Raw genomic sequence first — 115,343 nt, forward strand, 5'->3', positions numbered from 1 at the left:
TCAGGGGCGGCGACCCAGTTGCGCGATCTCACCCTTCAGCGCGCGAATGACGCTGCTTGGCAGGCCAGTTTAGACGCGGCCACGATCACATTCACCCGATTGCAGAATGAGGATCAAACCTATGATCTGAATGCCGCAATCGAGGGGTTATCTCTCCCCCAAGGCCTGCGCGCGCGGCTTGATCCTGCGGGGGTCATGCCTACGATTTTCGAGCAATCCAGCCTTGATGCCACTTTGACCTTTGATCGCCCGTGGGATTTGGAAGCGCTTGAACAGGCCCGCCCGCAATTTACGGCCATCCAAATTGACGAAGCCTCTGCCATCTGGGGGGATATGGTTTTGCGCGCTTCGGGTGCGGTCACAGTGGATGCACAAGGCATAGCTGAGGGTGATCTGGCGCTGAGGGCAGAAAACTGGCGCGCGATGTTAGATATGGCCTTGCGCGCTCGGGTCATCTCGCAAGACCTGTATCAAATGCTAGATGGCGGGCTTGGGCTTTTTGCGCAGCTCTCGGGCCAGCCCGAAAACCTTGATATCATCTTACGCTTTAGCGGGGGTGCGGTCTTTGCAGGGCCGATCCCCATTGGCCCCGCACCACGCTTGATCCTGCGTTAATCTTTCTTGCGCGCAATCCGCCCAAAATCAGGCGCATCTGTATCCTGCCCCGCCTCAATAATGCCGCGCCGAATGGCGCGGGTGCGGGTGAAATAGGCGTGCAGATGATCCCCATCGCCCCGCCGAATAGCGCGCTGCAATGCGAATAATTCTTCGGTAAAGCGCCCCAAAATCTCTAGGGTGGCATCTTTGTTGGACAAAAAAACATCGCGCCACATGGTCGGATCAGAGGCTGCAATGCGGGTGAAATCACGGAAACCCGCCGCAGAATATTTGATCACTTCGCTATCCGTCACGCGGCGCAAATCATCGGCGACACCGACCATCGTGTAGGCGATCAAATGCGGTGTATGGCTGGTGACGGCAAGAACCAGATCGTGATGATCTGCGTCCATCTCCTCAACCTTAGCACCGCACCCTTCCCATAGGGCGCGCAATCGCGCCACCGCATCAGGGTTGCTGTCTGCCTCTGGGGTGAGGAGCACGTAGCGATTATCAAACAACTCGGCAAAGCCCGAGCGAGGGCCAGAATGTTCGGTGCCTGCAAGCGGGTGCGCAGGGATGAAATCCACCCCGTTCGGCAAATGCGGGGCGACCGCATCGATCACCGCGCGCTTCACCGATCCCACATCAGAGATTGTGGCACCTGTGGCCAAATGCGGGGCCATTTCACGCGCTACGGCCTCCATCGCGCCAACAGGAACGCAAAGAACCACCAAATCCGCACCCGCGACCGCGCTGGCCAGATCATCCGCGATATGATCACAAAGCCCGATTTCGCGCGCAACATCCCGCGTCTGGGGCGAGCGGGCATAGCCCACCACCTCGCCTGCAAGACCCGCGCGGCGCATCGCAAGCGACATTGAGCCTGCAATCAGCCCCAGACCGATGAGGGCAACACGAGTGTAAAGCTGGCTCATTCCGCCCCCCTGAAGGCGCGCATTGCCGCCAGAACATGAACATTATCCTCGGGCCGCCCGATGGTGATCCGCAGCCCATGCGGAATTTTATAAGACTTTGGCGCCCGCACGATAATGCCGCGCGATTTGAAAAACGCATCAGCCGCGTCAGCGGTCGCCTCATCCTCGAAACGGGCCAAGATGAAGTTCGCTTCACTGTCCGACACTTTGATCCCCAACTCACGCAAGCCTCGCGTCAGGGTATCGCGCTCGGCATTGTTGATGCGCACCGAATTTTGGGCGAAATCTTGGTCTGCAATCGCCGCCTCTGCCCCTGCAAGCGCAAGGGTTGAGAGGTTAAAGGGCTGACGCAAACGCGTTAAAATTTCAATTAACCCTTTCGCGCCATAGCCCCACCCCACCCGGAGGCCCCCAAGCCCATAAAGCTTGGAAAACGTGCGGGTCATCACAACATTGTCGCGCTCTGTTGCAAGGCTTGCACCGCCATCATACCCATCAACAAACTCTGCATAGGCCGCATCAATCACCAACAAACAATTTGGCGGGATAGCATCGGCCAAACGCGTCAATTCCTCATGGCTGAGAAAAGTGCCTGTTGGGTTTGCAGGGTTAGCAATAAACACCAATCGGGTGCGCGGCGTTATCCCCGCGATCACGGCATCAATATCGACACGAAAATCCGCCTCGGGAACCTCAACGGGTGTGGCGCCAACCATCAGCGCACAGATGCGATACATGGCAAATCCATGCTCGGTGAACAGAACCTCATCCCCCTGCCCCGCAAAAGCGTGGCACAGAAACTGGATCACCTCATCCGAACCAACGCCACAGATAATGCGATCAGGGTCAAGCCCGTGCAACGCGCCTATGGCTGCGCGCAAGGCCGTGTGACCCGTGTCAGGGTAGCGGTGCATATCCGCCGTTGCCGCCTCAATCGCCGCGCGAGCCTTGGGGCTTGGCCCGAACGGATTTTCGTTTGACGAAAGTTTAATCGGGTTTTGATGCCCCTGAAGCGCACTTAATCCGCCCTGATAAAGGGCAATCTGCATGATCCCTGCCTTGGGGTCAGGATATGTGCCGCGCGCGCTCATGGATGCGATCCTTCTTGTCAAATCACCCCCGCCTTCTAACGGGGCTTGCGCGCCAAGGGAAGTTCCCGCGCAAAAATTGCCAGATCAATAGAAACTTTGCGGATCAATATCGACCGAGAGACGCAGCTTGTTGGAATATTTCAATCCGTTCAGCCAATGCGCAAGCGCAGCTTGAATGGGCGCGCCTTTTGGGGCCTTGACCAAAAGGCGCACACGATGCCGCCCCCGCACCCGTGCGACAGGCGCAGGGGCAGGGCCAAAAACCTGCGCCTCAATCTGACGCAGCGGGCCATCATGGCGGGCCAGATGATTGCCCAGATCAAAACATTCGGCCAAATCGGGGCTTGAGATCACGATCCCCGCAAGCCTGCCATAGGGTGGCATCGCGGCCGCTTCGCGCATCGCGGCCTCGGCACGCCAGAACCCCTCATCATCATTTGCCAGAATGGCGGTGATCACGGGGTGCTCGGGCTGATAGGTCTGCATCATGGCGACCCCTGCTTTTTCAGCGCGCCCTGCGCGGCCTGCAACTTGGCGCATCAGCTGAAAACTGCGCTCAGCCGCGCGCAGGTCAGAGCCGTGCAACCCAAGATCAGCATCCACCACCCCCACCAAGGTGAGGTTCGGGAAATTATGCCCCTTGGCCACCAATTGCGTGCCGATAATAATATCGCATCCGCCTTCTGCAATCTCAGCAATCTGCGCTTTCAGCGCGCGGGCGGAGCCAAACAAATCAGATGATAAAATCGCCACGCGCGCCTGTGGAAATAGGGCTTGCGCCTCTTCGGCAATGCGTTCGACCCCAGGCCCTAAGGCCGTCAACTTACCATCAACGCCACAGGCGGGGCAGGTTTCGGGAATATCTTTCGTCTCGCCGCATTGATGGCACATCAACCGCTTTTGAAAGCGGTGTTCAACCATGCGAGCATCACAATGATCACAGGCGATTTGCACACCGCAAGCACGGCATAGGGTAATCGGCGCAAACCCACGGCGATTGAGGAATAGCAAGCTTTGCTCACCTGCTGAAATACGCGCCGCCACCTCATGCGCCAAGCTCGGTGAAATCCATTGCCCCGAGGGCACATCCTCAAGGCGCATATCAATCGCGCTCATCTGTGGCAATTCAGACGCGCCAAACCGCGCGGGCAGATCAAAGCGTTCATATTTGCCCGCCTCCGCATTCGCCCATGTCTCAAGCGAAGGGGTCGCCGATGCCAAGATCACCTGCGCGCCTGCAACGGAGCCGCGCAGAACAGCCATGTCGCGGGCATTGTAGAACACGCCGTCTTCCTGCTTGTAAGAGGCATCATGTTCTTCATCGACCACGATCAAACCCAAATCTCGGAACGGCAGGAACAGGCTAGAGCGCGCGCCCACCACCAATTGCGCCTCCCCTTCGCCCACCATTTTCCAGACGCGCCGCCGTTCTGCCATGGTGATCCCTGAATGCCATTCGGCAGGGCGCGCACCAAACCGCGCTTCAACCCGCGTCAGGAATTCCGCAGAAAGGGCAATCTCAGGCAAAAGGACAAGCGCCTGTTGGCCTTTTGCCAAAGCCTCGGCAACCGCCTCAAGATAGACTTCGGTTTTGCCTGACCCCGTGACCCCCTTGAGTAAACTAGCTCCAAAGCCGCCTGCCGCAATTTTGTGGCGCAAGCGGCGTGAGATATCGGCCTGATCGGGGCTGAGGTTCTTGCCCTCAAGGTGATGATCCAAAGCGGGGAAAGGCGCATCGCGGGGGGCCTCGACTTGCGCCAATGCGCCTTGTTCGACCAATCCTTTGATGACCGCGCTGCTGACCCCTGCCGCCTGCGCCAATTCGGATTGCGACAGCGCGGCCCCCCCATATTCGTCAATCACATCCATGACACGGGCCCGCGCATCCGTCATCCGCGCAGGCGTGCTTGCCCCCCGCGTGTATAGTCTGCGCGCTTGAGGCGAAGCCCCCAATGCAGGCGCGCGCGTGGCCAAACGCAGCATCGCCGACAAGGGCGTAAAGGTGTATTGCGCCACGCGCTCTAGAAATTGGCGCATTTCAGGGCGCATTGGCGCCACATCCACCACATTCGCGATTTTACGAATTTTTGCAGGGTCATAGCCCCCCTGCCCCCGGCCCCAAACCACGCCAATCACGCGGCGCGGCCCAAGCGGCACTTCGACAAAGGCACCAATCCCACAGCCACCCTCTGGCGCGCGATAATCCAGCACGCGATCCAGCGGTTCAGCGGTCAGCACACCAACAAGCGCCCCTTCAGTGAAATAATCAGCTTCCATCGCGTTGGCGTTCATTCTCTTTTGCATTCAAGGTCAAGCGGGATATATGCAAAGAACCACGCAAGCGCCGCGATGAAAAGCACCAAAACCAAGCCCCCACCGCCCCATAATTTGCAGAAGCGAAAAAACAGGGCAGAAATCGGAAAAGCTTTGGTGTAAGGTGACGGCGTAGCAAGTAAACAGCACGGCACCAGACCGTGGCACAAATGAGATGCCCCCCAAAAGGCGGGGCGCGCAGAATGAGGCAAGGACAGTGACACAGAAAGCAGAAATGCTCGGCGATTGGCGTGAGCGCGTTCTCAAAGACCCCGAACTCATCCTAGAGGATCGCGACCTAATGCGCGTTCTGATCTCGGCCAATGATCGGCTGATGGGCGGTAATGTGGTCGATATGCGCGGCATTGCAATGGAGCGATTGGAAAGCCGCCTTGAACGCCTAGAGGACACGCATCGCTCTGTGATCGCGGCAGCCTATGAAAATCTGACGGGCACTAATCAAATTCACCGCGCCGTTTTGCGTGTGTTAGAGGCCGAGAATTTCGAAGATTTTTTAAAAATTACAGCCGCAGACCTACCTGAAATCCTGCGTGTTGATCGCGCGAAACTGGTTCTCGAAAGTCATGAGGCCGAAGAACGTGACCCCGATGACCTGAGCGGTCTTGATGAGGTTCTCTCCATCGTGCCGGCAGGTTTTGTTGATGCCTATCTCACAGGCGGGCGCGATGTGCCCTCGCGTCAGGTTACATTGCGCGGCGCAAGCCCCCATGCCGAACAGGTTTTTGGCACGGCCGCAGAATGGATCAAATCCGAAGGTCTTGTGCGTCTGGATATGGGGCCAGATCGGCTGCCTGGGATGTTGGCTTTTGCCGCAGAAGACCCGCATCAATTCCGCCCCAGCCAAGGGACTGACCTCTTGGCGTTTTTTGCAGGCGTCTATGAGCGCGTGATGCATACCTATTTGGGCTAAACCCATGCTGATTGCCCCCGCCACCCGTGATCTTTTCGAGCGATGGATCACCCATTTGCGCGGGGTGGAGGGGCGTGCGGAGGCCACGATCGAGGCCTATGGGCGGGATCTGCGTGATTTTCTTGAATTTCACGCCCGCCATGACCCAGACAACCGCGGCCCAAACGCCCTAAAATCTATCAGCTTGCGCGACATGCGGGCCTATATGGCCGCGATGCGCGCGCGCGGTGTATCAGCCCGATCTTTGGCGCGCGCCTTGTCATCGGTGCGCAGTTTTTACAATTGGTGGTCAGACCACGATGGCTTTGATGCAAGCGTGGTGCTCTCTATGCGCGCGCCCCGCTATCAACGCAGCCTGCCGCGCCCTCTGAGCGAAGGGGATGCACGCCACCTGCTTGACCAAGTGGCGAGCGAAGATCACCGCCCGTGGGTGCAGGCCCGAGATTTGGCGATTGTCACGCTGCTGTATGGGTGCGGTTTGCGCCGTGGTGAGGCTTTGGCCCTTACAGGGGCGACCCTCCCCTTAGGCGATGTCTTACGGGTGCGCGGCAAGGGCAATAAGGAACGCGAATTGCCCGTTTTGCCCGCTGCACGCAACGCATTGGCGCGCTATGCCGACCTGTGCCCTTATGAATTGACCGCCGATGCGCCGCTTTTTCGCGGCATTCGCGGCGGCGCGCTAAACCCGCGCATCATTGCACTGATTGTCGAGAAAGCACGGATGCAGCTTGGCCTGCCCCCAAGCGCGACACCGCACGCGCTGCGACACAGTTTTGCTACCCATCTGCTAAATGCAGGGGGCGATTTGCGCGCCATTCAAGAATTGCTTGGCCATGCAAGCCTATCGACAACCCAAGCCTATACTGCGATTGACACGAAAAGATTGGTTGAGATTTACGAAACCGCCCATCCCAAAGCGCGCGCGGTTTAACTGTCCTCGCGGCTGCGGATGATTTTCGCGAAAGCCTCAAAAATCGGCTCAGCAGCGGCAATTAGGTGGCCATCCACCATCATATCCTGCCCTTCGCGGATCGGCTCAACAAAGCCGCCCGCTTCGCGCACGATCAACAGACCTGCGGCAAAATCCCATGGCTTCAGGTGGTAATCCCAAAAACCCTCATACCGCCCCGCCGCCACATAGGCGAGATCAAGCGAGCCTGCACCCAAGCGGCGAACCCCCGCGCAAACAGGCAAAAGCTGCCCCATATCGCGCAAGACAGCGGGCAGATATTTCTGCGTGCCGAAAGGAACGCCCATTGCAAAGATTGATTCAATCAAACGATTGCGGGCCGAGACGCGCAAGCGTTGACTGTCATTAAGCCAGGCACCCGCACCTTTTTCGGCAAAAAACAATTCATCGCGGCTTGGATCATATACCACCGCAGAGACGACCTCGCCCTTATGCTCAAGCGCGATGGACACGGCCCAATGGGGCAGACCATGCAAATAGTTTGTCGTGCCATCAAGCGGGTCAACAATCCAACGGCGGGTTGGGTCAGTGCCTGCAATCTCGCCACCTTCTTCGCCCAAGAAACCATAATTGGGGCGTGCGCCCATCAATTCTTCGCGCAGAATTTCCTCCGCGGCCCGATCCGCACGGCTTACGAAATCGCCCGGCCCCTTTGAAGAAACTTGAAGGTTCTCAACCTCACGGAAATCTTTCAACAAGCTGCGCCCCGCTTTACGGGCAGCTTTGATCATGACGTTGAGATTTGCAGAACCTTGCATCGCGGTATTCCTTTCGGGGGGCGTTTCGCCCAAGCAACAGGCGCGCCCTATAGCCCGCGCGGGGCCAAGTGCCAAGGGTGCAGGGGCGCGATTTCTTCAAAATCTGCGCGCGCCTTAACCACGGCGCTGTAATTTTGGTGGCTCAGTGCGCGCAAGGCGCAGCACATTGGCCATGAAGGGCTTGGCCGTATCTTCGGCACGCGTAGCCCCATAGAGACGTTTGGTCACCCCGTTTTGCGTCAGGCGTTTCGAGACAATAGAGGCGTTTTGCAACGCCTGCCCCCGCACAACCCAATCGGGCAAAACTGCCACCCCGCGCATAGAGGCCACCAAAAGCACGATCACGGCAGATAGCTCGACCCGCCGAATTGCTTTTGGCTCGATCCCTGCGGGCATCAAAACTTCGGTAAATACATCCAGCCGCGCGCGATCTACGGGGTATGTGATCAAGGTTTCCTGCGCGAAATCCTCGGCGCTGATGAAATCCTTTTGTGCAAGCGGATGATCCTTAGAGCAGATGAAAACGGGCTCGTAATCAAAGAGCGGGGTAAAATCGACCCCATCCAAATCTTCTGGATCAGAGGAGACAACCAAATCCACCTCCTCGCGCAGAAGGGCAGGCAGGGCCTCGAATTGCAAACCGGGGCGAATATCGACATCAACCTCTGGCCATGCGGTGCGGAAGGCCTCAAGCACGGGCAAAAGCCAGTCAAAACAGGCGTGGCATTCAATGGCGATATGCAACCGCCCCGCTTTGCCAGACCGAAGGCCTGAAAACTCATCTTCTAAGGCCTCGATGCGTGGCAAAACCTCTTCAGCCAAACGCAGCAGCTTCATCCCCGCCGCAGAAAGCCGCATGGGTTTGGAGCGGCGCACAAATAGTTCCAACCCCGCTTGATCCTCCAGCCCCTTGATCTGGTGGCTCAAAGCACTTTGCGTGATGTGCAACTGATCCGCCGCTTTGGCGAGGCCACCGCATTCATGGATCGCTTTGATCGTGCGCAGGTGACGAAACTCGATATGCATATCAACCTCATGTTGATGATGAATTTTATGAATTTGCTTCACTGAACATCTCTATGCGACAAGATCTAAAGCAATTCAAGGATTTCAGAATCACCATGTCCACACCGCGCATTTCATTCGAGTTCTTTCCACCTCAGTCGATTGAGGCCTCCTTCCGCCTGTGGGACACATTGGGCAAGTTGGCCCCGCTCTCGCCCGAGTTTGTCTCCGTGACCTATGGCGCAGGCGGCACAACGCGGGACTTGACCCATGATGCCGTGAAAACAATTCACGCTAATTATGCCGTTGCGGTTGCAGCGCATCTGACTTGCGTGAACGCGACCCGCGAAGAAACTTTGGCCATTGCGGACAGCTATGCTGAGGCGGGCGTGACCGAGATCGTGGCATTGCGCGGCGACCCACCGAAAGGTGCAGGCAAATTCACCCCCCATCCTGAGGGATTTGCAAGTTCGGTCGAATTGGTTGAGGCCTTGGCCAAAACGGGCAAATTTCACCTACGTGTGGGCGCCTATCCTGACCCGCATCCAGAGGCAGAAAACCTAGATGCCTGTGTCGAGTTCCTGAAGCGCAAGGTTGATGCAGGTGCGAATTCCGCAATCACACAGTTTTTCTTTGAAGCTGATACGTTTTTCCGCTTCCGCGATGCTTGTGCGGATGCGGGGATCAATGCACCCATTATTCCTGGAATTCTGCCCGTCAACAATTGGACACGCGTGCGCCGATTTGCATCGGCCTGCGGTGCGCATATTCCCGCTTGGGTGGATGAGGCCTATGAAAAGGCCATCCGCGATGACCGCGAAACGCTGCTGTCGACCGCCCTGTGCACCGAACTTTGCAGCGATTTGATCGAAGGCGGCGTTGAGGATTTGCATTTTTACACTCTCAACACGCCTGAATTGACGCGCGATATTTGCGCTGCCCTTGGCGTGACACCGAAACAAGCCTTGGCACAAGTTGCATAAAGCATAAAAACGGCGCCCTGAGATGGGCGCCGTTTTTTCTCTGGCCTGTTGGCAGAAAACACTTTATGCCGCAGCCTATGATAACAAAACCGCATCCTATCGCGCAAAAGCGCCGCCGACGCTAAGGCCTTGGCCCTCCCCGCCGCTTCTGGTGTGGGATTTGGTGCATTTTTTGTCCCGCTGCCCTTGCGCAGCAGCTTTTTCCTCTGTTCAATCTCGACTTTCACAAAACCGCTGATGACGCGGTCAACCACAAGGATTTCCGAGCGATGACTTCCTCGATTCTTCCAACCTATAACCGCACCCCGCTTTCCTTCGTGAAGGGTGAAGGCGCTTGGCTGGTCGAGGCAGATGGTCGCCGATTTTTGGACATGACGGCGGGCATTGCGGTCAACGCGCTCGGTCATGCCCATCCCAAACTGGTGCAGGCGCTCAACGATCAAGCACAAAAACTGTGGCACGTCTCCAATCTCTACACGATCCCTGAACAGGAGCGCCTTGGTGATCTATTGACCGAACATACATTCGCAGATCGGGTCTTTTTCACCAATTCAGGCACCGAGAGCGCCGAGTTGGCGATCAAGATGGCGCGCAAATATCATGCTGAAAAAGGCGCGGCGCATCGTGTCGAGATTGTCGCCTTTGAGGGCGCGTTTCACGGCCGTTCAACGGGTGCAATTGCGGCGGCAGGGTCTGAGAAGATGATCAAGGGCTTTGGCCCGTTAATGCCAAATTTCACGCATTTGAAATGGGGCGACCACGCCGCGCTTGAAGGGGCTATCACAGATCAAACCTGCGCCGTCATCATTGAGCCAATCCAAGGCGAAGGCGGAATTCGTCGGGTGCCTGAGCAATGCCTAAAAGGTCTGCGTGATCTGTGCGACAAGACAGGCACGCTGCTGATCTTTGATGAGGTGCAATGTGGCATGGGCCGCACGGGGCGGCTGTTCGCCCATGAATGGGCAGGCGTGACCCCTGATATCATGATGGTCGCCAAGGGCATTGGCGGCGGCTTTCCACTGGGTGCAGTTCTGGCCACCGAAGACGCGGGCAGCGGCATGGTTGCAGGCAGCCATGGGTCAACCTATGGCGGCAATCCTTTGGCCTGTGCGGTTGGCACCGCCGTTATGGAGGCCATGCTAGAGGATGGGTTTTTTGATCATGTCTCGCGGGTCAGCGGTGTGTTGCGTCAGGGCTTGGAGGGTTTGATCGCACAATTCCCCAACCATCTCGAGGAGGTGCGCGGCAAAGGTCTGATGCTCGGTCTGAAGTGCAAAATCAGCAACCTTGACCTTGTGCGCGCCGCGCAAACGCAATTGATGCTCAGCGTGCCTGCCGCAGATAATGTGGTGCGCCTGCTGCCCCCCCTCACCTTGACCGAAAACGAAGCGCAAGAGGCTGTGTCTCGCCTGTCACATGCGCTTGAAACCCTTGACGCAGGCGCGTGATCGCTGCCGCGAATGGAAAAAAAACAATGAACCATTTTCTCGATATCCATAAAACAACGCCAAGCGATTTACGGGCCATGATTGATCAGGCGGCCGCGATGAAACAAGCACGGGCAGGCAGGCCTAAAGGGGCAGCCGATGACACGCAGCCGCTTGCGGGGCATATGGTGGCGCTGATCTTTGAAAAGCCCTCGACCCGCACCCGCGTCTCGTTCGATGTGGGCGTGCGCCAGATGGGCGGTCAATCCATGGTGCTTTCTGGCAGCGAAATGCAGCTTGGCCATGGCGAAACCATTGCAGATACGGCGCGGGTGTTGTCTCGCTATGTTGATCTGATCATGATCCGCACCTTCGAGGAAGATGTGCTGTTGGAATTGGCAGAGAATGCCACCGTGCCTGTCATCAACGGGCTGACCAATCGCACCCACCCCTGCCAGATCATGGCCGACATCCTGACCTATGAGGAACATCGCGGGCCGATTGCAGGCAAAAAAGTGGTCTGGTCGGGAGACGGGAACAATGTCTGCGCCTCAATGATCCATGCCGCGGGGCAGTTTGGGTTTGACCTGACCTTCACGGGCCCCGAAACCCTTGATCCTGAGCGCGTCTTCATCGAAGAAGCCCGCGCCAAAGGCTCGAAAATCGAAATTGTGCGCGATCCTGCTCGTGCTGTGGAAGGGGCGGATTTGGTGGTGACAGATACATGGGTGTCGATGCATGACAGCCAAACCACCAAGGAACGCCGCCACAACCAATTGCGCCCCTATCAGATCAATGCCGCGCTGATGGCACAGGCCAAGGAAGATGCGTTATTCATGCATTGCCTGCCCGCGCATCGCGGCGAAGAAGTCACCAATGAGGTGATGGATGGCCCACAATCCGTGATCTTTGACGAGGCCGAAAACCGCCTGCACGCTCAAAAAGCCGTGATGCGGTGGTGTCTTGGTCTTTAACTTTTGAGGCGATAGCCTGAACGAAACATCGCCCAAGCCACAAAGGCAATGGCAACCGTGGCGCCACCTGCGACAGCGAGTCCCAAAACGGGGCTGCTGTCCGACACCCCCAAGACTGAATAGCGCAAACCATCAATCAGGTAGAAAACTGGGTTAACGTGGCTCACCACATAAAGCCAATTAGGCAGGCCTTCGATCGAATAGAATGTGCCTGAAAGAAAGCTCAGCGGGGTCACAATGAAATTTGTGATCGCGGCAATCTGGTCGAATTTCTGCGCGATGATCCCCGCGACAACGCCCACAAGCCCCAAAAACCCCGCGCCAAGGATCACAAAGACAAGCGCCCAAAGGGGATGCGCAACCCCAAGCCCGATGAAGGGGAAAATCACCGCCATCGTGCAAAGCGCCACCAAAATCCCACGCGCGATGCCGCCCGCCATATAGCCCACAACCAATTCTAGCGGGCTAAGAGGTGGCATCAATGTATCAACGATATTGCCCTGCACCTTTGAAATGACGAGGGAGGAGGACGTGTTGGCAAAGGCGTTCTGGATGACTGTCATCATCAATATCCCCGGCGCAATGAAATGCACAAACGGCACCCCCATCACATCCCCGCGCTTTGCACCAATGGCGAGTGAGAAAATCGCAATGAATAAGGCGGCCGTGACCAATGGCGCGAGAATTGTTTGGCTCCAGACCGTGGCAAAGCGCATCACCTCGCGCCAGATCAAGGTATAAAGACCCAACCAATTCATCCGACCAAATCGGCGCGCGCCCATCTCTGCTGACATTGCCTGCTCTCCGCCCTTTATCAATGCCCAACAGGTAGAGCAGCCCCTGTCGCATCTCAACCCCCCATGCTTTGACAAGGTCAGCCCCCACCTTGACCTTTCGCCACCGCTTCGCCTCTTGTCTTGGCGAGTGGGACAGTTAGAATAGGGCTTCACTTTCGGGTGTAAAACGCCCATATCCCTATCTTTATGACTGGCGCGATTGCGCTGTGTAAGGATGGGCCGCAAGGGCCACAAAGCCATATCTGATGCAGGAGGGACGTGATGTCCTGGACCGATGAGCGCGTAGAGCTACTCAAGAAAATGTGGGCCGAAGGGCAATCCGCAAGCCAAATCGCTAAAGAGTTGGGCGGGGTGACGCGCAATGCCGTCATCGGCAAAGTGCATCGCTTGGGTTTGTCGAACCGCTCGACCACCACCCCTGCAAGCACGGCCAAAGCCCCCAAAGAGACAAAGGCCCCCGCCGAGCCAAATGCCGCAACAGCGCGCGCCAATGCAAAGCGCGACACAGCCGCAGAGACGAAACCAAGCCCCAAGCCGCGCCCCGCAGCAGAAGCCAAGCCCGCGACAGAAGCCCCTGCCGCAGCCCCTGTGCCACGCGCGAATAATGTCACGCCTTTGCGCAAGCCGATTGTCCCCGCAGGTCAACCATTGCCGCCGCAGCCTTCGGCAAATGAAATCAGCCCCGAGGCTTTGGCGAAGGTGAAAGAAGTGGAAAACCACGCCAAGCGGATCAGCCTGATGGAATTGACCGAGCGCACCTGCAAATGGCCCATTGGCGACCCCGCCACAGAGAATTTTTATTTCTGCGGCCTGCCTGTGCAACAGGGGAAACCCTATTGCGAGGCCCATGTTGGCGTTGCCTTCCAACCCATGAGCACCAGACGCGACCGCCGCCGTTAAAGCGCGGCTTCGATCTCATCCACGATTTGGGCTATCTCTGCAGGGCCTAAGCTGTCTTTTGTGATGCGCATCATCTGCGACGCCTCTGCCTCTGTGCTGCGCAAGCGCGCATAGGCAGGGTCATAATGATGCTTGATCAACTCAAGCGCCAAATCGGGCCACGCCCCTTGGCGGATCATATCTTGCCACTGATCAAGGCGTTCGTTGCTTTGCAGCCCGCGCAAATGCTCAAGTCGCGCGGCAAATTCCGCCTGATCTGCGGTTAAATCTGCATAGGCTTTGGCCAGATAGGTGGCGCGGGCAGCAGGGCTGATATCGAGCATGATACGCGGGCTGTCGCGCATCGCGACCCACAGCATGGGCGGTATGCGCAACGTGCCAATACGCGCGGATTCTGCCTCAACCAAAACAGGTCGTGACGGGTCAAAGCGACTCAGTTTTGCGGCAATCGCAGATTCATAGGCTTTTTGGCTCGGCTGCGCCCCTGCCATTTGACCCAAGCTCGAACCGCGATGGCGCGCCATGCCTTCAAGATCCAGAACCTGCACCCCGCGCGCCTCAAGGCGGTTCAAAATTTCCGTCTTGGCGCTGCCCGTATTGCCATCAAGGCGAATGATCCGCAGCCCCAAAGGCTGTTCGTAAAGCCGTGCCACGACCAATCTGCGATAGGCGCGATAGCCCCCCTCAACCACTTCTGCCCGCCATCCGATTTGGCGCAATATGGTTGCGAAAGAATTGGATCTCTGCCCGCCGCGCCAACAGTAAACCAAGGGCCGCCATGCGCCGTCATGATGGGACAGTTGGGTTTCAATGTGATGCGCCGCGTTCCGCGCAACCAAGGCCGCCCCGATCTTGCGCGCGGCAAAGGGGCTGTCTTGTTTGTAAACTGTGCCAACCCGCGCGCGCTCCTCATCAGACAGCACGGGGCAACTGATGGCATTGGGCATATGATCTTCTGCAAATTCAGATGGGCTGCGCACATCCAAAATCGCGTCAAATTCGGAAAGGGCCGTAAAATTCAGACCATCAAGGGCAATCATAGCGCGGCATCCGCAGGGATCAGGATGGCCCGAAAATCATTCACGTTGGTATGGGTTGGGCCAGTGGTGACAACACCATCTGCCATCTCAAAAAACTGCAATGCATCATGGGCAGCAAGAAAGGCGCGTTTGTCGAGATCTGCGCCTAGGCGGGCCACGCGCGGCGACCAGATCGCGCCTGCATTGGTGCCTGCCCCATCTATCCCATCCGTATCACATGCCAAAGCATAAACCCCTTTAGGCGCATGGGTGGCAAAAGACAAAAGAAACTCGGAATTGCGGCCACCTCGCCCGGGCTTGGTCTGCCCAATGGTGACAGTGGTTTCCCCACCCGACAAGAGCAACACAGGCGCCGAAAATGGTGCGCCGTGACGCAAGATGGATTGCGTGATCCCTGCCATGGCTTGCCCCAAATCGCGCGCTTCCCCCTCCAAAGCGTCACCCAAGATCACCACGCTCAGATCAGGCCAAAGCGCCTTCGCACGGGCCTGCGCGGCGCGTAACGCTGCCATGGGCGTTGCGATCATATTGGTCTGTGCGGCCCCGAATACAGGGTGATCCGCGGACGGCGTGCCCTGTCCTGACGCAAGGCGCGCCGATACGCTTGGCGGCAGATCAAGGGCGTAGCGCCCCACGATGGCGCGCGCCTCATCTATGGTTGATGGGTCAGGGACAGTCGGCCCTGATGCAATAATCGCGGGGTCATCGCCTGGCACATCCGAGATCAAGAGGGTCACCACCTGCGCGGGATGGGCCGCCACAGCCAGATGCCCGCCTTTGATCGCAGAGAGTTGCTTTCGCAAAATATTCATTTGCGAAATGGACGCGCCCGAGCGCAAAAGCGCGCGATGCACCGCCTGCTTATCAGCGAGACTAACCCCTTGGGCGGGGGCGGCCAACAGCGCCGATCCCCCACCAGAGATGAGAAACAGCGCAAGATCATCGGCGCCTAGGCCTTGCGCCAGTTCAAGCAGACGCACGGCCGTGGCTTCACTGGCCGCGTCAGGCACGGGGTGGGCGGTTTCCACCACCTCAATACCCTGCAAAGGCAGGCTTGCGCCATGGGGCACGGCAATAAGCCCCTCGCATGGCCCCCATGCGGCCTCAACCGCCTGCGCCATACGCGCTGTGGCCTTACCCGCCCCCATAACCACCACGCGTCCCTTTGGGCGTTGAGGCAAATAAGGGGCAAGGATTGCGCGCGGATCAACGGCGGCAATCGCCGCGTCAAAGATATCCCGCAAAAACCCCTCAAGATCTGTGGGGGCCGCCGACTGTTCCATGCGTTAGATATCCATATCATGCAATTTGCGGAAGCGTTGGATCAGGCTAGACGTATCCCAACGTCCGCCCCCCAAAGCCTGCACATCGCCGTAATATTGATCCACTATGGCAGTCACAGGCAGTGAAATGCCCAATTCCTTGGCCTGCCCCAAGGCAATGGCGAGGTCTTTGCGCATCCAATCCACCGCAAATCCGTGATTGAACTTATTGTCCACCATTGTCTCGGCGCGGTTGGCCAATTGCCATGACCCACCCGCCCCTTGCGACACAAGGGCTGCCACCTTTTTCGCATCAAGACCTGCCTGCATAGCGAAAAACAGCCCTTCAGAAACGGCTTGAATAGCGCCTGCGATGCAGACTTGATTGATCATTTTGGTGATTTGGCCATTGCCCAATTCCCCGAAATGGACTGTCGCCTTGGAATAGGCGGCAACGATGCTCTCTGCACGGACGAAATCGGCTTCCGCGCCACCGCACATGATGGCAAGCTGTCCATTTTCTGCGCCTGCCTGCCCCCCTGAGACGGGGGCATCAACCCAACCCACGCCAGATGCGGCGGCGGTTGCGCCAAGCTCACGCGTGACAATCGCGGAAACTGTCGTGTGATCCACGTAAAGCGCGCCCTTGGCCATACCCGCCAAAGCGCCCTCATCCCCTAGCACAACGGCGCGCAAATCATCGTCATTGCCCACGCAAGACAAAACCACATCTGCGCCCTCGGCGGCAGCGCGCGGGGTGGTGGCGAAGCCGCCCCCATACTCTGCCGCCCATTTCTCTGCCTTGGCTGTGGTGCGGTTATAGACTGTCACCTCGTGACCCGCTTTTTGCAGATGACCCGCCATCGGATAGCCCATCACGCCCAAGCCCAAAAATGCAAGTTTTGCCATTGCCGTCTCTCTCCCTGCCGAAGTTTTTCAGATTTCTGCTATCCTAGCCCGCAGCGCGGCACGAGCAAGCTTTAGATCAGCCAGATCAACGTGATCGCAGGAAAGGCCACCAATAAGGCCACGCGCAAGAGATCACTGGTGACAAAATAAAGAACCGCCCTATACGTGGCCGAGACAGGCGTGTCGCGATCCATTGCGGAAATCACAAAGAGGTTCATCCCAACGGGTGGCGTAATCAACCCTGTTTCCACCACAATCAGCACAAGGATGCCGAACCAAATAGCCACCAATTCGGCCTCCATCCGCGCGACACGCGCCTCGGTCAAAGTGATCCCCAATGCCCGCGCCGTATCTTGCGCAAGGGGGAGGCCTGCCTCAAGAGCGGCCCGCGCCTCGGCCAATTGATCCGCTGCAAAGCAAGAAAGATCACCGCGCAGAACCTCGGCCACAGCCTCGAGCTGTAGCGAGGTGAAATCCAACAAGCCAAAATCAAGGGATAAGATGACAGGGAAAAAAATCGGTATCGTAAGAAGGATCATCGACAAGCTGTCCATGACACAGCCGAACAGCAGGTAAAGACACAAGATCAGCAAGAGGATCACATAGGGGTTCCATCCCAGCCCCCCAACCCATTCGGCCAAGCCTTGCGGCACTTGGGTGAGGGCAAGAAATCCATTGAAATAGGCAGCGCCTAGAATGATAAAAAATATCATCGCGGTCGAACTGGCCGTTTGCAGCAGGCTTTGCGCGAGGGTTTCGCGCGTCAACCCGCCCTGCGCCCAAGCCACACCACCCGCCCCAAGCGCACCGATTGCAGCGCCCTCCGTGGGGGTGAAGATGCCCCCATAAATACCGCCCACCACCACCAAAAACACCGCCAACACAGGCCAAGTTGCGCGCAAAGCCCGCGCGCGCATCGCCCAAGGGGCACGCGGGCTCAGCCTGCCTTCCTGAGGGTGGCGGCGCATATAAATCGCAATGGCCGCCATATACCCCAGGGCCGCCAAAACCCCAGGGATGAGCGCGGCGGCAAAAAGCTTAGCGATATTTTGTTCCGTAAGGATCGCATAGATCACCAAAACGATGGAGGGGGGGATCAAAATGCCCAAGGTGCCCCCTGCCGCCAATGTGGCGGTGGCAAGCCCCCCCGAATAGCCCTTGGCGCGCAGTTCGGGCAAGGCGACCCGCCCCATCGTGGCCGCTGTGGCCAGAGAGGAGCCACAAATGGCCCCGAAGCCCGCACAGGCCCCAATCGCAGCCATCGCCACCCCGCCCCGCCGATGCCCTAAGAAAGAGGCCGCCGCATCAAAAAGCGCACGGCTCATTCCACCCAAAGTGGCGAAATGGCCCATCAATAGAAACATCGGGATGATGAAGAGCGCATAATTTGCGAATGTCGTGTAGCTTTCACTGCGCAGCCGCCCTAAGGCCAAACTGGCGTCACCCTGCACGGCGCACAGGCCCAAAAAGCCAACCCCAAACATCGCCAACCCAATCGGAATGCGCAGAAAAATCAGCGCAAGCAAGGTCGGAAAAGACAGGATGCCGATCCAAAGATCACTCATCTTGCGACCCTTGCCCAAATTGGCGCATCGCCACATAGAGCGCGACTATGGCCGCCACCCAAGCCGCAATGACAGCCGCCGCTTGCGGCATCCATACGGGAATGGCGAGGATGAACGAGGTCTGACCTGATTGATATTTTGACCATGTTCCCACCGACAACATAGCCGCCATGACCGCAAATGCCGTGGCAAATCCCCATGCGCTCAAATGATCGCTTCCCCTCTTCACGCTACGGGGCAGATAGGGGGTCAAGAGGTCAACCCGTGCATGCGCGCGCTGCAAAGACGCAAGGGGCATGAAGGCGAAAATGACAAACCCTAGGGCCGCTTCGACCAATTCAAAATCACCACGAATAGCCCCAAGGCCCAGATCAATCAGCGCTTGTGCGAAAGGCAGGCTATCGCGCAGACCATGAGCAAGGTCGCTAGAGGCGCGCCCTAAAACGGACAGGCCCACCATCACAATCACAGCGCACAAAACAATGCCCCCCGCGAGGGCCATTCCAATCGCCACGCGATGAGTGAACCTGTCCAACATGGGGCGCATATCCCCTTCCACTTGGGCTTAGGGGTTTGCGGCCTCATATTCGGCCATCAAGGCGCGCGCCTCGTCAATCAGAGCCGCGCCATCACGCCCCTGCGACGCCATATCGGCCACCCATGCCTCGTATACGGGCGCGGCAAGATCGCGCCATTGGGCTGCATCCGCCTCTGGGATCGTGATGATCTCATTTCCCAAATCAACAGCAATATCGCGTGCAGGCGCATCGGCGGCTTGCTGTGTGCGTCCTGCAAAAACCGAGAACTCTAGCCCTGAATTTGCGTCAATGACCGCCTTCAGATCATCGGGCAGCCCCGCGTAAACATCCTTATTCATCGCCATAACGAAGGTCAGGTTGTAGACAGCAGGCCCTTCGAATTCGGTGTGATAAGAGATCAACTCAGCCACGCGCACAGAGGATGTAACCTCCCACGGGAAGGTCGCACCATCAATCACGCCCCGCGAGAGTGCCTCGGGAACAGCGGGGGCAGGCATACCAACTGGCTCAGCCCCCAATTGCTCTAGCAATTGGTTCACAAGTCGCGAGCCACCACGGATTTTCATCCCCTCAAGGTCACTGGGCACTGAAATGGGCGCATTGGCATGGAACACGCCTGGGCCATGAACCCAAGTCCCCAAAACATGATAATCTGCAAATTCGCCTTGCGCCATGTGCCGCTCGAACATCGTCCAATAGGCGTATGAGGCCGCTGCTGCATCTTCGACCATGAAGGGCAGCTCAAAAACCTCAGTGGTTGGGAAGCGGCCCGGCGTATAGCCCACCACAGTCCAAACAATATCCGCCACACCATCGCGGAGTTGGTCAATCAATTCAGGCGGCGTGCCGCCAAGCTGCATCGATGGATAGCGTTCAATCTCAATCCGACCGCCAGAGGCCGCTTCGACAGTATCGGCCCAGACATCCAAAATCTGCGCAGGCACAACGGATTGTGCGGGCAAGAATTGGTGAAGTCGTAACGTCACTTCTTGCGCCAGAGACATCGAGGGAAGCGCGGCAAAGCCAACGGCCGCCGCTATCAAGCTGCGCCGTGTCAGCCCAGTGAGTTTATTTGAAAGTCCTGAAAAAGAGGTCATCACCAACCATCCCCCAAAATGATAGCCCAAGGTTCATATCCGCAAGATAGGCGCGGCCAATTGCGTTTGCTATCACGCTGATAAACCCTGCCATGGGGCATGTGAAACACCTATTTCACCAATCTGCGCCCTCAATGCTGCGACACTGCGCCTGCCAAAGGCGACTTGCGGCGCAGTTCAGGGCGCGTTTTGGCTTAGCCTTGCTCTTTCATCAAGCGAGTGCGAAGCGCAAAGTAGTTCTCGACCTCTGCCTTCAGGCTGTTGGACAAGGTCAGGGTTTTGCGGCTTTTCTTGGCGCCAAATTGCACCTCCAAAGCGCCATTCGAAATTTGCGCGCGTAGGAAATTGGACAGCGTCAATCGGGTCACACTGCCCGTTTTGCACATGTCGATATAGTCGTTGATGCCATAGGTTTCATCGCCATCTAGGACATAGATATTGCACAGCAATTCCCAATGCGCTGGCGAACGCATAAAACCTTTCAAAACTGGAAATCGGCTTGTTTCGGCCAATAGATTAAGATCGACCAGCGCCATCTGCTTTGACATCAAACTACCCTCACCAACTAACATACGAAACCAAAACGCCGTCCCAAACTCCTAAATGGGCAGCGCTGCTTAAGCCGAGCCTATAAAATTACTACCTATCATAAAAGATCAAAATGATAATTTTTTTGATTTGCCTAATTTCCGCTTTTACCATCAAAACGAAAACGGCGTATGGGGCGACTTTCCCACCCCATACGCCGTCACGCGCCCCGTCTTTTTCGTTCGATGTATTTGATTGCGCGCTTAAATCACGCCCATGCTCAAAGTGGCCAATATGACCAATGCCAGAACGGCCTTTCCAAATGAAGACAGCGCATTATGCCACGATGCACGGCGATAGGTGCGCCCACTTGGGTCAAACATATCTCAGCCCCCTAATTTTCCCCTAAACCTATGCGTCTTTCCAAGAGCTCAGGTAACATTGGATTCGAATCTAAAAAATATATAGAATCATATATACTCATGCAGTCGAGAAGTGCCAAAATAAGGGCATGAAACGGGGCACTGAACGCCCAAAGGCTCGGCGGGGGCGAAGATGCATTCAGTCATCATCCTTGAAGATAAGCTCGAAATTCTTTCACGGCTGCAAACCGCAGTGAATGAAACAGAGGGTCTCTGCGTTGTGGGAACCGCCACGCATCTCAGCGATGGCCTTGATTTGATTTACGACAAAAAACCAAGGGTGGTTTTGGTTGATCTTGGCCTGCCAGATGGTTCGGGCATCGAGGCAATCCGCGCCGCCGCGCAAGCGGATTGGCCCATTGATACGCTGGTGATTTCTATCTTCGGGGATGAGGCCCGCGTGGTTGAAGCAATCCGCGCTGGCGCAAAAGGCTATATTCTAAAAGGCGGCCCCATTGACCAAGTAGGGGCAGATATTCACGCGATCCTTAAGGGTGGCAGCCCCATCAGCCCATCGATTGCCCGCCACCTTTTGGGAATTGTGACCCGCGAATATCACACCGCCGAAATTGAAATGGGGAAATGCCCCCTCAGTGAGCGTGAGATGGAAATCCTAAATGCTGTTTCTCGGGGCTATAAAAGGCGCGAGATCGCCCAAAAGCTATCCATCAGCGAGGGGACAGTCGGCAATCACATCAACTCCATCTATCGCAAATTAGGGGTCGCCTCGAACTTGCAAGCCGTGGCAACCGCAACACGGATGGGGCTACTTTGACCAACAGCACGGCGCACAGGGGTGCGGCCGATCCCGTTTCGCTTAAAGCCTATCTGTTGAACGGGGGCATGGCCATATTTCTGACAGGCCTCGTCTTGTTGGTCATGATTTTCGGGCGTTTTGGCAATGTGCAGCCCATCGAAGGCACGCTTATGATCACCGAAGCGGTGCTGTGCCCGATGCCGCCCACCGCAGCAGCCTGTGATACGGGCACCCCCGTCACCCTGCCCTATAACATACCCGCCCGTGGCAGCGCAGATATTCATGACCTAAGGTTTCGGATCACGGCAGAGCTTGACGGGCTACAGCGCCCTTTGGCGATATTTTTACCACGGGTAAAACGCAGCCTCGAAATCACAGCGAACGGCACGATCATCCAAACGCTTGAGCCTTTGGAAACACGGCAATGGAACCGCTCCATTCTCGTTGATATCAACGAAGCTACGGCACCAGAAAACACCATAGTGCTTGATCTTCGGGTGCAAGGGTTCGGGCAAGAAGGTCTGCAGCTTTGGCCCGTTTTCCTTGGTCCAAGTGAAATACTGACAGCCCGCAAAATCCTGCGCGACCGTGTTGCCATCGACTTGGCCGTATTTGCACAAGCGATGTCGGTGCTTTTGTTTTTTGGCCATTTGATTGTGCGCCGCGCCCTGCCCGATGAAGAAATCCATCTCTGGCTTGCCGCATCAGCGCTTTGTGCGATTGTGTTCCTGACCCATTTCACCACGCCCGTTGCCTTGTTGCCTTATCCCCTCTGGACGGTGATCTGGACAACCATGCCTGCGCTTTATGTGTTGTTCCTGCTAAAATTTGTAACGCGCTTTTTCGGGGTTAAGCTGCCCATGATTGAGGCCAGTTTCACGCTGCTCATTGGGCTCTCTTTCCTCTACGCCGCAACGATCATGCCCGAAGGCTATGCGCTGCTATATGGGGCTGCGTTAAACTCGACCAACATATTTTTTGGAACAGTGGTTTTGACGACCTTTTGGGTGCATCGAAGGAATATGGGACAAGGCACCTTTGTGTTGTTCTTCTTTTGCTTCTGCGTTCCGCTTGCGGCAGGGATGTTTGAAATTGTCCTCACCCTCAGCCCCACCGCCCTTACGCCCCTGTCCCTGTTCCATCTTGCGCCTGTCTTTTTGGCTTCGGTGGCGATTTACCTCTTTATCTCACAGCTCATCACCGCAATGAAAACCAGCAAAGCTCGCGCTGGCGAATTGGAGCGTTTGGCTGAGGAAATCCAAGCCGAATTGGCGTTAAGCTATGAAACCTTGGCACGCGAACGCGAGAAAAGTGCGATTGACAAAGAACGTTCGCGAATTTTGCTGGATTTGCACGATGGGGTTGGGGGGATTTTGGCCAATACCATCGCCTATATCGACAATCATGGGCGCGGCGATGATGTGATCCGCGCCTCCCTCTCCGAGGCTCTCCGCGATCTTGGGTTAATGTTGGACGGGTTGGAAAACAGTCATTCCTTGGCCACACTTTTAGGCATGATGCGCGAAAGGCTCGAGCCTTTGATGAATGACCACAATCTCAGCTTTGATTGGCAGGTTGAAGAGGAACCTCAAATTCCACATCAAGGCCCATCTCATAATCTGGCCGTTGCGCGTATCGTGCAGGAGGCAATCACCAATACGATCAAACACGCGAATGCCAGTTCAATCCGCATCTATACCCAACAGGATCTGGTGCGGGTCAGTGATAATGGCCGCGGCTTCGATGTCACGGCAGAGCCCCGACAAGGCTATGGCCTAATGGGAATGCGGCGGCGCGCGGCAGATTTGGGAATTGGTCTTGAGATCAAGAGCGGCCAAAGCGGCACGCAGATCAGTCTCTTTCTCAACCCCCAAACCGTTTGAGTGCCGCGCGGATCACTTGGCGTCTTTTTCGGCCTGACGCTTTTCCCAAGCGGCTTTCTTTTCGAGATATTCTTCTTCGGTCAGATTATGCCAACCCACACATTTACCCGTTGGCGAACGTCCGCATCCACAATCACTCATTATTTTTTCCTCGGCTTTGATCTGTGTAAGGGGGGAGATAGAGAGAGAATGCCCGCTGGAAACCCCCCATCTCAAAAGAAATGCACAGCACCCAAAACAGTGGTCGCCAAAACGATATATCGACCAAATTTGGCGATGCTGACAACCAATACAAACCGCCAAAGAGGCTCGCGCATCACCCCTGCGGCAAGCGTAATCGGATCACCGATAATTGGCACCCATGAGGCCAAAAGGCTGATCCAACCCCAACGCTGATAGCGGTCTTGCGCACGGGCCAAATTCGCGCGGGATATCGGAAACCAGCGTTTATCGGCTTGTGTCTCAGCCACGCGCCCCAAGCCCCAATTAACACAAGAGCCCAGAACATTGCCAATCCCAGCGACCAAGACCAACAGCCAGACGGGATAGGTCTGGCCCAGGATTAGCCCAACCAAGACCGCCTCAGATTGCGCAGGGATTAGGCTTGCCGCAAGGAAGGCCGCCCCAAAGAGAAGCCACAGACCCCCCATCATACAGCTTGGTGCACCTCGATCACATTGCCCTCGGGATCATGGAAAAAGACCTGATGCCATTCTTTCGCAAAGGCAGTGCCGTAATCGGAATAAGGAATGTTATGTTGGTCAAGCAGGGCCATAAAGGCTGCAATGTCATCTGTGCGAAAGGCAATATGACCGCGTTCGACAGGGTTGATCACCTCGCCATTGCGAAAGGCGACAGACAAATCCTTTGTGGCAAGATGCATCTGCATCTGCCCATCCGTGGCAAAACGAATTTTACCATCATACCCGCTTTGCGATGTTGCCTCAGGGCGCGGGAAAGATTGGATTGGGATGTCGTCCAACCCCAAAACACCCGTGTAGAACGCGTGCAACCGATCCACATCTTCGGAGACGAAATTGATATGGTGAAATTCTAGCTTCATGCTGCGGGCCTTTGTTGTCGAAGATCTGTGCCCCGACTATAGGCGCAAAGACCCTGCAAATGCCAAGGGCTTAATCCGCCGCCACATAGGCGCGCAAAGCAGCGCGCAACCCTTGCGACCAAATCAAAGTCAACCAATCGCAAAAGGCTGTCGCAAAGCGCGGATCATCGGCCAGATCACCATAGATCCGCGACATAGAAAGCCATGCCATTGGATCAGATTTTGCGACAAGCGCCGTCTGATGCAAATCAGACCAATTAGGGTCATTCGCTTCAATCACTGTTCCATCTTCGCGGGTAGCGGCACACATGCGCGCCCATGCGGCCTCGACCAAAGCGAGCCCTGAAATTGAGCTGCCCTTTTCCAAACCATCGCGCAACGAAGGCAGCACAAAACCTGGATGACGGGACGAGCCATCAAACGCCACGCGGCGCGTTGTGTCGACAATCATCTCATTTCCAAAGCGCCGTTCAATCAGCGTCACATAATCGGCGGGGGTCATATCTGGCACGGGCTGCACATGGGGCGCGATTTCCTCGCGCACCACTTTTGCAAAAAAGGGCGCAACATCCGCATCCCCCATCGCAGCAGAGATTGTGGCAAGTGACAGAACCTCACCTGCATTGGCCAACACCTGATGTCCGCCGTTTAGAATGCGAATTTTCATCGCCTCGAACGCGTGAACGTGATCCGAGAAGGTCGCACCGGCCAAATCCCAATCGGGGCGGCCCGCACAAAAATCATCTTCGATCACCCATTGGCGAAAGGCCTCGTGGGTGACGGGCACTTGATCATGCAGTCCAAACTCCTCGACCAAGGCCAATTCATTCGGCCCTGTCGCAGGGACGATGCAATCCACCATCGAATTGGGAAAGCTGCAGGCGGTGTTGATCCAATCGGCCAAATCAGCATCCATCAGACGCGCAAGCGACACAATCGTCTGACGCAGAACCGCGCCATTGCCCTGTAGGTTATCGCAAGATTGCAACGTGATTGGCCCCTGCCCCTTGGCACGGCGCAGACGCAAGGCCGCAACAATCGCGCCAAAGGCCGTGCGCGGCTGGTCAGGATAGGCCACATCATGCACAATATCAGGATGCGCCGCATCAAACCCGAGCGTAACAGGGTCGATATAATAGCCACCTTCGGTCACAGTTAGGGCGACAATCCGAATATCCGCCTCAGCCATGCGCGCGATCAGCGGGCCGTTACCCTCAACCACAGGGATGTAATCAATCATCGACCCGACCACTTCGGCAGAGACACCTTCGGGATCAAGCTTGATCAATGTCGTCAGGCAATCTTGTGCCAGCATTTTTTGACGCTGCACGTCATCGTAAGGGCGCACGCCTGCACCGATAATCGCCCAATCATGCGCCAGACCCTGCTCCATCAGGCGATGCAAATACCACGATTGGTGCGCGCGGTGGAAATTCCCAAGACCAATATGAACAATTCCCGCCGAAAGCGCACTTCGATCATAACTGGGCCGCGCAATCTTTGAAGGCAGGCTTGAAAGGTTATCTTGGCTAAGGGCAATCATCGGCACGTCTCGCATCAGCTCATCCAATTCCCGCCATCGACATTATATGTCTGGGCCACGATGTAATCGGCATCCGCGCTTGCCAGAAACACGGCCATGCCTGTTAAATCTTCAGCTTGCCCCATGCGCCCGAAAGGCACGGCTTCGCCGACTTCGCGCTTTTTCTGGCCAAGGGGCTTGCCCTCATATTTTGCAAAAAACGCATCCACCCCGTCCCAATGCTCGCCATCCACCACACCAGGCGCGATCGCATTCACATTGATCCCATGGGAAATGAGGTTCAGCCCTGCGGATTGGGTCAGACTGATCACAGCCGCCTTAGAAGCACAGTAGACTCCCACCAAGGCCTCACCGCGCCGCCCTGCTTGGCTGGCCATATTGATAATCTTGCCCCCCTGCCCGCGGGCAATCATTTTCTTGGCGACAGCCTGCATGGTAAACAGAACGCCCGCCACGTTGATCGCAAAGACCTTGTCAAAATCGGCGCGCGTGATTTCGACAATGGGGGCAGCGGTGAAAAGCGCTGCATTGTTGATCAAGATATCAATGCCACCAAGATTGGATTCAACCTGATCCACGGCTGCTTCGATACTGGCTTGGTCTGTCACATCCATTTCAACCGCGCACGCCTTGGGGCCAAGCGCCGCTGCCGCCTCGCCGGCGCGGGTGATGTTAATGTCGCCAATCGCAACCTCTGCGCCTTCTGCAATGTAGCGCTGCGCAAACGCGTATCCGATGCCGCGCGCAGCCCCCGTGATCAGCGCCTTTTTCCCAAGAAGCCGTGTCATGACTGGCGGAGCCCCTTTGCATCAAAGCGGTGGATGTGATCGGGGTTTGGCGTCAAATGCACAGTCGCGCCGTAATCTACGTCCATCTCACCCGAGATCCGCACGGTGATCGGTTCGGCATGGCCCTCGATTTGAACGTGCAAAAACGTGTCAGACCCCAAATGTTCAGACACACCAACCTGTCCTGACCATGTGCCTTTGCTTGTGGAAATTTCCAAATGCTCGGGGCGGATGCCAATCGTATGGGCGCCATAAGGTGTAGCCAGATCACCGCCTAACAGGTTCATCTTGGGTGATCCGATAAAGCCTGCGACAAAGGTGTTGCACGGGCGCTGATACAGCTCCAACGGGCTGCCCACCTGTTCGATAACGCCTGCACGCAAGACCACGATCTTATCGGCCATGGTCATCGCTTCGACCTGATCATGGGTCACATAGATCATCGTGGTCTTCAGGCGCTTGTGCAATTCGCTGATCTCAAGGCGCATCCCAACCCGCAGCGCCGCATCTAGGTTTGACAAAGGCTCGTCAAACAAGAATGCGGCAGGCTCGCGCACGATGGCACGGCCAATGGCCACGCGCTGGCGCTGACCACCCGATAATTGCCCTGGCTTACGGTCGAGATAATCCGTTAGGTTCAACACCTCTGCCGCTTGCGCAACACGGGCGTCTTGTTCCGATTTGCTCAGCCCCGCCATACGCAGCGGAAACGCGATATTCTTGCGCACCGACATATGCGGATAAAGTGCGTAAGACTGGAACACCATCGCCAGACCACGCTTGGCTGGGGCAATGTCAGTTGCATTCACCCCGTCAATCATCACCGCGCCATCGCTGACATCCTCAAGCCCTGCGATCAAACGCAAAAGCGTGGATTTCCCGCAGCCTGATGGGCCGACAAAGACGACAAACTCGCCATCATTAATGTCCAAATCTAGCGGCGGAATAACTTCGACATCCCCGAATTTCTTGGACACTTTGTTTAATGTGATCTGTCCCATTTCCGCTCCGCTTATTTAACCGCGCCAAAGGTCAGGCCGCGCACAAGTTGTTTCTGGCTGAACCACCCCATCACAAGAATGGGCGCAATCGCCATGGTCGAAGCTGCCGATAGCTTCGCGTAGAACAGCCCTTCTGGACTAGAATAACTGGCGATGAAGGCCGTCAGCGGGGCCGCATTGGCCGCTGTGAGGTTCAATGTCCAAAACGCCTCGTTCCACGCCAAAATGACATTGAGCAAAATGGTTGAGGCAATTCCAGGAATAGCCATTGGTGTCAGCACATACAGGATTTCCTCGCGCAAGGTGGCGCCATCCATCCGCGCGGCCTCTAGGATCTCGCTCGGGATTTCCTTGAAATAAGTATAGAGCATCCAGACAATGATCGGCAGGTTGATGAGCATCATAACCACAACCAAACCAAAACGGCTGTCGAGAAGGCCAAGCTCAATGAAGAGCAGGTAAATGGGATAAAGCACCCCAACCGCAGGCAGCATTTTGGTGGACAACATCCAAAGCAAAATATCCTTGGTGCGTTTGGACGGCACAAAGGCCATAGCCCAAGCGGCAGGGATCGCCACCAACAGGCCAAGCGCGGTTGAACCAAACGCGATGATGATCGAATTCCACAGATAGCGGGTGTAGTCCGACCGCTCCTGCACAACGCCATAATTCTCTAGCGTCCAGTCAAAGAACAAGAATAAAGGCGGGTCATTGATCGCTTGCGCCTCGGTTTTGAAGCTTGTCAGGATCGTCCACAAAATCGGGAAGAAGATCAAAAAGCCAATCGTCCATGCAACCAAAGTATTGATGAGCTTACGGTTTGGGGTGACTGCGCGGGCCATAGCGTTTCCTCCTCACGCGTCCAAATTCTTGCCAACGATGCGCATCAAGAAGACGGCAACAATATTGGCAAGGATGATGGCGTAGACCCCGCCCGCAGACCCCAGACCCACATTCTGGCTTTCCAACACGCGTTGGAAGATCAGGTAGGTCAGCGTCCGCGTGCCAAAGGCCCCGCCCGTGGTCACAAAAATTTCGGCGAAAATAGACAGTAAGAAAATCGTCTGGATTAAGATCACAATCGTGATCGCCCGCGCCAAATGCGGCAGCACCAGATTGAAAAACCGTGCAACAGGGCCTGCGCCATCCATTTCGGCGGCCTCTAGTTGCTCACCATCCAAAGATTGGATCGCGGTTAGTAAAATCAGCGTGGCAAAAGGCAGCCATTGCCACGAGACAATCATGATCAACGATGTAATCGGCACATCCGACAACCACACAACAGGTTCGGCCCCAAAGGCGCGCCACAAATGCGCAAACAGGCCATTGACGGGATCCATAAAGATATTCTTCCACACCAAAGCCGATACAGTGGGCATAACGAAAAAGGGCGCGATGACCATGATCCGCACGACACCCTGCCCCCAAATGGGCTGATCCAACAGCATGGCGAGGAATATGCCAAGGATAACAGTGATGGCCAAAACCCCGAGCACGATCACAAGGGTGGTTTGAACCGCAGGCCAAAACGAACTTGAGCTGATAAAGCGGATGTAATTCTCAAACCCGATAAAGCCTTGGTCGCCACCGCGCAGCGGCAGATATTGCCGAAACGAAAACCACAAGGTCATGGTCAACGGAACAAGCATCCAACCAAGCAGCAAGATCACGGCAGGGGCCATCATCACACGCGCAGCGGATCGTGAATGTTGGGTGGCCATCGGCAAATCCTTCACGGGACAGACATCGGGTCTGGTCAATATATATTAACAAATACGGGGGCGATGTCGGAAAATGTGGGAGGCGACCTTGAGACGCCTCCCACGTTCTTGGGGAGGTGGATTACCGCTTAGCGATAGCCCGCTGCTTCCATTGCTTCATTGGTGATGGCTTGTGCTTTTTCCAAAGCCTCATCAATCGACTGCTGGCCTGCATAAACTGCCGAGAATTCTTGGCTCACTTCAGATGCGATGCCCGCAAATTCTGGGATCGCTGCGAACTGAATGCCGACATAGGGGCTTGGCTCTACGGTCGAGTCGTTCGGGTCTGCGGACAAGATCGAACGAAGTGTCATGTCTGCAAATGGAACGTCTGCGTAGTTGGGGTTCTCATAGAGCGAGGTGCGCGCGCCTGGAGGCACGTTTGCCCAACCTTCATTGGCGGCAACCAATTCGATATATTCTTTGGAAGTCGCCCATTCGATGAACTGCTTGGCTGCATCTGCTTGCTGTGTGCCCGCAGGGATAGCCAAGGCCCAAGCCCAGAGCCAGTTGGAACGCTTGCCAAGGCCATTATCAGGTGCCAGGGCAAAACCTACGTGATCTGCAACAGTCGAGTCATTGGGGTTGGTGACGAAGGATGCCGCAACAGTCGCGTCAATCCACATACCGCACTTGCCCTGCTGGAACAGCGACAGGTTCTCGTTGAAGCCGTTGGTGGCATAGCCCGCAGGGCCCGATTCATTCATCATGCCAACAAAGAATTCCAACGTGTCACGCCATGGCTGTGTGTCGAACTGTGCGTTCCAGTCCATGTCGAACCAACGTGCGCCAAACGAGTTGGACATTGCAGTGATGAAAGCGCCGCCTTCACCCCAGCCTGCCTTACCACGCAGACAGATGCCGTTGATGTCATTTGCGCGATCTGTCATCGCTGCCGCCGCTTCGCGGATGAAGGCCCAAGTTGGCGCTTCTGGCATTTCCAGACCCGCTGCTTCCATCAGGTCTGTGCGATACATCACCATCGAGCTTTCGCCGTAGAAAGGTGCCGCGTAAAGCGTGCCATCATGGCTCAAACCGCCTGCCATTGCGGGCAGAAGGTCAGCCACATCGTACTCGGCGCTGAGGTCGTCCAAAGGCACAAGCCAGTCATTAGAACCCCAGATCGGCGCCTCATACATGCCGATGGTCATGATGTCGAACTGGCCACCATTTGTGGTGATGTCGGTGGTCACGCGCTGACGCAGCACGTTTTCCTCAAGGGTCACCCACTCAACATTGATACCAGTTTGTTCTGTGAATGTATCCGTATAGCCCTGCATACGGATCATATCGCCATTGTTTACGGTTGCGATTGTGATGGTCTGCGCCATCGCAGCGCCAGCAGTCAGCACAGACAAAGCTGTCGCTGCAAGCAACGAGCGTTTCATAGTCATCCTACTCCTCCCAAGGATTCTATTCAGTGAACAGACGTTACTGACAAGACTTGTTTCCCGTCAATAAAAAAATTTACGCGTGTAAATTTTTATTTTAGCCCTTGATAACCTTGGATTATGCCGAAGCGCGCATAATCAACTCGCCATCAAACAGCGTCACTTGTCGGGTATCGCCGCGTTCGCCCGACTCGATCAAAGCCATCATTGTCTCAACGCTTTTCGTGGCAATGCGCGCATAATCATGCGAGATCGTGGTCAAGGTCGGGCAGGTAAACCGCGCCACGGGGTGGTTGTCATGCCCCGCCACCCGCAGCGCGCAATCCGCCTCGCGCCCCACGCGCAAACCCAATTCATAAGCCGCTGCCAAAAAGCCAATGGCCAAGCGGTCATTACTGCAAAAAATCGTATTGCTTGAAAAGGCGCGTTCCATAATCACCCGCCGCCCTTCGTTATAGCCGATCTCCTCGAGCGCCCACCCTTCCCCATGGGCCTGCACGACCTGTGGTGCGAACCCCAATCGCTCCATCGCGCCGATATAGGCCAAGCGGCGCTTATTCGCATTTGGGTTGGGCGGCGTGCGCATCTCGAAAAATACGGGCGGCTCGCCTGTGCGGGTCAGATATTCGACCATCTTATCGGTTGCTTGTTCGTTGTTGTGACCCACAAAGGCCTCGCCGATCCCCTCAATATTGGCATCAAAATTCACTGTAGGCACATCAGCGCAAAAGCTTTCCAAAGCCGCCCGATCAGAGGCGCGCCCAAGCGGGGCCAGTAGAACAGCCGCAGGCTTAATCGCGCGTAGTGCGTCCAAATTGCCAACCTCAAGCTGCGGATCGCCATGCGAGCTCAGCAAAATTGGACGAAACCCCTGCGCAATCACCAATGTCTCGATCCGCCTTGCGATTTCGGCAAAAAACGGGTCTGCCAGATAGGGCAAAACAATGCCGATATTTTTCGTCAGTTTGCGGTTCTGGTTCACCGCAAAGATATTGGGACGATAATTGCTTTCCTCCAACGCCTGCTCAATTTTGGCGCGGGTGGCGGGGCGGACGCTGTCGGGGTCGTGAAAATATTTTGACACAGTCGGACGCGACACTCCGCAAAAGGCGGCAAACTCCTCCATATTGCGCACGGGCCGATCTTCCATTTGTCTCACTTTCAATTTTTTACCAAGCTTTACGTTTTCTTATCGCGCGGAAAAAATCAAGACTTGAGAAAATCTCCGATACGGCCCGCAGTTCAACCTGACGCCTTGCCTTTCGCGCCACGGCACTAAGTCAGCGGGACTGACTTGATTTAGGAGGCGAGGATGAATGACCAATCAATGACCCGCGACATGGTGCAACAAGGTCAAATTGATCTCAAAGCGCGCTATGCCCAGTCACAGGCATCACTCAAACAAGAACAGCTGAAACGCGAAGCGGCGGGCTATGCAGTCGGTGCGTTTTTGGGGTGGTTTGGTGAAATGACCACCGGTAAAGGCCCGCTAGCCTGCGCCGTGTGCCTGTCGAAAGCGGCCTGTGCAACTTTTGCAATCGCGGCCCCGATCTATTTTCTGTCGCAGATGCTGTAATCATCGGCGAGATCAAAACACGATGCGACAGGGGGCCAGAGATGGCTCCCTGTCCATTTAGAGCAACCTTTTTTGGTTTACGCGAAAGCTGTTATACGCGAGACAGGTGTTCGATAGCTCTGTGGCCCCTGCCACGCCTGTGTGACGAAAGCGGAACTGTGCAAACGGAAAATCGCGACAAACAACCCACCCTGCGCCAGATCAAAACCTTTACCGCAGAATATGTGCCCATCGAAGATCGCGTGCGCCTCAATTGCGTGGATGCGCAAGGCATGACCTTTGCGTTTTGGCTAACCCGCCGATTGAGCGATAATTTTGTGACTGTCGCCGCCGATAAGATCGCAGAGGTCGCCACCACAAAGGGCCTCGGCGGTGCGTCTGCGCATAGCGCAACGCTGAACCAACTTGAACAACAGGTGGCCCGACAAGAACGCGCCGCCGCCCCAAGCGTGGCGCCCGTGAAACTTGCCGATGATCAACAGGCATGGCTCTGTCATTCAATCGACTTTGTCCCGACAAATGATGGCTTTAACCTGCTGTTCAAATCGCACCAAGACATTGCGGAAATCTATGCGATGTCCCTCTCGATCCAAGATTTTCGTAACGTGCTTGATGTGCTGTTTCGCACCTATGCAAAAGCCACATGGGCCACCGCCGCCTTCCCCAACTGGCTGCGCGAAGATGACAAGATCGACCCATCCATCTCGCTGCTGAACTAACGCAGCGGCAACATCCAAACGACCCCACCAAAGCAGCAGGCCCGACTTTATACCGCCAAATAAAGGAAGATGGCGGAGACGATGTCCGCCATAATATTGTTCAGAGATGTCTCCATTAGTCTGAATAATTCATTTTTTTATGATTTTTATTCAATTTTGTGTCCATAATGGTCTTGTAATATCTCATTACATCTTCAATTTTATGGGGGACAATTCGGGGGATAGATGGCCATGGCACCAGCGAAAGGACTGACAGCGGCGAAGGTTCGTCAGATACGAGAGCCCGGCAAATACTACGATGGAAACGGACTGTTTCTCAGAGTCGAGAAAACGGGATCAAGACGTTGGGTTCAGCGTGTCACCATCAACGGTAAGCGCCGTGAAATCGGTCTCGGGTCTGCCGACTTGGTTCCGTTGGCAGAAGCACGCAATACGGCAATAGAATATCGAAGGATTGCAAGGTCAGGGGGCGACCCCATGGCCGTGAGACAGTCTGCAGCGGCTGCACCATCCTTTAACGATGCCGTTGACAGGGTGATCGAGTTGTATGCACCGAGTTGGTCTAATGCAAAACACGCCACACAGTTCCGGAATACCTTGATCACTTATGCTGCACCCACGATCGGCAGAAAGCCCGTTTCGGATGTTACATCAGCTGATGTTTTGCGTATCCTAACTCCAATCTGGGCCTCCAAAGCCGAAACTGCACGTCGCGTAAAGCAGCGCATCGGAACAGTAATGAAGTGGGCCGTGGCACAAGGCTACCGAACCGACGACCCCAGCGCCGCCATATCGCAGGCGTTGCCGAAATCCCCACACAAGGTCAAGCACCGGAAATCACTACCCTACAATGAGGTCGCAACCTGTATAGATGTTATTCGAGCATCACAGGCGATGATTGCCACGAAGCTTGCACTTGAGTTTTTGATACTTACAGCCGCACGCTCGGGTGAGGTTAGAGGCGCCACATGGGAAGAGATGGATATTGCAAACAAAACTTGGACTATTCCAGCTAACCGCATGAAGGCCAAAACTGAACACGTTGTGCCGTTATCTGATCGGGCTGCAGCAATTCTTACAGAGGCAAAGAAGCTTAGCAAAGATGGCTTGGTCTTCCCGGGCCAGAGGCATGGGCGCCCACTGTCAGACATGACGCTCTCAAAGTTACTAAAGGAACTGGGTCTTCAGGCTGATGTTCATGGTTTCCGCACAAGCTTTCGTGTCTGGGTGCAGGAGCAGACCAACACTTCGTTCGAGGTTGCCGAGAAAGCTTTGGCCCATACGACCCAAAACAAGGTGGTTGCCGCCTATGCACGCTCTGACCTTTTTGACAAGCGACGTAACCTCATGGAAGCGTGGGCGCGCTATCTCAACCCAGAACAAGCAAATGTTATTTCTATTAAGGCGGGAAAATGAACAGCACATCCGCTTCAGCACAGGCCGCGCGCGAATGGTTGAAAAAGCACCTTGCGTCCAAGGCTGATGCTTACAAGGATTTTATCGCGAATAAGGCAGATATGCAGCTGTTGATACTGAGCGACGCGTTTCCCTACAAGTCAGGCCCTTTGCCACCACAGATCAGTGGGATTGTGTTACCAATACTTCTGAGGTGGGGAGAAACTACCATTGCGGGTCATCACTTTTTACGGCGCTTGATCGCAGGATTGGTGCACAGTGGCGAGCCAGTACCAGAAATTTGGCGCGACTTCCATGCCGGCGTTATTGCTGGCTCTCTGGTTGAGCCATCGCCATCGAAGGGCCGCAAACAAGTAAATCAACAGCGGGATGAAATCATCTCTCTTTTGGTCGATATCCTTCAGATGCGATTCGACTTGCCACGGTTAACGAATGCCGCCAACCGCACTGGTGAAAGTGCTTTGGAAATTGTCAAAGATGAACTGACAAACGTATTGCCAGAGCTCGGAAACATTGAAGTGGATGCTCTTGAACAGGCACTCATCCGGCGCAAAGCCTATCACCGCGAAGACCCAATATTGGGAACCATGAACCACCTGACATAAATCACAAAGTATTTGTTCGCTGATTAACTATTACAGTCTGGAGCAGTCTAAGAGCATCTTTCAATTTTGGAGATGATAATGGCGAACATACTACGAATGCCCCAAGTCATCGAACAGACTGGGATTTCTCGCGCACAAATTTATGCGCTCATTGGCTGTGACCAATTTCCACGTCCCATCCGAATAGGAAAACGCGCTGTTGGTTGGATAGAGGCAGATATTCAAGCTTGGATTAACGCACGCCCACTGGCGGGTAGCTGGTCAAAGCCCAGCATGTGTCTTTACCATCCTGACGATCAGCACATTACAAACCCCGAGCATTAAAAAACCCGCCGACCAAAGGCCGACGGGTTAACCTATCGTAATGCGATAATCTTAAAGCCTTACACTGGTCGGCACAACCATATGGGTGTGACATGACACTACTTTATGATGCCTATGCATCCACAATTATATCATTTTATGGCTTGAAACCAAGTGGTGGAGAATACTGCGGGCCTTGCCCAAACTGCGGAGGCGAAGACAGATTTCGGCTGCAAAAATTCAAGAGTGAATTGCGTCATCATTGCCGGAAGGAGTGTCCACTTGAAGAAAGAACTGCGGCCATGCGACGGGATGGAGTCATCCCACAATATCAAATCGACGGGGCAATACCGTACCACGTTCGAAAGGACTTGGCTCTTATTGGCGCTGAATTGACTGGCTCTGACATCTTGGTGCCACTATTCGATATTATTACCAACAAAAAGGTTGGTGCACAAACAATCACACCCGACGGAAGAAAGTTCTTCAGCAAGGGCATGAAGAAAGCCGGCGTTGGTGCATTAATTGGAGCGCACACAGATCGCATTTATGTGACAGAAGGCTGGGCTGACGCAGTTGTCGTCCACCAAGCAACTGGAAGTCAGGCCCTTTTTGCGCTTGATGCAAAATCCATGCCCAAGGCGGTTGCATCGCTTAAGAAACGGCATCCTCATTCTGAGATCATAGTGGTAGCCGACCATGATGATGAAGGCCTGCAAGCCGCTAAAGCGACCGGCGTGCCATACTGCCGGCCTGCTGAACACGGAATGGACGTGTGGGATCTCTGGAAAGCAGGCGGCAATTCTGCGGTAATCGCCATGCTAAACACCACAATAACTGACACGACCGAAGGTCAAGATAAACCTTTAGCCAGCTACGGCGTTGTAGCTGGAGATCAGCTGAGCGCCATGGAATTTCCACCGGTGGAGTTCTTACTACCTGAGCTACTGCCAACTCCTACCCTAGCCCTGCTTGTGGGGCCACCTAAAGCAGGGAAGAGTTGGCTTGCTTGGCGTTGGGCATTGGCCGTTTCTGCGTCGGGCCGGGATGTTTTCTTCATTGCTAGCGAAGACAGTCAGCGGCGCATCAAAGAGCGCATTGCGGCGATTCATGGGGCCATCCCCAGTAACATGCGTTTGCTTGCGGCGCACGACTCACCCGAGCCCATACCGCGAGGGCAAGAGGCAGTTAAATTAATCCGGTCCGTAAAAGAGCAGTATCCCGACACTTCCCTCATCGTGATTGATGTTGCGCAAGCGATTATGGAGGTGTCCACTCGTGAAAAAGGATATTCAGCAGCATCTGCCGAATGGGGAACACTGCAGCATCTTGCACATGAACTGAAGATTGCAATTTTGTTGGTACATCATGCCAAAAAGACTTCCGGGCTAGACCTCAACAGCCCGCTGGAAAGTGTACTTGGATCAACGGCGATTGCAGCCACTGCGGAAACAGTAATGATCATGGAACCCATTGCTGGAAGCAGGGATGTAAAGCTACACATAACGGGAAAAGACGTGGACACCTTAGACCTAGCATTTCCGTGGAAAAATCCCGGATTTGGCAACTCAATGGATGCTGATGAAGTGGGTTTGGGTGAAACACAGATGGCTGTTCTCGATTACATACGGCTCAATCCGAAGTGCACATTGAGTGACGTTACAGAGAACCTGAACAAAGACAAAGGCCAAGTATCAAAGATTATCGCACGCCTTGTCTCATTGGGTAAGGTCAGCAAGAATGAAAGACACTTCCTATTTCCAGCCTAACCCCAGTCAATTGCGTCAACCCTGTCAACTCCGTTTGCATGTATAAATAATTACATATCAACTCTATCAATTACTCTTTGACACTGTTGATGGGGTTGATAGGGGGTTTAATGCGACGCGGCTCATTTTTGCTGACTATTTGTAGTACTTTAGTACGCAGCTTGGTAACTGGTGCAGCGAGTCAGGAAAACAATTCAGCTAAAGCATTACTCTGGCTCACCCATAGTTTTGGCGGCACCTCTGTCTACTGTTGGTAGTTTTAATGACCGATCTCCGCTAACCGCATGGGGCGCCCAATACCACAACGCAAACGGTGCCCTGCGACACAGCAGGCTTCAAACAGTTGGCTTAGCTGTAGTTAACTGTCGCGCTTGTGTTTTCCTTCGATCGGTGTACCGTTTGAATTCATGAGTGATCCACGCAATAGTTTTTTGTCTGCGCTGAGGGCGCTGGAAAAGGTAACGTTGCCTCTCGGTTCCGAGACACTTGTCTTGGCAGACGCGACCAAAGGTCATTCAGACCAGATCGATGCGCCAGAAAAGACGCCGCGGGAACTAGCTGAATACCGGAATGCTGGGTCTGGTTCAAAAGCAAAATGAAACGTGAGCCTGCAAGTTCCAGCCAATTAGAATTCCTTGTAGGGTGACAAAATCGCGTCACTACTCTGCTATCGTCCATCGAACGCTGGATTGTCACGACCGGGATCGGGGCCTAAGTAATCCCGCGAACTCGGATTCTGACTACAAGTGTCTAGCGAAAAAATAATTATCCCTAAAATAGCTATAAAAAATATTCCAAACTTTAGTACGTCTTTATTTGTCGCATCCTCATCATAATGCACGTGATGTCTGCTGGAGGCTCCAGAGCTATCATTTCTTGCGCCAGCGCACGTTTGGCACAAACTGCTGCCAAAAGCAGGCTCGCCACATATTTCACAGGGTAGTACAAGTCTTGTCATGATCTAACGGCGCTCCAAAGCACAAGGCTTTTGTGAAATTGGTAAACCCTTAATCCGCTGCCGTATAGCAGCTTCCAGTTCCTCAATCGATCTCTCAGGCGCAGATACCTCAACACGGTCACTGAACAGCCCCACAGACTTACCGAGCAGCTCAAGCGCCTTCAGGCGCGCAGAGGGGGTCGAAGCCTCACAGGCCATCGCAGTGAGCTCATGCAGCACGAACTCTCGGACACCCTCTCGCTTTTCTGCGGCACTGAGCTCTGCTTCAGCCTTAAGCTGATCAATCCTTGCAGAAACCTTAGGGTGCCGGCGAAGCCGAGATGCCTCTGACCAGATAGTGGATGGCTTCATGCCCTCAGCATTATATGCCTCGCGGAATGCGCTTGCCTGATCTTTACCACTGGCAATCGCAAGCGCGAAATCAAGCTGTTTTTGGGTCATCGCATCCACCTGATGGTAAAATTTAAGTTAATCCTACCACACCCACCACCGTACTCAAACGCAGTAATCGCAGCATAATTTTAGAATATAAATGGAAAACGCGCCCCGTAGGACGCGTTTTAATGTGTTGCTTCTTCGAGCTTGTTAACGGCTCGACCGCAAATTCTGAACTACGCTAACGATATTCAGGACCGACGGAATTTCAAGTTGAAAGTTATACCTTCTGATTCAACAATGATTGATTAACAGCATAATGGAGCGCCTGATGAGATTAGGTTTGGACATCGGAACAAATTCAATCGGTTGGTGGTTATACGAAACTGACAACAAAACAACTTCAGGCAACATAATAGGCATAATTGATGGTGGTGTGCGCATCTTCGCAGATGGGCGTGACCCTAAATCAAAAGCTTCACTCGCTGTGGCACGCAGAGAAGCCCGCGCTATGAGGAGGAGGCGTGACCGGTATTTGAGGCGCCGTACCTCGCTCATGAAAGTTCTAGCAGCCTCTGGCCTTATGCCGTCCGACCCACAGCAAGCGAAAGCCCTAGAGGTGCTAGACCCCTATCAGTTGCGTGCAACGGGCTTGGATCAAAAACTTCCGATAACTCACTTTGGCCGTGCTTTGTTTCACTTGAACCAACGCCGTGGGTTTAAATCCAACCGCAAGACTGACCGTGGTGATAACGAAGGCGGAAAGATCAAGGACGCGACTAGACGGCTAGACATAGAGATGGCCGCTCAAAATTGCCGGACTTACGGAGAGTTCCTTCACAAGAGACGGCAAAAAGCAGTTGATCCACGAGAGGTACCTTCAGTGCGTACCCGTCTTTCTATCGCTGCTCGCGGTGGCCCTGATTCAAAGGAAGAGTCCGGCTACGACTTTTACCCTGACAGACGGCATTTGGAGGAAGAGTTCATTGCGTTATGGGAGGCTCAGAAGGAGTACCATCCAGATTTGACTGCAGAGCTGCGCGATCTGGTATTTGAGAAGATTTTCTATCAGCGCCCATTAAAGCAGCCCAAAGTGGGCCTGTGCTTGTTCACAGCAGAAGAACGTCTGCCGAAGGCTCATCCCTTGTTTCAGCGTCGTGTGCTGTATGAGACCGTGAACCAATTACGCATTACGGAAGATGGCAACCGATCGCGCCCACTGACATTGGATGAACGAAACACCATCATTTACGCACTCGACAACAAAAAGCCGGCAAAGTCTTTGGCTTCAATGAGCCTCAAGTTTGCTGCCATTGGGAAAATCTTGAAGTTGAGGGATACAGAGCGATTTACGCTTGATGCTGGCTCAAGGGATACAATCGCTTGCGACGCAGTTAGAGCAATAATGACCCATCCTGATGTATTTGGCAGCGCTTGGTCCACGCTCGATTGGGAGCGACAATGGCAAGTTATCTCGCGCATTCGTGACTTACAAGCGGAAGACGAATTTAAGGAGCTAGTAGCGTGGTTGATATCAGATTACGGACTTGATCCGGACAATGCAAAGAATGTGGCCAATGCGAATTTGCCTGACGGACACGGACGATTGGGACTGACTGCAACTCAGGCCATACTTGAAAAGCTGGAAGCTGATGTATGCACTTACTCCACTGCTGTCGAACTTTGCGGTTGGCATCATTCGGACAGTCGAACTGGCGAATGTTTAGACCAACTTCCCTATTATGGCGAAGTCCTAGACCGTCACGTCATTCCCGGTACTTATGATGAAAACGATGATGAGGTTACACGATACGGGCGCGTTACGAACCCAACTGTCCACATTGGACTTAATCAACTTCGGAAATTAGTTAATAAAATTATAGAAGTTTACGGGAAGCCAAGCCAGATCGTTGTTGAATTGGCACGTGAATTGACACAGTCAGACGCTCAAAAGCAGGAAGCAGTAAAAGGTATCCGCCAAGCTACAGATGAGGCGATCAGACGGGGTAAACAGCTCGAAGAATTAGGGCAACCCAACATAGGTAGCAACCGTATGCTTTTGCGCCTTTGGGAAGACCTTGGCCCAGCGATTGGTCCGCGTTGTTGCCCATACACTGGCGCACCAATAAGCGTGTCAATGCTATTTAATGGCTCATGTGATGTTGATCACATTTTGCCGTACTCACGCACACTGGATGACAGTTTTGCTAATCGCACGGTGTGCTTGAAGGAAGCCAACAGACAAAAAGGCAATAAGACCCCATGGGAGATGTGGGGAGGAACAGATCAGTGGGATACAATTGCAGCAAATTTAAAGAATCTTCCCGAAAACAAGAGAAAGCGTTTTTCTAAAGATGCAATGGAACGGTTCGAAGGAGACAATGACTTCCTTGATCGAGCGTTGGTTGATACTCAATATCTCTCGCGTATTTCGCGTACTTACCTTGATACGCTTTACACGGAAGGTGGCCATGTTTGGACAGTGAACGGCCGGATGACTGAAATGCTACGCAGGCATTGGGGGCTCAATGGTTTGCTGTCCGATAAAGACCGTGACGTTGCGAAAACCAAGAACCGCACTGACCACCGCCACCACGCCATTGATGCAGCAGTTATTGCAGCCACCGATAGAAGCCTCATTAAAAAGATAAGTGACGCAGCTCGTCGCGGTGCTGATGCAGGACAATCAGCAGAGTTGATCACCAAGAAGACGCCTCCACCGTGGGAAACCTTTAGATCAGATATTGCGACTAAGCTAAACAATATGATCGTGAGCCATCGTTTAGATCATGGTCGTATTGATCCAAAAGCACGGAAAATTGGAAAGGATACGACGGCTGGCCAACTCCATAATGACACGGCCTACGGCGTGATCGATGATAGTACTGTTGCCAGCCGCACGCCTCTTATGTCGCTCAAACCCAGCGACATTGAAATAAGCTCAACCGGTAAGAATATTCGTGACCCAAAGCTCCAGCATGCTCTGCAAATGGCAACCAATGGGAAAGAGGGAAAGGACTTCGAACAGGCTCTAGCGGACTTCGCAAGCAAAGACGGTCCTTACAAGGGTATTCGGCGCGTTCGCTTGGTCGAAACCCTGCAAAAGTCGGCGCGTGTTGAAATCGGCGCAGCCGAAAATGGAAAGCCGCTCAAGGCATACAAAGGCGACAGCAATCATTGTTACGAGCTTTGGAAAATGCCTGACGGTGAGGTGCAGCACAGTGTTATAACTACTTTTGACGCTCACCAAGGTCGTGAACATCGGCATCCTGCTGCGAAGAGAATTGCCCGTTTTCATAAGGGGGATACCGTTCGCGTAGATCGTAGCAAGTTTGGTGCAATTACGGCAACAGTCGCAAAGTTCAGTTCCAAGGGTAATATCGAACTCGTTCCCCACAACGAAGCGAATGCTTCGGACCGCTACCGAACGAACAAAGAAGATTTGTACATTCGTCTATCCGCAAAGACTAGTATCAAGGCGGGCTTGCGGCGTGTTCTAGTTGACGAAATCGGTCGGGTGCGCGATCCGGGTCCGCCGAAAGCCTGACCGGAATCGTACGAATCGGTCAAGAGTGTCATACTCCTAATTAGTTGGAGTGCTGATTTGGATCGTATCGTTGATATTACTACGGATGGATGTCACCTTTCGCGCGAGCGTGGTTTTTTTAAGGTGACAAAAGAAGGCGCCGAAGTCGGTCGCCTGCCCTTGGATGAGATTATCACTGTCATCATTCATGCTCACGGGGTGACCGTTTCGGGAAACCTTCTCGCTGAACTTGGTGAGCGTGTCGTACCCGTTGTTTTCTGCGCGTCTAATCACATGCCGCGATCTGTTCTTATACCCATCGAAGGACATCACGCCCAAGGCGGACGTATGCGAGCTCAGTTGCAAGCAAAGACGCCACTAATTAAACAAGCATGGAAAGAGGTGGTGATTTCCAAGATCAGAATGCAAGCCGCGGCGCTTGAGGCCTTTACAGCGCCTCATGCCCCGCTCACGATGATGGCCCGCTCGGTAACCAGCGGCGACGGCAATAATGTCGAGGCACAAGCCGCGCGATATTACTGGCCGCTCATGATGGGGAATGACTTCCGTCGGGATCGCAACTCCCCCGATGTGAACGCCATCCTGAACTACGGCTACACAGTTCTGCGCGCGGCGGCTTCCCGCGCTATTGTCGCGGCAGGTCTACACCCGACTGTCGGCCTACACCACTCCAATCGCAGCAATGCCTTTGCGCTAGCTGACGACCTAATGGAACCGTTCCGCCCTTTGGTCGATTGTGCCGCACGTGCGCTTGCCGACCGCAATGGACCGCAGGTCAACACTGAAGTCAAACATTCCCTCGTTCGCCTGATCGCTCTTGATCTCCCATTAGGCGACGGTAAGACCCCAATGTCAGTCGCCCTGACAAAGCTCGCGACTTCCCTCGGACAGAGCTTTGAAAACGGTAAACTCACACTCGCTTTACCTCGCCCGCCCGACGCACTCACCCTAGCAGGTCTCGGTACATGACATATCACCCAACTCAATTGTCAGGATATCGGATCATGTGGATACTGGTGATGTTCGATCTACCAACGGATACTAAACCGCAGCGCAAGGCCGCGACGAGTTTCCGTAATTTCCTTCTAGATGAAGGGTTCGAGCGCAGCCAATTTTCGGTTTACGCCCGCTTCGTCAATGGTAAGGAAGCTTTTCAGACGCGGGTCTCCAGAATCGAACGCAACCTACCGGAAAAAGGCAACATCCAAATCCTCAACTTCACCGACCGCCAATATCGTGATATCGTCCATTTTGACGATCAGGGCCGAAGAGCGGCCCGAAAAAATCCGAAGCAACTCGCACTGTTTTGAGGGCAGCCTATTGAAAATATACTCCTCACGATCTCTCAAAACCTTGCAAAAACAAGGTTTTGGAAGGAGATCCAGAATAGCAGTTCAGAATTTGAGGTCCAGCCGCAACCTGGAACAGGTCAGTATGCTCTTGAGGTGGAGAATAGCAGTTCAGAATTTGAGGTCCAGCCGCAACTGACTTATGATAATGATCAGGGTGTGAATAGAATAGCAGTTCAGAATTTGAGGTCCAGCCGCAACTAATCGGCGGGGGTTTTCTTTTGGGCTATAAGAATAGCAGTTCAGAATTTGAGGTCCAGCCGCAACTGTGTGCGGCGTAGCGGCGTGGATGCTTGAGAATAGCAGTTCAGAATTTGAGGTCCAGCCGCAACAGATGCGGCTGCAACTGACGGCACCCTGCAGAATAGCAGTTCAGAATTTGAGGTCCAGCCGCAACTTGGTTCTGGTCGTGTTTACCTCTACGATCAGAATAGCAGTTCAGAATTTGAGGTCCAGCCGCAACACTGTCACAGTATGTAAACGAGTGTAACGAGAATAGCAGTTCAGAATTTGAGGTCCAGCCGCAACTCTTGTGTTAACCCGCACAAGCGTCGCGACCAAAGCCGCAAAAACCCCACGCACCCAAACAGGCTTGATATTATAGCGCTCTCTATTAAACTGTTTTCCACATCAAGAGCTGAGCTGTTGCTCACACCAGCCTGCCTGACCGGTAAGGTGGTTCCCGAAAGGGGATGTGGCCAAAAGGCAATTACAGGTCGCAAGTGGCATCAGCTCTCCGGAAAAGGAGAGCATCGTGAACAAACTACACCCCATCATACAGCAACTGGCTCTGAGAGCCCACGCAGGTGCCGTCAGAACGGCACTGGGCTCTGATGAGGGCATCAGCAGCATTCTGGACGATTACGCGGGCCTACGGCTCTCTGTTTCAGTGGATGGGTCTGCAGACAGCATCATACCCGGAATGTGGTGTGAGGGTGCCGCGAAACAACTGGATTACCTGAGCACGAGCGAAGCTGCTGCCTTCCTGTTCATCGATCAAGAGGCCAAGGGCCGAGAGTTAGTATTTGCTAACTATTGCAGAGAGCAAAGATTGAACTTCGATTTAACGATGATCTTGCGCAGCGACAGCTGCCACTTTCACGGCAATGCCTTCATTATCGGCGACATGCCACTGCAGGAGGCTGACAAGCTCGCTTATCGGTTCTCTTTATCGGCATTCCTATCAATCGTTCGTGGAGAGCCTGTGAGGGTGGTTTTAACAGGGTGATTATACCTTGTTGCCTGTATCGAACGAATTGAACTCACAAACGCGCGCGGCCTCGTTATATGCCTCTCTGAAGCCATCCAGTGAGAACTTCACTTCTGGCACATCTGATCCGGCTTGGTGGATGGATACTTGATCAGACTTCAGCATGCCCATCAGGAACGTGATGTCATCTTCTGCATGGGGGTAATACGTGTCCTCGTAAAAGAAGAGATCGGAGACCTCTTCACCAGCATATGCAACAAGGTCATCCTTGTCTGAGCCGTTTAGGTAGTAGGAAATTTCTGGTTCTGCAGAACCGAAAAAGAACGACACGAACATATAGTAGTTCTCTACTGCTTCCTCCTGCTTGCTGATGAAGACTGGGTTCGAGGTCACCCAGCAGGCACCATCATCCTGAAATAGTGCCCATTCAGTATGGCCCGCGACAAATCTCTGATATGCATCCACCTTGCTATAATCTGCCTTCTGCGCAAGCAGAAACATGGCAAGAAAGGCGATCGCCTTAAGCATCGATAGTGGCCGAGTTCAGTTCAACAAGAAGGCCGCAGCAACAATCGACGCGTTGGCACTCCTTTGTTGAGTGGTCTCACCAGACGGTGCCGCTGCACCCGGGACAAATTCGAACCAAGTGTATAGCGCATAGTCACCAACACGGAATTTGTTCAGGTAGTGCTCCGTGACCTGCTCTCCCCCTGCGCACATCACCCTGATTTCACGAATGGTGAAATCGGCCTCCGTTATATTCCGGGCGGAAGTTACGTATTCATCGGCGCATTGATTGGCAAGGAACTGAGTGTCGCCGGCATCACCATCGCGTAGCGTCTCACCGACCTCCATCGGCAGAGCCAATATTGTGCCCGTTACGCCGCTATCAGGGGCGATCCACCTCACGGTATTCTCGGTCAGCCCTAAAGCTATAAGTTCATCAGTGCTGGAGAAAGTAAAATTACTAATGCCAAAACTGGTAATGGTCTGGGTCGCAACCTGATACAAGATTGACTGATCAAATGCAGCCGTGGCTGCTGGCTGAGCACCTTTAGCAGGAGCGCCTGCGTAAGCGTAGTTCTGGATAGCGCAGTCTGTCATCCTTTCGAGCGCCCGAAACGTGCCGGAGAGATCATACTCCCCGCGTAACGACACGCCTTCGATTACTAAGGTATACCCACGACGAAATGCGTTCAGTGCAGAGTCGAGTTCATCGATGAAAACTGCCGCATGGTTCTCTGAGATAGCTACAGCTGTCCCATAATACGGAGCACGCCTATCCACCTTGATTGCCACCGGAAAGTTAGCACCGGGCTCCAAGCGCAGGGCTGGGCTGGAGACACCAACGCCAATCTCACCGTCACGACCAAGGCTGAAAAGTAAGCGATCGCCGCTCACATAGTCTGCGGACACCGCACAGTGACTGAAGACACCAGTTTGCTGATCAGTGTAGCCTGCACCTTGCCAGTTGCCGTAACCGAAAGAAGAACCGGGGATAACTTCTGCAGACAACGCACTTGGGATTAAGGCTACCAGTGCCGTGACCAAAGACTTCCATAACTGCATTTGTTTTCCCCTGATACCTATATCATCTGCTTCAAACACTACCCCAAGCCAAGATTCGTTTCTACAGGTTCAGAAGTGCTAATCACTCGCGCAAAATATCATGCATAGGTGAACCTGAGGCAAACCCTGAAATCTGGGGGTGCCCCCGGGGTGGGGTCGCGCGACAGGATTCGTATAGCAAACGGGGGGGCATATGACCCCAGTTAATCATGTCCATTGTTTACCATTTTTGGGCCAATATCCAAATTGTCTGCGGGGGACAAAAAGGGGGTCAAAAACCCCAGTAGCGATCAAAAATTGTTTGAAATCAATACATTATATATGTTTTGTGGCGGAGACGATGGGAGTCGAACCCAAAAATATTTTATTGTTTAAACACATATGCTTAGAGATATACGTGCTTGCTATTGGTAAACAAAGCTGTAAACATTGAGTTAAATTGCACCACTCTGTAAGAGGTCCTTCGAGATGCACGTAAGGCTCCCTAAAGGCTCTAGCTACTACCAAGCGTTTCTCCGAGTCCCAGAAGACGTAAGGCATCTTGTGGGCAAGACTCAGTTTAAAAAGTCGTTAAAGACATCAGACAAGCGAGAGGCTCAAAGACTAGCAGCCCAGATTGTTCCTCTATGGGAACAGGAGATTGCCAAAGCTAGGCAAACCCCTGAGAGCATCATAGCGTCTAAACTGGAGGAACACCGTAGGTTGATCGAGGAGATTAACAAACAAATAGCTAGAGCTAGGACCGATAACGAGTGGGACCAACTGCAAGAGACCAAGGGTGTGCTAGAAATAGAAGTCGCTAATTTGATCACTAGCAGTCTGGGATTCAATGACGCATCAGAGCTATATGGAAATGACCTAACGGCTGCCCAGTTAGCCTATAAAATTACTACTGGACAATTCGTCCCCTTCTGTAAGCACCTAGAAGAGTTTCTTAGGGTTTCTAGGGTCAACCTAAAGACTGCGGACGAGAAACGTAGGTGGATATGTAGGTTTGATGAGTATGTCGGTGATTGCTACGTCCAGATGATCAAGAGGTCTTTGGTCAGGTCGTTCGCTAATGACCTAGTCGATAAAGACAAACTCTCCCATGTCACAGCGAAGAAAGCACTGTCTCACCTTGCGGGTTACTGGGACTTTCTCAGGGATCACAAGGGGGTCGCAAACGAAGACCTACCCAACCCATTCAAAGAAATTAGGCTCCCCAAGATAAATAAAAAAGAGGAACAATCATCAAAGCGCCTACCGTTTAGTGTTGACGATATTCACCGCATTTATGACCACCTTACCCGCCTAACAGCAGGGAACAGGGTCAAGGCGCAAGATAAGGCGATGCGTGATACATTCCTACTAGGTATCTACACTGGGGGAAGGATCGAGGAATTAGTCCGCCTCACAGCAGACAAAGTTAACTTGGACAAAGAGACACTAAGCATCACTGACGCTAAGACCTCAGCGGGCAACAGGGAGGTTCCAATACACCCCGAACTGCTCCCAGTAATCCGTAGGCTGCTCTCAGAGGCGCACAGCGACCACAGAGAATACCTCATAGCGACAGATAGCAAAAATAAGTTTGGTAACCGCAGCGATCCCCTGAGTAAACGCTTTGGGCGCTTGAAGACTGAGCTAGGGTATGACGGACGGTATGTCTTTCACTCTCTCAGAAAGACAGTAGTCACTCTTCTGGAGCAAGCGGGTGTCCCCGAAGGGATCACAGCTGACATCGTGGGCCACGAGAAGGACACCATGACCTATGGTCTTTACTCTGGAGGGACCTCTTTGACCCAGAAAAGAGAGGCCCTAAAGTCTCTCAACTACGGCCTGCGCCTGTAACCTTGAAAGCCCCTTATTTTTAAGGGGTTTTTAATTAAATACGGTTACAAGAGATAAATAATCACCGTTTCTAGATGGAAGAGGTGCCAGACCGTGCTGCCTGCACCCACTCGTCTGTATGTGTTTTTACGCCTTTCGGCTTTTCACCTCTCTAGGCCCACTTATTTGATGCCCAAAATAAGTAACTAAATTAAATACACAAAGACACATCTCTATCAAGACAGCGCCCAACGCAGTTAACCTTTATCGAAGGAACCAATAGTCGTGCCTATTCTATACCCCGCTCAAATCATTGACCGCCCTTGTGGCCACGGGAAGACCACAGAACTAATTAACAATCTGACATCACACGACACATACCTGATTGTTGTTCCCTACCTCACCGAGGTCACTCGTGTGATCGAGGGAGCCGCAGCAAACGGTATCGAGATTACGGAACCCACTCTGGACAATGATGGTCTATCAAAGCGTGAACATCTTCTACAGCTTGCCGCTGAAGGACGTAACATAGTCACCACCCACGCAATGTATCCCCGCCTCTCTGAGGCCGCCTTAGAGGGTATCTTCACAGACTACACAGTCATAATTGACGAAGTCGTAGAGACCGTAAAACCCCTCTCAAAGAACCCCTCGAAAGGTTCTTGGGATGAACTCTACCTAGCCAAAGGGTTTGTTACAGTCGATCAGGAAACTGGTCAGGTGTTCCCAACTAAACAGTGGGAGGAGACACACGAGGCAATCTCTGACAGTCTCTCTGTAGAGGTCTACAACGCTGCCAAGTCTGGCACCCTCTACGTCCACGACAGCAACACATTGGTTTGGGCATTACCTAAGCAACTACTCAATGCAGGTAAAGCCTTGTTGGTCTATACCTATCTGTCTCGTGGCTCCCTCATGGTCTCCTATTTGGACCGCGTAGGCATTCCATACCAGATCGACACTGTGCCTTCCTTCGAAATGCAACACTTACGCAAAGCAAAAGACCTGATCACTGTTAAGCTACTCAAGAACCTCACCGATCTTAAGTTTAGCTATCGAGGCCAAAAGACAATGCCTCATGGGGCAGCGGCGAAAGTATCTAAGACACTCAGCAATCTAGCCGCGAGAGACCTCAAGGATGTCCCTAGGGAAAACATTATTGTGACCTGTAGCAAGGAAGCGTGGTTCGAAAATAATAAGAGCCATGATGACCTAGAGGGAACAGGGAGAACCGCAAAGGCAGGCAAGTTTGCCTCACGATCAGGGCTGTTTAATGTTAACTGGTTGCCCAATACCACTAGGGGGTCCAATCGGTGGTCTCACTGCTCTCATGTGATCTACTTGTATGATCAATTTGCAGCCCCCGCTGTTAAGCATTGGCTTGGTATGAACGGTGATTGGCAAGATGAATACGCTCTGAGCGAGTGTGTGCAGCTTGTGTGGAGGTCTCGCGTTAGGAAGGGTGAGCCAATCACGGTCTATTTCGCATCGCAGCGTATGCACGACCTGTTCATGGACTACCTCAATTCAGTAGACTGATGGTCTGGTGGGGTGGATTAGAAGCTGAGAAAAACTTTCATCCCCACATACCTTCTTGCATCGACAGACTCTAAATACATCCCCCGAGGGTCCACTTAAGGTGTCTCAAAGTCCACTCACGGCGCCTCTCGTGTCACAAGAAATGACCAAAAATCAAAAATGAGGGAAAGACTTTACCTCAAACCGAAAATCGACCCCTATAACCCCATGAAATAAAACAAAAAATCGGACTGAAAAATCCGAGCCTGTAAAGAATAGAAACACAGGGGCTAATAAAAGAGTCCAACTTAACGGAGAACCGCAGGGGTCCTCTAGAGGTTAGCTAGGAAGGGGTGGCGGTGGCGGCTAAAGCCACCCCCTACTATAGACAACCTATATGTTACCCAGTGTCCCCACATAGACAATCTTTGTAGACCTTCGGTGGTAACCATGTAGGTCATCACTGGGGGTCCATATGTGGTCTAAGGTAAAGACCAATAAACTAAGACAAATAAACTAAGACCAACAAACTCAGACCAATTAATAAATATTAATCAATGGTGGTCGTTATCTTAAGACCAACCTTAGCTTGCCCCTTAGCTAACCTCCTTAGACTGGTCTTTTAGGATAGCCCTTAGCGAAACGCCTTAGGAGGTCATCTCCTTTAGGTGTCGCATGATTGTGTCAGCTAACCACCGAAGGTCTCCCAAGTTTTAGGACAAAATATCCATGCATACCCTAAAGATTAGAACACACAGAAATGCCAGAACAACCAGATAAATACAGAAAATTGACGTATAGAAATAAGGTAAATTCAATTACCTACCTACAAAAGAGAATAGAGCAACCATCGAAGTGTGCTGTTGTCTATTGCAACCACTCTACAATCTACGCTTCGAGCTATTGCTACCAACATCGACTTAATCAAAAGAGATCAGGGTCTCCATTCGCCTCTAGTCCTGATTTAAGGTTGATCTCAGATAACCTCTCGCCCACCGCAAAGGCTGCCTTAACATCTGACCCAAGTGACCTAGCGGCATTCCATAGAGCCTGTAAGAGCGTCAATCGATACCGTGATAGTCGCTATCAAACATCTAAGAAGACCCTCATTAAATTCCGTAGTCATTGGGCTAATGCATACAAAGCTCCCATAGCTCTTTGGATGGGTCTTCAGAAGAGAGGCCCTCAGGAACTCCTAGAGACCTCCTTCGGGGCAGCCCTGCACATTTACACGCACCGTGATGACCTAGCAGTGACGGAGAGCCACCTGACTAACCTATTGGCTAAGTCCATGGCGTTTGTCGTGGTTCCAACCGTGTTCAAACAAGGTGAGATCACTAGAGCGGGTAGATTGTTAATCGACATCTTAGATGACTCCTACGGACCTAGACATTGGAGGTGGTGTCTTCGTGATGCTGCCACTCAAATCATAAATAAAAGAGATTAAATAAATGGAACATAGTTATAATATAGAAATAAAAGAGCTTCTTGTGACTGCTATTAAGCAAGTCGAAAACGTCCAAGAGAGTATCAACAAGTTACTCGATCAAGACCGTCAGACCCCCAACATGGTCAATGGATCTACATTTACGTCACCCACAAGCCCACGCATCGAGAAAGCAAAGAGGATAGCTGAGGGTTGGCAGACACTCTGCAATCATAAGGCGGCTGACTTCATCTCCTCTTATGCACTCGCGGAAATCACTGAGGTGTCTCAGCCTTGGTGCCTTCATATGCTGAAATGCCGCAAAGCACTCATTGAACAAGGCAAGGACCCTAAGACGGTGCCGTGGTCGAAAGCCCGCACTGTGATCAATCGTTAATAACATTAAATATAAGGATTTAAACAATGGCAGTAATGACAGCTACAACCTCATTTGGTGGGGTAGACGCTCAAACAGGCAAAGCTAGTGTGGCGGGTGAAACAACAGTCACCAAAAATCTAGGTGCTGAGGTCATCACAGAAGATACGCTAGGCGAAGACTACTCTGTCGCGTCTTTCTCTGTGCTACGAAACGGTAGCAACCAACACATTACCGACACCAATGACCTAAAGGATAGCGACCTAATCACCATTGGAGATGAAGGTCTTCAAGTTGAGTGGTCCACGTTAAAAACTATGGGAATGGCCCCAAGCGTAGCCGCAGCTATCCAAGAGGCAAACTCAGCACAGGTTTGGAAGACACAAGGTCTCGATGATGGAGAGACACCTGAGGACAGCCACATCGACACCGAACAGGGTGAGCCACAGGGAGACCCCATGGATGTCCTACAAGGCAACCTCATGGAAGCAATTCGGGAAGGCGATCTATCTTCTACTGTGGCGACACAGTCTCAGCTTCTTGCAGACACCGCAGCTATGGTGGGTGCTGATCTAGAAGACGCTGTGAGCTTTATGGCTAATGCAGCTCTCACAGGAGAATTTGATAGCACGACACTGCAACAGGTCGGTATCTCTGAAGACCAAGCACGAGATCAATTGTCGGGCATCCAATCCGCCATTGCTGAAGATGTCAGGGGCTTTGTCGGTGATCGTGAGTTTGCTCAGATGCAAATGTGGTCATCCCGCTACCCTGAGGTAGTCCCCGCGATGATTGACGCGGGAGTTAGACACGCACTTGGTGTCGGGGGTCGTAATGAGTGGCTTTCACTATACGCAAAGCTGAATGATGAATACGGGGGTCGTGGTTGATGACTCGCCACTACGCATACAAGGACTTTGCTACTTACACCTACTGGACCGAACGCGGTAAAGAGGTCGTGGCTATTCATATCGTTGATGAGAAAGACATCGAGACTGCTATCAAGAGAACATTTAGCTCGATAGATGGTGTTCAATGGACTGTCCAACCCCCCACAGAGCGTAGAGACAGTGACGGTGTAATGATCGTCATGATCGGCAAAGCAAATAACGTCACCAAATACGTGACGGTCTTGCTTGTAGACCCACCAATGCGGCACTGACGCTAACGTAATAGACACCAAAACGTAACATTTGACAGCAATTTCAATAAGATGTGAGGATTCTCCTGTTCAACATAGGAGACCTCACATTATGCAATTCGACAAAGCCTGTATCTTTGAAGCCTCTACGAAACACCTATACGTGAAACTCTGGAGCCTTGAGGTGTTTGTAGCTCCGACCTTTGGGAAGGACGAACGCCTTGTGGTCTCAGCACCTAGGAGAACTTGGAGGATGTAATAGGACCTCCTGAGAGCCTTGGAGCGGGTCATAGAGGCACCTCTGAGGCACAGATAGGAAAGCACCACTAGAGACAACAAGAGGCCCCCTCACGGCGCTTAGAGAATACCATTAGGATCATCCCCAAGGGGGTGGTCCTTTTTTTCTTTAGGGACAGCCAGATGCAAATTCAGCAAAAAAATCTGAGAGGGTATATATTACGAGGCCCTCCCCTAGTCCCCCCTAGGGGGTGTCTGAGTCTGCCGTTATTTGCATCGGGGGTGTCTATACCTACACCCAAAACGGTAAACAAATTGGTAAACAATTGGGGTGTTTTGGTAAACATTTCTCACAACCCATCCTGTAAATATCCTTATTTATAAGGGTTTTTGGGTTGTGGCGGAGACGATGGGATTCGAACCCACGAGACGGTTTCCCGTCTACTCCCTTAGCAGGGGAGCGCCTTCGACCACTCGGCCACGTCTCCGCCGACCCGTCTAACGACATGGGCGCGCAGGGGCAAGGGGGGAAATCGCGTGAAATGCGATGGGGTATGGGCAAAGCCCTTGCCGCGTGCGTGGCGACAGACATAAGCTGATCCTGCTAAACTGGGTTTTATCGGGGTATCGCTTGTGAAGGCTTGGGAAGATTTGGTCGGGGGCGAGCTGACGCCCGCTGAGGTGAAGTTGATCGAGGCGTGCCTTGCAGGGCAGCCATGCGTTCTTGGCGAAAACAGGCCTGATAAGCCATCCGAAGACCGCGAAATCCGCGCACCCATCCTCAAGGCGCTGATCACAGGCGGCCTGCGCGACCAGCCGACCACGGATATCGGGGTGCATCTGGAAGGGGCCTATATCAGCGGCGTTCTCAACCTTTTGATGTGCCGCGCCAAGGGCCTGACAGGTTTGTTCAATTGCCGATTGGACAACGGCATAGACGCTTTTGAGGCCACTTTTGAGGCACTGAATTTGAGTGGGTCTGAGTTCCTTTACTTTATGGGACAGGGGGCACGCATAAGAGGTAATCTTTTTATCACGAGTGCATCCATCAACGGCCAGGTGTCGATATCCGCCGCCACAATCGGGGGCCAACTTGCTTTCGCTGGAACAAGGATAGTTTCCGACACGGGTGTTGCAGTGGCTGGTGAAGGTGTTTCAATCGGAAGCGGGGCATTTTTTCATCACGGGTTCTTCTCACATGGCGAGGTCAACCTAGCCCGATCAACTATTCGCGGAACACTTGAATTTCAGACAGCCAATATTCACAACCCAAATAAAAAAGCGATCAATGCTAGCGGATCGCGGATCACATCAAACGTTCGTTTGGGGGACGGATCAATAATATTGGGCGAGGTCGACTTCAGTGCAGCGAAGATTGAAGGTCAAACATCTGTAGATAATCAAGAGATATACCAATCCCAAAGTTATGCGCTCAACTTCCAATCTGCTCAATTGGGCATGGGTGCTATCGTCAACAATGTAAGCACCGATAAGGAAATATCATTCGCAACCTCGGCTATTGAGGGACAGCTTGGCTTCAGCAACCTGTGGGTTGATCACTATGATGGACGCGCCATAAATCTTCAAAAAGCGGCAGTTAGAAATGATTTAATTATAGGTCCTAATGTAAATATCAATGGTGAAATTCGGCTGATCGGAGCTGACATATCAGGGCAGCTTTCACTGGTAAAACTAAAAGTAAAAAGTAAATGCTACGCTCTGAACATGCAGGATACCCATTGCCGAAATACGTTTATTTTACATGAGTTTTCCTGTGATAATGGGATCATAGACCTAAGTGGCGCTAATGTGGGCACTTTATGCGATGATCTCAAGTCATGGCCCGAAGACGCGCGCGTGATCCTTAACGGGTTCACCTATGATCGGATCAGTGGCGCGCCGACAGATAGCAAGGCGCGGCTTGCGTGGCTGGCGCGTGGGGATCGATTGCGGAATGAATTCTTCCCCCAACCCTATACCCAACTCGCCAAAGTCCTGCGCAATATGGGGCATGAGCGTGGGGCGCGGGATGTTTTGGTGGCGCGGGATCGGAAAATCGCCGCTGAGGAATGGACGCGGGCGTATCAGTCTTTGGACGGCACATGGACAAAAGCATGGGCCAGTCTTGGCGCGGATTTGCGCGCCTATATCAGCTTCATCTCGCGCCTTTTCTTCGGCTATGGCCACCGTCGGGAGAAGGCCGTTTTGTTGCTTCCTGTGTTCGGGCTGATAGCCGCCGCCCTTGCCCATTGTGCGTGGGAAGCAGGCGATATGGTGCCGAATTCCGATGTGATCCTGACATCCGAAAATTGGGCAGTGGTGTATGAGCCCGATCACCCCGCGATTGCGTGGGGCGAGACACCCGAAGGGCAGTCTTGGGAAAGTTTCTGCAGCCTTGTTTGGGGTTTGGATTTGGTCGTGCCGATCCTTGATTTGGGTCAGACACAGGCTTGGACACCTTCAACCAATCTGGGATTTGCGGGCCAGTTCCTTTGGGTCGCCAAGCCGATTTTGACAATTCTCGGCTGGATCGTCCTTGCCATCGCCGCCGCAGGGGTCACGGACGTAGCGCGGCGGGATTAGGCGTTGAAGAGGAAATGCAGCACATCGCCATCTTTGACGATATAGCTTTTGCCTTCGACCCGCATTTTGCCTGCATCCTTGGCCGCAACCTCGCCGCCCAAGGTGACGTAATCCTCATAGGCGATGGTTTCGGCGCGGATGAAGCCGCGCTCGAAATCGCCATGGATCACGCCCGCGGCTTGTGGCGCGGCAGTGCCGTGGCGGATCGTCCATGCGCGGGCCTCTTTCGGGCCAACGGTGAAATAGGTTTCCAATGCCAGAAGGTCATAGCCCGCGCGAATAAGGCGGTCGAGACCTGCCTCCTCTAGACCCATTTCGCCCAAGAACACGGCAGCATCCTCGGCGGGCAATTGGCTGATTTCTTCCTCAATCGCGGCTGAGATAACGACCGAAGCCGCCCCTTGCGCCTTGGCCATCTCCTCAACCCGCGCGGAGAGGTCATTGCCTGTGGCGGCAGAGGCCTCGTCCACATTGCAAACATATAGCACGGGCTTGGTGGTCAGCAGTTGCAACATCTTCCACGCTTTCGCGTCATCCTCGGCCACCTCAACCATGCGGGCGGGTTTGCCCTGCTCTAGCATCGCCTGCGCCTCTTTCAAAAGGCGCTCTTGTTGCACCGCCTCTTTGTCGCCACCGCGCACTTTGCGGGTCAGGTTTTGCAGGCGTTTCTCGATGCTTTCGAGATCAGCGAGCATCAGTTCGGTTTCGATGGTCTCAGCATCGGCCACGGGGTCAACGCGGCCTTCCACATGGGTCACATCATCATCAATGAAGCAGCGCAACACTTGGGCGATGGCATCAGTCTCGCGGATATTGGCTAGGAATTGGTTGCCCAACCCCTCGCCCTTAGAGGCCCCGCGCACGAGGCCCGCAATATCGACAAAGGTCATGCGGGTTGGAATGATCTGTTTTGAGCCTGCTATAGCGGCCAATTTCTCTAGGCGTGGGTCAGGCACGGCTACATCGCCCACATTCGGCTCGATGGTGCAAAAGGGGAAATTCGCGGCCTGTGCGGCTGCGGTTTTGGTCAAGGCGTTGAACAGCGTGGATTTCCCAACATTGGGCAGACCCACGATTCCCATTTTGAAACCCATTGCAAGCGACCTCCGTGATGCGCGTTGGCTGCCTTCTAGGGCGAACTGCGCGGCGGGGCAATGGCCCGAACCCGTCAGGCCCCATTGATTTCCGCCGCTATTTGCCGCAAACCCCAAACGAACGATTTCGCGGGAGGCATCTATGACACGGATCGACACCACTTTTGCGCGGCTGGCCCAAGAGGGCAAGAAGGCCTTTGTCGCCTATGTCATGGCGGGCGATCCTGATTACGACACCTCGCTTGAGTTGATCAAAGCCCTGCCTGCGGCGGGTGTGGATATCATCGAATTGGGCCTGCCCTTTACCGATCCAATGGCGGATGGCTCGACCATTCAGCTTGCGGGACAGCGCGCGCTTGAAGGGGGGCAGACCCTCGACAAAACGCTGCAAATGGCGCGTGAGTTGCGCAAAACCGATAATGACACGCCGATTGTGATGATGGGATATTACAACCCGATTTACAGCCGCGGTGTGGATCGCTTTTTGGAGCAAGCCAAAGAGGCGGGCATTGACGGCTTGATCATCGTTGATTTGCCTCCCGAAGAAGACAGCGAGCTGTGCATTCCCGCGCAAAACGCAGGGTTGAATTTCATCCGTCTGGCGACACCGACCAGTGATGACAAACGCCTGCCCAAGCTGTTGGAAAACACATCGGGCTTTATCTACTATGTTTCTATCACAGGCATCACAGGGGCCGCCAATGCGCAGGCGGGTGATGTTGGGCCAGAGGTGGCACGGATCAAATCGCAGACCGATCTGCCCGTGATTGTGGGCTTTGGCATCAAAACGCCTGAGGCCGCCGAAGCGATTGCCGGCGTTGCCGATGGGGCGGTCGTGGGGTCAGCGATTGTCAGCCTGATTGAGCAGGGAAAAACCGTGCCAGAGATCACCGCATTTGTGAAATCCTTGGCCGATGGGGCGCATCGCGCCAAATGATTGCGGGCCTTCGCAAGAATTGGTAAGACTTCCTTACCAGCCTTGCGGAGGAGTGCCACCATGCCCGTCATCACCGAAATCGAAGACCTGCGCCGCTTGCATCAAAAGCGCACGCCAAAGATGTTTTACGATTACGCAGAATCAGGCAGTTGGACAGAGCAGACCTTCCGCGAAAACTCATCCGATTTCGACCTGATCCGCCTCCGCCAAAGGGTGGCGGTCGATATGTCAAACCGCAGCACAGCCTCGACCATGATTGGCCATGATGTGGCGATGCCCGTGGCCTTGGCGCCTGTTGGGCTGACGGGTATGCAGCGCGCTGATGGCGAGATCAAAGCGGCGCGTGCCGCGGAAAAATTTGGCGTGCCTTTCACCCTCTCGACTATGTCGATCTGCTCTATCGAAGATGTGGCGGCACATACCAGCAAACCCTTCTGGTTTCAGGTCTACACGCTCAAAGACGATGATTTCATGACGCGGCTGTTTCAGCGCGCGAAAGACGCTAAATGCTCGGCCATCGTAATTACAGTGGATTTGCAGCTTTTGGGTCAACGTCACAAAGACCTCAAAAACGGGCTGTCAGCCCCGCCCAAATTCACTGTGAAATCCGTGGCTGATATGATGACCAAAGTGCAATGGGGCCTTGAGATGCTCGGCACCAAGCGGCGCTTCTTTGGTAATATTGTGGGTCATGTGGCTGGGATTGATGACCCCTCCTCGCTGAGTGCATGGACGGCGCAAGCCTTTGATCAAAGCCTTGATTGGGAACGCATTAAACAATTCCGCAAAATGTGGGATGGCCCTGTGATCATCAAAGGCATTTTGGATGCCGAAGATGCAAAAATGGCCGCAAAGGTCGGCGCGGATGCCATCGTTGTGTCCAACCATGGCGGGCGTCAATTGGATGGGGCCTTATCCTCAATCCGTATGTTAGAGCCGATTTTGGACGCAGTTGGCGACAAGATCGAAGTGCATCTCGACAGTGGCATTCGCTCTGGTCAGGATGTGCTAAAGGCTTTGGCCATGGGTGCAAAAGGCACCTATATCGGGCGCGCCTTCGTCAACGGGCTTGGCGCCATGGGGGAAGCGGGCGTTACCCGCGCTTTGGAAGTGATCCATAAGGAACTGGACAGCACGATGGCGCTCTGCGGCGAGCGTGATGTGAAGGCCCTTGGACGTCACAACCTGCTCGTTCCGAAAAACTTTAGTGGCGAGTGGGGCTAAACCCCGCTGATGCGCCCCTCTTGCCCGCCACGCGCAGGTGAGAGGGGGCGCAGCGCACGCGCGCAGATCAGCGGGATGATGAGCAAAATCACCGCGATCATGCCAAAAGCCACCCGCAGACTGGCCAATTCTGCCATCCATCCCATTGTTGCAGGGGCGAGCAAAAACCCTGCAAACCCAATGACCGACACGCGGGCGATGATCCGCGTTCTTTCCCCAGACCCTGCAAGTTGCCCCGCCAAACCAAGCGCCAAAGGCGCGATAATCGAGACGCCCAATCCTTGGATCGCAAATCCTGTATAGGCCATCTCGGGCGTCACTGCGAAAGCGGCGATCACCGCCCCTGCCGCCGAAACCAACGCCGCGCGCGAAACCATGCGCAGCGTATCATGCGCTTGCGTGAGAAAATGCCCTGCAAGACGGCCAATCCCCATGGTTAAACCCAACATGAAGGGGCCAATCGCCCCTTCGACAGCCCGCCCGCCGAGCGAGCGTTCAATATGCAAGGCAGACCAACTTTCCATCGCGGCCTCTGACATGAAGCCAAACATCACCACCAATCCAGGCCAGATCACCAAACCTGACCAGAAGGGTGCCAAATCAACGACCTGCTCCGTTGCGCAATCCCGCGAAGCACCGACCAAAAAAGATGGGCTGCGCAAAATGGGCAGTGCCAAAGCAACGATGACCCCTAATCCCAAAAACACCTGCAAGGCTGAGGCATCAAATTCCCGCGCCGTGCCTGCGCTCAATGCAGCAAGCGCATAGGCGAAAGAAAACATCGCATGATTAAGTGACATAAGCGGACGCTTATAGGCGGCCTCTGCCTCTGAGACGCGGGCATTGATAATGACATCCGTCAGCCCCGAAGCAGCCCCCGCTAAAACCATCCCAATGCCAAACTCCAAGGGTCGGCTTGCCGCACCCAAAACCGCAAACGACAAGGCCAATAGACCCGCGCCAAGGGGTAGCCCCCATTTGCCCAAATGCCGATCCACCCGCGGCGCCAACCACATTGCGGTGACAAGCCCCAAAGCGGACATCAACAAAAGCGTGCCAAAAAGCCCATCACCTGCCCCAATCTGCGCTTTGATCTGCGGGGCAAGCGCGGCATAAGATCCCCAAAAGATGCCCAAAACCATAAAGCCAAACACGGGCCTCATGGTCAGCGAAAGATCCTGTTTGATTTTGGTGAGCGCATGCATGCTGAAATCGCTACCCCGCCGATTGGAATGGCTCAAGCGATATATGAGCAAAATGGCAGATTTAGCTCTGGTCAAAGGCAGAAAATGCTTGTAAGAGCGCGGCTTCACGGGCCCGACACCCTTGGAGGCGGCCCATAACATATGGAGATATAGCTATGGCTGGTGAGATTCCTGATCTTATCGCCGAGGCACGGACGGGGACAGGCAAGGGGGCCGCTCGTCAAGCTCGCCGTGAAGGCAAAGTGCCCGGTATTTTGTATGGCGGTGGGGCTGACCCTCTTGCGATTCAAATCCCCTTTAACCAATTGCTCAAGCGCCTGAAAGAAGGCCGCTTCCTCTCGACTCTGTTCAACCTCAAGGTTGAAGGTCAAGAAGATGTGCGCGTCATTTGCCGTGGCGTGCAGCGCGATGTGGTAAAAGATCTGCCGACCCATGTTGATTTGATGCGCTTGCGCCGCACTTCGCGTGTGAAGCTGTTCATCCCTGTCAACTTCATCAACCACGAAGCCGCACCTGGCATCAAACGCGGTGGCGTTTTGACAGTCGTGCGCGCCGAGGTTGAGCTTTCGGTGATTGCAGGTGACATCCCTGAAGGGATCACTGTTGACCTGACAGGCCGCGGCATTGGCGATGTAATCCACATCTCTGACGTCACCCTGCCAGAAGGCGTTAAGCCAACAATCGACCGCGATTTCGTGATCGCCAATATCACCGCCCCATCGGGTCTGGTAAGTGCAGATAACGAAGCCGCTGCTGAAGGCGAAGAAGAAGCAGCCGAGTAATCAGGCCGATCTTCTGACGAATTGATAAAGGCGCGAAGATTTCTTCGCGCCTTTATTTTATCAGACACCACCCTTTTACGGGACGGGCAATCGGGGTATCACAGCAGCTATGAAACTTTGGGTTGGTCTTGGAAATCCCGGCGCGAAATATAGCCAGAACCGTCACAATATAGGGTTCATGGCCTTAGATCATATTGCTGCAGATCATGGGTTCTCTCCGTGGCGCAGCAAATTTCAAGGCCAAATCTGCGAAGGGATTTTGGGCGGCCAAAAGGTGATCTTGCTCAAGCCAGAAACCTATATGAACCGCTCGGGGCAATCCGTGGGCGAGGCAATGCGGTTTTTTAAACTGACCGCGCAAGATGTCACAGTTTTTCATGACGAGCTTGACCTTGCCCCATCGAAACTTCGGCTTAAGTCGTCCGGGGGGCATGCAGGGCATAATGGTCTGCGGTCGCTACACGAGCACATTGGTGAGGCTTATCACCGTGTGCGGCTTGGTATTGGCCATCCAGGCCACAAGGACCGGGTCGCGGCCTATGTTCTGTCTGATTTTTCCAAGGCCGATCAGTCTTGGCTAGACCTGATGTTGCGGGGCATCTCGAATGGGGCCAAAGCGCTTGCCGAGGATAATGGCGCGCAGTTCCAAAATGCAGTGGCCTTACAAACCACCACACCCGCCCGCGAAACAGCGCCGAGGCACAAATCACGCGACACGGCCCCACCCCCTGCGGAGGCCGTAGAGACACCGCAAGACAGCCGAAGCCCGTTACAAAAGCTGGTTGATCGGTTTCGATAAACATTTAGCGCCTTGGGTGTTCCTATCCCTCTCTCGCAACACCTTTGGCGCGTATGAGGATAGATGATGGATGAAAGCGTAAATGTATTTGGTGCGCCGCTGCAAAGCTGCGGCCGCGATCCAATGACGGGCTTCTTTCGCAACGGGTGCTGCGACACCAGCGATGATGATTTCGGCGCGCATACTGTCTGCGCGGTCATGACCCGCGAATTTCTGGCCTTTTCAAAATATGTGGGCAATGACTTAACCACGCCCCGCCCCGAATATGGATTTCTTGGCTTAAAGGAGGGCGATCGCTGGTGCCTATGCGCCTCGCGGTTCCTACAGGCCCATGAAGAGGGCGTTGCGCCAAAGGTGAACCTGCACGCAACCCATATGCGTGCGCTCGAAATCATTCCGCTGACCGTATTGGAATTGCACCAAATCGAGTGACACCCGAACCGATGGTTTAGGCGCAGAGCGGGCATAAATGGAGAGAGATGCGGGGATTAGCCCTGCATCTCCCATCCCAAGGCACGGGCCACTGTGAAGATATCTTTATCACCGCGACCACACATATTCATGCAGATCAAATGATCCTTTGGCAGGGTCGGCGCGATTTTCATCACATGCGCCAAAGCATGGCTTGGCTCTAGCGCGGGAATGATGCCCTCTTGGTGGCAGCACAGCTGAAACGCATCCAAAGCTTCGCTATCGGTGATCGAGACATATTCAGCACGGCCAATATCGTGGAGCCATGAATGCTCAGGCCCGATGCCAGGGTAATCCAGCCCCGCCGAAATCGAATGACCCTCAAGGATTTGTCCATCTTCGTCTTGCAGCAAATAGGTGCGGTTGCCATGCAGCACACCCGGACGCCCCCCTGTCAGGCTTGCGCAATGCTCCATCTTGTCATTGACGCCTTTGCCACCTGCCTCAACGCCAATGATCTGCACATCCTTGTCATCCAAGAAGGGGTAAAACAGCCCCATCGCATTTGAACCGCCGCCAATGGCCGCAATGATCGTATCTGGCAAACGGCCTTCGGCGGCCAACATCTGTTCGCGGGCCTCTTTGCCAATAATCGCTTGGAAATCACGCACCATCGCAGGATATGGGTGGGGGCCTGCGACCGTGCCGATGCAGTAGAATGTATCACGCACATTCGTCACCCAGTCGCGCAAGGCATCGTTCATCGCGTCTTTCAAAGTGCCACGCCCTGACGTCACAGGCACAACCTCGGCCCCAAGCAGTTTCATGCGGAACACATTGGGCGCTTGGCGTTCGACATCATGCGCGCCCATATAGACCACGCATTTCAAGCCAAATTTTGCACAGACTGTCGCCGTGGCCACGCCATGCTGGCCCGCACCTGTTTCCGCAATAATCCGTGTCTTTCCCATGCGGCGGGCCAAAATGATCTGACCCAACACATTGTTGATTTTATGCGCGCCCGTATGGTTTAGCTCATCTCGCTTGAGATAGATTTTTGCGCCGCCCAAATGCTCGGTCAGGCGCTCTGCGAAATAGAGGGGGCTCGGACGGCCGACATAATGCGTCCACAAATCATGCATTTCATCCCAGAAGGATTGATCTGTTTTGGCGCGTTCATATTGGGCTTCCAATTCCAAAATCAGCGGCATCAGGGTTTCTGACACAAACCGCCCGCCGAATTGGCCAAAGCGGCCGCTTTCATCAGGGCCAGTCATAAAGCTGTTCAAGATATCATCGGGCATGGAGGCACCTTTTTTCACATTCGACCCACTGCCTAACGCGGGCGCAAGAATTGAGCAAGAGAAAGGGGCAAGGTTTAGCCCCCGTTCACCGCATCGGCAAAAGCATGGATCAGGGTAGGGTCTTTTACCCCTGCCCGACTTTCCACGCCTGATGAAACATCAACCTGCTGCGCGCCTGTCATTTGCACGGCAAGCCGCACATTGTCAGGCGTCAATCCACCCGCCAGCATCCATGGCACAGGCCATCTGCGTCCGGCCAACAACCGCCAGTCAAAAGAAAGACCATTCCCCCCAGGAAGATCAGCGTTTTTCGGCGGCTTGGCATCAATTAGCAATTGATCACTGACCGCCGCGTAATCCGCAATCTGCCCCAAATCATCCGCATCTGCGATACCAATGGCCTTCATCACAGGCAGGCCCGTGCGCACACGGATTTCCGCCACACGGGTAGGTGTTTCATGGCCGTGCAATTGCAAAATATCGAGCGGCACTTCGGCCAGAAGTTGATCGAGAAAGGCATCCTCTGGATCGACCACCAAACCCACCTTGGCCACGCCAACAGGAACGGCAAGCGCCAAGTCACGGGCCTGTGTCAGGCTAACCGCGCGGGGTGATTTTGGGAAAAAGACAAAACCCACATAGCGCGCACCCGCCTCGGCCGCAGCCACAATATCGGCAGGCTGAGAAAGGCCACAAAATTTAATGGAAATGCTCATCAGGGATCAACCAAGCCGCAAGGGCTTGTCATCCTCCAACAAGGCAAGAATGTCATCCTGCCCCTCTTTCGCCCGTGCCTCGCCCTTGAGGGTTTCCAATTCCCGCGACAGGCGTGTCGCATCACGCTTCGCGCGCGATGCATCCACACGATGCCGATGTTCGCGCAGCCATTCCCAAACAAAGCCTAGGACCAACCCTGCGGTAATCGCGCCGAAAATGATCAAGAACAGCGGGAGGGATATAGACACATCCATCCGCAGCCACAGCGCCAAATCGGCAGGCAACAGATGAATCACCACCGGATCGCGATTGGCAATTGCCAGAACAATCAGAACAACCGCGACACAGAGAATGAAACTCAGCTTTACTATTCGGATCACGCCTTACCCTCGCGCAGTTCTCGTTACGAATTCAATCGGTCACGCAGCAATTTGCCCGCCTTGAAGAAGGGAACATGTTTTTCTTCGACTGATACAGTCTCGCCCGTCCGCGGATTGCGGCCCACGCGTGCATCACGCTTTTTTACCGAAAACGCGCCAAAGCCGCGCAATTCGACCCGATCTCCTCGCGCCATGGCTTCGATGATTTCGTCAAAAATTGCTCCCACAATCCGCTCAACATCGCGCTGATAAAGATGCGGATTTTCCTCCGCGAGTTTTTGCACAAGTTCTGATCTTATCATGTCATGCCTCCCCGCAAGCGCATGTGTGTTGCAAAACTGTATAAGCCTTTCATACGCGCCTAGGAACCGAAAAGCAGGATTTTTTTAAGGTTTGGCCGCCAGATGCGCGGATATCAGCCCGCGGGCGAGGAAATTCAGCATATCGCAGAGATGTCACATAGACCTCGCCCTGTGCCGCCCATGACGGACGCTCCGCGTGATTCGTGAAAGCGTTACCGAAAAATGGCGATCCCTGAAGGACTCGAACCCTCAACCTGCTGATTAGAAGTCAGCTGCTCTATCCAGTTGAGCTAAGGGACCGCATGCGGGCTGATTACCCAATCTTGGGGCCTGCGTAAACGGGCAAAGGGGGATGTTGGGTTAATGCGTCCAAACCGTTCGGCGGTTGGTGGCGAAATTCTCGCCATAGCCGCCTGCGCGCACATTAGGCTTGCGCGATTTGGGGCGCAACACCACTGCTTCGATCCCATGGGCGCGGGCGTAATCCTCGGCCGCTTCTTGGCTGTCGAAATAAAGGCGCACTTGCGCTTTCGTATCGCCGCTTGATGTCCACCCCATCAGTGGATCAATCTCGCGCGCGCTTTCAGGAGCAAACTCTAGAACCCAATCCTTGGTTTTTGCAGTGCCCGAGGACATTGCGGTTCTGGCGGGTTTGTAAATGCGCGCGACCATGGCTTGCTCCGTCATTCTATTGGTTCTGAGCGTTCGGGGTATCGCTCAGCCATCAAAACTGGTTCACATATCGGCAAAACGCGCGGAAGTTGCAAGATGAAGATGAGCGCGGGCAGCAGGAAATACCCCAAAATTGAATTGCCGGCCGAGATCTAGGGAGCGAGGGGTGGGTGGTGCGATCCCGACCGACAATCAATTTGCTGCTTGCAAGAAAAAGCTACGGAAATTTTCTCTCGGATGCAATCAAAATTTCTCCTTAAAGTTGTATAAATTTGCGACAAATTGTTCTGAGTTGATTAACTTTTCGGAAACCTCACAGCGCCTCAATGAATGAGCCCTCTATCGCTTGTCCTTGGCGCGCAGCGCGATAGGATAGACCCTGCGCACAGACCATGCGTGTGACCTGTGGAAGGGCCAAAATGCATAACAATTCGCCAAGCTCTATGCCCGATTTGCCACGCGCTGCGTCCCCGCGCGAGGGACGCGCCAATAGCGATCGTTTGGCACGCGAAAAACTCGAAGGCGGCAAGCGCTTTGTGATGCATACCGAGTTTACCCCCGCGGGCGACCAACCTCGCGCGATTGCCGAGCTTGCAGCCGCCGTAACAGATGGGGATCGCAACCAAGTTTTGTTGGGGGCAACTGGCACGGGCAAGACCTTTACCATGGCCAAGGTGATTGAAGAAACACAGCGCCCCGCAATCATACTTGCCCATAACAAGACCTTGGCAGCTCAGCTTTATGGGGAGTTCAAAAACTTTTTCCCCGATAACGCGGTCGAGTATTTCGTCAGCTATTACGATTACTACCAACCCGAGGCCTATGTCCCGCGCACGGACACGTTCATTGAGAAAGAAAGCCAGATCAACGAACAGATTGACCGAATGCGCCATTCCGCCACCCGCGCGCTGTTGGAACGGGACGATGTGATCATCGTGGCATCGGTGTCCTGTATTTACGGCATTGGCTCGGTCGAAACCTATACGGCTATGGCAGTCGATCTGTTCGCAGGACAAGACTATGATCAACGGCAGGTCATGGCCGATTTGGTTGCGCAACAATATCGGCGCAATGATCAGGCGTTTCAGCGCGGCTCATTCCGCGTGCGCGGCGACAGTCTGGAAATTTGGCCCGCGCACCTTGAGGATAGGGCATGGCGTCTCTCGTTTTTTGGCGAGGAACTCGAAGGCATCACCGAATTTGATCCGCTGACGGGTCAAAGCACCGATAAATTCGAAAAAATCCGCATCTACGCCAATTCGCATTACGTCACCCCACGCCCAACCATGCAACAGGCGGTGAAGGCCATCAAAGAAGAATTGCGCCAGCGCTTGGATCATCTTGTGGCTGACGGGAAACTGCTTGAGGCACAGCGCCTTGAACAGCGCACAAATTTCGACATCGAAATGCTTGAGGCCACGGGCGTTTGCAACGGGATTGAGAACTATTCGCGCTATTTGACAGGCCGCGCCCCGGGCGAGCCGCCCCCCACCTTGTTTGAATATATTCCAGATAACGCCATTGTCTTTGCCGATGAATCGCATGTTACGGTGCCGCAGATCGGGGGCATGTATCGCGGGGACTATCGGCGCAAATTTACTTTGGCCGAACACGGGTTCCGCCTGCCCTCTTGCATGGATAACCGACCGCTGAAATTCGAAGAATGGGACGCGATGCGGCCACAATCTATCTTTGTTTCGGCCACCCCTGCTGCTTGGGAATTGGAACAGGCAGGCGGCGTCTTTACCGAACAAGTGATCCGTCCAACGGGCCTGTTAGACCCGCAGATTGAGATCCGGCCAATTGAGACGCAAGTGGATGATCTGTTGGATGAAATCCGCCAAGTCGCGGCCAAAGGCATGCGTGTGCTTGTCACCACATTGACCAAGCGCATGGCCGAAGATTTGACCGAATATCTCCATGAACAAGGCGTGCGCGTGCGCTATATGCATAGCGATATCGACACAATCGAACGGATCGAGATTTTGCGCGATTTGCGCCTTGGCGCCTTTGACGTTCTGATCGGGATCAACCTGTTGCGCGAAGGATTGGACATTCCCGAATGTGGGCTTGTCGCAATTTTGGATGCCGACAAAGAGGGCTTTTTGCGTTCTGAAACCTCGCTCATTCAAACCATCGGACGGGCCGCGCGCAATGCGGATGGCCGTGTCATCATGTATGCTGACCGCATCACAGGCAGCATGGAACGCGCCATTGCGGAAACGGATCGCCGCCGCGCCAAGCAGATCGCTTATAATGAGGAACACGGGATCACCCCCGCGACAGTGAAGAAGAATGTCGAGGATATCTTGGCGGGGCTGTATCAAGGCGATGTGGACATGAGCCGCGTCACCGCAAAGGTCGACAAACCTATGGTCGGTGCAAATCTGGCTGCCCATCTCGATGGGCTGCGCGCGCAGATGCGCAAAGCAGCAGAGAATTTAGAATTCGAAGAGGCCGCGCGCTTGCGCGATGAGGTCAAGCGCCTAGAGGCGGTGGAACTGGCTGTGGCGGATGACCCGCTCGCTCGCCAATCTGCCGTGGATGAAGCGGTCGAGGCGGCAAGCGCCGCAAAAGGGCGCAGCACCGCAGGGAGACCAGGGCAACGGGGCGGGGTCAAGCGCCGCAGATAGGGCGGCACCCTGCGCGCCCTCACGGCCCAAGCTGGCCTTTTGAACCGCGCAGACAAAGGCCTCTGAAACGGCACATCTGCCAATTTTTGTGGATCATCATCCCGCATTCTTGTCGCCCTTGCGCGAAGAATTTGGTAGAAGGAAGCGCATAAGAACAAGAGGCCGCGAGCATGACCCTCACCAGACGCATGATGATGCTAACCACGGGCGCATCCCTGCTTGGCGGGTGCGTCCCAAACCCGTTGGATGGCTTGACCCAAGCAGGTCAAAACTTCCTGCGCCCAACTCCGCCTGATCTGCAACCAACCCCAAATGCGGGCTATGCCCAATGGGTGGCTAATTTCAAATCCCGCGCAGAGGCACGGGGAATACACCCCGTCACCATTTCGCAAGCTTTCCGTGGAACAGGCTATTTGCCAGGTGTCGTGACCCGCGACCGCAATCAGGCAGAATTCTCTCGCAGTTTCGAGGATTATTTGAACCTTGTCGCCTCTGAGGCCAAGGTGACTTCGGGCCGCGCAGCCTATACCAATCAATCGCGCCTCTTGCGCCGCATCGAAGACCAATATGGCGTCCCACGCGAAGTGGTGGCGGCGATTTGGGGCGTTGAAAGCGAGTTTGGCGCAAAGCGCGGGGATATTCCCGTGATCTCAGCCACATCGACCCTTGCCTATGACGGACGGCGCGCGGCCTTTTTCGAGGCGCAGCTTTTTGCTGCTCTGCGGATTTTACAGCAAGGCCATACAACCGCCGAAAACCTCAAAGGATCATGGGCAGGGGCCATGGGGCATACCCAATTCATTCCCACCACCTTTGCGGCGCATGCGGTGGATTTCAATGGTGATGGCAAGAAAGATATTTGGGGCATTGATCCCACAGATGCCTTGGCCTCAACGGCCGCTTATCTGCGCGAAGGCGGCGCATGGCAAAGCCAATTTGGCGTGGGTTGCGAGGTGCGCCTGCCCCAAGGATATTCGGGGCCTTCTGGGCGCGGCGCGCCAAGCACGCTTGCCACTTGGATTGCGCGCGGGGTGGTGCCTGTGGTGACGCCCACCCGCGATTTGGGCAATGCCGCCCTGCTGCTGCCCGCAGGGCCAAACGGGCCTGGGTTCCTCGTTTCACCCAATTTCGGCGCGCTCTTGCGATATAATGCATCGGATAATTACGCGCTTGGGGTCATCTACCTCGCAGGGCGGCTGACTGGGGCGGGGCCTATATCCACGCCATTCCCACCAGATCAATATGGTCTGCTGATTGAAGATCGCCGCGCCATCCAAGAGGGCCTGAAGGCGCGTGGCTATGAGATTGGCACAATTGATGGCGTATTTGGCCGCCAAACCGAAGCCGCCATTCGCGCCTTTGAGGCTGAAAGAGGATGGCCCATCACAGGCCAACCCTCGCAAACCCTGCTGACCGCTTTACGCTAAGGCGTGACTGCGTAAGGCTTGGTAGGCCGCCGCGCAAGCGATATTTGCCAGATTCAAAGAGCGAATATGCGGGGAATACATCGGCAAGGAGACAAGCCGATCCGCATAGGCTGCGATAATCTCAGGAGACAGCCCTGTCGTCTCACGGCCAAAAACCAAATAGGCATCTTGGGGATATTCGACCTCATAGGCCGATTGCGCCCGATCATTTTCAAAGAGAAACAACTGATCCGCGCGCGGCTTGCGCGCTGCGATAAACGCTTCCCAATCATCATATTCTGTCAGGCGCACATGTTTCCAATAATCCAATCCCGCGCGGCGCACTGATTTCTCCGATAGCTCAAACCCATAGGGTCGGATCAAGATCAATTCCATATCCAAGCCCACGCAAGTGCGCCCAATCGTGCCGGTGTTCCCGGGTATCTCAGGTTGGAACAACACGATCTTCATCTGATGCGGGGCTTGGGGGCGCTCAGACATGCTTGCCGACACTCCACCCTGTGGCGTCTTTCAAACGCGCCTCACCTTTGCTGATTGGAAGATCTTCGAGGGCGGATCCCATACTGTCATTCCAACGATTAAGATATCCAAACAGCGCGACAACGGCCATGATCTCGACCACGGCGGCCTCACCCCAATGCGCCTTAAGGCGTGCGCCGATTTCTAGTGTCACCGCGTTTGGCACAAAGGTTGCAGCCTGCGCAAAGGCCAAGGCGGCTTTCTCGGCCTCGGTAAAATGGGGGCTATCTTCAAAGGTGAACACATCGTTCAACCGATCTTCTGACGCGCCAAACCGCTCGGAGGCCAAGATCATATGGGCCTGACAATACAGGCAGCCTGATGCCTGACTGGACACATACCCAAGCAGGCGTTTGAATTCAGGCGTGACCGCGCCGTAATCCGTCATGACCGCCACGTTCAAATCGGTAAAGGCACGCGCGATTGGCGCACGATGTGCCATGGTGCGCACAGAATTTGGGATCACCCCCAACGGCCCTTTGAAAAACTGAACGTGATCTGCCAGATCGCGCTCCATTTCCTCTTCCTCAAGCGGGCGGATCAATGCCATGATGCGGGTCTCCCTTCTTTTCCCTTTGCTGCGCAGACCGTGGCGCGCAGGGGCAAAACTTGCAAGCGAAAGGCGCGGGCCAATGGAAAAAGCGACCAACCCCATACGCCCAACCGATGATGCGGCGCGCGCATTGGCCCGTGGGATATTGGCAGACCATAACTATGCGGCGCTTGGGGTCACAGACCCGCAGACAGGCGCGCCCGCCCTCAGCCGTGTCGCCTATGTCTGGCTGCCTGAGACGGCACAAATTCTTAGTCTTATTTCAGATCTCTCCGCGCATAGTCGCGCCTTGGCAGAGCGGCCAAACTGTGGGCTATTGATCGGCTCTGTGCCTGATCGCGGCGATCCTTTGACCCATCCCCGCCTGAGTTTAGAAACCTATGCCCTGCCCTGTGACAAGGCCGAAAAAAAGGCGGCCTATCTGGCCGCCTATCCCAAAGCAAAGCTCTATTTTGATTTTGGCGATTTCCGTATGGTGGAATTCACCGTCAAAGCCGCGTTTTTAAATGGCGGCTTTGGTCAGGCCTTTCACCTTACCCCCGATGATCTGCGGCCTTAGGGCGTGTCACAGCGCGCGGTCAATTGCACAGTGCCACGCACAGGCTGCGGCCAGTTGAGGCGAATTGAGCCGCGCCCAACCCCATGCCGCGTGGTGGCATAGGGGGTGACGTATTGGACAACATTGGCGCTGTTGCGCAACGGCCCCTCAGGCAGGGCAGAGGCCGCAACCCGCGCCTGACCCTCAAAAGGCAGCCAATCGCGCAAATCCACCTCCCAAACCTGCTGCGGGCTGTTTTCCGTGACGGCAAGCGTCACTGGGTTTTGGGTATCCCGCACAATCCCGTGAAAAGTATTGCCTTGCATCAAGAAATTCTTGGTGCGGCTGCCATCCAACGGCGCGACACTGCTATCCACGGCATCAACACGCTCAAGCGGCGCACCTTGGATATGCTTAAACGAGTTGTCACAGATTGAGAGGGCGTTGATATAATGGCCCGGGCCTTGCGGACGGATCACAAGAAAGCTGAACCAAGGGGCAGAGCGGATCGACATGAAAATATTGTCGTTGATCGTGAGCGCCCCAAAAGACAACTCGCTCGACAGTTCTGGCGCGGGGTCATGTTCATTGATCCACTCAATGGAGCAATTATCGATATAATTGCCGTTCACAGTCGACCGAATATTGATGCCCGTAAAGATCAAACCCGCGCTGCGCACCCCATTTGGCACATCATCGCCTTGGAAAAAGTGATTGCCAGAAATCAGATAGCCCGTCCCCGCAGCGAGCATGAAATGGCGAAATTTCACAACGCGATTGTCACGAATTTTTGCGTCATTTGAGTTGATGTTAATCGCGACACTCACCCGATCCTCAACGCGCTCAGCCTGTTCCTTGGACAGGAATTGGCAGCGTTCTACCTGCAACCCCTGACAGGCCTCACCGGGCGATGTGATGCCGCGATCTTTCGGGCCTGTGAAGAAAACAATCCTGAACCTGCACCACCAAACCATCAATCGGCAGCATGATGGCACTTGCACGATCAGCACAGAGAAACTCGATGTCGGTGATGACAAAGCGTTGCAGGTTTTGAAATCCAGAAAAATCCAACAGATATTTGAAGCGCCGAAACCCGTAGCTTTGGGTTTGGGGCGGCACGCCCAAAGGCAGCGAAAGCGTGATCGTGCCCGCCGCGATATCGCGCGCGCGCACATAAACCTCGCGCCCGACTCCGACCGCGCCCGTGACCAATGATCCAACGGGGATTTGCGCCACATTGGCAATATTGGTCAGCTTGCGCGGGTCATTCACCGACCATTGCGCCGTGGCTACCACAAAATCATCATCCCATGCAGGGGAATTGTCAGGGGTCAATTGCCCATTCCGTAGAACGCGGCGGTTGGCATAGGTGGTGCGGTTGCCAACGGCGGCTTGAACATCCAAAGGCTCGGTCAGGATCACGCGGCGGGCATTGAGATCGAACCCTTCGAAATCCGATTGGTTGAGCAAGGTCTGTATCCCCTTGCGCAAGCCCAGTTCTGCATCCCCAAAAGCATCCGCATAGCCATTAAGATCAAAATTCTGGTTCAGCGCCAAGCGCGCAGCATCAGGCATCACAACCCGCCCCTCGAAGCGCACCCGCGCATCAAGCCCAAGTGTTGAGCCGATAAAATAAACCCCCGCAGGCACGAGGATCTCGCGCCCCTGTGCGGCTTGATCAGCCGCAGCAAAGGCGGCGCGGCTATCCGTGATCCCATCACCAATGGCGCCAAAATCGGTGACATCAACCCAATCCATCAACTCGCGATAATAAATATCGGTCGCATCTGTGATCTCGATATCCTCGATCCGAAACACACCGCCGTTATCACCGATGATATCAATCCCAAAATGGCCAAACACGGCAGAACCGCCCCAAACCATATCCACGCCTGTGCGCGCGCCCACACCCACAATGGCAGATAGCTCGACAACTTCGCCGAATGTGTCCACGGCACGGCTGGGGCCAAATTGGGCGACCCCCGCGATATTGGTATTGGCCGAGCTGCCCGCCCAAGCGCCAATACGCGCCACCGCAGCCGTTCCAGAGATCAGTTTGATCCGCGCGCGGATTTGCAAATAGAGGCCCGCCCGAATGGGTGTTGCCCCCGTGAACCGCAGGCGCGTGGTGCTTTCAATTTTTACGATTTCCAGACAGGTGCCGAAATCTGCATCAGCCGCCACAAGGGCCGCATTGGCGGCGGTGGCATAGGTGTCTTGGTTCGGGCGCCCATCTTCGCGCGACCATTGCGCCAGACCTTCGGCAAAAGCGGGCGGCATAAGTTGCAGGCCTTCGGTGATCACTTGGTTCATGGAACCCCCATTTTTTGTGGAGTTCCGCCAAGACCCTACAAAGCGCATATCCCGCAAAGCCCTGAACGGAACCTCGCAGAATGTAAAATATTGGTTTGATAGATGCGTTGCGGAGGGGTTCTACGTCAAACGTGTTAAAAACGTCTTAATCCTTAGACCGAGGCGGGCGGCTGCGGCATGTAATGGACACCATTGATCCGCCAATCACCCGCAATCTCGACCATTTCGTAAATCAAAAGATGGCTTTGCCCATCGCGATCAATCACTTCGACCTGCTGAAAAACGCCAGTTTGGGTCATACGCGCCGCACCAAACCGATAGGTCAGCGGATGCCACACCATGGGATAACCTTGCTCGACCATGCGGGCAAATTGATCCTGATCGCCAAATAAATTTTGAATAAGGGGGCTTGCATAGCTCCATGCGCGGGGGATGTCTTGGGCGCGAAAGGCTTCAAGCTGGGCGGCAATAGTCGCTTCAACGCGATTGTCAATCTCAGGTGCAGACTGCGCCAGCGCCGCGCGCGGCGTACCGGCCAAGCCCACCCCCAGAACCAAAATCAAAGTGATGACATAATGACGGATCACGCCTGATGACCTTTGACCTCTACCCCTTGCTGGCAAGAGGTAGGGGACAAAAAGTAAAGGTCAATTGCGCCTCATGCCGCCAAATCGCCGCGCAATCCTGCCTCGATCAGCGCGATTGTCTCGTTCACACCATAAAGCGCGATGAACCCGCCAAAGCGCGGGCCTTGGCTTGCGCCCATCAACACCTCATAAAGTGCGCGGAACCAATCGCGCAGCGGCTCGAACCCGTGATCTTTGCCAACCGAAAAGACAAGCGTTTGCAGCGCCTCATCTTCAATCGGCCCATCATAGACCTTGAGCCGCGCAGCAAGATCCTCAAGGGCAGCGCGCTCTGTGTCATTAGGCAGACGGAAAGTTTTTTCTGGCTTCACAAAATCATTGTAATACCGCACCGCAAAATCCGCCGCTTGATCCATATCTGGATTGGTTTCAGGCGAGGCATCAGGCGCATAACGGCGGATGAACCCCCATAGGGTTTCCTTGTCTTCCGCCCCAGCCACAGAGGCCAGATTGAGCAACATCGCAAAACTGACCACCATATCGGAGGCAGGCACAGTGCCGTTATGAATGTGATGCACAGGGTTGGATAATTTCTGCGCCCAGTCCTGATCAGGATAAGCCCGCAATTGTTGGTGATATTCATCCACGGCCTTGGGGATCACATCAAAATAAAGCCGCTTGGCGGTTTTGGGTTTGCCAAACATAAAATAGCTCAGGGACTCGGTCGAGGCGTAGCTGAGCCATTCATCAATCGAAATCCCGTTGCCAGACGATTTCGAGATTTTCTGCCCCGTCTCATCCAAGAACAATTCATAGGTGAAATGATGCGGCGCAGGCGTGCCTAAGATTTCACAAATCGCGTCATAAATCGGCGTGTTTGTGGAATGGTCTTTGCCATACATTTCGAAATCAACGCCCAACGCCGCCCAGCGCGCGCCAAAATCAGGCTTCCACTGCAATTTGCAATTGCCGCCCGTCACGGGCAGCGTCCATTCACGCCCATCCTCATCATCAAAGGTGATCGTATGGTTCTGCGCATTCACCTCTTTCATCGGCACATACAGCACGCGGCCCGTTTCAGGGTGGATCGGCAAGAAGATGGAGTAGGTCTGTTGGCGTTCTTCGCGCAACGATTTCAACATCACCTTCATGATATCGTCATAGCGCTCCGCAGCACGCTTTAGAACGGTATCAAACTGGCCTGACCGATAGAATTCGGTCGCCGAATAAAACTCATATTCAAAACCAAATGTATCGAGAAACCGCCGCAGCATGGCGTTGTTATGGTCGCCAAAACTGTCAAATTCTTCGAACGGATCAGGCACAGATGTCAGCGGCTTTTGCAGATGCTCACGCAGCATGTCTTGGTTAGGTACATTGCCCGGAACCTTCCGCATCCCATCAAGATCGTCCGAAAAACAAATGAGTCGCGTTGGAATGTCGCTGATCGCTTCAAAGGCGCGGCGGATCATTGTGGTGCGAAGCACCTCGCCAAATGTGCCGATATGTGGCAAGCCACTGGGGCCGTAGCCCGTTTCAAACAGCACATAGCCCTTTTCAGGCGGGGCTTTTTCATACCGTTTCAAAATCGCGCGCGCTTCCTCAAAAGGCCAAGCTTTGGAACTGAGGGCGGCATCACGAAAATCAGACATTTGGCTTCATCCATCACAAGCGCGGCATCGGGTGGCCGCATTGCCCCTGCACCTATTGCGGCAACCGAGCGGGGTCAATAATCTAAACCCAAAACAGAACCCTGAAAGGATCCCGCATGAGCTCTGAAACCTCCCTTTCTGCGCAAGACGCGCTTGTTGCGCTCATGATGGCAGTCTCGCTCTCGGATGAGTCAGTCGGCACCGCTGAGCTGGTCACCATCGAGGCCTTAGTGAATAACTTGCCCGTCTTTGCCAATTACGATGCAGATCGGATGCAAAATGTCTCAAAAACTGTGTTCGACCTGTTCGAAGAGGAAGATGGCTTGGATGCGCTGTTTGGACTAGTGAACCAAGCCTTGCCAGAAAAGCTCCATGAAACTGCATATGCACTGTGCTGCGATGTGGCCGCCGCAGATGGGTTATTGGGGCAAACGGAACTGCGTATGCTGATGGAAATCCGCTATCAATTGGACATTGATCGTCTTGCGGCGGCAGCGATTGAACGCGGTGCACGCGCGCGGCATATTACACTTTAAGGCGGCAATTTTTGCCGCGATTCGATGGCGGCACCATGAAACCACAAATCCTAAGCACGTGGCCGGGCTACACGGCAGCGGCAGCAACGCGTGACGTTTTTGCAGGCGTCACTGTGGCGATGGTGGCCATCCCCCTGTGTCTTGCGATTGCGATTGCCTCGGGTGCAGAACCCATTCATGGGCTGATCACCGCGATTGTGGGCGGGTTCCTCATTTCCGCCCTTGGCGGCAGCCATGTGCAAATTGGCGGGCCAACAGGCGCTTTCATCGTTGTGGTCTATGATGTCATCTCTCAACATGGAATGGATGGCTTGGTATTGGCCACGCTGATCGCGGGCGTGATCCTATCGCTCGCTGCACTATTTCGCGCAGGCAGCCTCATCGCGCATGTGCCAGAACCCGTGATCAACGGATTTACCGTTGGCATTGCGGTGATTATCGCCACAAGCCAACTGCCCGATTTTTTGGGAATTCCCTTAAATGATGCGCCCGCGCATTTTTTGGGAAAACTGGCCGCTATTTGGCAGGCGCGTGATCAAATCGCGCTGCCAAGCTTTGCGATTGGCCTTGCAACCATGGCGGCCATCGTCCTGTTGCGGCGGTTCTTTCCACGCTTCCCGGGCTTGATTTTAGCTGTCTCGGGGGCGTCTGGACTGGCGTTTACGTCCCTACCTGATGTGGCCACAATCGGCAGTCGCTTTGGCGCATTACCCACCGAATTCCCGTGGCCGACCCTGCCGCAGATCACCTATGAGCGCGTATTGGAATTGCTGCCCTCTGCCCTCATCATCGCCTTTCTGGCAGGGATAGAGTCGCTTCTATCGGCTATGGTCGCAGATCGGATGACCAAGAATGTGCATCGCCCAAATGCAGAATTGATGTCGCAAGGTGTCGCCAATCTGGCATGTGCGGCCTTTGGATCGCTTCCCGCAACGGGTGCAATTGCACGCACGGCGACCAATATTCGCGCAGGCGGCACAACCCCTGTTGCGGGGATGGTGCATGCGGGGGTCATCTTGTTGGTCTTTCTTTTTGCAGCGCCTTTGGCAAATTACTTGGCCCTGCCCGCTTTGGGTGGGCTTCTGTTGCTGACGGCTTGGAATATGTCCGAACCGCATCATTGGCGCAGCTATGTAACAGCGGGGCCCGTCTCTGATCGTGGCCTCTTTGTGCTGACGTTGGTTTTGACAGTCTTCACGGATCTGACTGTTGCAATCGCCACGGGTGTGGCCATCGGCCTTGCGCTGAGACTGAAGCGGCGCAAAGTTCCGCCGCAAGATTGGACGCCGCCTGATCGGTAAATGTCACCCAAAGCCGCGCAGCCATGACACCAGCATATCATTTTGCAATGTGCGGGCGCGACCAATCCATGTCCGCCCACCGGGGGGGCGGTCGCGCTCATCAGGGCCAAGCGCCGCACGGCGGGGCAAATCTGCATTAAAAATAGCGAAGGCCAAGGGCCGATTGGGGCCCTCGATATAGCCAGTTAAGGTCGAGACAAAATTCAACGTTCCCGTCTTCGTCACAATCTCGGCCGTGCCAATTTGGGCTTGCATCTCGTCATTCACGCGATGCGCCCGCAACAGGTTTCGCAAGCGCCCCCTTGGCCCCGCCGCAACCAAAGCCTGCACCATTTGCACAGGCGTCATCTGGCTTGAATCCTGCAAGCCAGAATGATCATATAACTCAGCCCGCCCCGACACATAGCGCCCTTCAAGCCGTGCCGCCATGTGATCGGCAGATTGGCGCAAACTTGGATTGGCCGCCCCCGTTAGGGTCTGTGTTGCGCGCAATCCTACAACCTCAGCCGTGAGATTTGTCGAATAGCGCAGCATAGAGCGCAGCATCGCATCAAGGGGCGCGCTTGAAATTTCCGAAAGAACCACAGCCTCAGACGGCACGGCCGTTGCGCGCTGCACCCTGCTCAGCACGATGCCAGAGGATCGCGCAAGCGAGGCAAAAACTTCGCCCACATAGGCGGCTGTATTGCGCACAGGCAACCAGCGCCCCCCATCACCCGTAAGGGCAGATCTGGCCACTGACCAGCCCTCGCGCGCCGTTGCCGTTTTCGCGCGGTAGTCCAAAACAGGGGCCGCGCGATCCACGACCGACAAGCCAATTCCCAAAACCGCAGGGCGCAAGTCATCCGCGCGTGCATCAAGCCCAACCTGTAGGCCATTCGCTCCCTGCTCCCATGCCAGATAGACCCTGTTGAAATTCAAGTTCAGACCCGAGATTGCAGGATTATACCCCGCATAATCGGCCTGTGTCACATCGATGAGCGGAATGGACGGCAGGGATGTATCCACGAGGTGCAGCGCGCCTGTCACCTCGCGCAGACCTATGTCGCGCAGGCCCGTGACCAGCGTGGCAAGCCCCGTGGTGTCCAAATGGGGATCCCCCTCGCCATACAGCCAAAGATCCCCTTCAAGCCGCCGGTTTCGCAAATTTCCCGTGGCCAAAACCCGCGTTGCAAATCGATATCCTGCCCCAAGGGCGTCCAACGCGTAAAGCGTGGTTAAAACCTTCATCGTGCTTGCGGGGGGCAAGTTTGTGCTGGCGTTATGGCCCTGTAATATCTCGCCCGTGCGCGCATCGGCCACAACAGCCGCCACCGTGCCTTGATAGGGGCTTGCGGCAATAAGGGTCTCAAGACCAGTGGCCCCTGCGGGGGTGGGCGCGGTCGGACGCGGCATCGGCACGAGGGAAGACAACGGGGCCTGCCCATAGGCCGCGCTTGCCGCAGTCGAGATACCACCCGCCAAAACCCCGCGCCGCGTGATCATCTGCCCACCTCGTTATCCCTTGCCAATCTTGCCGCACAGTAAGCCAAGCCCGAACGGGTTTCTCAATACCATACACCCGCTGCGCGCAATTGCGATGAACTTTCACTGCGCAAAGGTAGGGTGAGATAAGTCCAAGCTGGGGCTTCGTACTCGGCCAAGTCATAGGCCAATTCAGGCGCCACCCGCGCGGCATCGTAGGCGCGCGCAGCTTTCGAGAAGCGGGCAGGCAACCCCGCTTGCGGGCGCGCAAAAACAGCAATCGGTAGGCTTGAGATGATCTCCTGCCAATCCTGCCACAGGTGAAACTGGGCCAAATTATCAGCCCCCATCATCCACACAAACCGCAGCTTTGGATAAAGCGCCTGCATTTGTCGCAATGTCTGCGCGGTAAACCTTGTGCCAAGCTGCGCCTCAATGCCCGTGACCCGCAGTTTCGGATGGCCCGCTTGCAAGGCCCGCGCGGCGTTGATCCGCGCATCAAGGGGCGCAGGCCCGCGAGATTTCAACGGATTACCTGGGCTGACCAACCACCAAACCTGATCCAACCGCAGCCGCTTGAGCGCCTCACGACTGATATGCAAATGCCCCGCATGTGGCGGATCAAACGAACCACCAAAGAGGCCAATGCGTGCAGCCTCAGGGGCAAAAGGCAAGGTGTGGCGAAACACAGGGTAAACTTCCACGACAAATCAGACGTTCACCTTCGCCTCTATCACGAAGCAAAGCCGCAAGGAAAGCAGGCGAACTGATTGCCGAAAGCAGCCATCCCCATTAGAAGAGGAAAAAATCCACTCTCAAAGGACAACGCACGCATGGCCTCCTATCAATATGTCTACCACATGGACGGTGTCTCTAAGACCTATCCTGGTGGCAAGAAATGCTTCGAGAATATCCGCCTCAGCTTCTTGCCCGGTGTGAAAATCGGTGTGGTCGGTGTCAACGGCGCAGGTAAATCCACATTGCTGCGGATTATGGCGGGCTGGGACAAGGACTTCTCTGGCGAGGCATGGGCCGCGCAAGGCGCAAAGGTGGGCTATCTGCCCCAAGAGCCGCAACTCGATGAAACCCTCACAGTGCGCGAAAACGTAATGTTGGGTGTGGCCGAGAAAAAAGCCAAGCTTGATCGCTTTAACGAATTGGCCATGAACTATTCGGATGAAACCGCCGATGAAATGGCAGCGTTGCAAGATGAGATTGACAGCAACAACCTGTGGGATCTCGACAGCCAGATAGATGTGGCCATGGAGGCCTTGCGCTGCCCGCCCGATGAGGCAATGCCAGAGCATCTTTCAGGCGGGGAACGCCGCCGCGTGGCGCTGTGCAAATTGCTGCTTGAAGCGCCTGATATGCTGCTGTTGGACGAACCGACCAACCACTTGGACGCGGAAACCATCGCTTGGTTGCAGCAGCATTTGATCGACTACAAAGGCACGATTTTGATCGTCACCCATGACCGTTACTTTTTGGACGACATCACGGGCTGGATTCTCGAACTCGACCGCGGCCGCGGCATTCCATACGAAGGCAATTACTCAAGCTGGTTGGAGCAAAAAGCCAAGCGCCTCGAGCAAGAAGCCCGCGAGGATAAATCACGCCAGAAAACCCTTGAGCGCGAATTGGAATGGATCAGACAGGGCGCAAAGGCGCGTCAGGCCAAGCAAAAGGCCCGTATCAACGCCTATGAAGAATTGGCGGGCCAATCAGAGCGCGATAAAATCAGCCGCGCGCAGATCGTCATCCCCAATGGCCCTCGCTTGGGTCAAAAGGTGATCGAAATCGAAAACCTGACCAAGGCCTATGGCGACAAGCTGCTCATTGAAGATCTCAGCTTTAGCTTGCCTCCTGGCGGGATCGTGGGCGTGATCGGGCCAAACGGCGCGGGTAAATCCACGCTGTTTCGAATGCTGACGGGCCAAGAAGGGCCTGACGCGGGCACGCTTGAATATGGCGATACGGTCAAGCTGTCCTATGTCGACCAATCCCGCGATGCACTGGATCCAGAAAAAACAGTTTGGGAGGAGGTTTCGGGCGGGGCCGAGATCATCGAACTGGGCGATGCCACGATGAACAGCCGCGCTTATTGCTCGGCCTTCAACTTCAAAGGCGGGGATCAGCAAAAGAAAGTGGGCCTTTTGTCAGGGGGCGAACGCAACCGCGTGCATATGGCCAAACTTTTGAAATCAGGCGGAAATGTTCTTTTGTTGGACGAACCGACCAACGATTTGGACGTGGAAACCTTGCGCGCGCTCGAAGATGCGCTGACCGATTTCGCAGGCTGCGCCGTGGTGATCAGCCACGACCGCTTCTTCCTTGACCGCATCTGCACCCATATCCTCGCCTTTGAGGGCGAGGCCCATGTGGAATGGTTCGAAGGCGCCTTCTCCGATTACGAAGAAGACAAAAAACGCCGCCTCGGGCCAGATGCGCTTGAGCCGAAACGGGTGAAATACAAGAAATTCGCGCGGTGAGATAAAAAAGTCGCCCCATTCGGGGCGGCTTTCTCTCGGATAAATTCTGGCGCTGAACCCGAAGGCTGCATCCATTTTGAACTCCGTGAGCGCAGACCCCAAACTCGCCAATCTTAAGAAACACGATATGAGTTCCTAGATTTCCCAAACCTGAGCTCTGGTTTACTCCCCCAATTCCTTTATCTTATCGGCAACTGGTTCAGGGAGCACCGCCCATGCCCAAGATGAAGTTGACCCTTGCAAGTCTGTTCCTTGGCCTATGCCTCGGCCTCCCCGCCCATGCGCAAGATGCGGATGAACAGCAATTCGTCATGGCGCTGATGCACTCCATGAACCGCCATTCCATCACCTATAACCGCGAGGTCTGTGGCTATGTCCTGCGCGATCAAGCGGGGCGCTTGTCCAGTTCGAAATCCAGTTGGGGCGGGCGCGACAGTTGCGCGATGATGGATGCGCCTGCGGGGATGCGGATTATATCCTCTTGGCACACCCATGCGGCTTTTGATCCGCGCTATGACAATGAGGTGCCCTCCACGATTGATGTTGAGGGCGATATGAGCCGTGGCACGAATGGATGGGTCGCCACCCCTGCGGGGCGGTTATGGTTCATTGATGGCGAGACGGGCGTGATGCGTCAGGTCTGCGGCGAGAATTGTCTGCCCGCAGACCCAAATGTTGTCTCAGACCCACATCCCGAAGCGGCCAAAACCTATACGCTCGATCAGCTGTATCGCCGCTTCGGGGGTTAGGGCCTATTCGGCTGCGTCCAGATAATCTGTAACGGGCGGGCAGGTGCAAATCAGATGCCTGTCGCCATAGACATTGTCCACGCGGTTCACGGGCGGCCAATATTTATCAACGCGGAAGGCCCCCGCAGGGAAGCAGCCGACCTCGCGGCTATAGGCGCGCTCCCATGGGCCAACCAAGTCTTCGACCGTGTGAGGCGCATGGCGCAAGGGGCTGTCTTCGGCGGCGATTTTGCCCGCCTCGACATCGGCAATCTCGGCCCGAATGGCGAGCATTGCATCACAGAAGCGGTCAATCTCCGCCTTGGTTTCGCTTTCGGTTGGTTCGACCATCAATGTGCCTGCCACAGGCCAACTCATCGTGGGCGCGTGGAACCCGTTATCCATCAGACGCTTGGCGATATCATCAACTGTCACCCCCGCCTCGGCAAAGGGACGACAATCAAGGATGCATTCATGCGCGATATGCCCGCCCTGCCCCGTGAACAGGATCGGATAGGCATCCGATAGGCGCTTGGCGATGTAATTGGCATTGAGGATTGCGATTTTGGTGGCCTGTGTCAGACCTGCCCCGCCCATCAATTTGATATAGGCATAAGAAATCGGCAAGATCGAAGCCGAACCATAGGGCGCGCCCGACACGGGCCCTTGGTCGCTGTCCAATTCTGGATGTCCCGGCAGATAGGGGGCAAGATGCGCCTTCACGCCAATCGGCCCCATCCCTGGCCCGCCACCACCATGCGGGATGCAGAAGGTTTTGTGCAAATTCAGGTGGCTCACATCTGCCCCGATCTCACCGGGTTTGGACAGGCCCACCATGGCGTTGAGGTTCGCACCATCCAAATAGACTTGCCCCCCATGGGCATGGGTGATCTCACAAATCTCGCGCACCGTGCCTTCAAACACGCCATGGGTGGACGGATAGGTTATCATGCAAGCAGCCAGACGATCACCCGCCGCCTCGGCCTTGGCACGGAAATCTTCAAGATCAACATCGCCGTTTTCCGCAGATTTGACTACAACCACATCCATTCCCGCCATCTGTGCAGAGGCAGGGTTGGTGCCATGCGCGGAAACAGGGATCAAACAGATCTTGCGGTGATGATCGCCGCGCGCCTGATGATAAGCGGCAATGGTCAAAAGGCCTGCATATTCACCTTGCGCACCCGAATTGGGCTGCATCGACATCGCATCATAGCCTGTGATCTCGCACAGATAATCCGACAGGGCCGCCAGCATTTGCGCATAGCCCTCGGCCTGATCTTTTGGCGCAAAAGGGTGCAGCCCACCAAATTCGGGCCATGTGATTGGCATCATCTCGACCGCGGCGTTCAGCTTCATCGTGCAAGAGCCAAGCGGGATCATGGCACGATCCAGCGCCAAGTCACGATCCGACAGGCGGCGCATATACCGCATCATCTCGGATTCCGCGCGGTTCATGTGGAAAATCGGATGGGTGAGATACTCAGTTTCCCGCAAGAGCGCGTCAGGGATAGATGGCGCTTCAACCGCATCCAAAAGCGGTGTGCCGAACGCCTCACAGACCGCGGCCAAATGGGCTTCGGTTGTTACCTCATCCACGGAAATGCCAATCCGATCTTGGCCAACATCACGTAGGTTGATCCCCCGCGCCACAGCCGCCGCCATGATCCGCGATTGTTTGGCCCCGACCTTGACTGTGATCGTGTCAAAATAGCTTTGCGTCAGCGGCGCAAAGCCGCCCGCCTCGAGACTTTTGGCGAGACGCGCTGCGTGCAAATGCACCCGCTGCGCAATCGCGCGCAATCCGCGTGGGCCGTGAAACACCGCATAAAGCGAGGCCATGACGGCCAAAAGCGCCTGCGCGGTGCAGACATTCGAGGTGGCTTTCTCGCGGCGAATATGCTGCTCGCGCGTCTGCAAGGAGAGGCGATAGGCACGGCGCCCCTGCGCGTCAACCGATACGCCAACAAGCCGACCTGGGATGGCCCGCTTATAGGCCTCGCGACAGGAAAGAAATGCTGCGTGCGGGCCACCATATCCCAGCGGAACACCAAAGCGTTGCGCTGAGCCCACCGCAATATCTGCGCCAATCGCCCCAGGCTCGCGCAGAACTGTAAGGGCCAGCAAATCCGTGCAAACAATCGCCACGGCATTTGCAGCATGCAGGGCCGTAACTTGCGCAGATGGATCATAGAGATCACCGAATGTGCCAGGATATTGGAAAATCGCACCAAAGACCGTGCTTGCGTCCATATCCTTCGGATCGCCCACAATCACCTCAATCCCCAAAGGTTCTGCGCGGCGCTGCATGACGGCAATATTTTGCGGATGGCAATTTTGGTCGATGAAGAAACCACGCGCCTTTGATTTTGCAACGCGCTCGGCCATCACCATCGCTTCGGCGCAGGCGGTGGCCTCATCAAGAAGCGAAGCATTGGCAATCTCAAGCCCCGTTAAGTCAGCAACCATCGTCTGAAAATTGAGCAGGGCCTCAAGGCGGCCTTGGCTGATCTCGGGTTGATAGGGGGTATAGGCCGTATACCAAGCAGGGTTTTCCAAGACATTGCGTTGGATCGCAGGCGGGGTATGGGTGTTGTAATACCCCTGCCCAATCATCGAAACCATGACCTTATTTTTGGCTGCAATCTCGCGCATATGCGCCAGCAATTCCGCCTCAGACATTGCCGCCCATTCAAGTGGCTTGGTCTGACGAATATCCTTCGGCAATGTTTCATCAATCAGCGCATCCAAATCTGGTGCACCGATCACCTCTAACATCTCTGCCATTTCGGCGGGGGAAGGCCCGATATGGCGGCGATTGCCAAAATCGGTCGGATCATAAGTTTCACGCATCCATTTTGTCATGTGTCACACCTGCTCGGGGGGCTTATTCGCCAATGAAATCTTTGTATTCATCCTCGGTCATGTAGGCATCGACCGCAGAGAGATCGTCTACCTTCATCTTAAAGAACCACGCCTCACCGGTGGGATCGTCATTGACCAAAGAGGGGTTATCAACCAAGACGTCATTAACCTCGACAATCTCACCATCCAGCGGGGCCAAGATGTCAGAGGCCGCTTTGACAGATTCAATAACCACCACCTCATCACCCTTCGCGGCTGCAGTCTCAAGCTCTGGCAATTCTACGAAAACCACATCACCCAATTGAGTGGCCGCGTGTTCGGTGATGCCGACCACAACCAGATCACCATCAACCAACAACCATTCATGTTCTTCTGTGAAACGCATTTGGATGTCTCCCTGTCTTATCGTTTGTAGGATGTTTTGAAGAATGGCAGATCAACCTGCCGCATAGGATGTCGTTTGCCGCGCAACTCGCCCCAGATTGGCGCATCTGCATCCGTGTCAGATTGCACCAGCGCCATCGCAATAGGGTGACCTAGGCTTGGGCTAAACCCGCCCGAAGTGATCTCGCCGATTTGTGTTTGGCTTGTCTCTGACAAAAACAGGGGCACGCCGCCGCGCATCGGCGCGCGCCCCTCTGGCACAAGACCGATCCGTTTGCGCGCAGCTTCGCCCGCAAGATGAGAGGCAATGACCCCAACACCCAAATACCCGCCTGCCTTGGCCCCATCGGGGCGGCGTGATTTGGAAATACCCCAAGAGAGGCCAGCCTCAACAGGGGAAATGGTTTCGGAAAGATCGTTGCCATATAGGGGCAGGCCCGCCTCCATCCGTAGACTGTCACGCGCCCCCAAACCAATGGGCGCGACCTCATCCATCGCCAATAATGCGCGGGCGAAGGCATCGCAGACGGCCACAGGCACGGAAATCTCAAACCCATCCTCGCCCGTATAGCCAGAACGGCTCAACCACAGATCCGAACCCTGCCATGTCAATCTGCGCACATCCATAAAGCGCAGTGTCGCCACATCAGGCAGCAGACGCGCAAGCGCGCTTTCGGCCTGTGGCCCCTGCAAAGCCAAAAGGGCACGGTCATTGATGACCTCAAAACCCGCTAAATGTTTCTCAAACAGTGCCAAATCTTCGGCGCGGCGCGCGGCATTGATCACGATAACGAAACAATCTGCGTAGCGCGCGATCATGAAATCATCGACCAAACCGCCCGCCTCATTGGTAAGGAAACCATAGCGCTGGCGGCCTTCTGCGAGGCCTTCAACCTCGATGGGCGCGATCCGCTCAAGTGCCGCAGCTTGATCTAAAGGCAGCCGCACCTGCCCCATATGCGAGACATCAAACAGTCCCGCCTTTTCGCGCGTCCAAAGATGTTCGGCCATCACGCCCGCTGCGTATTGCACGGGCATAGAGTAGCCCGCAAAAGGCACGAATTTTCCGCCTAGCTCTGCGTGAAGCCCATTAAGTGGCAGTTCCAAAAGCCCCGTGGTCATCAACCCTCCAACACCCCGAGATATACCCGGAATCGGTTACGCCGAAAAATCGGCTGTCGATGCCCCCTCTGTCCTTTCGCCTGAGATCGTTATCCCTTCGGCGGATGCGCAATACCGCATCACTCTCCAGAGTTTTCTCACATACAGGTTCTTTTGCCTGAGAGTTTACCGGGGCGGTTGCTCCTTCGGCCTTGTGCAAACGGCACAATGTCTCCCTGCATGTAGTGTTATCATAAGTAATGACGCGCAGAGCATCAAGAACAATCGCACCATTTACGACTATTGCGCCGCAAAAAACGGCAGAACCTTCGCAGAAGCAATTAAAATTGCCCGATTTGGATTTTCTCCGCCTCAAGGCAACTGCGCAAATTACGAGCAATCTCAACCGCCTGCGGCGTATCCCCATGCAGGCAGATTGTATCAATTTGTGTGGGGATGCGGGTTCCATCTTCGGCAATAATCGCGGCCTCCTGCAACATCGCCAAAATGCGTGCCGCGACCTGCTCTGGATCATGGATCACCGCGCCTGCAATTTTGCGATCTTGCAGGCGGGCACTTGGCAAATAGGCCCGATCCGCAAAAATCTCGCGCGCGATTGGGGCACCGATGGCAAGGGCGGCTTCTTCCTGCTCTGTGCAAGCAATCACCATGACGATCAGGTCAGGATCCGTTCGCAACGCCCCTTCATAGGCGGCGCGTGCAAGGGCCGCATCATCAGCGGCCATGTTGGCCAAGGCCCCATGCAATTTGACATGGCGCAAGCGCCCCCCCGCCGCGCGCGCCATCGCTATGGCAGCGCCTGTTTGATAGGTCACCATATTGGCCACCTCTGCATAGCTCATCTGCATTGGGCGCCGTCCAAACCCTTGCAAATCAGGAAACCCCGGATGCGCGCCTAGGCCCACGCCACGCGCCACTGCGGCTGACATAGATTTTAGCATCTGATCGGGATCGCCCGCGTGAAAGCCGCAGGCGATATTGGCCGATGAAATCACATCCATCATCGCCGCATCAGCGCCCATGGGCCAAGGGCCAAAACCTTCGCCCAAATCGGCATTTAGATCGACCTTCATCCCTCGTCCTCCCCTGCGGTAACACCGCTGATCAATTGCATTGCCAAAAGATCACCCGCCTCGCGCGGGTCACGCAAAACTGGCTTACACATGGCCCCAAGTTGTGCGCGCGCAGCCTGTGCGGCGCGCTCAATCTCTACCGCCTCGCCATGGCTGATCATTTGAAACATGACCTCGGCCCCGCTTGAGAGTTGCGCCAAGCGCGGCAAATCACAAGGCAGAACCTGCGCGATCCGTGGATAGCCCCCTGTCGTCTGGCTTTCGGCCATCAAAACATAAGGTGTTCCATCGCCTGTGATCTGGATATCCCCCTCCATCACAATATCAGAAAGAATATTGCGCGCTGCCTCAGGGGCGAAATTGGGCGCATCGGGCGCAGCCAAGCGCACCCCCATCCGATTGCTGCGCGGGTCGCGCGTGAAACTTGTATTTTGGAACGCCGCCAATAGATCAGCCCCGAACATATCACTTTGTAGGGTTGGCAAAATGCGAATGACACCGCCTGCACTGCGATCTGCCACATCTAGGGACAGGCCTGCGCGGGTCGCGGAGGATGGGCCAAAGGGCAGTTCCGCCCCCTCACGAATTGCCGCGCGCAGACCTGCGGCCAAATGCGTTCCGCGCCCCTGCAAGATCAATGGCGGCTCAAATCCGCCTGATATGTGCAGATACCCATAAACACCGCGCATGACGGGCCCGATGTTCAGTTTCGCGCCCGCAGGCACAGCATGGGTCGCGTTCCATGCCAAAGCACGCCCATCCAAATCCGCGCGCATCTCGGCGCCCGTCAGTGCAATGACGCAGTCGCGGGTCGCACTAAAGACACCCCCGAACCCTGCCATCTCTAACGCCGCAAGGTTGGGTGATTGCCCTAACAAGGCCGCGCCTTCTGCCATCGCCAACATATCTATCGCCCCGCCGCGCGACACACCTTGTGCGACATAGCCGTGCCACCCCAAATCCTGCACAGTCACGGCAGGCCCTGCTTGGTGAACAAGAAACGTTGCCGTCATGGCAACGCCCGCCGCACAGCACCGCCATATGGCGCGGCGGCGCATGACGTCTCAAATTCTGCCTCAGAAACAGGCCGAAGTGCAATTTCGTCTCCCGCTCGCAACATGAAGGCGGGGTCACGCGCGGGGTCAAACAGGCTAAGACCCGTTTGACCAATATGCAGCCAGCCCGTTGGCGATGGCACAGAAAACAGAACAATCTGGCGGATTGCTGCAACCAACGCCCCTTTTGGCACCTGCGGATTTAGGGTTGCCTGTCTGGGGAAATTCCAATTGGGTGGCAACTCTCCCAAATAGGGCTGTGACGGCGCAAACCCGATTGCCTGAACCCGAAGCGGGGTTGCACACAACTCTGCAACCGCCTCAGCCTGACTGACACCTGCGAGCGAACAAGCCTGTTCGAATTCTGGGCCATATGCACCGCCAAAACAGGCAGGCACCTCCCAAACTGTGCGCCCCTGAGGCAGGGATGCAGCATACCAATCGCGCTGCGTAAGAGCCGCCGCGAGATCCGCGCGGAGTGCTTCAGGGGATACAAGCAGGGGATCATACCGCAAAAGAACGGATTGCAGGGCGGTTGAGACCTCCAAAACCCCCGCCAGACCTGCCGCTGTCACCTCAGCAGCAAAGGCAAGGCTTGCGCGATTGCCTGCTTCGTTCAATTGATCGCCAAAGCGCACAACCAGTCCAGCATAACCCGTCTGGCAAATCTCGGGGAATTTTGGAGGTTTTGCGGCTTGCGCGTTCACGGGAACCTGAACCTTTCTAATTGCCACCCCAATGGTGATTAGGGTGGCATGAAAAAGGCAGCGCTTTCAACAGGCGCTTACAGCGTGGGCTTGTTTTGCAACAACTGCAAAAGATCGGCCATTTCAGGCCCACGCTCGCGCCCTGTCACAGCTTTGCGCAGCGGCATGAAAAGGGATTTCCCCTTGCGTCCCGTGGCCTCTTTCACCGCGTTCGTCCAATTCGACCATGCCTCTGGCCCGTAGGGTGGCTCAGGCAGCAGGGCGAGGGCCTCGGTGATGAATGCTTGATCCTCTGCGTCAACCAATGGGGCCGCACCATCACGGCACAGCTGCCACCAACCCGCCAGATCATGCAGCGTGGTGATGTTTTCACGCGTCACCTGCCAGAATAGGGGCGCGAGATCATCTGGCACCCCCGCAGCCCGCACCGCATCTGCCACCACGCTTAAATCTTGCGCCGCCAGAATGCGTGCGGTCAGCGGATATAAATCATCAACATCAAATTTTGTGGGGGCCGCGCCGAAATGCGCCAAATCAAATCCAGCAGCCAAGTCATCAAGACTGCTTGCAATCTCAACAGGTTGGGAGGATCCAAGCCGCGCCATCAAAGACAACAACGCCATAGGATGCACCCCTGCCGCACGCAAATCGCGCAAGGCCAAGGTGCCAAGGCGTTTCGATAACGCCTCACCCTGCGGGCCTGTCAAAAGTGAATGATGCGCGAAGTTGGGCGCAGCAAAGCCAAGGGCCGCCATAATCTGGATTTGTGTCGCTGTGTTGGTCACATGATCCGACCCGCGCACGACATGGGTGATACCCATATCTGTGTCATCGACCACCGAGGCCAATGTATACAAAAACTGCCCATCCTGACGGATCAAAACAGGGTCAGACAGGCTGGCCGCGTCAATCGACAAATCGCCCAAAATACCATCCGTCCACTCGATCCGTTCTTGATCAAGCAAGAACCGCCAAACGCCCATACCACGCTCGGCGCGCAACGCATCGCGCTCGGTTTCGCTCAATTTAAGCGCAGCGCGATCATAGACGGGCGGCTGCCCCATATTCAGTTGCTTTTTGCGCTTAAGGTCGAGTTCTGTGGGCGTTTCAAACGCCTCGTAAAATCGTCCTTTGTCGCGCAAATCTTGGGCCGCGGCCTCGTATCGATCAAGCCGCGCCGATTGGCGCTCCTCTTGATCCCAAGTCAGGCCCAGCCACTCTAAATCTTCGCGGATCGCATCCGCATATTCCTGCTTTGAGCGTTCGGGATCCGTATCATCAAGGCGCAAAATAAATTTGCCGCCTGTGCGCCGCGCAATGAGGTGATTGAACAAAGCCGTGCGCAGGTTGCCAACGTGCAAATAGCCAGTTGGGGACGGCGCGAAACGGGTGACTGTTGTCATGCTCAAAACCTCCTGTGTTTCAAGCGCCCCGTGTTTCACAGCCCATCAGATTTGTCCATATCGCTGCGGGTGAGATGTTGCGAAATCCCATTAGCGAAAGCTTGGCCCGTGACACCACAAGGTCAGCGAATGGCGCGTGCCTTTGGTGACGGGCGTCACCCGATGCAACATGAAAGACGGAAACATGACCGCATCCCCACGCCCGCGCGCGGCAGTCACAGTGTGGTTGCTTGGCATGATCTGCAAATCCCCCCCCTGATATCCCGCACCTGCATCAAGTTGGATGACAATGGTTAATTTTCGCCGCGCGGCCAATCGGCCATCCCCAATATCGGAATGCCAATCGAAATGGCCTTCGCGGCTGCTGTCATATCGGGCAACCTGTGGGCTTTCGGAAAAATCGGTGATATCGAAATCAAACATCTCACGATTGGCCACGCGCACCAGATCAATCGCGCGCTCGGTCACCCATTCGCATCCCTCGACCTCGTCCAACCAAACCAGATCCGCACGGCGCACATTATGGTGCTGCGCTTGTCCCACTAGTTTCGCATCGCGGGTGGGGGTAGCCGCGATCTGATCCAAAATACGCAGACATTCAGCCTCGGTGAATGCCGCGGGGGCAGCATAAACATCAATCATGTCAGAAACCCATCGCACCACCCTGCCCGATCCCAATGATCGGCAGGCGGCACCACTAAGCTATGTGCAAAATCCTACGGGTTTGGGAAGCCCCAAAATGATCCTCACAATTGATCAAGCCGCGCCAAATTGGCCTCGGCTGTCTCAAGGGTTGCGGCGCGTGTATCCGCATCCATCTTCGCCCAAACGCGATACATTTGCGCCATACGCGGATTTTTTGCGAATTTTTCTTCGTTTCGGATCAGGAAATGCCAATACAACGCATTAAACGGGCAGGCTTGCGTCCCAATTTTTTCTTTCACCTTATAGGCGCAACGCCCACAATGATTTGACATCTTATGGATATAATTGCCGCCCGAGACATATGGTTTTGAGGCCACAATGCCGCCATCGGCGAATTGGCTCATCCCAATCACATTGGGGGCTTCGACCCATTCAAAGGCATCGGCATAAACCGCCAGATACCATTCATGCACCTCTTTGGGATCAACCCCCACAAGAAGCGCAAAATTCCCCGTCACCATCAAGCGTTGGATATGGTGCGAATAGGCATGGTCACGCGTTTGCAGGATCGCATCCCGCAGACAGGCCATATCCGTGTCGCCCGACCAGTAAAACGCAGGCAAGCTGCGGCTATGCCCAAGCGCGTTGCGCGATGTGTAATCTGGCCCCTCAAGGAAATAAATGCCGCGAATGTATTCACGCCATCCAATAATCTGGCGAATGAACCCCTCGACCGAATTTAGGGGCGCCGCTCCTGTGCGGTAGGCGGCCTCAGCCGCCTCGCAAATCTCGCGCCAATTCAACAGCCCAATGTTCAAATACATCGACAAGATCGAATGGTTCAGAAACGCCTCACCCTGCACCATTGCATCTTGATACCGCCCAAAATCGGGGAGGCGGTTCTGGATGAAATCCTCTAACGCGACCAAAGCCTCGGCGCGGGTTGTCGCGAACCAAAAGGGGCGCAAGCGGCCAAAATGTGCGCCAAATCGCGCCTCAACCAGATCAAGCACCTCAAGGACGGTTTCATCTGGTTCAAATTGCGGGGGCATGCGATTGGATAGCCCCTCCTTTGGCGGTTCGCGATTGTCATGGTCGAAGTTCCATTTCCCCCCTTCAGGGTGATCACCCGCCATCAAAATCCCTGTTTTGCGGCGCATTTCGCGGTAAAAAAACTCCATCCGCAATTCTTTACGCCCTTCGGCCCAATCGGCGAATTCTGAGGCATGGCACAAAAAACGATCATCAGGGAATTGATGAACCGGGATTGGGCAATCTTCCAAGGCGGCAATCACACGCCATTCGGCAGGGGCTGTGGCAATCGCCTCTTGTGCGCCCGTTTCAGCAGCGCGGCGGATAACTTCACCCACCAAGGATTGCGCATTTTGCGCATCGTCAAGGCGGGTATATGCGACAGTCCACCCATCATTCCGCAATTCTTGCGCGAATTTGCGCATTGCGGCAAAGATCAGGGCAATTTTTTTGGGATGATGCGGCACATAGCTCGCTTCATCCCACACTTCAGCCATGACCACGATGTCGCGGGATTTATCTGCTTCGCGCAACGCGGCTATAGCGTGACTTAATTGATCCCCTAAAACGAGGATCAAGCGGGGCGGGAAATTTACCATGGCACAGGCTCGCCTTTCCAATCGAAGAACTGACCTGTTTGCGCGGGGCCGATCCCTGCCAAAACACGCGCGATATTCGCGGCGGCCTCCTCGGGCGCAACGGCGGGATGGCGCCCAAGATAGTTTTCGGTGAATTTTGTGCGCACCGTGCCAGGATGTAGGGCAATCAAGGCCGCGCCTTTGTGACTGCGCGCCAATTCAATCGCCCCTGTCCGCACGATCTGATTGACCGCAGCCTTTGCCGCCCGATAGCCATACCACCCGCCCGCGCGGTTATCCCCGATCGATCCCACCCGCGCGGACAAGACGGCACAGACGCCCGCGCCCTGCCGATCCATCAAGCGCGGCACATGGCGCAAGATCAAAGCGGGGCCAATGGCGTTGATCGCAAATTGCCGCGCAAGCGCGTCTGCATTGATGTGGCTTAAAGATTTCTCAGGGCCTTTGCCGTCAATCTCAAGCGCCCCTGTAGCGACAATGACCAAATCAAATGGGCCAGTTTGCGCCACCAAATGGGCCTCGACTGTGGCGGGCACGGTCAGATCAAAGCCGTCCTCGCGGCGCGACAAGCTAGACACCTCAGCACCGCTTTCGCGGTAATGGTTAACCATTGCACGCCCGATGCCTCCTGATGCGCCCACAATGAGAACGCGCTGAAATCTATTCTCTGTCATAGGGCGTGATGTAGGGGGCGGCGCAGGCGGGGCAAGTTTGACATTGGGGTGAAAAAGGGGGTTTTCATCCCTGATCTTGCGCGGCATAGTCTGCACATCATGACCAAGAACGCGACACATATGACAGCGATGCACAACCGCCCAGCAGGCGGCCTAAACGCATTGCTAGCGCTTCTTCTTAGCCGCCTCTGAGCGTGCCAGTCGGCGCGACCGCTCAGGGGGGATTTAGCGCCGAAAGCTTCACCAAAACAAAGCATCATTGATTGACAAGGCCGCTTTGCAGATGCACAGGGCCGCAAAAGACTGGCTGGGGAGAGAACCCAATGACGAACGAGAAAAACCGCGTCTTGATTTTTGACACGACATTGCGCGATGGCGAACAAAGCCCGGGCGCGACCATGAGCCATGCTGAAAAGCTCGAGATCGCAGCCCTTCTTGACGAGATGGGTGTTGATATCATCGAGGCAGGCTTTCCAATTGCCTCCGAGGGTGATTTTGCGGCTGTCTCCGAGATTGCCAAGCAAACCCAAAATGCCACGATCTGCGGCCTTGCGCGTGCGAATTTCAAAGACATTGACCGCTGCTGGGAGGCGGTTCGCTACGCCAAAAGCCCGCGCATCCACACTTTTATCGGCACTTCGCCCCAACACCGCGCGATCCCGAACCTCTCGATGGATCAAATGGCCGAGCGCATCCACGAGACAGTCAGCCATGCGCGCAATCTTTGCGACAATATCCAATGGTCGCCGATGGACGCCACCCGCACCGAATGGGAGTATCTCAAGCGCGTTGTAGAAATTGCCATCAAGGCAGGCGCGACCACCATCAACATCCCCGACACAGTCGGCTACACAGCCCCCCGCGAGAGCGCGCGCCTGATTGAGCGCCTTATCGCGGATGTGCCTGGCGCAGAGGATGTCATCTTCGCCACCCATTGTCATAATGACCTCGGCATGGCGACCGCCAATGCCTTGGCCGCAGTGGAGGGCGGGGCGCGTCAGATTGAATGCACCATCAACGGCTTGGGTGAGCGGGCAGGAAACACCGCCCTTGAGGAGGTCGTGATGGCCATGCGCGTGCGCAATGACATCATGCCCTATCACACCCGCGTGGATGCTAAGAAAATCATGCACATCTCGCGCCGTGTCAGCACAGTTTCTGGGTTTGCTGTGCAGTTCAACAAGGCGATTGTCGGCAAAAATGCCTTTGCGCATGAATCTGGCATCCACCAAGATGGAATGCTGAAATCGGCCGATACGTTCGAGATCATGCGCCCCGAGGATATCGGCCTCTCTGGGACATCGCTGCCACTGGGCAAGCACTCTGGTCGCGCGGCCTTGCGCGCGAAGCTCAAGGATTTGGGCTTTGAATTGGCCGATAATCAGCTCAACGATGTATTCGTGCGCTTCAAAGCATTGGCAGACCGCAAGAAAGAAGTGTTTGACGATGATATCATCGCCTTGGTGACAGATGCAGGTGCCATTGATGCCTCTGACCATTTGGAACTGAAATTCCTGCGTGTCATCTGCGGCACCGAAGCCCCCCAGAATGCGGATCTGGTGATCCGTGTGGGCGATGAGGAAAAAACTGTTGTGGCAACGGGAGATGGCCCTGTGGATGCCGCCTTTAATGCGGTCAAACAAGCCTTCCCACATTCGGCCCGTTTGCAACTTTACCAAGTGCATGCGGTGACCGAAGGCACCGATGCGCAAGCCACCGTATCCGTGCGGATGGAAGAAGATGGACGCATTGCAACCGCGCAATCAGCAGATACCGATACCGTTGTGGCAAGCGTTAAGGCCTATATCAACGCGCTTAATCGTCTGATCCTGCGGCGTGGGAAAGCGGGCGGCGACCGCAAGGAAGTTTCCTATCGGGACGCAAACTAAGCCAATCCTAAAATCCGCCCCACATTTTGGGGCGGATTTTTGCTACAACCATCGGCGGTTTGGTAAAAACGCCCTTATTGTTCTTTACCTTACCATGGGCCTTTGCCTATATGCGGTTCAGAGGATGATCGGCTGCTAACGGGTCAACCTCGGCTGCGTAGGATGACTATTTGGGATCGCCACATTATGGCCTTTGGACTTGGACGACTATTCACTGCCGATATGGCGATTGATTTGGGCACCGCAAACACGCTGGTCTATGTGCGTGGCAAGGGCGTTGTTCTTAACGAACCCTCCGTGGTGGCTTATCAAGTCAAGGACGGCGTGAAAAAGGCACTGGCCTTTGGCGAAGATGCTAAGCTGATGCTGGGCCGCACCCCTGGTTCCATTCAGGCAATCCGTCCGATGCGGGACGGGGTGATTGCAGATTTTGATGTTGCGGAAGAGATGATCAAACATTTCATTCGCAAAGTGCATAAAAGCACAACTTTCACTAAGCCAAAGATCATCGTTTGCGTGCCGCACGGGGCCACCCCCGTTGAAAAGCGCGCAATTCGTCAGTCCGTGTTGGGCGCAGGCGCGCGCAAGGCGGGCCTGATCTCAGAACCCATCGCAGCCGCCATTGGCGCAGGGATGCCCATCACAGACCCAACGGGCAACATGGTGGTTGATATTGGCGGTGGCACCACAGAGGTGGCGGTCTTGTCACTTGCAGATGTGGTCTATGCCCGCTCCGTTCGGGTCGGCGGCGACCGCATGGATGAGGCGATCATCTCCTATCTGCGCCGTCAGCATAACTTGCTTGTTGGGGAAAGCACGGCTGAGCGGATCAAAACAACCATCGGCACGGCAATCATGCCGCGTGATGGCAAAGGGCAAGTGATGGCAATCCGTGGCCGTGACCTTTTGAACGGGGTTCCAAAAGAGATTGAACTGAACCAAGCCCATGTGGCCGAGGCGCTGTCTGAACCTGTGCAACAGATTTGCGAGGCGGTGATGAGCGCGCTTGAAGCGACACCACCAGATTTGGCGGCTGATATCGTAGATCGCGGGGTTATGCTGACAGGCGGCGGCGCGCTCTTGGGCGAATTGGATCTGGCGCTGCGTGAACAGACTGGCCTCGCCATTTCCGTTGCGGATGAAAGCCTCAACTGCGTGGCACTTGGCACGGGCAAGGCGCTTGAATATGAAAAGCAACTCCGCCACGCCATTGATTACGAGTCGTGATTGGGTCAGTCTTCTGCCTACGGGCAGAGAGGCTGAGGCGAGATGACAAGGTTATGCGGATATGGCACGGGATAGACACGAGGAAAATCTCGCCAATCCAACACGCCGCCTTTTGGTGGTCATTCTGATCATCATCCTCTTTGGGTTCATTTTGCTGTGGCGCATTGACAACCCGCGCGCAGAACGCATCCGCGCAGCTGTGGTAGATCGCATCGTTCCAAACATGGAATGGGCCATGGCACCCGTTACTGGGCTTGCGCGGATGGTCGATGATTTCCAATCTTACGCGCGCCTCTACGAACAGAACGAACAGCTGCGCCGCGAGTTACAACAGATGCGCGCATGGCGCGAGGCGGCGATTCAGCTTGAACAAGAAAATGCCCGCCTCTTGGATTTGAACCGCGTTCAGCCCGACCCATCGCTGACTTGGATTTCAGGGATTGTTTTGGCTGATAGCGGATCGCCGTTCCGCCGCTCGGTTCTGCTGAATGTGGGCGCGCGCGATGGGGTGGAAGACGGATGGGCCGCCATGGACGGGCTTGGCTTGGTCGGACGGATCGCGGGCCTTGGGGAGCGCACGGCGCGCGTTTTATTGCTGACCGATAGCAACAGCCGCGTGCCAGTGTTGATCCAACCGTCTGGGCAGCAGGCCCTCCTGACAGGCGACAACAGCGCCGCCCCGCTTATTGATTTCATCGAAACCCCCGAAGACATCGCCGCAGGGGATCGTATCGTGACATCGGGCGCGGACGGATTATACCCTGCGGGGTTGTTGGTTGGCCAAGTGGTTGTTGACCCAGAACGCGACCTGCGCGCACGGCTTGCTGCTGATTTTGGTCGGCTGAATTTCCTGCGGGTCATGCGCAACCCCGATGTTGTGCCGCTCAATGACAGCGACACATTGATCGGCCCCCCCTTGCCAGAAAATGAGGAAATAGGGGATCAGATCGAAGCCGACCCCGTGCCAGAAACCGCCGCAGCACAAGACACGGAGGGGGATGGCACATGACCGACCCTTTGACCCTCCGCATATGGATTTACCGCGCTTATTATCTGGCGCTCTGCCTGTTCATCCTTCTATGGCAAATCCTGCCCTTAGGTTTTGACGAAGGCAGTCTGCCAAGCCCTGACATGATCACGGGCCTAACCCTTGCTTGGTTGCTCAGGCATCCCAATGTTGTCCCGCTTGGGGCTATTGCCATCGTTTTCCTGATCTCAGACTTTTTGACCCATGCGCCTGTCGGCTTGGGTGCGCTGCTGATAGTCTTAGCCACCGAAAGTCTGCGCAAGCGCCAGCCGCAAATCGAAAACATGACATTTCTCAGCGAGTTCGGCACAGTAACCGCCGTGATCTTGGCTGTTACTTTGGCCGAGCGGGTGCTTTTGACATTGCTTTTGGCGGATCAGCCCCCCTTTGGTGAGGTGGTCTTGCACGCGATTGTGACCATCGCAGCCTACCCCGCGCTGGTTGTGATCTCGAAATATTTGCTCGGTTTGGATAGACTATCCGCCGCAGACCCAGACAATGTTTAACCATGGCCCGCAGTCAGAAACGCAAAAACCAAGATAATAACGCGCAAATGTCCCGCCGCGCGTTGGTTTTGGGTGGGCTTATGAGCACCACCTGCCTCGTGCTGGCAGGGCGCATGCGCTATTTGCAACTTGAGCGGGCTGATGATTTTCGACTTTTGGCCGAAGAAAATCGGATCAACCTCCGTCTGTTGCCCCCTGCGCGTGGGGTGATCTATGACCGCCATGGAACAGTTCTGGCAGACAACTCGCCCAATTACCGCATCACGATGGTGCGCGAGGATGCGGGGGATGTGGATTTGGTGCTGTCGCGCTTAAGCCGCATTGTGAATATTGACCGCGCGAAACTAGATCGCGCACGTGACGAGATGATGTCCCGCCCGCCCTTCGTGCCTGTCACCATTGCAGATCGTCTATCATGGGAGGAGTTCTCTCTGGTTTCGGTCAATGCCCCCGCACTTCCAGGGATCACGCCTGATGTGGGATTGTCGCGGGACTACCCGCTTGGGGCAGATTTCTCTCACGTTGTGGGCTATGTGGGGCCTGTCTCGGACTATTATCTTGAGACAACAGGGGACACGGATCCCGTGCTGCAAATCCCAGATTTCCAAGTCGGGCGCTACAATGTCGAAGCGCGGCTTGAGGATGTCTTGCGCGGGCGCGCGGGCAGCAAGCGGGTCGAGGTGAACGCCGCAGGTCGCGTGATGCGCGAGCTTGACCGCAGTGAGGCCCAACCTGGTGCGGATGTGCAACTGACGGTTGATGCCTATCTCCAAAACTATGCCGAAGCGCGGCTTGAGGGCGAAAGCGCGGGCGCGGTGGTGATTGACACCCAAAATGGCGACATCCTCGCCTTGGCCTCAGCACCTACCTATGATCCGAACCTCTTTGTGCGCGGCATCCCATCGTCCATCTGGGAAACGCTGAACACCGACCCCTACCGCCCCTTGGCCAATAAAGCCACGCAAGGCCTCTACCCGCCCGGATCGACCTATAAAATGGTCGTGGCCTTGGCCGCGCTAGAGGCAGGGTTAATTGATCCGTCCGACACTGTGTTTTGTGGGGGATCCCTCCAGTTGGGCAATCGGCGTTTCCATTGCTGGAAGCGGGGCGGCCATGGTCACATGGATATGGTGCAAAGCATCGCGCAAAGCTGTGACGTCTATTATTACGATCTTGCGCAACGCGTTGGCATTGATGCCATTTCCGCCATGGCCGAAAGGCTGGGCTGCGGCGTGCGCCATGATGTGCCCCTTTCAGGCGTGGCCACGGGCATTGCACCCACGATGGATTGGAAATTATCCAACCGTGGCGAGCCATGGGTGATGGGCGACACGCTCAACGCGTCAATCGGTCAGGGCTTTGTTCTTAACTCACCGTTGCAACTGGCTGTAATGACCGCGCGCCTTGCCTCTGGCCTAAACCTTAATCCGCGCCTTATTCGCAGCGTAGACGGGGTAGAACCTGATTACCCTGCCATCACGCCTTTGGATGTAAATCCTGCCAATCTGGCAAAAATTCGTGATGGGATGTTTGAAGTCTCGAATGGCGCGCGCGGCACGGCCTCGGGCAGCCGCACAATTTTGCAGGACTATTTGATTGCGGGAAAAACAGGCACAAGCCAAGTGCGCAATATCACCGCCGCCGAGCGGGCCGCAGGCGTGATCCGCAATGAAGACCTGCCGTGGGAGCGGCGCGATCATGCCCTTTTTGTGGGCTATGCCCCCGCCCATGCACCACGCTATGCCATTGCTCTGATTGTGGAACATGGCGGCGGTGGGTCGGCGGCAGCGGCGCCCCTTGCGCGCGACATTTTGCTTTATGCGATGTTTGATGATCTGCCCCCGCTTGACGCCTATCCGGCAAACCAGCGCGCGGCAGTGCAAGAGCGCCATGCCGCCATGACCCTTTTGCCGCGGCGCGGCAGTCCAGATGCCCCAACATCTGGCACCACAGGGACAAGCCGCGCATGAGTTTTTCACTCTACCAGATCAATACGATGCCAAGCGGGTGGCGCAAGGTGCTGTATTTCAACTGGCCGCTTGTGTTGCTTCTCACCCTTGTGGCCTGCATCGGGTTTATGATGCTTTATTCGGTTGCGGGGGGCTCAACACGGCCTTGGGTCATTCCACAAGTGCAGCGTTTCGCCCTTGGCATGGCCGCGATGTTCATCATCGCCCTGATCCCAATTGCCTTTTGGCGGATGGTGGCATGGCTGGGCTATGCGTTCTCGCTTGTGTTGCTGCTCGTGGTCGAGTTTTTCGGCACGGTCGGTATGGGCGCACAACGATGGATTGACCTTGGGGGGTTCCGCTTACAACCCTCAGAATTGGCGAAAATCACCATCGTGATGGTCTTGGCCGCCTATTATGCGCGCCTCGATACCACGAAGAAATCGCATCCGCTCTATATCCTGCCGCCCCTGCTCCTGATCTTGGTGCCCGTTTTCTTGACGCTCAAGCAGCCCGATTTGGGCACAGCCCTTCTGCTGCTTTTGGGCGGTGGCGCGGTGGTATTTGCCGCGGGCGTTCACTGGGCCTATTTTGGTGGGTTGATTGCGGCGGGCGTGGGCGCGGTCTTTGCTGTGTTTGCATCACGCGGCACATCATGGCAATTGATCAAAGATTACCAATTCCGCCGCATCGACACCTTCCTTGATCCAACCCAAGACCCGCTTGGCGCAGGATACCACATCACCCAAAGTCAGATCGCGCTTGGATCGGGCGGGTTTTCTGGACGGGGATTTATGGAAGGCACGCAAAGCCGCTTAAACTTTTTACCCGAAAAGCACACCGATTTCATTTTCACGACCTTGGCTGAGGAATTCGGCTTTATCGGTGCTTCCTCCCTGCTGTTTATCTATCTACTGATTGTGGCCTTGTGTATTTGGACGGCCCTTTCCACCAAAGATCGCTTTGCCTCGCTGCTTAGCATTGGGATTGCAGCAACCTTTTTCCTCTATTTCGCAATCAATATGGCAATGGTCATGGGATTGGCCCCCGTGGTCGGCGTGCCTTTGCCGCTCGTCTCTTATGGCGGCTCAGCAATGATGGTGCTTTTAGCTGCGTTTGGTTTGGTGCAATCGGCCCATATCCATCGTCCACGCTAAAGTGAAATTGGCGGGTTTTCCCGCCCTGCACCCTCTGATAGCCCTAATTGCATCTCATATATCAGGAGCAGGCCATGCCATCCCCCACCATCCTTTTCGCTGCAAAATCTGAAAAATGGGCGGAATATGAACCCGCACTGCGCAAGGCGTTGCAGAAGACAGGGGTTGATGCCACGGGCCTAACCACTGAGGCTGACCCAGCTGAGGTGGATTATATCATCTACGCCCCCAATTCAGGGCTACAGGATTTTACCCCCTTCACCCGCGCAAAAGCCGTGCTGAGCCTTTGGGCAGGGGTTGAGGATATTGTCGGCAATGAAACAATCACCATGCCGCTTGCCCGCATGGTCGATTACGGGCTGACGCAAGGTATGCTCGAATTCGTCACGGGTCATGTGCTGCGTTATCACCTCATGATTGACGATTTCCTTGCAGGGCAAGATGGGGTCTGGCGCCCCAATTTGGTGCCGCCCTTGGCGCGGGATCGCAAGGTGACCATCTTGGGTCTTGGTGTATTGGGCGCGGCCGCAGCGCAAAGCCTTGCGCGAATTGGCTTTGATGTCGCGGGCTGGTCGCGAAGCCCCAAATCAATCGAAGGCATCGCATGCTATCATGGTGAAGACGGGCTTTTCGATGCATTGCGTCATGCCGAAATATTGGTGACACTTCTGCCCGACACCGCCGCCACGCGCGGGCTGATCAATCAAACCACCCTCGCCGCCCTACCCCACGGGGCCAAGATCATCAATCCAGGACGCGGCAGTTTGATCGAGGATGCTGCACTTTTGGCCGCGCTCGATACAGGCAAGATCGCAGCGGCCACTTTGGATGTTTTCACCATCGAACCCCTGCCTGCCTCACATCCCTATTGGCGCCATCCGCGCGTCACTGTAACCCCGCATATCGCCTCTGCCACAAGGGCCGAGACGGCATCGGAAACCATTGCCGAGAATATCCGCCGTGGTGAGGCGGGTGAGCCATTCTTACATCTGGTGGATCGCGCGGCAGGGTATTAGGCAGCAAAAAGCCCCCATCCTATGCAGCCAGAACGGGGGCGTTTCGCGGTCGTTTTCTCAGTCGTTTGCGGGGATCAGAGATCCATCAACAAACGGCGTGGGTCTTCCAGTGCATCCTTGACGCGGACAAGGAAGGTCACCGCGCCTTTGCCATCGACAATGCGGTGGTCATAGGACAGCGCCAGATACATCATCGGGCGGATTTTGATCTCGCCATTGATGACCATGGGGCGGTCTTGGATTTTATGCATCCCCAAGATACCCGATTGTGGCGGGTTCAAAATGGGCGAAGACATGAGCGAGCCGTAAACCCCACCATTCGAAATGGTGAACGTGCCGCCCTGCATCTCGGCCATAGACAGTTTGCCATCACGCGCGCGCTTGCCCTTTTCGACAATCGCCTTTTCGATTTCGGCAAAAGACATCTGATCGGCGTTACGGATCACTGGCACAACCAGACCCTGTGGCGTGCCTGCCGCGATGCCCATATGCACGAAGTTTTTGTAGACGATGTCGGTGCCATCGATTTCAGCGTTCACCTCAGGCACCTCTTTCAAGGCGTGGATACAGGCCTTGGTGAAGAAGGACATAAAGCCCAAACGCGCGCCGTGCTTCTTTTCGAACTCGTCTTTATAGGCGTTGCGCAGGGCCATCACCTCGGTCATGTCCACCTCGTTATAGGTGGTCAGGATCGCTGCGGTGTTTTGCGCATCCTTCAGACGCTTTGCGATGGTCTGGCGCAGACGGGTCATTTTGACCCGTTCTTCGCGGGCTGCATCCTCTGCGGCCACAGGCGCACGCGGAGCGGCGGCAGGGGCAGCAGCAGGCGCTGCAGTGGGGGCGATTGCGGCCTTCAAAACATCTTCTTTCATGATGCGTCCATCCTTGCCCGAGCCTTGAACAGCCGCGGGATCAATGCCTTTTTCCGCCATCAGTTTCTTGGCTGATGGGGCATCTTCTACATCCCGACCGCTGCCTGTTGGTGCAGCGGCAGCAGGGGCCGCAGCGGGTGCTGCGGCAGGGGCGGCGACAGCAGCGCCATCGGTGGAAATTACACCAAGCTGCCCGCCTGCATTGACAGTCGCACCTTCCGCCGCATCAATGCGCGCCAAAACACCTGCAGCGGGGGCGGGAACCTCGACCGACACTTTGTCAGTTTCCAATTCACACAGCATCTCGTCTTGCGCGACCGTATCGCCAACCTGTTTGAACCATGTGGCGATGGTGGCTTCGGTCACAGACTCGCCCAACGCGGGAACCATAATATCAACCGATGCACCCGAGGAAGCAGCGGCCGCTGGCTTTGCGGCAGGGGCCGCTGCAGCAGCGCCAGCACCCGCAGCGGCAATCGTAGCGAGCAAGGCATCAACGCCAACCGTCTCGCCCTCGCCCGCAACGATCTCGCCCAATGTGCCTGCGGCGGGGGCGGGAACCTCAACGGTCACTTTATCGGTTTCCAATTCGCACAGCATCTCATCCTGCGCGACTGTATCCCCTGGTTTTTTGAACCAAGTTGCCACGGTGGCCTCGGTCACGGATTCGCCCAAAGTGGGCACGCGGACTTCTGTCGCCATTGTCTTTACCCTTCGATCGTCAGCGCTTCGTTGATGAGCGCGGTTTGCTGTGCTTTATGTTGTGAGGCTAGGCCAGTCGCAGGCGAAGCCGAAGCGGCGCGGCCTGCATAAGTGGCGCGACTATGGGTTGCCCCAATCCGTGTCAGAACCCATTCAAGATTTGGCTCAACGAATGTCCAAGCCCCTTGGTTTTTCGGCTCTTCCTGACACCAGACAATCTCTGCGGTCTTAAAGCGCTCCAATTCCTTCATCAGCGACATCGCAGGGAATGGGTAGAACTGCTCAAGACGCAGGAGATAGACATCATCCAGACCACGCGCATCGCGCTCTTCAAGCAGGTCATAATAAACCTTGCCTGAACTGATCACGACACGGCGGATTTTATCGTCTGATTTCAGCTTGAGATCTGAATTGCCATATTGGGCATCATCCCACAGCACGCGGTGGAAGGAAGACCCTGTTGTGAACTCCTCCGCCCGTGAGACGGCCTTTTTATGCCGCAAAAGGGATTTCGGCGTCATCAGAACCAATGGCTTACGGAAGCTGCGATGGATCTGGCGGCGCAAGATATGGAAATAATTGGCGGGTGTGGTGCAATTGGCCACAATCCAGTTGTCTTGACCGCACATTTGCAAGAACCGCTCAAGACGCGCGGAGGAATGTTCGGGGCCTTGACCCTCAAACCCGTGCGGCAACAGCATCACCAATCCAGACATCCGCAACCATTTGCTTTCGCCCGATGAGATGAATTGGTCAAACATGATTTGCGCGCCATTGGCGAAATCGCCAAATTGCGCTTCCCACATGACCAAGGCATTCGGTTCCGCAAGGCTGTAGCCATATTCAAAGCCCAGCACCGCATATTCGGACAGCATCGAGTCAATGACCTCGTAGCGCGCTTGGCCCTCACGAATGTTATTGAGAGGATAATAGCGTTCCTCGCTCTCCTGATGGATCAGGCCCGAATGGCGCTGGCTGAATGTGCCACGGGTGCTGTCTTGGCCTGCAAGGCGAACTGGATATCCTTCGGTCAGCAAGCTGCCAAAGGCCAAAGCCTCGGCAGTGGCCCAATCAAACCCTTGGCCCGTGTCGAACATCTCTTGTTTCGTTTCCAAAAGACGCGCCACGGTCTTATGCAACACGAAGTTCTGGGGCGCGGTCACCAAGGCCTTGCCGATCTCTTTCATCGTCTTGGGCTTAATTGCCGTCTCACCGCGCTGGTAATCTTCGCCCTCACGATTGAGATGGCTCCAACGGCCATCAAGCCAATCCGCTTTGTTGGGCTTATATTCCTTACCTGCCTCAAACTCGTCATTCAGACGGGCTTGGAAGGCCGCCTTCATATCTTCGATTTCACCTTCGGGGATCAGCCCGTCCTGCACCAAACGCTCGGTATAGAGTTGCAAGGTCGTTTTGTGCTTCTTGATGCGGTTATACATCATCGGGTTGGTGAACATCGGCTCATCGCCTTCGTTGTGACCAAAGCGGCGATAGCAGAAGATATCAATCACAACATCTTTGCCGAATTTCTGGCGGAATTCCGTAGCAACTTTTGCAGCATGAACAACGGCTTCGGGATCGTCCCCGTTGACATGGAAAATCGGCGCCTCAACCATCAAAGCAATATCTGTTGGATAGGGCGAAGAGCGGCTGAAATGGGGCGCAGTGGTGAAGCCGATTTGGTTATTCACCACGATATGGATTGTGCCACCTGTGCGGTGGCCGCGCAGGCCCGAAAGCCCCAAGCCTTCTGCAACCACACCCTGCCCCGCAAAGGCCGCATCACCATGCAAAAGGATACCCAAAACTTGGTGATGTTCTGTGTCGCCCAACTGATCTTGCTTGGCGCGCACTTTGCCCAAAACAACGGGGTTAACCGCCTCAAGGTGGCTTGGGTTCGCGGTCAAGGAAAGGTGGACAGTGTTATCATCAAAAGTGCGATCCGAAGACGCGCCCAAGTGATATTTCACATCCCCTGATCCATCGACATCTTCGGGCTTAAAGCTGCCGCCTTGGAATTCGTTGAAAATCGCGCGGTAAGGTTTGCCCATCACATTGGCCAAAACGCTGAGGCGCCCGCGGTGGGGCATGCCAATCACGATTTCTTTCACGCCAAGCGCGCCACCGCGTTTGATGATTTGCTCCATCGCGGGGATCAACGCCTCGCCACCATCAAGGCCGAAACGCTTTGTGCCCATGTATTTCACATGGAGGAATTTCTCAAAACCTTCGGCCTCGACCAATTTGTTCAAGATGGCCTTACGGCCCTCGCGGGTGAAGGCGATCTCTTTGCCATAACCCTCAATCCGCTCTTTGAGCCAACTGGACTGCTCGGGATCGGAGATGTGCATATATTGCAGCGCGAATGTGCCACAATAGGTGCGCTTCACGATCTCCATGATCTGGCGCATTGAGGCCATTTGCAGGCCCAAAACATTGTCGATGAAAATCGGACGATCCATATCCGCATCGGTGAAACCATAGCTGCGCGGATCAAGTTCTGGGTGGGGGGTCTGGTCACGCATGCCAAGCGGGTCGATATCGGCAATCAAATGACCACGGATACGATAGGCGCGGATGATCATCAGCGCGCGGATACTGTCCAAAACCGCGCGCTGCACCTGTGCATCGGTCAACTCGATGCCTGCATCTGCCGCCTTTTCGCGGATTTTCTTTTCTGCGCCTTTGACTTCGACCGCTGCGGCAGGCCACTCGCCCGTGAGCGCATGGGTCAAATCATCGGCAGGCTGCAACGGCCAGTCACCACGCGCCCAAGAGGGGCCTGCGGCCTCGGCCTTTGCGTCAGCTGGTGCATCGCCAAGCGAAGCAAAAAACGCCCGCCAACTTTCTTCGACCGAATTTGGGTCTTGCGCATAACGCGCATAAAGCTGTTCGAGATATTCGGCATTATGCCCCTGCATAAAGCTTGAGGCGTGGAAGATATCATTCGGGCTTTGTTCAGTCATGACCGCACCTGAGAAATGGAATAGCCCCGCACGATCAAAATGAGCGCGCGAGGCAACTGTGTTTAACCGATTGCTTTGAGAACCGCTTCACCAAGGGTTGCGGGGCTGTCTGCCACCACGATCCCTGCGGATTTCATCGCTTCGATCTTATCTTCTGCGCCACCTTTGCCGCCGGCAACAATTGCGCCAGCATGACCCATACGGCGGCCTGGAGGGGCCGTGCGCCCTGCAATAAAGCCCGCCACAGGCTTCTTGCGGCCACGCTTGGCTTCGTCTTTGAGGAATTGCGCCGCTTCTTCTTCCGCGGAACCACCGATTTCACCGATCATGATAATCGACTGGGTTTCATCGTCCGCTAAGAACCATTCCAACACATCCAAATGTTCGGTGCCTTTGATGGGGTCACCCCCGATGCCGACACAAGTGGACTGACCCAGACCCACATCTGTGGTTTGCTTCACCGCCTCATAGGTCAAGGTGCCAGAGCGCGACACTACACCAACCGACCCACGGCGGTGGATATGACCGGGCATGATGCCGATTTTGCAGGCGTCAGGTGTAATCACACCGGGGCAGTTTGGCCCGATCAACTTGGAGGATGAATTCTCCAAAGCACGCTTGACCTTCATCATATCCAGCACAGGGATGCCTTCGGTGATGCAGATGATCAATTCCATCTCGGCATCAATCGCCTCAAGGATGGAGTCAGCTGCAAAGGGCGGTGGCACATAGATCACCGATGCGTTTGCTTCGGTCTTGGCTTTCGCCTCATGCACGCTGTCAAAAACGGGCAGGTTAAGATGGGTCTGACCGCCTTTACCAGGCGTCACGCCACCAACCATTTTTGTGCCGTAAGCAATCGCCTGTTCAGAGTGGAATGTGCCTTGGCTTCCCGTGAAACCCTGACAAATGACTTTTGTATTTTCATCGACAAGAACAGCCATAAGCTCAGCCTTTCACCGCTTTAACGATTTTCTGGGCCGCGTCCGACAGATTGTCAGCCGCGATCACATTGAGGCCAGAAGTGTTGATGATCTCCTTGCCCTTCTCCACGTTTGTGCCTTCAAGGCGCACGACCAGTGGCACCTGCAGACCCACCTCTTTCACTGCGGCCACAACGCCTTCGGCGATGATGTCGCAGCGCATAATGCCGCCAAAGATATTGACAAGAATACCTTTCACGTTCGGGTCAGAGGTGATGATTTTGAACGCCTCGGTCACCTTTTCCTTGGTTGCACCGCCGCCCACATCAAGGAAGTTCGCGGGCTCAGCGCCATAGAGCTTGATGATATCCATCGTGGCCATTGCAAGACCCGCGCCGTTGACCATACAGCCAATCTCGCCATCAAGCGCGATGTAGTTCAGGTCAAATTTGGACGCGGCCAATTCTTTGGCGTCTTCTTCGGTCTCATCACGCAGTGCAGCAATATCTGCATGGCGATAAATGGCGTTGCCATCAAAACCAACTTTCGCGTCTAGCACCTTGAGGCTGCCCTCATCCGTCACGATCAGCGGGTTGATTTCCAACATCTCCATATCCTTCTCAACGAAGGCCTTATAGAGGATGCCCATCAGGCTAACGCATTCTTTGACCTGCTTGCCTTCAAGGCCAAGCGCAAAGGCAATGCGGCGCCCGTGGAAGGCTTGGTATCCAGTGGCAGGATCAACAGCGAAAGACAGGATTTTCTCTGGTGTCTTTGCGGCCACATCTTCGATATCCATGCCGCCCTCAGTGGAGCAGACGAAGGAGACACGGCTCGATTGGCGATCCACCAAAAGGGCGAGGTAAAGCTCGCGCTCAATGCCCGACCCATCTTCGATATAGATGCGGTTCACAACTTTGCCGACTGGGCCAGTTTGATGGGTCACAAGGGTGCGGCCCAACATCTTTTTGGCTTCGGCTGCGGCCTCTTCGACCGACTTGGCAAGGCGTACGCCGCCTTTTTCGCCCGCATCGGATTCTTTGAACTTACCCTTGCCGCGACCGCCTGCGTGGATCTGCGCCTTGACCACCCAAAGTGGGCCATCCAATTCGCCCGCTGCGGTTTTGGCCTCTTCGGCTTTCAGAACAACGCGGCCATCACTGACCGGTGCGCCGTATTGGCGAAGCAAGGCTTTCGCCTGATATTCATGAATGTTCATGAAACTGTCCCGTGTGTTGCTGTCGTTTCACGGCGTGTAAGCACATCCCGCTGCATGAAATAAACGGCAATCTGCCCAACAGCTTAGTTTTAAGCGCAAAATTCGACATTTGTGATCACAGAAAAAATAAGCGTGATCACAAATGGGTTTCCAAGGCAGGGCCGCGGCCTACTCGCCTTAAGAGTGTATTAACTTTGCCGACTCACCATTCATCAAAACCAAAAAAGGCGGCGCAAAGCGCCGCCTTTTGGTTAAGTTTTGGAATTCTTCACTTGGATCAAGCGAGGCTCTCATCGATGCCTTTACAAGCATCCACAAGACCCTTCACGGCAGCGACAGAATTGTCGAACATCGCTTGCTCGTCTTTGGTCAGCTTGATCTCAACGATGCGCTCAACACCGCCTGCACCGATGACTGTGGGAACACCAACATACATGCCTTTCAGGCCAAACTGGCCATCACAATAGGCCGCACATGGCAAAACACGCTTCTGGTCTTTGAGGTAGGCTTCGGCCATCTCAATCGCGGATGTCGCAGGCGCATAGAATGCAGAGCCCGTTTTCAAAAGACCCACGATTTCAGCTCCACCATCACGGGTGCGCTGCACGATGGCATCCAAGCGATCCTTGGTTGTCCAACCCATTTCAATCAGGTCAGGCAAAGGAACACCTGCAACTGTTGAGTAGCGCACAGAAGGCACCATCGTGTCGCCATGGCCGCCCAAAACAAAAGCTGTCACGTCTTTCATGGACACGTCAAACTCTTCTGCCAAGAAATGGCGGAAGCGCGCGCTGTCCAAAACGCCTGCCATGCCGCAAACCTTTTCATGCGGTAGGCCAGAAAATTCGCGCAAGGCCCAAACCATTGCGTCCAATGGGTTGGTGATACAGATCACAAAGGCATTGGGCGCATGATCGCGAATGCCTTCGCCAACAGATTTCATGACTTTGAGGTTGATCCCCAAAAGATCATCGCGGCTCATGCCAGGCTTACGAGGAACACCTGCAGTCACAATGCACACATCAGCGCCCGCGATATCGGCGTAATCATTCGTGCCCTTGAGCTTGGCATCGAATTTTTCAGAAGGCCCAGATTCGGCAATATCAAGGGCTTTGCCCTGTGGGGTGCCCTCGGCGATATCAAAAAGGACAACGTCGCCCAATTCTTTTAGCGCCGCGAGATGGGCAAGCGTGCCGCCAATCTGTCCTGCGCCGATCAGTGCAATCTTAGGTCTGGCCATGAGAAATGTCTCCGGATCCGTGTTGAAACTGAAGCGACCCCTACATCCGCCCCTGCCTCGTTGCAAGTCTCTGCGCTGCGGCACAAAGCGCATGACGCACCATATGCGGCCCGAGCATCGGGGGTTTCCCTTCAATCAAAACACTGTATTTTGGTCATAATTCAGCGGACAAAGAGGGCAAAATGCTAGAGGGATGGCTATGGCTGCTGGCGGCATTTGCGGTCTTTGTCGCAGGCATGTCAAAGGGCGGATTTGGGTCTGGCATTGGGTTTGTTTCGTCAGCGATTCTCGCTGTCGTTCTCGAGCCAACCCACGCCTTGGCCCTTATGCTGCCCCTTCTGATCATCATGGATTTCTCAGCCCTCAAACCCTATTGGAAGCAATGGGATGGCCCCTCAACCCGGGTGCTTATGATTGGGTCTGTCTTTGGCTGTATCGCTGGGATCTTACTGTTCAAAATCATCTCAGCTGATGCGCTGCGCCTCATGATTGGGGCGATTGCATTGCTCTTTCCCCTATTTCAATTGGCGCGCGCGCGGGGGTGGATTTCCCCGCAACCGCGCGATTTCTCAAGTCGGGATGGCATCATCGCGGGCATCGCAGCAGGCTTCACAAGCTTTATTTCCCACGCAGGCGGGCCTGCGGTGGCGGTGTTTATGCTGTCGCAACGTAATGTGGGAAAGACATTATACCAAGCGACCACGGTTATTGTGTTTTGGGCAATCAACCTGATGAAATTCGCAAGCTACGCCTATCTTGGCCTCTTCTCATGGGACTTGATGGGCGATGTGGCGCTGCTTGCCCCTGTTGCCATTTTCGGGACGTGGGTGGGTGTTAAGGCCCATCACGCCATCCCAGAGCGGCTATTTTTTGGCATCACCTATGTCGCATTGGTGCTGACGGGCGTGAAGTTAATTTACGATGGGCTATTCTGACCAGCCAGACGCGCGCAATAAAATTTCTTATAGATGCGTCAAAACGTAACTTGCGGTCGCGCGCCCATCCTGCTTTTTATGCTGCAACGCAGAATCAATCAGCCCAAAGGGGGCCATATGTCCGATCCATACGCACGCAGCGCCCGCCCTTATCGCTCCGTTCTCTATATTCCTGCCTCTAAGGAACGTGCCTTGGAGAAGGCGCAGACGCTTCAAACCGATGCGATTATCTTTGATCTTGAGGATGCGGTCGCCCCTGACGAGAAAATAGCAGCGCGTGACATTCTTAAAAATCGCCTGCAACAGGGCGGCTATGGCAAGCGCGCACAAATCGTGCGGATCAACGGCAGCGACACAGTCTGGGGCAAGGATGATCTGGTGGCCCTTGCCGCGATTGGCCCTGAAGCGATCTTACTGCCAAAAGTGAACACCGCCGCGGATATTGAGGCGGTTGCGGCCCTACTCGACACAATACCCGCAGCGCGGGATACCCAGATTTGGGCGATGATGGAAACGCCACTGGGCATCTTGAATGCCGCCGCAATTGCCGCAGCCCCGCGCATGGCCGGCTTCATCATGGGCACGAATGATTTGGCCAAGGATCTAGGATCGCGCACCAGAGGCGCGATGCATTTCGCACTGCAATCCTGCCTCATGGCCGCACGCGCCCATGGGATTGTTTGTATTGATGGGGTTTATAACGCCTTCAAGGATGAAGATGGTCTTCATGCCGAATGCCTTGAGGGGCGCGATTGGGGCATGGATGGAAAAACCTTGATCCATCCCGCGCAGCTTGAGATTGCAAATAAGGTCTTTTCTCCGTCTGAGCCTGAAATTGACCTCGCCCGCCGACAGATAGACGCCTATGATGCCGCCATCGCGCGTGGCGAGGCGGTCGCGGTTGTAGATGGTAAGATCGTTGAAAACCTCCATGTCGAGACAGCCCGTGCCATGCTTGCAAAAGCAGAAGCAATTGCAGAATTGGAGCAAATTTAATGGGCTATCTCCTTCTCATCCTTGGGCTTGTCCTGTTCGCGGGCGGGCATTGGGTCAAACGGCTTGCACCTGATTTTCGTGCCAACTTGGGGGATCCAAAAGGTCGGCTGATCCTGACCCTTGCAATGCTTGCAGGTGTTGTGCTGATGATCATCGGCTATCGTGCAGCACCCGTGGTGCAAATTTGGTCACCCCCCGCCTTCTTCACTCATATCAACAATCTTTTGGTGCTGATCGCGTTTTGGTTGTTCGCGCTTTCGCACATGTCAGGCACCCTCTCGGCCCGCATCCGCCACAAACAACTGTCTGCGATTAAGGCTTGGGCCATTGCCCATCTCTTGGTGAATGGCGATTTGGCCTCAATCATTTTGTTTGGGGGAATGTTGGCTTGGGCGGTGGCCTCAGTCATCATCATCAACCGCCAAGGTCGCGATTGGGTGCGTCCCGCCAATCCAAGTATCGTCAAGGACGTCTTGGCCTTTGTCATCGGGATCATCGTGATGGGCATTGTGGGCTATATCCACACATTGCTGGGGTATTTCCCCTATGGCTGAGTCAAACGTAATTTATAGGCTTCTCACTGAAGAGGACACATCGGCCTTCTGCCACAAAGTGTCAGATGCGCTAGCGAAGGGATGGGTGCTCTATGGCAGCCCATCCTATGCCTTCGATCCAAGCACCAACAAAATGCGCTGCGCGCAGGCAGTGACGAAAACAATCGCAGATGCCTATCACCCCGATATGAAACTCGGTCAGCAATAAACACGCAAAGGAATGGCGGCATGAAAACCAATTCTGGCAATTTTTTCGAGGATTATCGCCTCGGCCAAGTGATTGAGCATGCCGTCCCGCGCACAGTTTCGGGTGGAGAGCGGGCTCTCTATCACGCGCTCTATCCTGCACGCCACGCGTTGCATTCCTCTGATGCTTTTGCCCAATCCTGCGGGCTGGCGCAAAGCCCATTGGATGACCTGATCACGTTCCACATCGTCTTTGGCAAAACTGTGCCCGATATTTCGCTCAATGCCGTTGCTAATTTGGGCTATGCTGAAGGGCGGTTTTTGCAGCCCGTTTACGCAGGTGACAGCCTGACCTCAAAAAGTCAGGTCATTGGCCTCAAGGAAAATTCCAATGGCAAATCTGGCGTGGTCTATGTGCGCACACAAGGCAGCAATCAAAATGGCCATGTGGTGCTTGATTATGTGCGTTGGGTCATGGTGCGCAAAAACAATCTTGATGCCGCCGCACCAGAAACCGTAATCCCAGATTTGGCAAAGGTCATTGCACCAGATGATTTGGCTATTCCCCAAGGCCTTACTTTCGCCAATTACCCGACCACTCTGGCAGGAGAGCCGCATCTTTGGGGGGATTATGAAATTGGCGAGGTGATCGACCATGTGGACGGCGTCACCATCGAGGAGGCCGAACATATGATGGCCACCCGCCTGTGGCAGAATACGGCCAAAGTGCATTTTGACGCGACCTTCCGTGATGACGGCCAGCGATTGATCTATGGGGGACATGTCATCTCCATGGCGCGGGCTTTGTCCTTTAATGGCTTGGCCAATGCGCAGATGATTGCAGGCATAAACGCGGGTGCCCATGCCAACCCATGCTTTGCAGGCACGACAATCCGCGCATGGTCTGAAGTGTTGGACAAAGCTGAGACTGCATCGCCAGATATCGGCGCGCTGCGCCTTCGCCTAGTTGCCACCAGCGCGGCAGGCACCGCAGGACAGCTGCGCGATGAGGCAGGCAAATATCTGCCCCATGTGTTGCTTGATCTGGATTACTGGACACTCATGCCACGCTGAGATTCCACAGAAATTTAGTGATCACAGGATTTCTCAATGTGATCACAAAGGGCCAACTGCGGCAATAAATCACCTAATTCTGCCCTTAATTCACCTGTTAGCGTTCACTCCCCCCGTGACAGGGGCGAAAATTCGGGTATGGATGGTCGTTGAACAGACGACCAGACCAAGACAACCTGAGAGGGTTCCCAGAATGGCAGACGTAAATCGGGGCAATCGCCCTTTGTCGCCGCATTTGCAGATTTATCGCAAACAGCTCAATTCCGCGACATCAATCCTAAACCGCATCACGGGTATCGCGATGCTTGGCTCGGCTTTGCTTATCGTTTGGTGGCTACTGGCCGCAGCGACAGGAAAGGCCTATTTCGATCTCGTAGACGGGCTGATGACATCGCTGCTTGGAGATGTCGTGATGACGCTTTCCGTATTGGGGCTGTGGTATCACACGCTTGGCGGGCTGCGTCACCTGATCTGGGACACTGGCCGCGGGCTAGAGCTTGAGGCAGCAGACCGCATGGGATGGGCGATGATTGTGGGCGCGGTGGTGCTGACCATTCTCACCCTCATCTTTGTCTAAGGCAGGAAAGGCATAGGTTATGAAATTCGCAACAGACCGCAAACGTGTGATCGGCCTTGGTTCTGCTCGCTCAGGCACAGAACATTTTTGGACAATGACCCTCACCTCGGTGGCGCTCATGGTTCTGACCCCGCTTTTCGTGTTCACCTTCGGGCCACTTTTAGGCCAGCCTTATGACGCGGTGATCGCAGCCCTCGGTCATCCGCTGCGCGCGCTGATTATCGCTCTGATGTTGATCGTGGGCCTGCACCATTTTCGCCTCGGCATCCAAGTGGTGGTTGAGGATTACACCGGCGGCTTGACCCGCAAAGGCCTTCTCATCGCCTTTTCGATCATCTCCTACGGGCTGATGGCGATCGGGCTTTTCGCGATTGCAAAACTCGCGTTCTGAACAGACAAACAGGAGCAGACGGAACATGACCGCTTCCTACGAAATTCATCACCACAGCTATGACGTTGTCGTTGTTGGCGCGGGCGGATC

The 115,343-nt window shown here is 54.9% G+C and carries 108 protein-coding genes, 2 tRNA genes, 1 CRISPR repeat array and 2 riboswitches (2 of these 113 cut by a window edge); of the genes, 52 read left to right on the forward strand and 58 right to left on the reverse strand.

The features are described from left to right. Positions 1 to 615 carry the 3' portion of a DUF2125 domain-containing protein gene (locus tag RYZ18_RS08920; RefSeq protein WP_317656303.1) on the forward strand. Its footprint begins 393 nt before the window's first position, so the window shows 615 of its 1,008 coding nt (coding positions 394–1,008); the start codon falls outside the window, past its left edge; the stop codon is at positions 613 to 615. Here RYZ18_RS08920 and RYZ18_RS08925 read toward each other — a convergent pair. The 3 genes from RYZ18_RS08925 to RYZ18_RS08935 form a co-directional block, all read right to left on the reverse strand. Then, positions 612 to 1,535, reverse strand: a complete 924-nt coding sequence (locus RYZ18_RS08925) for a prephenate/arogenate dehydrogenase family protein (protein WP_317656304.1) — start codon at positions 1,533 to 1,535, stop codon at positions 612 to 614. The genes RYZ18_RS08920 and RYZ18_RS08925 overlap by 4 nt on opposite strands. Then, on the reverse strand, positions 1,532 to 2,626 hold the full coding sequence (gene hisC / locus RYZ18_RS08930; RefSeq protein WP_317656305.1) for a histidinol-phosphate transaminase: 1,095 nt from the start codon (positions 2,624 to 2,626) through the stop codon (positions 1,532 to 1,534). Before hisC ends, RYZ18_RS08925 begins: the two co-directional genes overlap by 4 nt. Positions 2,627 to 2,710: 84 nt before the next feature. After that, positions 2,711 to 4,918, reverse strand: coding sequence for a primosomal protein N' (locus RYZ18_RS08935; RefSeq protein ID WP_411567101.1), 2,208 nt, complete (start codon positions 4,916 to 4,918; stop codon positions 2,711 to 2,713). A 238-nt stretch (positions 4,919 to 5,156) separates the two neighbouring features. Between RYZ18_RS08935 and RYZ18_RS08940 the strand changes: the two genes are divergently transcribed. Together RYZ18_RS08940 and RYZ18_RS08945 are read left to right on the forward strand one after the other, a co-directional pair. Beyond that, positions 5,157 to 5,870 (forward strand): DUF484 family protein, encoded by a 714-nt coding sequence (locus tag RYZ18_RS08940; protein ID WP_411567102.1) that lies wholly within the window; start codon positions 5,157 to 5,159, stop codon positions 5,868 to 5,870. A 4-nt stretch (positions 5,871 to 5,874) separates the two neighbouring features. Further along, positions 5,875 to 6,801, forward strand: a complete 927-nt coding sequence (locus RYZ18_RS08945) for a tyrosine recombinase XerC (protein WP_317656306.1) — start codon at positions 5,875 to 5,877, stop codon at positions 6,799 to 6,801. Here RYZ18_RS08945 and RYZ18_RS08950 read toward each other — a convergent pair. After that, positions 6,798 to 7,598 (reverse strand): inositol monophosphatase family protein, encoded by an 801-nt coding sequence (locus RYZ18_RS08950; RefSeq protein ID WP_317656307.1) that lies wholly within the window; start codon positions 7,596 to 7,598, stop codon positions 6,798 to 6,800. The two genes, RYZ18_RS08945 and RYZ18_RS08950, sit on opposite strands and share 4 nt — an antisense overlap. A gap of 114 nt (positions 7,599 to 7,712) precedes the next feature. Beyond that, a complete protein-coding gene (locus tag RYZ18_RS08955) occupies positions 7,713 to 8,624 on the reverse strand; it encodes a LysR family transcriptional regulator (RefSeq protein ID WP_317656309.1) in 912 nt (303 codons plus the stop codon). 95 nt (positions 8,625 to 8,719) lie between these two features. Here RYZ18_RS08955 and metF point away from each other — a divergent pair, with 95 nt between their 5' ends. From metF to argF, 3 genes are all read left to right on the forward strand, one after another. After that, positions 8,720 to 9,586 carry a methylenetetrahydrofolate reductase [NAD(P)H] gene (gene metF / locus RYZ18_RS08960; RefSeq protein ID WP_317656311.1) on the forward strand — a complete coding sequence of 289 codons (867 nt, stop codon included), beginning with the start codon at positions 8,720 to 8,722 and terminating at the stop codon, positions 9,584 to 9,586. Positions 9,587 to 9,855: 269 nt separating this feature from the next. After that, the gene (locus RYZ18_RS08965; RefSeq protein WP_317656313.1) at positions 9,856 to 11,034 is read left to right on the forward strand and encodes an aspartate aminotransferase family protein; all 1,179 of its coding nucleotides are present in this window, start codon (positions 9,856 to 9,858) and stop codon (positions 11,032 to 11,034) included. Positions 11,035 to 11,060: 26 nt separating this feature from the next. Continuing rightward, positions 11,061 to 11,987, forward strand: a complete 927-nt coding sequence (argF, locus tag RYZ18_RS08970; protein ID WP_317656314.1) for an ornithine carbamoyltransferase — start codon at positions 11,061 to 11,063, stop codon at positions 11,985 to 11,987. Here the strand turns inward: argF and RYZ18_RS08975 are convergent. Next, positions 11,984 to 12,781, reverse strand: a complete 798-nt coding sequence (locus RYZ18_RS08975; protein WP_317656315.1) for an ABC transporter permease — start codon at positions 12,779 to 12,781, stop codon at positions 11,984 to 11,986. The genes argF and RYZ18_RS08975 overlap by 4 nt on opposite strands. Before the next feature lie 264 nt (positions 12,782 to 13,045). Here RYZ18_RS08975 and RYZ18_RS08980 point away from each other — a divergent pair, with 264 nt between their 5' ends. Beyond that, on the forward strand, positions 13,046 to 13,684 hold the full coding sequence (locus RYZ18_RS08980) for a GcrA family cell cycle regulator (protein ID WP_317656316.1): 639 nt from the start codon (positions 13,046 to 13,048) through the stop codon (positions 13,682 to 13,684). On the opposite strand, the gene mnmH is transcribed toward RYZ18_RS08980, so the two are convergent. The 7 genes from mnmH to RYZ18_RS09015 all read right to left on the reverse strand — a co-directional run bounded on the left by mnmH (position 13,681) and on the right by RYZ18_RS09015 (position 20,644). Then, entirely contained in the window at positions 13,681 to 14,724 is a 1,044-nt protein-coding gene (mnmH, locus tag RYZ18_RS08985; RefSeq protein WP_317656317.1) for a tRNA 2-selenouridine(34) synthase MnmH, read from the reverse strand. The two genes, RYZ18_RS08980 and mnmH, sit on opposite strands and share 4 nt — an antisense overlap. Next, positions 14,721 to 16,007, reverse strand: coding sequence for a glycerate kinase (locus RYZ18_RS08990; RefSeq protein ID WP_317656318.1), 1,287 nt, complete (start codon positions 16,005 to 16,007; stop codon positions 14,721 to 14,723). The genes mnmH and RYZ18_RS08990 overlap by 4 nt, the downstream gene beginning before the upstream one ends. A 3-nt stretch (positions 16,008 to 16,010) precedes the next feature. Then, on the reverse strand, positions 16,011 to 16,895 hold the full coding sequence (locus RYZ18_RS08995; RefSeq protein ID WP_317656320.1) for an NAD(P)-dependent oxidoreductase: 885 nt from the start codon (positions 16,893 to 16,895) through the stop codon (positions 16,011 to 16,013). A gap of 71 nt (positions 16,896 to 16,966) precedes the next feature. Then, positions 16,967 to 18,460, reverse strand: coding sequence for a TRAP transporter large permease (locus RYZ18_RS09000; RefSeq protein WP_317656321.1), 1,494 nt, complete (start codon positions 18,458 to 18,460; stop codon positions 16,967 to 16,969). After that, complete coding sequence (locus tag RYZ18_RS09005) at positions 18,453 to 18,998, reverse strand: TRAP transporter small permease (protein ID WP_317656322.1); 546 nt, start codon at positions 18,996 to 18,998, stop codon at positions 18,453 to 18,455. The genes RYZ18_RS09000 and RYZ18_RS09005 overlap by 8 nt, the downstream gene beginning before the upstream one ends. Positions 18,999 to 19,025: 27 nt before the next feature. Then, positions 19,026 to 20,096 carry a TRAP transporter substrate-binding protein gene (locus tag RYZ18_RS09010; RefSeq protein ID WP_411567103.1) on the reverse strand — a complete coding sequence of 357 codons (1,071 nt, stop codon included), beginning with the start codon at positions 20,094 to 20,096 and terminating at the stop codon, positions 19,026 to 19,028. A gap of 194 nt (positions 20,097 to 20,290) precedes the next feature. Next, positions 20,291 to 20,644: a hypothetical protein gene (locus RYZ18_RS09015; protein ID WP_317656323.1), complete on the reverse strand. Its 354-nt coding sequence runs from the start codon at positions 20,642 to 20,644 to the stop codon at positions 20,291 to 20,293. A gap of 535 nt (positions 20,645 to 21,179) precedes the next feature. Here RYZ18_RS09015 and RYZ18_RS09020 point away from each other — a divergent pair. Both RYZ18_RS09020 and RYZ18_RS09025 read left to right on the forward strand, forming a co-directional pair. After that, on the forward strand, positions 21,180 to 21,821 hold the full coding sequence (locus RYZ18_RS09020; RefSeq protein ID WP_317656325.1) for a response regulator transcription factor: 642 nt from the start codon (positions 21,180 to 21,182) through the stop codon (positions 21,819 to 21,821). Positions 21,822 to 21,889: 68 nt separating this feature from the next. Further along, the gene (locus tag RYZ18_RS09025) at positions 21,890 to 23,686 is read left to right on the forward strand and encodes a sensor histidine kinase (RefSeq protein WP_317656326.1); all 1,797 of its coding nucleotides are present in this window, start codon (positions 21,890 to 21,892) and stop codon (positions 23,684 to 23,686) included. Between the two features lie 12 nt (positions 23,687 to 23,698). Here RYZ18_RS09025 and RYZ18_RS09030 read toward each other — a convergent pair whose 3' ends face one another. The 10 genes from RYZ18_RS09030 to RYZ18_RS09075 all read right to left on the reverse strand — a co-directional run bounded on the left by RYZ18_RS09030 (position 23,699) and on the right by RYZ18_RS09075 (position 32,382). Next, the gene (locus RYZ18_RS09030) at positions 23,699 to 23,827 is read right to left on the reverse strand and encodes a hypothetical protein (protein WP_317656328.1); all 129 of its coding nucleotides are present in this window, start codon (positions 23,825 to 23,827) and stop codon (positions 23,699 to 23,701) included. A gap of 71 nt (positions 23,828 to 23,898) precedes the next feature. Then, positions 23,899 to 24,336 carry a YqaA family protein gene (locus RYZ18_RS09035; RefSeq protein ID WP_411567107.1) on the reverse strand — a complete coding sequence of 146 codons (438 nt, stop codon included), beginning with the start codon at positions 24,334 to 24,336 and terminating at the stop codon, positions 23,899 to 23,901. After that, positions 24,336 to 24,749, reverse strand: coding sequence for a VOC family protein (locus RYZ18_RS09040; RefSeq protein WP_317656331.1), 414 nt, complete (start codon positions 24,747 to 24,749; stop codon positions 24,336 to 24,338). The genes RYZ18_RS09035 and RYZ18_RS09040 overlap by 1 nt, the downstream gene beginning before the upstream one ends. Positions 24,750 to 24,819: 70 nt before the next feature. Next, on the reverse strand, positions 24,820 to 26,307 hold the full coding sequence (locus RYZ18_RS09045) for a mannitol dehydrogenase family protein (protein ID WP_317656332.1): 1,488 nt from the start codon (positions 26,305 to 26,307) through the stop codon (positions 24,820 to 24,822). Continuing rightward, complete coding sequence (locus RYZ18_RS09050) at positions 26,307 to 27,080, reverse strand: L-iditol 2-dehydrogenase (RefSeq protein ID WP_317656333.1); 774 nt, start codon at positions 27,078 to 27,080, stop codon at positions 26,307 to 26,309. Before RYZ18_RS09050 ends, RYZ18_RS09045 begins: the two co-directional genes overlap by 1 nt. After that, on the reverse strand, positions 27,077 to 28,081 hold the full coding sequence (locus RYZ18_RS09055) for an ABC transporter ATP-binding protein (protein ID WP_317656334.1): 1,005 nt from the start codon (positions 28,079 to 28,081) through the stop codon (positions 27,077 to 27,079). The genes RYZ18_RS09050 and RYZ18_RS09055 overlap by 4 nt, the downstream gene beginning before the upstream one ends. Positions 28,082 to 28,092: 11 nt before the next feature. Beyond that, on the reverse strand, positions 28,093 to 28,923 hold the full coding sequence (locus tag RYZ18_RS09060) for a carbohydrate ABC transporter permease (RefSeq protein WP_317656335.1): 831 nt from the start codon (positions 28,921 to 28,923) through the stop codon (positions 28,093 to 28,095). A 12-nt stretch (positions 28,924 to 28,935) separates the two neighbouring features. Further along, positions 28,936 to 29,802, reverse strand: coding sequence for a carbohydrate ABC transporter permease (locus tag RYZ18_RS09065; RefSeq protein ID WP_317656336.1), 867 nt, complete (start codon positions 29,800 to 29,802; stop codon positions 28,936 to 28,938). Between the two features lie 128 nt (positions 29,803 to 29,930). Further along, a complete protein-coding gene (locus tag RYZ18_RS09070; protein ID WP_317656338.1) occupies positions 29,931 to 31,235 on the reverse strand; it encodes an ABC transporter substrate-binding protein in 1,305 nt (434 codons plus the stop codon). Between the two features lie 115 nt (positions 31,236 to 31,350). After that, the gene (locus RYZ18_RS09075) at positions 31,351 to 32,382 is read right to left on the reverse strand and encodes a LacI family DNA-binding transcriptional regulator (protein ID WP_317656340.1); all 1,032 of its coding nucleotides are present in this window, start codon (positions 32,380 to 32,382) and stop codon (positions 31,351 to 31,353) included. Positions 32,383 to 32,544: 162 nt separating this feature from the next. On the opposite strand from RYZ18_RS09075, the gene RYZ18_RS09080 reads away from it, so the two are divergent. The 6 genes from RYZ18_RS09080 (at position 32,545) to RYZ18_RS09105 (ending at position 37,620) form a co-directional block, all read left to right on the forward strand. Then, a complete protein-coding gene (locus RYZ18_RS09080; protein ID WP_317656341.1) occupies positions 32,545 to 32,808 on the forward strand; it encodes a hypothetical protein in 264 nt (87 codons plus the stop codon). A 158-nt stretch (positions 32,809 to 32,966) separates the two neighbouring features. Then, positions 32,967 to 33,527 (forward strand): hypothetical protein, encoded by a 561-nt coding sequence (locus RYZ18_RS09085; RefSeq protein ID WP_317656343.1) that lies wholly within the window; start codon positions 32,967 to 32,969, stop codon positions 33,525 to 33,527. A 231-nt stretch (positions 33,528 to 33,758) separates the two neighbouring features. Further along, entirely contained in the window at positions 33,759 to 34,943 is a 1,185-nt protein-coding gene (locus tag RYZ18_RS09090) for a tyrosine-type recombinase/integrase (protein WP_317656345.1), read from the forward strand. Then, a complete protein-coding gene (locus RYZ18_RS09095) occupies positions 34,940 to 35,548 on the forward strand; it encodes a hypothetical protein (RefSeq protein ID WP_317656346.1) in 609 nt (202 codons plus the stop codon). The genes RYZ18_RS09090 and RYZ18_RS09095 overlap by 4 nt, the downstream gene beginning before the upstream one ends. Before the next feature lie 96 nt (positions 35,549 to 35,644). After that, positions 35,645 to 35,872 carry an AlpA family transcriptional regulator gene (locus RYZ18_RS09100; protein WP_317656699.1) on the forward strand — a complete coding sequence of 76 codons (228 nt, stop codon included), beginning with the start codon at positions 35,645 to 35,647 and terminating at the stop codon, positions 35,870 to 35,872. Positions 35,873 to 35,964: 92 nt separating this feature from the next. After that, positions 35,965 to 37,620: an AAA family ATPase gene (locus tag RYZ18_RS09105; protein ID WP_317656348.1), complete on the forward strand. Its 1,656-nt coding sequence runs from the start codon at positions 35,965 to 35,967 to the stop codon at positions 37,618 to 37,620. A gap of 961 nt (positions 37,621 to 38,581) precedes the next feature. Here RYZ18_RS09105 and RYZ18_RS09110 read toward each other — a convergent pair. Next, on the reverse strand, positions 38,582 to 39,019 hold the full coding sequence (locus RYZ18_RS09110; protein WP_317656349.1) for a hypothetical protein: 438 nt from the start codon (positions 39,017 to 39,019) through the stop codon (positions 38,582 to 38,584). A 265-nt stretch (positions 39,020 to 39,284) separates the two neighbouring features. Here RYZ18_RS09110 and cas9 point away from each other — a divergent pair, with 265 nt between their 5' ends. From cas9 to RYZ18_RS09130, 4 genes are all read left to right on the forward strand, one after another. After that, a complete protein-coding gene (cas9, locus tag RYZ18_RS09115; RefSeq protein ID WP_317656351.1) occupies positions 39,285 to 42,500 on the forward strand; it encodes a type II CRISPR RNA-guided endonuclease Cas9 in 3,216 nt (1,071 codons plus the stop codon). Between the two features lie 57 nt (positions 42,501 to 42,557). After that, positions 42,558 to 43,469: a type II CRISPR-associated endonuclease Cas1 gene (gene cas1, locus RYZ18_RS09120; RefSeq protein ID WP_317656352.1), complete on the forward strand. Its 912-nt coding sequence runs from the start codon at positions 42,558 to 42,560 to the stop codon at positions 43,467 to 43,469. A gap of 35 nt (positions 43,470 to 43,504) precedes the next feature. Then, a complete protein-coding gene (gene cas2 / locus RYZ18_RS09125; RefSeq protein ID WP_317656353.1) occupies positions 43,505 to 43,810 on the forward strand; it encodes a CRISPR-associated endonuclease Cas2 in 306 nt (101 codons plus the stop codon). Positions 43,811 to 43,883: 73 nt separating this feature from the next. Then, positions 43,884 to 44,377: a CRISPR direct-repeat array (repeat unit 36 nt; unit sequence AGAATAGCAGTTCAGAATTTGAGGTCCAGCCGCAAC). 94 nt (positions 44,378 to 44,471) lie between these two features. Next, positions 44,472 to 44,572: riboswitch (SAM-I-IV-variant riboswitch) on the forward strand. A gap of 31 nt (positions 44,573 to 44,603) precedes the next feature. Next, the gene (locus RYZ18_RS09130) at positions 44,604 to 45,077 is read left to right on the forward strand and encodes a hypothetical protein (RefSeq protein ID WP_317656355.1); all 474 of its coding nucleotides are present in this window, start codon (positions 44,604 to 44,606) and stop codon (positions 45,075 to 45,077) included. Here the strand turns inward: RYZ18_RS09130 and RYZ18_RS09135 are convergent, their stop codons facing one another. Together RYZ18_RS09135 and RYZ18_RS09140 are read right to left on the reverse strand one after the other, a co-directional pair. Further along, positions 45,078 to 45,587 (reverse strand): hypothetical protein, encoded by a 510-nt coding sequence (locus RYZ18_RS09135; RefSeq protein ID WP_317656357.1) that lies wholly within the window; start codon positions 45,585 to 45,587, stop codon positions 45,078 to 45,080. 15 nt (positions 45,588 to 45,602) lie between these two features. Continuing rightward, positions 45,603 to 46,667, reverse strand: coding sequence for a hypothetical protein (locus RYZ18_RS09140; RefSeq protein ID WP_317656358.1), 1,065 nt, complete (start codon positions 46,665 to 46,667; stop codon positions 45,603 to 45,605). Between the two features lie 429 nt (positions 46,668 to 47,096). Between RYZ18_RS09140 and RYZ18_RS09145 the strand changes: the two genes are divergently transcribed. The 5 genes from RYZ18_RS09145 (at position 47,097) to RYZ18_RS09165 (ending at position 52,922) form a co-directional block, all read left to right on the forward strand. Next, positions 47,097 to 48,461 (forward strand): tyrosine-type recombinase/integrase, encoded by a 1,365-nt coding sequence (locus RYZ18_RS09145; protein WP_317656359.1) that lies wholly within the window; start codon positions 47,097 to 47,099, stop codon positions 48,459 to 48,461. A gap of 264 nt (positions 48,462 to 48,725) precedes the next feature. Next, complete coding sequence (locus RYZ18_RS09150; RefSeq protein WP_317656360.1) at positions 48,726 to 49,979, forward strand: hypothetical protein; 1,254 nt, start codon at positions 48,726 to 48,728, stop codon at positions 49,977 to 49,979. A gap of 1,430 nt (positions 49,980 to 51,409) precedes the next feature. Further along, a complete protein-coding gene (locus tag RYZ18_RS09155) occupies positions 51,410 to 51,781 on the forward strand; it encodes a hypothetical protein (RefSeq protein ID WP_317656361.1) in 372 nt (123 codons plus the stop codon). A 26-nt stretch (positions 51,782 to 51,807) separates the two neighbouring features. After that, positions 51,808 to 52,650, forward strand: coding sequence for a hypothetical protein (locus RYZ18_RS09160; RefSeq protein ID WP_317656363.1), 843 nt, complete (start codon positions 51,808 to 51,810; stop codon positions 52,648 to 52,650). Continuing rightward, positions 52,650 to 52,922, forward strand: coding sequence for a hypothetical protein (locus RYZ18_RS09165; protein ID WP_317656366.1), 273 nt, complete (start codon positions 52,650 to 52,652; stop codon positions 52,920 to 52,922). Before RYZ18_RS09160 ends, RYZ18_RS09165 begins: the two co-directional genes overlap by 1 nt. A gap of 614 nt (positions 52,923 to 53,536) precedes the next feature. Here RYZ18_RS09165 and RYZ18_RS09170 read toward each other — a convergent pair. Continuing rightward, positions 53,537 to 53,626: transfer RNA gene (locus RYZ18_RS09170), tRNA-Ser, on the reverse strand. 145 nt (positions 53,627 to 53,771) lie between these two features. On the opposite strand from RYZ18_RS09170, the gene RYZ18_RS09175 reads away from it, so the two are divergent. After that, positions 53,772 to 55,721: a hypothetical protein gene (locus RYZ18_RS09175; RefSeq protein ID WP_317656368.1), complete on the forward strand. Its 1,950-nt coding sequence runs from the start codon at positions 53,772 to 53,774 to the stop codon at positions 55,719 to 55,721. Here RYZ18_RS09175 and ychF read toward each other — a convergent pair. Then, a complete protein-coding gene (gene ychF / locus RYZ18_RS09180; RefSeq protein ID WP_317656370.1) occupies positions 55,718 to 56,815 on the reverse strand; it encodes a redox-regulated ATPase YchF in 1,098 nt (365 codons plus the stop codon). The two genes, RYZ18_RS09175 and ychF, sit on opposite strands and share 4 nt — an antisense overlap. Positions 56,816 to 56,957: 142 nt before the next feature. Here ychF and trpA point away from each other — a divergent pair, with 142 nt between their 5' ends. After that, positions 56,958 to 57,752 carry a tryptophan synthase subunit alpha gene (gene trpA / locus RYZ18_RS09185; protein ID WP_317656372.1) on the forward strand — a complete coding sequence of 265 codons (795 nt, stop codon included), beginning with the start codon at positions 56,958 to 56,960 and terminating at the stop codon, positions 57,750 to 57,752. Positions 57,753 to 57,812: 60 nt separating this feature from the next. Continuing rightward, complete coding sequence (locus RYZ18_RS09190; protein ID WP_317656373.1) at positions 57,813 to 58,976, forward strand: alpha-hydroxy acid oxidase; 1,164 nt, start codon at positions 57,813 to 57,815, stop codon at positions 58,974 to 58,976. On the opposite strand, the gene RYZ18_RS09195 is transcribed toward RYZ18_RS09190, so the two are convergent. Further along, positions 58,973 to 60,181 carry an MFS transporter gene (locus tag RYZ18_RS09195; RefSeq protein ID WP_317656375.1) on the reverse strand — a complete coding sequence of 403 codons (1,209 nt, stop codon included), beginning with the start codon at positions 60,179 to 60,181 and terminating at the stop codon, positions 58,973 to 58,975. The genes RYZ18_RS09190 and RYZ18_RS09195 overlap by 4 nt on opposite strands. A gap of 155 nt (positions 60,182 to 60,336) precedes the next feature. On the opposite strand from RYZ18_RS09195, the gene RYZ18_RS09200 reads away from it, so the two are divergent. The 3 genes from RYZ18_RS09200 to RYZ18_RS09210 all read left to right on the forward strand — a co-directional run bounded on the left by RYZ18_RS09200 (position 60,337) and on the right by RYZ18_RS09210 (position 62,194). Further along, positions 60,337 to 60,963: a 50S ribosomal protein L25/general stress protein Ctc gene (locus tag RYZ18_RS09200; protein ID WP_317656376.1), complete on the forward strand. Its 627-nt coding sequence runs from the start codon at positions 60,337 to 60,339 to the stop codon at positions 60,961 to 60,963. Between the two features lie 109 nt (positions 60,964 to 61,072). Further along, positions 61,073 to 61,762, forward strand: a complete 690-nt coding sequence (gene pth, locus RYZ18_RS09205; protein WP_317656378.1) for an aminoacyl-tRNA hydrolase — start codon at positions 61,073 to 61,075, stop codon at positions 61,760 to 61,762. 63 nt (positions 61,763 to 61,825) lie between these two features. Next, positions 61,826 to 62,194, forward strand: a complete 369-nt coding sequence (locus RYZ18_RS09210; protein WP_317656380.1) for a DUF2237 family protein — start codon at positions 61,826 to 61,828, stop codon at positions 62,192 to 62,194. A gap of 56 nt (positions 62,195 to 62,250) precedes the next feature. On the opposite strand, the gene trpB is transcribed toward RYZ18_RS09210, so the two are convergent. The 6 genes from trpB to RYZ18_RS09240 all read right to left on the reverse strand — a co-directional run bounded on the left by trpB (position 62,251) and on the right by RYZ18_RS09240 (position 65,548). Continuing rightward, positions 62,251 to 63,477 carry a tryptophan synthase subunit beta gene (trpB, locus tag RYZ18_RS09215; RefSeq protein ID WP_317656381.1) on the reverse strand — a complete coding sequence of 409 codons (1,227 nt, stop codon included), beginning with the start codon at positions 63,475 to 63,477 and terminating at the stop codon, positions 62,251 to 62,253. 74 nt (positions 63,478 to 63,551) lie between these two features. Beyond that, a complete protein-coding gene (locus tag RYZ18_RS09220; protein WP_317656382.1) occupies positions 63,552 to 64,193 on the reverse strand; it encodes a phosphoribosylanthranilate isomerase in 642 nt (213 codons plus the stop codon). Positions 64,194 to 64,199: 6 nt separating this feature from the next. Further along, positions 64,200 to 64,574, reverse strand: coding sequence for a LapA family protein (locus RYZ18_RS09225; protein ID WP_317656383.1), 375 nt, complete (start codon positions 64,572 to 64,574; stop codon positions 64,200 to 64,202). Between the two features lie 23 nt (positions 64,575 to 64,597). Then, complete coding sequence (gene ihfB / locus RYZ18_RS09230) at positions 64,598 to 64,876, reverse strand: integration host factor subunit beta (RefSeq protein ID WP_317656384.1); 279 nt, start codon at positions 64,874 to 64,876, stop codon at positions 64,598 to 64,600. 223 nt (positions 64,877 to 65,099) lie between these two features. Continuing rightward, a tRNA-Arg gene (locus RYZ18_RS09235) sits at positions 65,100 to 65,176 on the reverse strand. A 60-nt stretch (positions 65,177 to 65,236) separates the two neighbouring features. Further along, positions 65,237 to 65,548: an ETC complex I subunit gene (locus RYZ18_RS09240; protein ID WP_317656386.1), complete on the reverse strand. Its 312-nt coding sequence runs from the start codon at positions 65,546 to 65,548 to the stop codon at positions 65,237 to 65,239. 443 nt (positions 65,549 to 65,991) lie between these two features. Here RYZ18_RS09240 and uvrB point away from each other — a divergent pair, with 443 nt between their 5' ends. Further along, on the forward strand, positions 65,992 to 68,181 hold the full coding sequence (uvrB, locus tag RYZ18_RS09245) for an excinuclease ABC subunit UvrB (protein WP_317656700.1): 2,190 nt from the start codon (positions 65,992 to 65,994) through the stop codon (positions 68,179 to 68,181). A gap of 332 nt (positions 68,182 to 68,513) precedes the next feature. Beyond that, entirely contained in the window at positions 68,514 to 69,608 is a 1,095-nt protein-coding gene (locus RYZ18_RS09250; RefSeq protein ID WP_411567108.1) for a lytic murein transglycosylase, read from the forward strand. On the opposite strand, the gene RYZ18_RS09255 is transcribed toward RYZ18_RS09250, so the two are convergent. Both RYZ18_RS09255 and RYZ18_RS09260 read right to left on the reverse strand, forming a co-directional pair. Continuing rightward, positions 69,600 to 70,088 (reverse strand): tRNA (cytidine(34)-2'-O)-methyltransferase, encoded by a 489-nt coding sequence (locus tag RYZ18_RS09255; RefSeq protein ID WP_317656388.1) that lies wholly within the window; start codon positions 70,086 to 70,088, stop codon positions 69,600 to 69,602. The two genes, RYZ18_RS09250 and RYZ18_RS09255, sit on opposite strands and share 9 nt — an antisense overlap. Continuing rightward, positions 70,081 to 70,677, reverse strand: coding sequence for a carboxymuconolactone decarboxylase family protein (locus RYZ18_RS09260; RefSeq protein WP_317656390.1), 597 nt, complete (start codon positions 70,675 to 70,677; stop codon positions 70,081 to 70,083). The genes RYZ18_RS09255 and RYZ18_RS09260 overlap by 8 nt, the downstream gene beginning before the upstream one ends. 82 nt (positions 70,678 to 70,759) lie before the next feature. Here RYZ18_RS09260 and RYZ18_RS09265 point away from each other — a divergent pair, with 82 nt between their 5' ends. Beyond that, complete coding sequence (locus RYZ18_RS09265) at positions 70,760 to 71,239, forward strand: pyridoxamine 5-phosphate oxidase (RefSeq protein ID WP_317656392.1); 480 nt, start codon at positions 70,760 to 70,762, stop codon at positions 71,237 to 71,239. Here RYZ18_RS09265 and RYZ18_RS09270 read toward each other — a convergent pair. The 4 genes from RYZ18_RS09270 to RYZ18_RS09285 all read right to left on the reverse strand — a co-directional run bounded on the left by RYZ18_RS09270 (position 71,236) and on the right by RYZ18_RS09285 (position 75,770). Next, positions 71,236 to 72,105, reverse strand: a complete 870-nt coding sequence (locus RYZ18_RS09270) for a hypothetical protein (RefSeq protein ID WP_317656393.1) — start codon at positions 72,103 to 72,105, stop codon at positions 71,236 to 71,238. The two genes, RYZ18_RS09265 and RYZ18_RS09270, sit on opposite strands and share 4 nt — an antisense overlap. 13 nt (positions 72,106 to 72,118) lie before the next feature. Next, positions 72,119 to 73,531, reverse strand: a complete 1,413-nt coding sequence (locus tag RYZ18_RS09275) for a glycosyl hydrolase family 28-related protein (RefSeq protein ID WP_317656394.1) — start codon at positions 73,529 to 73,531, stop codon at positions 72,119 to 72,121. Between the two features lie 152 nt (positions 73,532 to 73,683). Next, positions 73,684 to 74,118 carry a DUF4864 domain-containing protein gene (locus RYZ18_RS09280; protein WP_317656395.1) on the reverse strand — a complete coding sequence of 145 codons (435 nt, stop codon included), beginning with the start codon at positions 74,116 to 74,118 and terminating at the stop codon, positions 73,684 to 73,686. A 71-nt stretch (positions 74,119 to 74,189) separates the two neighbouring features. After that, positions 74,190 to 75,770 (reverse strand): lysine--tRNA ligase, encoded by a 1,581-nt coding sequence (locus RYZ18_RS09285; RefSeq protein ID WP_317656397.1) that lies wholly within the window; start codon positions 75,768 to 75,770, stop codon positions 74,190 to 74,192. 116 nt (positions 75,771 to 75,886) lie between these two features. On the opposite strand from RYZ18_RS09285, the gene RYZ18_RS09290 reads away from it, so the two are divergent. Together RYZ18_RS09290 and RYZ18_RS09295 are read left to right on the forward strand one after the other, a co-directional pair. After that, positions 75,887 to 76,306, forward strand: a complete 420-nt coding sequence (locus RYZ18_RS09290) for a tellurite resistance TerB family protein (protein ID WP_317656398.1) — start codon at positions 75,887 to 75,889, stop codon at positions 76,304 to 76,306. An 11-nt stretch (positions 76,307 to 76,317) separates the two neighbouring features. Further along, positions 76,318 to 77,607 (forward strand): SulP family inorganic anion transporter, encoded by a 1,290-nt coding sequence (locus RYZ18_RS09295; RefSeq protein ID WP_317656400.1) that lies wholly within the window; start codon positions 76,318 to 76,320, stop codon positions 77,605 to 77,607. 3 nt (positions 77,608 to 77,610) lie between these two features. Here the strand turns inward: RYZ18_RS09295 and dacB are convergent, their stop codons facing one another. After that, the gene (dacB, locus tag RYZ18_RS09300) at positions 77,611 to 79,092 is read right to left on the reverse strand and encodes a D-alanyl-D-alanine carboxypeptidase/D-alanyl-D-alanine-endopeptidase (RefSeq protein WP_317656401.1); all 1,482 of its coding nucleotides are present in this window, start codon (positions 79,090 to 79,092) and stop codon (positions 77,611 to 77,613) included. 62 nt (positions 79,093 to 79,154) lie between these two features. Further along, on the reverse strand, positions 79,155 to 79,760 hold the full coding sequence (locus RYZ18_RS09305) for a nicotinate-nucleotide adenylyltransferase (protein WP_317656402.1): 606 nt from the start codon (positions 79,758 to 79,760) through the stop codon (positions 79,155 to 79,157). A gap of 144 nt (positions 79,761 to 79,904) precedes the next feature. Here RYZ18_RS09305 and ettA point away from each other — a divergent pair, with 144 nt between their 5' ends. Both ettA and RYZ18_RS09315 read left to right on the forward strand, forming a co-directional pair. Continuing rightward, entirely contained in the window at positions 79,905 to 81,560 is a 1,656-nt protein-coding gene (gene ettA / locus RYZ18_RS09310; protein WP_317656403.1) for an energy-dependent translational throttle protein EttA, read from the forward strand. A 215-nt stretch (positions 81,561 to 81,775) separates the two neighbouring features. After that, a complete protein-coding gene (locus RYZ18_RS09315) occupies positions 81,776 to 82,309 on the forward strand; it encodes a DUF4329 domain-containing protein (RefSeq protein WP_317656404.1) in 534 nt (177 codons plus the stop codon). Positions 82,310 to 82,312: 3 nt separating this feature from the next. Here the strand turns inward: RYZ18_RS09315 and gcvP are convergent, their stop codons facing one another. The 10 genes from gcvP to RYZ18_RS09365 form a co-directional block, all read right to left on the reverse strand. Beyond that, on the reverse strand, positions 82,313 to 85,153 hold the full coding sequence (gene gcvP, locus RYZ18_RS09320) for an aminomethyl-transferring glycine dehydrogenase (protein ID WP_317656406.1): 2,841 nt from the start codon (positions 85,151 to 85,153) through the stop codon (positions 82,313 to 82,315). A 22-nt stretch (positions 85,154 to 85,175) separates the two neighbouring features. Further along, complete coding sequence (gene gcvH, locus RYZ18_RS09325) at positions 85,176 to 85,538, reverse strand: glycine cleavage system protein GcvH (RefSeq protein WP_317656407.1); 363 nt, start codon at positions 85,536 to 85,538, stop codon at positions 85,176 to 85,178. Between the two features lie 17 nt (positions 85,539 to 85,555). After that, complete coding sequence (gene gcvT / locus RYZ18_RS09330; RefSeq protein WP_317656409.1) at positions 85,556 to 86,659, reverse strand: glycine cleavage system aminomethyltransferase GcvT; 1,104 nt, start codon at positions 86,657 to 86,659, stop codon at positions 85,556 to 85,558. A 135-nt stretch (positions 86,660 to 86,794) separates the two neighbouring features. Then, positions 86,795 to 86,886, reverse strand: a riboswitch (glycine riboswitch). 93 nt (positions 86,887 to 86,979) lie between these two features. Further along, positions 86,980 to 87,732: a 5-oxoprolinase subunit PxpA gene (locus RYZ18_RS09335; RefSeq protein WP_317656410.1), complete on the reverse strand. Its 753-nt coding sequence runs from the start codon at positions 87,730 to 87,732 to the stop codon at positions 86,980 to 86,982. After that, a complete protein-coding gene (locus RYZ18_RS09340) occupies positions 87,729 to 88,745 on the reverse strand; it encodes a biotin-dependent carboxyltransferase family protein (protein WP_317656412.1) in 1,017 nt (338 codons plus the stop codon). The genes RYZ18_RS09335 and RYZ18_RS09340 overlap by 4 nt, the downstream gene beginning before the upstream one ends. Next, positions 88,742 to 89,494, reverse strand: coding sequence for a 5-oxoprolinase subunit B family protein (locus RYZ18_RS09345; protein ID WP_317656413.1), 753 nt, complete (start codon positions 89,492 to 89,494; stop codon positions 88,742 to 88,744). The genes RYZ18_RS09340 and RYZ18_RS09345 overlap by 4 nt, the downstream gene beginning before the upstream one ends. Positions 89,495 to 89,571: 77 nt before the next feature. After that, positions 89,572 to 90,897 carry a glutamate--tRNA ligase gene (gltX, locus tag RYZ18_RS09350; protein ID WP_317656415.1) on the reverse strand — a complete coding sequence of 442 codons (1,326 nt, stop codon included), beginning with the start codon at positions 90,895 to 90,897 and terminating at the stop codon, positions 89,572 to 89,574. 90 nt (positions 90,898 to 90,987) lie between these two features. Next, positions 90,988 to 91,539 (reverse strand): 2OG-Fe(II) oxygenase, encoded by a 552-nt coding sequence (locus RYZ18_RS09355; protein ID WP_317656416.1) that lies wholly within the window; start codon positions 91,537 to 91,539, stop codon positions 90,988 to 90,990. Between the two features lie 104 nt (positions 91,540 to 91,643). Continuing rightward, positions 91,644 to 93,173, reverse strand: a complete 1,530-nt coding sequence (locus tag RYZ18_RS09360) for a cryptochrome/photolyase family protein (protein ID WP_317656418.1) — start codon at positions 93,171 to 93,173, stop codon at positions 91,644 to 91,646. Continuing rightward, on the reverse strand, positions 93,167 to 93,847 hold the full coding sequence (locus RYZ18_RS09365) for an SDR family NAD(P)-dependent oxidoreductase (protein ID WP_317656419.1): 681 nt from the start codon (positions 93,845 to 93,847) through the stop codon (positions 93,167 to 93,169). Before RYZ18_RS09365 ends, RYZ18_RS09360 begins: the two co-directional genes overlap by 7 nt. Before the next feature lie 323 nt (positions 93,848 to 94,170). On the opposite strand from RYZ18_RS09365, the gene RYZ18_RS09370 reads away from it, so the two are divergent. The 7 genes from RYZ18_RS09370 to RYZ18_RS09400 all read left to right on the forward strand — a co-directional run bounded on the left by RYZ18_RS09370 (position 94,171) and on the right by RYZ18_RS09400 (position 102,618). Beyond that, positions 94,171 to 95,736, forward strand: a complete 1,566-nt coding sequence (locus RYZ18_RS09370) for a 2-isopropylmalate synthase (protein WP_317656420.1) — start codon at positions 94,171 to 94,173, stop codon at positions 95,734 to 95,736. Between the two features lie 162 nt (positions 95,737 to 95,898). Further along, positions 95,899 to 96,963 carry a rod shape-determining protein gene (locus RYZ18_RS09375; RefSeq protein ID WP_411567104.1) on the forward strand — a complete coding sequence of 355 codons (1,065 nt, stop codon included), beginning with the start codon at positions 95,899 to 95,901 and terminating at the stop codon, positions 96,961 to 96,963. Between the two features lie 61 nt (positions 96,964 to 97,024). Further along, positions 97,025 to 97,972: a rod shape-determining protein MreC gene (mreC, locus tag RYZ18_RS09380; protein WP_317656422.1), complete on the forward strand. Its 948-nt coding sequence runs from the start codon at positions 97,025 to 97,027 to the stop codon at positions 97,970 to 97,972. Further along, complete coding sequence (locus RYZ18_RS09385) at positions 97,969 to 98,496, forward strand: rod shape-determining protein MreD (protein ID WP_317656423.1); 528 nt, start codon at positions 97,969 to 97,971, stop codon at positions 98,494 to 98,496. The genes mreC and RYZ18_RS09385 overlap by 4 nt, the downstream gene beginning before the upstream one ends. Before the next feature lie 2 nt (positions 98,497 to 98,498). Continuing rightward, positions 98,499 to 100,466: a penicillin-binding protein 2 gene (gene mrdA, locus RYZ18_RS09390; RefSeq protein WP_317656424.1), complete on the forward strand. Its 1,968-nt coding sequence runs from the start codon at positions 98,499 to 98,501 to the stop codon at positions 100,464 to 100,466. Continuing rightward, positions 100,463 to 101,602 carry a rod shape-determining protein RodA gene (gene rodA, locus RYZ18_RS09395; protein WP_317656426.1) on the forward strand — a complete coding sequence of 380 codons (1,140 nt, stop codon included), beginning with the start codon at positions 100,463 to 100,465 and terminating at the stop codon, positions 101,600 to 101,602. Before mrdA ends, rodA begins: the two co-directional genes overlap by 4 nt. Positions 101,603 to 101,676: 74 nt before the next feature. Beyond that, positions 101,677 to 102,618, forward strand: coding sequence for a glyoxylate/hydroxypyruvate reductase A (locus tag RYZ18_RS09400; RefSeq protein WP_317656427.1), 942 nt, complete (start codon positions 101,677 to 101,679; stop codon positions 102,616 to 102,618). Between the two features lie 74 nt (positions 102,619 to 102,692). Here RYZ18_RS09400 and odhB read toward each other — a convergent pair whose 3' ends face one another. From odhB to mdh, 5 genes are all read right to left on the reverse strand, one after another. Further along, positions 102,693 to 104,192 carry a 2-oxoglutarate dehydrogenase complex dihydrolipoyllysine-residue succinyltransferase gene (odhB, locus tag RYZ18_RS09405; protein ID WP_317656428.1) on the reverse strand — a complete coding sequence of 500 codons (1,500 nt, stop codon included), beginning with the start codon at positions 104,190 to 104,192 and terminating at the stop codon, positions 102,693 to 102,695. Positions 104,193 to 104,197: 5 nt separating this feature from the next. Next, complete coding sequence (locus RYZ18_RS09410) at positions 104,198 to 107,158, reverse strand: 2-oxoglutarate dehydrogenase E1 component (protein ID WP_317656430.1); 2,961 nt, start codon at positions 107,156 to 107,158, stop codon at positions 104,198 to 104,200. A 62-nt stretch (positions 107,159 to 107,220) separates the two neighbouring features. Further along, entirely contained in the window at positions 107,221 to 108,102 is an 882-nt protein-coding gene (gene sucD / locus RYZ18_RS09415) for a succinate--CoA ligase subunit alpha (RefSeq protein WP_317656432.1), read from the reverse strand. A gap of 4 nt (positions 108,103 to 108,106) precedes the next feature. Further along, positions 108,107 to 109,300: an ADP-forming succinate--CoA ligase subunit beta gene (sucC, locus tag RYZ18_RS09420; RefSeq protein WP_317656434.1), complete on the reverse strand. Its 1,194-nt coding sequence runs from the start codon at positions 109,298 to 109,300 to the stop codon at positions 108,107 to 108,109. A gap of 277 nt (positions 109,301 to 109,577) precedes the next feature. Next, the gene (gene mdh / locus RYZ18_RS09425; protein WP_317656436.1) at positions 109,578 to 110,540 is read right to left on the reverse strand and encodes a malate dehydrogenase; all 963 of its coding nucleotides are present in this window, start codon (positions 110,538 to 110,540) and stop codon (positions 109,578 to 109,580) included. Between the two features lie 182 nt (positions 110,541 to 110,722). Here mdh and RYZ18_RS09430 point away from each other — a divergent pair, with 182 nt between their 5' ends. From RYZ18_RS09430 to sdhA, 8 genes are all read left to right on the forward strand, one after another. Further along, complete coding sequence (locus RYZ18_RS09430) at positions 110,723 to 111,475, forward strand: sulfite exporter TauE/SafE family protein (protein WP_317656437.1); 753 nt, start codon at positions 110,723 to 110,725, stop codon at positions 111,473 to 111,475. Positions 111,476 to 111,592: 117 nt separating this feature from the next. Further along, positions 111,593 to 112,471: an HpcH/HpaI aldolase/citrate lyase family protein gene (locus RYZ18_RS09435; RefSeq protein WP_317656438.1), complete on the forward strand. Its 879-nt coding sequence runs from the start codon at positions 111,593 to 111,595 to the stop codon at positions 112,469 to 112,471. After that, positions 112,471 to 113,025, forward strand: coding sequence for an NnrU family protein (locus RYZ18_RS09440; RefSeq protein WP_317656440.1), 555 nt, complete (start codon positions 112,471 to 112,473; stop codon positions 113,023 to 113,025). The genes RYZ18_RS09435 and RYZ18_RS09440 overlap by 1 nt, the downstream gene beginning before the upstream one ends. Next, positions 113,018 to 113,233, forward strand: a complete 216-nt coding sequence (locus RYZ18_RS09445) for a DUF1737 domain-containing protein (RefSeq protein ID WP_317656441.1) — start codon at positions 113,018 to 113,020, stop codon at positions 113,231 to 113,233. Before RYZ18_RS09440 ends, RYZ18_RS09445 begins: the two co-directional genes overlap by 8 nt. Before the next feature lie 20 nt (positions 113,234 to 113,253). Then, positions 113,254 to 114,285 (forward strand): MaoC family dehydratase, encoded by a 1,032-nt coding sequence (locus RYZ18_RS09450; protein WP_317656442.1) that lies wholly within the window; start codon positions 113,254 to 113,256, stop codon positions 114,283 to 114,285. Positions 114,286 to 114,478: 193 nt separating this feature from the next. Next, entirely contained in the window at positions 114,479 to 114,862 is a 384-nt protein-coding gene (sdhC, locus tag RYZ18_RS09455; protein ID WP_317656443.1) for a succinate dehydrogenase, cytochrome b556 subunit, read from the forward strand. A 19-nt stretch (positions 114,863 to 114,881) separates the two neighbouring features. Next, positions 114,882 to 115,253 carry a succinate dehydrogenase, hydrophobic membrane anchor protein gene (gene sdhD, locus RYZ18_RS09460; RefSeq protein ID WP_317656445.1) on the forward strand — a complete coding sequence of 124 codons (372 nt, stop codon included), beginning with the start codon at positions 114,882 to 114,884 and terminating at the stop codon, positions 115,251 to 115,253. A 25-nt stretch (positions 115,254 to 115,278) separates the two neighbouring features. After that, on the forward strand, positions 115,279 to 115,343 hold the 5' end (the start) of the coding sequence (gene sdhA, locus RYZ18_RS09465; protein WP_317656446.1) for a succinate dehydrogenase flavoprotein subunit. Its footprint extends 1,744 nt past the window's final position; the window shows 65 of its 1,809 coding nt (coding positions 1–65); the start codon lies at positions 115,279 to 115,281; the stop codon falls past the right edge of the window.

Source organism: Roseovarius sp. 10, from assembly GCF_033100315.1.
Taxonomy (GTDB): Bacteria; Pseudomonadota; Alphaproteobacteria; order Rhodobacterales; family Rhodobacteraceae; genus M30B80.

Bases quoted from the DNA above. Each gene is read 5' to 3' on its own strand.
- RYZ18_RS08925 (WP_317656304.1), bottom strand. From the start codon at position 1,535: ATGAGCCAGCTTTACACTCGTGTTGCCCTCATCGGTCTGGGGCTGATT.
- hisC (WP_317656305.1), bottom strand. From the start codon at position 2,626: ATGAGCGCGCGCGGCACATATCCTGACCCCAAGGCAGGGATCATGCAG.
- RYZ18_RS08935 (WP_411567101.1), bottom strand. From the start codon at position 4,918: ATGAACGCCAACGCGATGGAAGCTGATTATTTCACTGAAGGGGCGCTT.
- RYZ18_RS08945 (WP_317656306.1), top strand. From the start codon at position 5,875: ATGCTGATTGCCCCCGCCACCCGTGATCTTTTCGAGCGATGGATCACC.
- RYZ18_RS08950 (WP_317656307.1), bottom strand. From the start codon at position 7,598: ATGCAAGGTTCTGCAAATCTCAACGTCATGATCAAAGCTGCCCGTAAA.
- RYZ18_RS08955 (WP_317656309.1), bottom strand. From the start codon at position 8,624: ATGCATATCGAGTTTCGTCACCTGCGCACGATCAAAGCGATCCATGAA.
- metF (WP_317656311.1), top strand. From the start codon at position 8,720: ATGTCCACACCGCGCATTTCATTCGAGTTCTTTCCACCTCAGTCGATT.
- RYZ18_RS08965 (WP_317656313.1), top strand. From the start codon at position 9,856: ATGACTTCCTCGATTCTTCCAACCTATAACCGCACCCCGCTTTCCTTC.
- argF (WP_317656314.1), top strand. From the start codon at position 11,061: ATGAACCATTTTCTCGATATCCATAAAACAACGCCAAGCGATTTACGG.
- RYZ18_RS08975 (WP_317656315.1), bottom strand. From the start codon at position 12,781: ATGTCAGCAGAGATGGGCGCGCGCCGATTTGGTCGGATGAATTGGTTG.
- RYZ18_RS08980 (WP_317656316.1), top strand. From the start codon at position 13,046: ATGTCCTGGACCGATGAGCGCGTAGAGCTACTCAAGAAAATGTGGGCC.
- mnmH (WP_317656317.1), bottom strand. From the start codon at position 14,724: ATGATTGCCCTTGATGGTCTGAATTTTACGGCCCTTTCCGAATTTGAC.
- RYZ18_RS08990 (WP_317656318.1), bottom strand. From the start codon at position 16,007: ATGGAACAGTCGGCGGCCCCCACAGATCTTGAGGGGTTTTTGCGGGAT.
- RYZ18_RS08995 (WP_317656320.1), bottom strand. From the start codon at position 16,895: ATGGCAAAACTTGCATTTTTGGGCTTGGGCGTGATGGGCTATCCGATG.
- RYZ18_RS09000 (WP_317656321.1), bottom strand. From the start codon at position 18,460: ATGAGTGATCTTTGGATCGGCATCCTGTCTTTTCCGACCTTGCTTGCG.
- RYZ18_RS09005 (WP_317656322.1), bottom strand. From the start codon at position 18,998: ATGTTGGACAGGTTCACTCATCGCGTGGCGATTGGAATGGCCCTCGCG.
- RYZ18_RS09010 (WP_411567103.1), bottom strand. From the start codon at position 20,096: ATGACCTCTTTTTCAGGACTTTCAAATAAACTCACTGGGCTGACACGG.
- RYZ18_RS09015 (WP_317656323.1), bottom strand. From the start codon at position 20,644: ATGTCAAAGCAGATGGCGCTGGTCGATCTTAATCTATTGGCCGAAACA.
- RYZ18_RS09020 (WP_317656325.1), top strand. From the start codon at position 21,180: ATGCATTCAGTCATCATCCTTGAAGATAAGCTCGAAATTCTTTCACGG.
- RYZ18_RS09025 (WP_317656326.1), top strand. From the start codon at position 21,890: ATGGCCATATTTCTGACAGGCCTCGTCTTGTTGGTCATGATTTTCGGG.
- RYZ18_RS09030 (WP_317656328.1), bottom strand. From the start codon at position 23,827: ATGAGTGATTGTGGATGCGGACGTTCGCCAACGGGTAAATGTGTGGGT.
- RYZ18_RS09035 (WP_411567107.1), bottom strand. From the start codon at position 24,336: ATGGGGGGTCTGTGGCTTCTCTTTGGGGCGGCCTTCCTTGCGGCAAGC.
- RYZ18_RS09040 (WP_317656331.1), bottom strand. From the start codon at position 24,749: ATGAAGCTAGAATTTCACCATATCAATTTCGTCTCCGAAGATGTGGAT.
- RYZ18_RS09045 (WP_317656332.1), bottom strand. From the start codon at position 26,307: ATGCGAGACGTGCCGATGATTGCCCTTAGCCAAGATAACCTTTCAAGC.
- RYZ18_RS09050 (WP_317656333.1), bottom strand. From the start codon at position 27,080: ATGACACGGCTTCTTGGGAAAAAGGCGCTGATCACGGGGGCTGCGCGC.
- RYZ18_RS09055 (WP_317656334.1), bottom strand. From the start codon at position 28,081: ATGGGACAGATCACATTAAACAAAGTGTCCAAGAAATTCGGGGATGTC.
- RYZ18_RS09060 (WP_317656335.1), bottom strand. From the start codon at position 28,923: ATGGCCCGCGCAGTCACCCCAAACCGTAAGCTCATCAATACTTTGGTT.
- RYZ18_RS09065 (WP_317656336.1), bottom strand. From the start codon at position 29,802: ATGGCCACCCAACATTCACGATCCGCTGCGCGTGTGATGATGGCCCCT.
- RYZ18_RS09070 (WP_317656338.1), bottom strand. From the start codon at position 31,235: ATGACTATGAAACGCTCGTTGCTTGCAGCGACAGCTTTGTCTGTGCTG.
- RYZ18_RS09075 (WP_317656340.1), bottom strand. From the start codon at position 32,382: ATGGAAGATCGGCCCGTGCGCAATATGGAGGAGTTTGCCGCCTTTTGC.
- RYZ18_RS09080 (WP_317656341.1), top strand. From the start codon at position 32,545: ATGAATGACCAATCAATGACCCGCGACATGGTGCAACAAGGTCAAATT.
- RYZ18_RS09090 (WP_317656345.1), top strand. From the start codon at position 33,759: ATGGCACCAGCGAAAGGACTGACAGCGGCGAAGGTTCGTCAGATACGA.
- RYZ18_RS09095 (WP_317656346.1), top strand. From the start codon at position 34,940: ATGAACAGCACATCCGCTTCAGCACAGGCCGCGCGCGAATGGTTGAAA.
- RYZ18_RS09100 (WP_317656699.1), top strand. From the start codon at position 35,645: ATGCCCCAAGTCATCGAACAGACTGGGATTTCTCGCGCACAAATTTAT.
- RYZ18_RS09105 (WP_317656348.1), top strand. From the start codon at position 35,965: ATGACACTACTTTATGATGCCTATGCATCCACAATTATATCATTTTAT.
- RYZ18_RS09110 (WP_317656349.1), bottom strand. From the start codon at position 39,019: ATGACCCAAAAACAGCTTGATTTCGCGCTTGCGATTGCCAGTGGTAAA.
- cas9 (WP_317656351.1), top strand. From the start codon at position 39,285: ATGAGATTAGGTTTGGACATCGGAACAAATTCAATCGGTTGGTGGTTA.
- cas2 (WP_317656353.1), top strand. From the start codon at position 43,505: ATGTGGATACTGGTGATGTTCGATCTACCAACGGATACTAAACCGCAG.
- RYZ18_RS09135 (WP_317656357.1), bottom strand. From the start codon at position 45,587: ATGCTTAAGGCGATCGCCTTTCTTGCCATGTTTCTGCTTGCGCAGAAG.
- RYZ18_RS09145 (WP_317656359.1), top strand. From the start codon at position 47,097: ATGCACGTAAGGCTCCCTAAAGGCTCTAGCTACTACCAAGCGTTTCTC.
- RYZ18_RS09155 (WP_317656361.1), top strand. From the start codon at position 51,410: ATGGAACATAGTTATAATATAGAAATAAAAGAGCTTCTTGTGACTGCT.
- RYZ18_RS09160 (WP_317656363.1), top strand. From the start codon at position 51,808: ATGGCAGTAATGACAGCTACAACCTCATTTGGTGGGGTAGACGCTCAA.
- RYZ18_RS09165 (WP_317656366.1), top strand. From the start codon at position 52,650: ATGACTCGCCACTACGCATACAAGGACTTTGCTACTTACACCTACTGG.
- ychF (WP_317656370.1), bottom strand. From the start codon at position 56,815: ATGGGTTTCAAAATGGGAATCGTGGGTCTGCCCAATGTTGGGAAATCC.
- trpA (WP_317656372.1), top strand. From the start codon at position 56,958: ATGACACGGATCGACACCACTTTTGCGCGGCTGGCCCAAGAGGGCAAG.
- RYZ18_RS09190 (WP_317656373.1), top strand. From the start codon at position 57,813: ATGCCCGTCATCACCGAAATCGAAGACCTGCGCCGCTTGCATCAAAAG.
- RYZ18_RS09195 (WP_317656375.1), bottom strand. From the start codon at position 60,181: ATGCATGCGCTCACCAAAATCAAACAGGATCTTTCGCTGACCATGAGG.
- RYZ18_RS09200 (WP_317656376.1), top strand. From the start codon at position 60,337: ATGGCTGGTGAGATTCCTGATCTTATCGCCGAGGCACGGACGGGGACA.
- pth (WP_317656378.1), top strand. From the start codon at position 61,073: ATGAAACTTTGGGTTGGTCTTGGAAATCCCGGCGCGAAATATAGCCAG.
- RYZ18_RS09210 (WP_317656380.1), top strand. From the start codon at position 61,826: ATGATGGATGAAAGCGTAAATGTATTTGGTGCGCCGCTGCAAAGCTGC.
- trpB (WP_317656381.1), bottom strand. From the start codon at position 63,477: ATGCCCGATGATATCTTGAACAGCTTTATGACTGGCCCTGATGAAAGC.
- RYZ18_RS09220 (WP_317656382.1), bottom strand. From the start codon at position 64,193: ATGAGCATTTCCATTAAATTTTGTGGCCTTTCTCAGCCTGCCGATATT.
- ihfB (WP_317656384.1), bottom strand. From the start codon at position 64,876: ATGATAAGATCAGAACTTGTGCAAAAACTCGCGGAGGAAAATCCGCAT.
- RYZ18_RS09240 (WP_317656386.1), bottom strand. From the start codon at position 65,548: ATGGTCGCGCGCATTTACAAACCCGCCAGAACCGCAATGTCCTCGGGC.
- uvrB (WP_317656700.1), top strand. From the start codon at position 65,992: ATGCCCGATTTGCCACGCGCTGCGTCCCCGCGCGAGGGACGCGCCAAT.
- RYZ18_RS09255 (WP_317656388.1), bottom strand. From the start codon at position 70,088: ATGTCTGAGCGCCCCCAAGCCCCGCATCAGATGAAGATCGTGTTGTTC.
- RYZ18_RS09260 (WP_317656390.1), bottom strand. From the start codon at position 70,677: ATGGCATTGATCCGCCCGCTTGAGGAAGAGGAAATGGAGCGCGATCTG.
- RYZ18_RS09265 (WP_317656392.1), top strand. From the start codon at position 70,760: ATGGAAAAAGCGACCAACCCCATACGCCCAACCGATGATGCGGCGCGC.
- RYZ18_RS09275 (WP_317656394.1), bottom strand. From the start codon at position 73,531: ATGAACCAAGTGATCACCGAAGGCCTGCAACTTATGCCGCCCGCTTTT.
- RYZ18_RS09285 (WP_317656397.1), bottom strand. From the start codon at position 75,770: ATGTCTGATTTTCGTGATGCCGCCCTCAGTTCCAAAGCTTGGCCTTTT.
- RYZ18_RS09290 (WP_317656398.1), top strand. From the start codon at position 75,887: ATGAGCTCTGAAACCTCCCTTTCTGCGCAAGACGCGCTTGTTGCGCTC.
- dacB (WP_317656401.1), bottom strand. From the start codon at position 79,092: ATGATCACGCGGCGCGGGGTTTTGGCGGGTGGTATCTCGACTGCGGCA.
- ettA (WP_317656403.1), top strand. From the start codon at position 79,905: ATGGCCTCCTATCAATATGTCTACCACATGGACGGTGTCTCTAAGACC.
- RYZ18_RS09315 (WP_317656404.1), top strand. From the start codon at position 81,776: ATGCCCAAGATGAAGTTGACCCTTGCAAGTCTGTTCCTTGGCCTATGC.
- gcvP (WP_317656406.1), bottom strand. From the start codon at position 85,153: ATGACAAAATGGATGCGTGAAACTTATGATCCGACCGATTTTGGCAAT.
- gcvH (WP_317656407.1), bottom strand. From the start codon at position 85,538: ATGCGTTTCACAGAAGAACATGAATGGTTGTTGGTTGATGGTGATCTG.
- gcvT (WP_317656409.1), bottom strand. From the start codon at position 86,659: ATGACCACGGGGCTTTTGGAACTGCCACTTAATGGGCTTCACGCAGAG.
- RYZ18_RS09335 (WP_317656410.1), bottom strand. From the start codon at position 87,732: ATGAAGGTCGATCTAAATGCCGATTTGGGCGAAGGTTTTGGCCCTTGG.
- RYZ18_RS09340 (WP_317656412.1), bottom strand. From the start codon at position 88,745: ATGACGGCAACGTTTCTTGTTCACCAAGCAGGGCCTGCCGTGACTGTG.
- gltX (WP_317656415.1), bottom strand. From the start codon at position 90,897: ATGACAACAGTCACCCGTTTCGCGCCGTCCCCAACTGGCTATTTGCAC.
- RYZ18_RS09355 (WP_317656416.1), bottom strand. From the start codon at position 91,539: ATGATTGATGTTTATGCTGCCCCCGCGGCATTCACCGAGGCTGAATGT.
- RYZ18_RS09360 (WP_317656418.1), bottom strand. From the start codon at position 93,173: ATGGTAAATTTCCCGCCCCGCTTGATCCTCGTTTTAGGGGATCAATTA.
- RYZ18_RS09365 (WP_317656419.1), bottom strand. From the start codon at position 93,847: ATGACAGAGAATAGATTTCAGCGCGTTCTCATTGTGGGCGCATCAGGA.
- RYZ18_RS09370 (WP_317656420.1), top strand. From the start codon at position 94,171: ATGACGAACGAGAAAAACCGCGTCTTGATTTTTGACACGACATTGCGC.
- RYZ18_RS09375 (WP_411567104.1), top strand. From the start codon at position 95,899: ATGACTATTTGGGATCGCCACATTATGGCCTTTGGACTTGGACGACTA.
- mreC (WP_317656422.1), top strand. From the start codon at position 97,025: ATGGCACGGGATAGACACGAGGAAAATCTCGCCAATCCAACACGCCGC.
- RYZ18_RS09385 (WP_317656423.1), top strand. From the start codon at position 97,969: ATGACCGACCCTTTGACCCTCCGCATATGGATTTACCGCGCTTATTAT.
- mrdA (WP_317656424.1), top strand. From the start codon at position 98,499: ATGGCCCGCAGTCAGAAACGCAAAAACCAAGATAATAACGCGCAAATG.
- rodA (WP_317656426.1), top strand. From the start codon at position 100,463: ATGAGTTTTTCACTCTACCAGATCAATACGATGCCAAGCGGGTGGCGC.
- RYZ18_RS09400 (WP_317656427.1), top strand. From the start codon at position 101,677: ATGCCATCCCCCACCATCCTTTTCGCTGCAAAATCTGAAAAATGGGCG.
- odhB (WP_317656428.1), bottom strand. From the start codon at position 104,192: ATGGCGACAGAAGTCCGCGTGCCCACTTTGGGCGAATCCGTGACCGAG.
- RYZ18_RS09410 (WP_317656430.1), bottom strand. From the start codon at position 107,158: ATGACTGAACAAAGCCCGAATGATATCTTCCACGCCTCAAGCTTTATG.
- sucD (WP_317656432.1), bottom strand. From the start codon at position 108,102: ATGGCTGTTCTTGTCGATGAAAATACAAAAGTCATTTGTCAGGGTTTC.
- sucC (WP_317656434.1), bottom strand. From the start codon at position 109,300: ATGAACATTCATGAATATCAGGCGAAAGCCTTGCTTCGCCAATACGGC.
- mdh (WP_317656436.1), bottom strand. From the start codon at position 110,540: ATGGCCAGACCTAAGATTGCACTGATCGGCGCAGGACAGATTGGCGGC.
- RYZ18_RS09430 (WP_317656437.1), top strand. From the start codon at position 110,723: ATGCTAGAGGGATGGCTATGGCTGCTGGCGGCATTTGCGGTCTTTGTC.
- RYZ18_RS09435 (WP_317656438.1), top strand. From the start codon at position 111,593: ATGTCCGATCCATACGCACGCAGCGCCCGCCCTTATCGCTCCGTTCTC.
- RYZ18_RS09440 (WP_317656440.1), top strand. From the start codon at position 112,471: ATGGGCTATCTCCTTCTCATCCTTGGGCTTGTCCTGTTCGCGGGCGGG.
- RYZ18_RS09445 (WP_317656441.1), top strand. From the start codon at position 113,018: ATGGCTGAGTCAAACGTAATTTATAGGCTTCTCACTGAAGAGGACACA.
- RYZ18_RS09450 (WP_317656442.1), top strand. From the start codon at position 113,254: ATGAAAACCAATTCTGGCAATTTTTTCGAGGATTATCGCCTCGGCCAA.
- sdhC (WP_317656443.1), top strand. From the start codon at position 114,479: ATGGCAGACGTAAATCGGGGCAATCGCCCTTTGTCGCCGCATTTGCAG.
- sdhD (WP_317656445.1), top strand. From the start codon at position 114,882: ATGAAATTCGCAACAGACCGCAAACGTGTGATCGGCCTTGGTTCTGCT.